Genomic DNA, 114,572 nt, shown 5'->3' on the forward strand with positions numbered 1-114,572 from the left:
GAGAGCTATGCCGCCGGGCTCCATCTGCGCGGATCCATCCTCTGGTTACGCAGCCTGCCAGCCCTCCCCTGATCTCAACTCAGAACAGGCCCTAGCAGGGATCAGGGCGAGTGACAGCCAGGCGCACTGAGGCACACCGGCCCCCGGGGCGTGCGCCCACCTGCCCGAATCGGACGAAGCCGCACCACAGGGATCGGCGTACAGCACTGAAGTACAGCAGACCTCCCTGATGCACGACCGCGGCTACCCGACCGAGGGCTTCGATCAGCAGATGAAGGACCTCTCGGTGGAGCACGGGCGCACCCTCGAGCACTACCGTGCCGCGCACGCGCCGCTCCGGTCACCCCGCAAAGCGCGAGAAGTCCACCGGTCCCCCGAAACGGATCGCGACCGGCGGGAGCCTCGACAGGACACGTCCCGAAGGCCAGAACTCGAACATCCCCACCATCGCGCATGAAATCACCGGAACGTGAGCGGCCGGCGCGATCACCGCCACCCGGACCTTGCCCTTGCACAGCCGGCCGTCGGGGGAACGCGTGCCCTCCGGATAGATGGCGAGCAGCACTCCCTTTCGCCAGCCCCCTGCCCCTCCCGGATCGCCGCCTCCCCCGCGGCCCTGCCCGACCTGTCCACCGAAATCTGCGCGGCACCGCGGACCTTGCAGCAGCTCCGAGCAGTCTCCAGCCTACGGCGCCCCCACCCGTCAGCCGTCAGCCGTCAGCCGTCAGCCGTCAGCCGTCGAGAAATTTACCTAAAACCCATTGACTCGGAACATAAAGCGTGGATGGTGGTTCTTAGGCCATAACACCGAAAAGGTCGCAAAGTCGATGAGGACGCCTAGTCGGCGAAGCGACTTCGACAGGATGTGGTTCAGGCCCCCGGCAAGCCGGCGCGATACCGAGGCGACAGTGACGACTGAAGCTTCAGGACACGTGCAGCACTACCGGGGACTGTTTTTTGCCCTCGGTGCCTGCACAGGCCTTGGCCACAAACCACGAACGTCCCCGCTTCCCTGCCATCAGGCAGGGAAGCGGGGACGTCGGTACGGGTTCAGGTGTCGTCCTCGCTGCCGTCGTCCGGCGGCCAGTCGTGTCGTGCATTCCTCATTGAGATCAGAATTGGCGTCACCGCGTCTGGTCGCCGGGAGCGCATCGGCTCCAGGTGCCGCCGGCTTCGATGACCAGCCGGGGGGGCGGTCTTGTCGTGGTGACTGAGGGCCTTCGCGATGACGGGGGCTGACGCAGGGAACCTCTCACCGCTCCCCGGCAGTTGTCCGTCTCGCGCCGGTTCTGCTCACGAGGCAGGCGCCGAGCGCCGCCAGGAGGGCTGCCACCAACGCGTACACCGGCAGCCAGAGCGTCGTCGTGGACGCCAGGCAGTCGTTGACGGCGTGCCGGCTCTGGTCGCTCGCGTACGCCAGCGCGTCGCTGCCGTGGCTGCCCAGGTCGCTCAGGGCGGCCTGCGCCTGAAGCGCCGCGTAGCCGCCCAGGTGGGTGCATTTGATGCGAGTGCCCGGCATCGGGAAGAACCACGCCCAGCGCTGCATGGCGGGAGCCGCCGCGAGGGCCACGCACAGGCCGACGACCAGCGAGTAGGCCGTCAGGCTCCGCACGTATTCGGACCTCGCGCCGTGCGTGGGGGCCGGCGGGCGGGTGAAGGCGAGGATCAACGCGAGCAGTGTGACGCCGAGGTAGGCGGAGAACCACTGCCACGAGCCGGAGGAGAGCGCGAATGCGAGCACGCCGGCGAGTGCGGTGCCCAGCACCCCGGCCCGATTGCCGGTTCCCCGGTCCGTGCCGGTGGTCACGGAGCCCTGGGCGCCTGAGCGGCTGCGGTCGTCCATGCTCTCTCTCCTGCTTGGCTCCGGGCTACCAGTCTCCGGCCGCAGACCCCTTCGGGCACTCGCACCATGCCGTTCCGCCCGCCCTGCTCGCCCGGTTGGCGGGCGCGCCAACCGCGGTCTCGGGTCTGCTGGGCTCGCACGTTGGGGTGTCAAGAATTCAATGTCTGCCAAGGGGTAAGTCCTGCCGCACTGCGGAGGGACGCCGATCTCGCATAGGTGGGCCTGAAGGCTGACCGGGTTCATCGGCTGCCCGGGCTGACGGCAGGGGAAGAACCATCGGGCACTTCGGCTGCCGGCACGAATGGATGTAGGACCGCATCAGTTCGGCGACGGGCTCTGGGAGGGGAGTCGGTCGTGGTGTCCTCAGTGAAGCACCGGTCGCCGGTCGCATCGGACACGTATTTCACAGTGACAACGATCCTCAAGCTCACCTTCGGGTGCTCTACTCGCGACTATGTGTCGGTCGAACGTTGCGTCTTCGTGCGGGTCTCTCAGCGGGCGTAGTCGTGAAAGCCGCGGCCGCTCTGCTTGCCGAGCAGTCTGGCGTCGACCATCCGCAGCAGCAGGGGCGGCGGGGAGTGCAACTGTTTCTTGAACTCCTCGTACATGGAGTCGGCGATGGCCTTCACAGTGTCGAGGCCGATCAGGTCGGCCTGCCGCAGGGGGCCCATGGAGTGGGCGCAGCCGAGGATCATGCCGTTGTCGATGTCCTCGGCCGTGGCCATGCCGGATTCGAGCATGCGGATGGCGGACAGCAGGTACGGGACGAGGGACGGTCTTGTCCAGGCTCGCGAATGCCTCGCTTGTGATGTGCTCGTCCTCGGCCACGGCCTCGATCGCCATGTCCCGGTCGGCACAGTCCACCAAGTCCGTGGTGAAGCAGATTCGGCCCAGCGCGGCATCGCGTCCGGCTTTGAGGGTTCCGGGCCGGTCTCGCAGACCAGCACGGCGAGCCCCGGTCGGGTGCAGACTTCCGCGATTCCGCTGCCCATATCGGTTCGGCCCGCAACGCCTGTCCACTCGAATCGAGTGTCAACTATCAGTTGTTAAGGTGGGGGCATGTCTGCTGGTACCCCCCGGGCGCTGCGTGCCGATGCAGCACGTAATTTCGACAAGATCGTCCGGTCGGCGCGTGAGGTATTCGCCGAACACGGGCCCGACGCCTCGCTGGACGAGGTCGCCCGGCATGCAGGGGTGGGGATCGCGACGCTGTTCCGTCGCTTCCCCGACAAGGGTGTGCTGCTGCGCGCGGTGCTGGACCAGCAGTTCTCCGAACAGGTGCTGCCCGCGATGGAGCGGGCGGACCGGGACAATGACGTGCGGCGCGGCCTGACGCAGGTGTGGGAGGCGGCGCTGTCGTCGGCCGCCGACGCCTACAACGTGCTGACCGCGGCCCGCAGCGCCGGAGTGCTGACGCCGGGGGTAGGTGACCGGTTCTTCGACGCGTTGACCCCGCTCATCGAGCGGGGTCAACGGGAAGGCGTGGTGCGCGACGACCTGGTGCCGGAAGACCTGCGCCGCCTCATGACCATGCTGGTGAGCGTCCTGTGGACGATGGATCCGGGTGAGGACGGGTGGCGGCGCTATGTGGCGCTGGTCCTGGACGGCCTCTCGCCCGTCGCGGCGCATCCTTTGCCGTGCGGGGCTCCGGCGCTGCGGCGCCCGGAGGCGTGAAGGCTGTCCGGGCGCCGGCATGCTGATGGCGGGCGGGTCGGTCGCCGTGCACGCGGGTGGCGCCGGCCGGGCACAGGGCGGCGGCCTGCCGCGTGCGGGAGTGTTCTGCCGGTGTCGGCGCGGCGTCGAGGACGATGACCTTGCCGTCGTCGCTCCGGTCGAACACGGCGGGCGCGCTCAGGGCGCACTGGCCGGAGGCGACGCATCGGGCGGTGCCGGTTTCCAGGTGCAGGCTCTGCTACTCCTCGTCCGTCACGGCGTGTTCGTCACGCAACCGTGTCACCACAGGACGGGGACGGTGCTGACACCACCGGCCAGCCGTTCGGTGTGGTCAGGCAGGGTGTGGGGGTCGACGGCGAGGTGCAGGCGGGGCATGCGGCGGAAGAGGGCGGTGAAGGCGATGCGCATCTCGGTGCGGGCCAGGGCGTTGCCGATGCAGTAGTGGCCGCCGTGGCCGAAGGCCAGGTGTGCGTTGGGGGTGCGTGAGGGGTTGAAGGTGTCCGGGGCTTCGAACCTCTTCGCGTCACGGTTGGCGGAATTGATCGCGACGAGGACGGCGTCGCCCCGGGCGATGACGTCCTTGCCGATGGTGACGTCTTCGCGGGCGTAACGCATCAGGCCGAGCCCGCCGGGTGCGGCCATGCGCAGGATCTCCTCTACGGTGGCCTGCACCTGCGCTGCGGGGTCGGCGGCGAAGCGGTCGCGGCGAGCGGGGTCACTGAGCAGGAACATTACGCCGAAGTCGATGCGGGTCGAGGTGGTCTCGTGGCCTGCGAACAGCAGGCCGGCTGCCAGGCGGGTCATGTCGTCCTCGGTGAAGGTCGCGTCCTCGGCCTGGACCTTCAGGATGTCGGTGATGACGTCCTCGCCGGGCGAGAGGCGCTTCTTCTCGGCGAGCGTTGCGACGTACGCCTGGAACTCCGCCATGGCCGCCTGCCCGTCAGCCCCGCCGTGAAGGGCCCCGATCCGCTCGGACCAGCCGCGCAGCAGGTCCCGGTCGCCGCTCGGCACGCCGAGCAGTTCGCAGATCACCTGGACCGGCAGCGGGAACGAGAGGTGTTCGTGCAGGTTGACCGGCGCATCAGGACGGCTGCGTCGGGCCTCGTCCATGCCGTCGAGGCAGCGCCCGGCCAGGTGCTCGATCCTTGCGCTCAGGCGCCGCATACGCGGTGCGGTGAAGGCGGGTACGAGCATCCTGCGCATCCGCGCGTGCTCGCGGGCCTCGTCCTCGAACGTGCTGATGGGCCCGGACTGGATCGCGGCCGACGAGATCCTGGACGCGGTCTCGGGCGCCGGGTGCGACTTGCCGAACCGGGGGTCGCCCAGGATCGCGCGGGCCTCGTCATAGGTGGTCACCAGCCAGGCGGGGTCACCGGCCGGAGTGGTCACCCGGGCCAGTGGCCCCTGCTGGCGCAGGCGCGCAAACAGCGGTGCGAGGTCCAGGGCGTTGGGGCGGGCAAACGGCAGCTGCGGTGCGGGGGCGGTCGCGGCCATTAACATCTCCTGGGTGAGGGGTTCGAGCAAGCTGACGGTGTCCGTGCGGGGCGGCCGGACCCGGCCGCCCGACCGGCGATGGGGGCGCAGGCGGCGACGCGCATCCAGGAGAGAGCCGGGCCGCCTCCGACGCGGCCCGCCGGCACCCGTCGCCCTGACACGGCCCACCCCTTTTAACTGATACTCGACTATCTGTTATGGGGGTGCAACACGGCCGTCACCCATGTGGCGCAGACAGGGGGATTTTCAGCCGCACATGCCGTGCGCCTGCCGACCGTTGAGGTCGGCGGGCGCTGGGGCGGGCTGTGCGGGATCGACGGCCTCTACGACCGCGTGGTGGCCTTCATCGAGAGCTCCCAGGGGCGAGCGGTGTCGGCGCCGTCGAGCGCGTGGTCGGCGACTCCTCCGTGAAGGTTGTCCGGATGTAGCAGTTCCGCTTCTTGGCAGCCTTCGAAGATTCGGCCCGTGACGCATTCGGTGTGCGGGGAGGACGGCGAGCAGGACGAAGGTGGCCGCGCCTTGTTCCGCTGTCCTCCAGGGCAGAGCGGGAGCGCCGCTGTCGGCATTGCGGGTGAGGAGCGCTGGATCGACGTGGCGCATCAGGTGGGTGCGGACCACGCCGGGCATGACGGCATTGACGGTAATGCCGTCACCGGCCCAGCGGCGGGCGGCTTCGACGGCGAACAGGGCATTGGCCGTCATGGACTGCCCGTAAGCGGACTGCGGGGCGTGGGGGCGCTGCTCGTAGTGGATGTCGTCGATGACGACGGGTGAGAGGCGGTGCTGGGAGGAGCCGACGGAGACCACTCGGGCTCCCTGGGCTGCGGGCGAGGGCGAGCGGGTCTTCGGGCCCCGCTGCCCCACCTGTTCTCCAGTGCGGCGCGGGTGTGGTGACTCTCCTCTACCTGCTGCTGGGCCCGGGCGAGGGTGGAGGGCCGCCGTCCCGCTGACAGGCTCGGTCCGCCTCTGGCCTTCGGGAACATCGGTACAGCGGTTATCGGTGAGAACGATCAAGGTCGTTCGCTGGGCACCGCAACGTCCGGCCGTGGACGGGGAATGCCGCTGTCCTGGAGGGCGGCGAAGTCGGCGTGGGCCTGGTCGCCGGGGCTCCTGCGGCGGGTTCGCAGGGCCGGACACCATGGCGGTGGTGCGCTGAGCGGAGCGCGTCTTGGTCCGTACAAGATGGCCGGCACCCGGCGGCATGGTCCGTTACTCCGTCCTGTCATCATGACCACGGCGCGGGAGCGGCGGCGTCGTGATCCGCCTGGGGGCATCTACGCCATGTGTCCTCCGCCGGTGCTGCGCCCCCCTCGCTCCGATGTGCGCGAGCATGCCGGGCGCACGATGCGCTCGCCTGAGACAGGAGCCTTCATGGCACTGAAGATACGCAGACCGAAGACTGTCGCCGTGGCGCTCGCCGCCACCGTGGCCGCGGTCTCGTCGGGCATCGCCCTTCCCTCTGCCGCCGCGGGGTACACCGCGTCGGCGGGGCCGTGGAGCACCGCCGTCGCCCTGACCGGAACGGACGGCCAGCAGACTCTCATCGATGTCCAGATGGCCGGTGACGGCGCCGCGTTCGCGCTGTGGCGGGACAAGGCAGCCGGGGCCGGCGGTTGGGACTTCCGGACCGCCGTCCGGCCTGCCGGCAGAGCGACGTGGAGTGCGCCGCACACCCTGGCGACCGGGCGTGACAAGAATTCCGCGGCCGCCCTTGCCGTGAGCGCCGACGGGCGGGCCATGGTGACCTGGCTGGACGGCAGTGGTGCAGACGGTTCGCTGGTCGCCCTGGCCGCCGGCTGGAACCCGGCGACGGCAGCCTGGTCCGCCCCGGCCACGCTCGCCGCCTGGGACGGCCTGGACATGTCCGCGCCCCGCCTGGCCGCGGCGGCCGACGGCACCTTCACCGCCGTATGGGACCAGGGCGACGGGTACCGGAACTACGATGTGAGGACCGCCGTCCTTGCCCCCGGCGACCGGGCGTGGTCCGCACCCCGGACGCTGGGCTCCACCACCACCGGATCCATCTGGAGCCTCGACCTCGCGGTGGCGCCCGGCGGCGCCGCCACCGCGGTCTGGGATGAACTCAACCGCTCCACCTACGAGCACACGGTCTCCACTGCCACCCGCTCCTCGGCCCAGACCAGTTGGAGCAGCGCCTCCGTGCTGCCCGGCACCGACGCCACGTCCAGCAACGTACAGGTGGCGATGGACGCCAAGAGCGCCACCACCGTGCTGTGGCGCAACGGCGCCGACGACCTCAAATCCGCCACCCGTACCGCTCCTTCGGGCAACTGGGGTGCCGCTCAGACCGCCGTTTCCGCCATCGACTACACCGCTGGGAGCGAACCGTTGGCCGCGCCCAACGGTGACGTCACCTACGTGTGGACGGGCTGGAGCCGCACCGCCGGTACCCCCGTTGTGCAGACCGTGACCCGCACCGCGAGCACCGGGACCTGGTCCGCGCCGAAGACACTGTCCACCGGCTACGTCAAGTGGCAGGTGGACGCCTCCATCGGCGCTGACGGAACCGTGCAGGTCGTGTGGCCGCAGGTGCCGAGCATCGACAACGGCAACGACAACTACCTTGAGTGGGCGGTGCGCGCCGACGGCTCCTGGAGCAAGGCCACCGCTCTGAACAGCACGCCCGTCGCCGCCGTCCCCAACACCGACGCCCTCACCGGCGAGGTGGCTGCCGGACCGGACGGCCGGGCCACGGTGCTGTGGCGCAAGGCCGAGTACACCGGCAGCGGCGGCTACACCTCCCAGGTGTGGTCCCAGTCGCAGACCCTGCTGCCCAAGCCACAGATCACCACCACCGCGACGATGAGCGGAACGGCCCGAACCGGCTCCACTCTCAACTGCTCCGCCGCCTGGAACGGCACCAGCACCAAGGCCACTTGGTCCTGGCTGCGCGACGGCGCGGTCATCTCCGGCGCCACCGCCAAGACCCGCGCCCTCACCTCTGCCGACTACGCCCACAAGGTGTCCTGCCGGGTCACGGTCAGCAACGGCGCGGGCTCCGTCGCTTCCACCTCCGCTGCGCTGAAGGTCGCGGTCGGCCCCGCCCTGAAGGCCACCACCGCGCCGTCGATCTCCGGCTCCGGCAAGGTCGGCTACAAGCTGACGGCTGCCCGCGGCACTTGGTCGCCGTCCGCCACTTCCTACACGTACCAGTGGAAGCGCAACGGCAAGTCCATCAGCGGCGCGACCAAGTCCACCTACGTCCTGGTGAAGGCCGACCGTGGCCAGAAGGTCACGGTCAAGATCACTGCCCACCGCAACGGCTGGACCAACGGCACGGCCACCACCAAGCCCGTCACCGTGCGCTGACCCGACGCGGGCCGGTACCACCGGCCCGCGTCCGCCGATCCGGAACCCGGGCGACTCAGAGGTGGCGGTGGCCGACCTTCAACTCACCTATGAGAGCTGCCCTTAGCGAGCGCAAGACCGAGCGGTTCGAGGCTGGGCACCTGCCGTGCCGCTGCGGCTGCGGCTGCGGCTGCGGCTGCGGCTGCGGCTGCGGCTGCGGCTGCGGCTGCGAGAGCGTCGGCTCCCGAAGCCGTCGAGCAGGCCCACACCGGTTTCGCTGCCCTCTGAGACAGCGGCCGCCACTGACCTGAGGAACACGCGGAGACGACGATGACGTCCGCGTCGGCTGCTTTCGCGCGGTCCTGCGTGAAGCGCGCGGGCTCGCAGATTCTCGGGCGGCGTTGCCGGGGAAGCCGCGCGCCAGCAGGCTGCTTCTTCCGCTCCGCAGCGGGTTCATGTCGACCGCTTCAGTTTTGGCGAGCCTTCCGGGCCCGCAGCAGGCGTGCGCAGTTGGCGAGGATGTCCAGATCGGGTACGGACTGGGCGGCGGCTGCCAGCATCATCGGCAGGATGCCGAGGGCGGCGGCGGACAGGCCGACGGCGTTGTAGCCGGCGATGAAGCCGATGTTGAGGCGGATGGCGCGGGCGGTGCGCCGGGCGATCCGTACGGCCTGCGGAACAAGGGCCCAGTCGTCGCGCATCAGGGCGATGTGGGCGGCCTCGATGGCGATGCCGCTGCCGACGGCGCCCGTGGCGATGCCGATGTCAGCCTGCGCGAGGGCAGGGGCGTCGTTGACGTCGTCGCCGACCATGACCACCCAGTGGCCCGCGGCCTGGTACTCCCGCACGGCTTGCGTGAAAGCGGCACCGTCCAGTACCTCAGCACCCGCATGCCCGCCGGCGTCATGGTGATCCTGGTCGTCTACTGCCTGCACGACCTACCGGTCACCGAGGCCCGCGCCGCGGCCCCGCTCATGGCCGTGGCCGTCACCATCGGCCTCCACTTGTGGCGCCGCAACGCGCTGCTGAGCATCCTCGGCGGCACAACTGTCCACGTGATCCTGGCCAGCACGGTCTTTGCCCGCTGAAGCCGGACCTCTCCTGCCTGGCTATTGCGCCCACAACCAGGCCGACGAGCAGCACTGGGAAGCCTCAAGAAGTTTCGGATGTGACTCGGTCATTGAGACTCCCGGCCAAAGTCGTTCCGCCGCCCGCGTACTAGCCTGCAGGCCGTGATCACACCCGCGCAGCATGACGGTCCCCTGTCTGACCTGGAATTCGACCAGTTCCGTGACCTTACGCGTCGCTACTGCGCGCATGAGCTCGATCAATGGGAGAACTTGCAGACCGAGACGCCGGACGGGCCTGTGTACGTGTCCTTCTCTCGCGTGCTGCCGCCCGACACGGTGTCCGAGGCATACAGGCCGTTCTGACTCGGGCCCACTTCCTGAGGGAGGAGGTACCGCCCCAAGTGCTGGCGGAGAAAGCTCTCCAACCGTGGAAGCTCGATCGCTTCGGCCGGACGGTCACCGGGACGGGGACGGTAGAGCTCGACCAGTCGGGCCATCAGCTCTTCGTCGAGCAACGGCACCTGGTAGCGATCAATCGTCCCGATGTAGAAAAGCCAGCTGAACAGCCGGTTAGTGGAGCAGTGCCCTTGCCCCGCGTGCAGGTTCTCCGGCTCGTGCTCGTCACCCCAGGAACCGACGTACAGGTAGGAGGCGCAACGCAAGCCCTCGTCCAGAGCCGGCGTCGGATCGTCCTTGCAGTTCCAATTGATCCGAGCCTCATCCTCGGGTACGGGGCTCGGCACGGCTGCCAACCACAGTTGGTAGGTCTCCTCCACCGCCGCAGTCTGGCATGCCGAGTCAAACACCGGACTGACAGCACACGCTGGGCCGCGCCACACGCGTGTCAGAACGAGCAGGGTCGAACCTGGGAAGGCTGAGCCGGAAGATTTCCCGATCGCTACACATACTCAGCGATGAACTCCGAGCGGTAGGTAGCTTGGTAGTTGTCGAGCGCCCGTTGAAGCATGGCGGCCCCGTGGGGAACGCCGTCGGCGAGTTGGTCCCAGCCAAGGAAGCGCACATGTTCTGGGATCCTGACCAGTCCACTGATCGCGTCCCAGAAGGCAGCCCAGTTCATGCCGTAGAAGTCCGGAAAGGCTAGCTCCCGCTTCAGAATCAGGTGCAGGGCGCACTCGTCGGTAACCCCGCTGACATCAATGGTGATCACGGCGACATGCTCCCACTCTGTGATGGTTGGCCGGTGCTGTACAGCAGCGGATTACAGCAAGAGTAATGCTCAAGACCTGTGGATCGGCCTCGGGGAGCACGCGGAGGGCGTACCTTCCCGAGTGATCGATTGATGGTCACCGAGTAGGCCGACGCTGCGAACGTCGGTCGGGAAGGGTATGCCCGTGCTCAGCGTAGTCAACGCCGATGGCTCCACCCCGAATGGCTCCCTGATCGACGAAATCGTCCGCGAGGGCGCCCGGCGGATGCTGGCCGCCGCCTTGGAAGTGGAAGTCAACACCTAATACTCCAGCCGTAGATCGTGATCTTCATGCTTGAGCGGCTTGTCGCCGGTAGTGGCTGCTCTGGGATTGGGCCTGGTGGCGGCGTCGCCAGACGGACCAGCCAAGCCGGCGAACAGGGTCAATGGCGCGTTGGATGACAAGCGTGATGAACAGTCGTTGGATCTCGTTGCAGGTGAGCGGTATCAGCTCGTCGGGTGAGGGATGACGGTTGTGTTCGTTCGCGCGGACGACGGCGAGGAAGGCGTGCGCCAGCATGGCCAGGGTGACCCAGCGGGACCAGGACGGGTAGCGGCGGACCTGGTGCTCGTCCAAGGCCGCCAAGCCTTTGCCGGACTGGAAAAACTCCTCGACCCGCCACCTTGATCCAGCGACACGCACCAGGGTGGTCAGCGGTACTGCGGCCGGCGAGTAGCAGCGGTAGTACGCGAGTTCGCCGGTGCTGCGGTTGCGGCGGATCAGCAACTGCCGGCTCCCGGGCCGGGGGTCGGTGAGGTCGATGACGGCCCAGTCGTAGAAGCGGTGGCCCTTGGCTCCGGCCCCTGCGGACAGCTTCTGCCAGGCCCTCTTGGGCACCTTCCTGGCCAGCATGTCGGCGCGGAACTTCCCGGCGCCTGTGGTGACTTCGTGCGAGCAGGCCACCGCGAGGACGTAGCCGGTGCCACGTTCCTCCAGCGCGGCGCGCAGCCTCGGGTTGCCGCCGTAGACTTCGTCTCCCGCGGCCCAGGCGGCCCGGTGGCCGGCGTCGAGGAATCGGGTGACCATGCGAGCGGCCAGTTCCGGCTTGGTCGCGAACTCCGTCTTGTCACCAAGGCCGGCTGCCCGGCAGCGGTCGGGGTCGGGGTCGGAGGTCCAGGAACGCGGAACGTACAGTTCCCGGTCCACCGCGGCGTGCCCGCGCCGCCCGGCGTAGACGAGATAGACGGCGACCTGGGCGTTCTCGATCCTGCCCGCGGTGCCGGTGTACTGCCGCTGGGCACCGACAGTGTCGGTGCCCTTCTTCACGTCGCCGGTCTCGTCGACAACCAGGACTGCCTCGTCGCCGTGCAAATGGTCGACCACGTAGGCGCGCACGTCGTCGCGGACCTGGTCGGCGTCCCACTTGGCCCGCCCGAGCAGGTGCTGCATGCCGTCCGGGGTCCTGTCCCCGGCCCACTCGGCGATGGTCCAGCAGTTCTTGCGCGGCAGGTCCGACAGCAGGCCGAGTACCAACTTCCGGGCCCGGCGCCGGGATTCCACCCGCGTGAACCGTCCCGCTATCCGGCTCATCAGGCCCTCGAACGCTTCCTGCCAGCGGGCAGGGCCTACGCTGTGACCTGCGGCCACCGCATGATCGTTTGTCTTCACGCGCCGGTGATCAACGGTGGCCGCACCCGTCTCCACAGCGCATCAGGGTCGCGCAGCGTCTGCCTGCCGTCCTGTATCTGGAGGACTTGTGCAACGTGGCGAAGTCTGGTGGGTTCAGTTCGACGAGCGGAGGCTGGTCGTACTTCTGTCGGGAGAGGACACGTCCGGGATCCGGGTGATGCAGGTCGTCGCTCCCGCGAGCGTCGACATCAGCGGTCTGGGCATTGAAGTGATCGTGGGCGCCGCTGAAGGACTGCCGTTCGAAGGCGTGCTGCGGCTCGCGTTCCCGCGTCCAGGCTTCACCCCGTGCACGTGGCTGACCACTGTGTCCCGGGACGACCTGATAAAGCGGGAGACCGTCCTGTCTTCCATGAAGCTCAGCGAGATTGACGAAGCCCTCCGACTCGCTGAACAACCGCTGGAGCGGACTCCGGCAACGACCGCGAAGCTCAGCGAGATAAGGGACGCCCTCCGTCTCGGTGAACTCGGGTAGACGAAGGAGAAGCCGACGCCCGCGACAGCGTGGGCGATCTCGGGCGAGATGATCCACGCTGGCCACCTGCCGCCTCGGCGCCCCTCACCATCAAGATCACGATCTACGGCTGGAGTACTAAATAGCCGAGTTGTCTGGTGAACGCGACGAGAGTGGTCGTCGGCTGGTGGTGCGCAACGGCTACCACCAGCCGCGGAAGGTCACCATCACAGCCGGGGCCGTCGAGGTCAGGGCCCCGCGGGTCAACGACAAGCGCATCGATGAGGCCACCGGCGAGCGCACGCGGTTCTCCTCGGCGATCCTGCCGCCCTGGTGCCGCAAGTCCCCGAAGATCGGCGAGGTGCTGCCGCTGCTCCATCTGCACGGTCTGTCCACCGGCGACTTCGTGCCCGCGCTTGAGCAGTTCCTCGGCTCCTCGGCGGGCCTGTCGCCGGCGACGATCTCGCGGCTGACGGCGCAGTGGCAGGCCGACCACACGGCCTTCCAGGACCGCGACTTGTCCGCCACCGACTATGTCTATGTCTGGGCCGACGGCGTCCACCTACGCATCCGCCTGGAGGAGGCCAAGGCCGCCGTACTGGTGCTGGTCGGCGTGCGCGCCGACGGCACGAAGGAGCTCATCGCCCTGACCGACGGCTACCGCGAGTCGAGCGAAGCGTGGGCGGGGCTCCTGCGTGACTGCGCCCGCCGCGGCATGCGCGCCCCCGTTCTGGCCGTCGGCGACGGCGCGCTGGGCTTTTGGAACGCGCTGAACGAGGTCTTCCCCACCACCCGCCACCAGCGGTGTTGGGTGCACAAAACGACTAACGTCCTCGACGCACTGCCGAAGTCCGCGCAGCCCGCCGCCAAACGCGCGATCCAGGACATCTACAACGCCGAGGACAAGGAACACGCGGCCAAAGCCGTTGCCGCTTTCGCCAAGCACTACGGTGCGAAGTACCCCAAGGTCATCAAGCGGATCACGGACGACGAGGACGAGTTGCTGGCGTTCTTCGACTACCCGGCCGAGCACTGGATCCATCTACGAACGACAAATCCCATCGAATCGACCTTCGCCACCGTGCGGCTCCGAACGAAGGTCACCAAAGGCGCCGGCAGCCGGGCCGCCGCACTGGGCATGGTGTTCAAGCTGATCGAGTCCGCTCAGGCCCGCTGGCGCGCGGTCAACGCACCCCACCTCGTCGCCCTGGTCCGTGCCGGCGCCCGCTTCGAACGCGGCCGGCTCGTCGAACGCAGTGAAATGATCGCAGCATGAGATCGAACAGCACCCCAGCCAGCGTGCCCACGCATGAAGTCCGCCTCCCCGCTCCCGGCGGCGGTCGGCTGTGGGCCCAGCGCAGCGGCACCGGCACTCCGGTGGTGCTGCTGCACGGCGCCGGCATGGACTCGCGGCTGTGGGATGCCATCGTTCCCGAACTGGCCCGCCACCACGACGTGATCCGCTACGACGCCCGCGGCCTGGGACGCTCCACGCTCCCGGACCAGATGTTCTGCGACGTCGAAGATCTAGGGGCCGTGCTCGACTACTTCGGCCTTCACACAGCTGCGCTGGTCGGCCTGAGCATGGGCGGGGAGACCGCGCTGGACTTCGCACTCGCTCATCCCGAGCGGGTCAGCGCACTGGGCCTGGTCGGCACCTCGGTCAGCGGTCACGTCTGGCCGCAAGACGCGCAGTCGTCGGCCTATGCCACTGCCCGCAGCGAGCAGGACGCGGCGGCCCTGGCCGAGCTGGAGCTGTCGATCTGGGCCTCCATGGGCCGCATGGCTCCCGGAGGAGAACTGATCGAGACGATGGTGACGCAGAACGCGCACCTGCGCATCGTCAGCGAGCGGCACTTCCAACAAGCCCCGGACCGTGATGCCGAAGCCCGGCTCGGCGACATCGCCGCGCCGACGCTGGTCATCCACGGTGATTGCGATCATCCCGAGATCGGCGTGATCGCCGAACGGCTCGTCGCCCGCATCCCCGGCGCACGTGGCCAACTGATCGCGGACGCCGACCACTACCTACCGCTTCGCACTCCCGAGCCCCTGACTGAGCTGCTGCTGACGCACCTGCCCTGAAGCACGGAGCAACAACGGCTGAGCCACAACTATTGACAATTGCTCTTACAGCAACCAGCACGAACCAATCGACCGGCAACCGCTCTACGGCCGGATTTCCGAGCGAAGAGACCTCAACGACTGTGGTGCCGATGGTTCGCACTGAGGAGCGCACCGCGGCACCCCCGCTCGGGCCGTCTATGGGCCGTGGGGGGCTCAACGATGACAGATGACGACAGTCGGCGAGGGCTCTTCCCCCACCTGCGCCGGTACCAGAAGCAAACGGGTCTCAGACGCAGATCCAGAAGGACTGATCGAGTGCCTGATGCGCCCTTGACTCGGTCATTGAGACTCCTCGGTGCGCCCGTCCAAGGGCACGGTGTCGGTGATCTGCGGGCGGCCCAGAGTGAGGGTGCCGGTCTTGTCGATCAGCGGGGCGTCGGCCTTGGCGGGGGCTTCCAGGTAGCGGCCATCTTGATAAGCAGTCCCTGGCCGGCGGCGGCGCCGACCGACGCGAGCACGGCGACGGGGGTGGCCACGGCGAAGGAACAGAAGCAGGCCACCACCAGCACCGCTGCGGTGGCCAGTCTGACGCGGCTACGAGCCGAGGCCCGGTCCGACCCAGTCACGGATCACACCGACCTCCACGCCGGCGTCATGGGCAATGTCCTCGGGCGCCACGCCGGCGCTCCAGGCAACGAGTATCGCGCGTCGGAGTTCCCCCGCGCGCGTCTCCAACCCGATCTCGGCGACCTCCCCGGACGCGGCCATCAAGGCAGCCGCGTCCTCGGTCAGCCGTTGGCCCGCCCGGCGGACCGCCAGGCGGGCTTCTTCCTGCGGACCGTTCACCGTCTGCCTCCAAGGGGCCACTGTCGGTCAGTTCTGCACAGCGGACCGGGCGAGCTTGATGCTGAGCCACAGCAGGCTCACCGGCATCCCGATGCCGCAGGCGTCGGCCAGGGCGAGGATCGCCGGTTCGGCGGCCGGCAGCAGCTGCCGCAGACCGCGCTCGGTGACCGCGGGGACAGGGAAACGGGGCAGCGTGATGGTGATCGTCATGACGCACCTCCGCCTGATCGGCACCCGAGGCGCGCCGGCGGCAAACACGATCGCTACCTGGCGCTTCGCACTTCGAGTCGAGGCGGGCCGTCAGACGGCGGCACGGTGACCGCCGGGCGCCTCGGGTGCAACGGAATGGGAGCTGGGACTACTGCTGCAGGGACTCATCCCGTTCACCTCCTCGCGCTAGCAGCGGTCACATCGTTCAAGGGCGCAACACACCCCGTCTCATGCTACGACTTCCTACAGCGCGATCTCCTCCCGAAACCTTCCCCAAGAGCCGGTACTTCCGGCCAGGATGTCCGCTTCTGAGCCTGCTTCCAGAGAAGTGGTGGACAGGTCCGGCCTGATCTGGGGGTTTGCGCCGGGATCTGGAGCGAGGCCGCCCGTTTCACGCCTCCTGCTGGTCGGCGTGGGTGTGCTCCGTCCACGGGGAGCCGTGCCAGTAACGCAGCGTCTTCGCCACTCCGTGCGGATCGAGGTACCCATCTGCAGGTGTGCTCGAATGCGTGGTCACCGGGGCCGACCACCGCGGACCGCCGCGAACGCCCCGCAGTCCGGGAAGCCGGGCTCAGCCGCCGCGCCTCACCCGGGCTGCCTTGCGGGCCTCCGCGAGCTTGCGGGCCTCGCTGCTCTTGCGGGACGACCTGCCGCCGGAACCGCCCTTCGCGTCCTTGGTGCTGCCCAGGCCGCGGAACGGGGCGTTGTGGTTCTTGGGGCGCGGTGCGGCGGACCCGCTGTCGAGAGGCTCTCCGGAGGGGGCCTTGGCGCCGGTGATCCGGGTCAGCTCCGCCTCGCCGGACCACACTTTGGTGACCTTGGGGGCGACGTCGGCGTCCGCCATGACCTGGCTCGTCTCGCGGCGCTGTCCCGACAGGACGAGTGTCACGACGGTGCCGGAGCGGCCGGCCCGGGCCGTGCGGCCCGCGCGGTGCAGATAGTCCTTGGGGTCGGTGGCCGGGTCAACGTTGACCACCAGGTCCAGGTCGTCGACGTGCAGGCCGCGTGCGGCGACGTTCGTCGCTACCAGTGCGGTGACCTGCCCGTTCTTGAACTGGGCCAGAGTCCGGGTGCGCTGCGGCTGGGACTTCCCACTGTGCAAGGCGGCGGCGGCCACGCCGCTGGCCCGTAGATGTCGGGTGAGCTGGTCGACGCCGTGCTTGGTGTCCAGGAACAGCAGGACGCGGCCGTCCCGGGCGGCGATCTCCGTGGTCACGGCGTACCGGTCCGGGCCGTGCACGACGAAGACGTGGTGCTCGATCGCGGAGACCGCGCTGGACGAGGGGTCCACGGAGTGGACGGCGGGGTCGCGCAGGTAGCGCTGCACCAACTGGTCGACGTCGCGGTCGAGGGTGGCGGAGAACAGCATGCGCTGCCCGTCGGGACGCACCTGGTCCAGGATCTCGGTGACCTGCGGCAGGAACCCCATGCCACACATCTGGTCGGCCTCGTCCAGGACCGTGATGCGCACCTGTCCCAGTCGGCAGCCCTTGCGCTCGATGAGGTCGTGCAGCCGACCGGGCGTGGCGACGACGATCTCGGCGCCCTCCCGCAGCACGGCGGCCTGTCGTCCGATGGACACTCCGCCCACCACGGTCGCGAGCCGCAGCCGCAGTGCCTCGGCGTACGGAGTGAGCGCCTCACCAACCTGCTGCGCCAGCTCCCTGGTGGGCACCAGAACGAGCGCCAACGGCTCTTTGGACTGCGCGCGCCGCCCAGCCGTCCGGGCGAGCATCCCCAGGCCGAAGGCGAGCGTCTTGCCGGATCCTGTGCGGCCCCGGCCCAGAACGTCCCGTCCCGCGAGCGCGTTCGGCAGCGTCGCCGCCTGGACGGGGAAGGGCACGGTCACATCGTGCTCGTCGAGCGTCCGCAGAACCTCGGCCGGCAGCCCCAGCTGCGCGAAGGACGCCGCCGTGGGCACCGCCGAAGTGGCGCCCGACGCCGTGGACACATCGTCCTGCTGCCGGGCATCGGCGCGTGCTGATTCGCTCACAGAGAGCCTTCCTCCGAAGGGACCGTACCGAGGAAGGCGCGGCGGGGACGCGGCCACCAGCCAGGGACACCGAACGGAGCACCGACACAGCGACGCCGCAAACGTTACACGGTAGCGCGGGACAACCGCCCGGGCCTCCCATGGCCGCACCTCTCAGCCACGGAACGACAGCCGGACCTGCCTGTGGCGGCTGGCCTCCGGCGAGGCCCACGACACGGACTTGAGCGCCATCACCGAGCAGGCCGTCGCCGAGGTACCCGTCCCCTGGAGGACGCTCTACGCCTGTCGCTTTCGCGAAGTGGGCTGGCCAAGAGGTCGCAGCGGTCCGACGTGCGTCATGTGTTCCACAACTGCAGCATCAGCACTCGGCTCGCGTGGGGTGAGCTGTGGCGTTCCGTCCCAAGGGGGACAGTGCCGCGCAGAAGAGAAGCGCGCCGAGCGGCATCAGATCCAGACTGGCCGCCATCGCCGCCGTACCGAGCACCACCAGCACAGGGCGCCAGACCCCGATGCGGCGCTGCACGGCGAGCTGGATCACCAGCCACAGCAGGCCGACGAAGAAGAGATTCGGGCCCACCGTGTACACCGTGGGCATCACGCCCGGGTGGCTCTGAATGCTCTCGAAGAGCCGGTCCATCCCGGCTCGGTCGTCGGCGCGGAATCCGACAACGAGGTCGATGACGCCCTGGGCGGTGATGGCCACCACCCCCACGAGTCCCAGCAGCGTCGCCGCCCGGATGCTCAGCCGTGCTGCGCTGGTCGTCGGCTTCGACAGCCGCAGGAGCCCCAGGAAGATCGCGGCGAAGAGCAACACCCCGGCGATCAGCGCGATGTGGCCGCTGGTCCAGGTAAGGCCCGGGCCGTGGTCCGGGTCGGACAGGCGGATGACTCCGTAGGCGAGCATGCACAGCGGTGCGGCGATGAAAGCGGTCCGCGTCAGTGCGGTCCGGCGAGTTCCCCAAGGTCGGTTCGTCATGTGTCGATTTTTTCGGTCCGCACCGTACTCAGAGATCAGGGATAGCCCCGCATGCACCCTGGCCCGTCCCTGACAGACCCTCATGGTCGTCTGCTTTCGGGTCCGATGTCGATGACAGAGGCTCCAGGTTCGCCGGCACAGGTGACCTGGAGAAGCTTGTCCCGGACGCGAGCGTTGTCACGACGGTGTGACCCGGGGCTCCGGTCTTGTTGGTCGCTTCAGTCCGCGGGCAGCCCTTCGCCAGGCTCGCCGAGGTGTGCGGCGAGTTGGAAGAAGGCGGGCAGGGCGAGGGCGAGGGCAACGCGGCCGACTCGACGTTGCGGCCCACCCTCGGGTGCCTGCGGGAAAGGCATACGCGCGCCTGGTCGGTCGACGCATCCGCCATCGTCGCTGATTGTCGTCGATTGATGCTCAGACATCGAGCACTCCGAAAGCTCCGCTCTCGCTCCCGCTGCGGACCACCCTCCGAGGCCGCTCAGGCTCCGTCTCACACACCGCGGTGCATAGCCGTCCACGGCATGCGACGACCCTCACCGGCAAGTGGTAGCCCTGACTTGTACGCAGGTGGCCGACTCGGGCCCCTCAGCAGGGTTGTAGGGCGCTCTGCTCAGCCGGCTCACCAGACGCCTTCGCTTGCAGTGAGTGGAGGTCGTCAGCCAGTCGCCTTGGCGATGATGCGTTCCATCTCCCCTCGATCGAAGGCCCGCAGAGTCGTGGAACGGATGTTGCCCACCCCGCCGAGATGCAGGAGTGCTGCAGTGGCAGTTTCGTCGTCGGGTGCCTCGACGACGGCCACGAGGTCGTATGGACCGACGGTCCAGTAGATGTTCAGGAGCTTCGCCCCGATCTTCTGTGCCGCCGCACCGAAGGTCTCGGCGCGCTTCGCGGTGTCCTTGTAGTCCCGGACCCCCTGATCGGTCCAGTTCAGCAGTGTGATGTACGTCGGCATGTTCTCTCACCTTCACGAGGAGACACATCGCGAGGTCAATCCTGGACATCGGGGCTGACACCTGCACGGGATGCGCACCCGAACGAGCGACACGGGCACCCCACAGGTGGTTGATCACGACTTCGGAAGTCACCTGCCTTCGTCAGCCGGCCAGGCCGTGGAACGAGACGATGCCTGGTCGACGGTGAAGGCCGGAATGTCGATCACATCGGGCCCCTGGTGTAGGCCGACTCGGGGTCAGTACGAGCGGTCTGCCACATCCAACCGCCACCCCGGCGAACCTGTGCGGTCACGGCACTAGCCAAGCGCGTCCGCCGTCCGCGGGGGTGGGACGTGCCGCACGGGCGCCTGGCGCGACCGTCTTCCGGACGCCGCACGTCCGTGGAGCGCCCGGTGTTCAACTCATCGCGGATCGAGGCGATTGCATCTCAGGTGTTGCTTCACCTCTTGACGATGCTGGTCCGGACCTTTAGTTTCACGCCTTAAACAAAGCCCATGGAATGCACTCAACACCCGTACGTCACGGCGGTGTTGGGACCGCGTTCCGCCACCCCCGCGTGAAAGGCCAATTTCCCCCCATGGCCAGACCCCTGCTCGCGGTCGCGTCCCTCGCCGCACTCGCCCTGTCCGCCGGCCTCCTCACTGCCGGCCCCGCCCAGGCTGCCACCGGCACCATCACCGGACTGGCGGGGAAGTGTCTCGACGTCGCCGGTGCCGGCTCGGCCGACGGCACGGCCGTGCAGCTCTACGACTGCAACGGCACCGCCGCCCAGCAGTGGACGGTCGGCTCCGACGGCAGCGTCCGCGCCCTCGGCAAGTGCCTCGACGTCACCGGCGGTTCGACCGCCGACGGTGCCAAGGTCCAGCTGTGGTCCTGCACCGGCGCCGCCAACCAGAAGTGGACCGTCACCGCCGCGCGCGACATCGTCAACCAGCAGGCCAACAAGTGCCTGGACGTCACCGACAGGTCGTCGGCCAACGGCGCCCGCGCCCAGATCTGGTCCTGCACCGGCGCGAGCAACCAGAAGTGGACCGCGCCCGCCGCGGACGGCGGCCCCCCGCCGGCCACGTCCATGGCCGTGGCGCCGTACCTCTACAACGGCTGGGGCAGCCCGCCGAGCCCGACCACGATCACCAACGCCACCGGCGTCAAGTGGTTCACGCTCGCCTTCGTCCTCAGCAACGGCTACTGCAACCCGCAGTGGGACGGCAGCCGTCCGCTCACCGGCGGCGTCGACCAGCAGACCGTCAGCACCGTGCGCGCGAACGGTGGCGACATCATCCCCTCCTTCGGCGGCTACAGCGGCAACAAACTGGAGAGTTCCTGCTCCAGCGCGGGCGAACTCTCCGCCGCGTACCAGAAGGTGATCAACGCCTACGGGCTGAAGGCCATCGACATCGACCTCGAGGCCGATGCCTACAGCAACCCGACCGTCCAGCAGCGCACGGTCGACGCGTTGAAGACCGTGAAGGCCAACAACCCCGGTCTGAAGGTGTACATCACCATCGGCACCGGGCAGAGCGGCCCCGACACCGGTCTGATCAACCGGGCCGCCTCCTCCGGCCTGGCCGTCGACGCCTGGGCCATCATGCCGTTCGACTTCGGCGGTGCCGGCCGGAACATGGGCAACCTGACCGTGCAGGCCGCCGAGGGCCTCAAGAACGCGCTGAAGAACGCGTACCGCTACAGCGACGACCAGGCCTACCGCACCATGGGCATCTCGTCGATGAACGGCATCACCGACCAGAACGAGACGGTGACGGTCGCGGACTTCCGTACCATCCTCGGCTACGCCCAGCAGCACCACCTGGCCCGTCTGACCTTCTGGTCAGCCAACCGCGACCGCCCGTGCACCGGCGGCCCGGCCGACAGCTGCTCCGGCGTCGGCCAGTCCGCCTGGGACTACACGCGCGTCTTCGCCGCCTACACCGGCTGATCGCATCCCCCACCCCCATCGGCCGACCCGTTCGGCAAGGAGGACCCGTGTTCCGACTCCCACGTCCCGCCACCAGATACCTGGCCGCAAGCCTGGTCACCATGGCGGCGTCGTCCTTCCTCACGGCCGCCCCCGCGGACGCCGCGATCCCCGCGGACCACGGCGCGTCCGCCCCGCGCGCGGCCGCCGCCGCGGCCGCCGCCCTGCCCACCGACTGGGCCACCGTCGTCAACGCGGCCAGCGGCAAGTGCCTCGACGCCCGCGCCGCCGGCACCGCCAACGGCACGGCGGTTCAGCAGTACACCTGCAACAACTCCACCGCGCAGCAGTGGAGTTTCACCGCGACCAGCGGCGGCTACGTACGCATCAACAACCGCAACGATGCCGGCCAGGTCGTGGACGTGACGAACGTGTCCACGGCCGACAACGCCCCGGTCCAGCTGTGGGCCTACGGCGGCGGCGCCAACCAGCAGTGGCTGCCCGTCGACGAGGGTGGTGGCGCCTACCACTTCGTCAACCGCAACAGCGGCAAGTGCCTGGACGACCCCGCCGCCTCGACCGCCGACAGCGTCCAGCTCGTGCAGTACACCTGCAACGGCACCGCCGCCCAACGCTTCCAGGTGGCCCCCGTGACCCCGCCCGCAGGATCGACGGACCTCGGCCCGAACGTGGTCGTCTTCGACCCGTCCATGTCGTCGTCGACGATCCAGAGCAGACTGAACTCGATCTTCAAGCAGCAGGAGACCAACCAGTTCGGCTCCCAGCGCTACGCCGTCATGTTCAAGCCGGGCACCTACAGCGCCGACGTCAACGTCGGCTTCTACACCCAGGTCCTCGGCCTCGGCCTGACCCCCGACGCGGTGACCGTCAACGGCGCGGTGCACGCGGAGGCCGACTGGTTCCAGGGCAACGCCACGCAGAACTTCTGGCGCGGCGCCGAGAACCTGTCAGTCAACCCGACCGGCGGCAACGACCGCTGGGCGGTCTCGCAGGCGGCCTCGTACCGCCGGATGCACCTGCGCGGCAACCTCGCGCTGGACGACGGCGGCTGGTCCAGCGGCGGCTACCTCGCCGACAGCAAGATCGACGGCCGGGTCAACTCGGGCAGCCAGCAGCAATGGCTGACCCGTAACGCGCAGCTCGGCGGCTGGACCGGGTCCAACTGGAACATGGTCTTCGTCGGCAGCCAGGGCGTGCCCGCCACCAGCTTCCCGAACCCGCCGTACACGACGGTCGCGCAGAGCCCGGTGACCCGCGAGAAGCCCTTCCTGTACGTGGACGGGGCCGGCGCCTACCAGGTGTTCGTCCCGGCGGTGCGCACCAACTCCACCGCGACCAGCTGGGCGAGCGGCAGCGCCGCCGGCACCTCCCTGTCCCTGGACACCTTCTACGTCGTGAAGCCGGGCGCGACCGCCGCGCAGATCAACGCCGCCCTGGCCGCGGGCCAGAACCTCCTGGTCACACCCGGTGTCTACCACCTCGACCAGACCTTGCGGGTGACCCGGCCCGACACCGTCGTCCTGGGCCTCGGCCTCGCCACGCTCATACCGGACAACGGCGTCACGGCGATGACGGTCGCGGACGTCGACGGTGTGAAGATCGCGGGCGTCCTCTTCGACGCGGGCACCACCAACTCGCCCACGCTGCTGGAGGTCGGCCCGCGCGGCTCCGCGGCCTCCCACGCGGCGAACCCGGCCTCCCTGCACGACGTCTACTTCCGCGTCGGCGGCGCGGGCGTCGGCAAGGCGACCACCAGCCTCGTCGTCAACAGCGCCAACGTCATCGGCGACCACATGTGGATCTGGCGCGCCGACCACGGCAGCGGCGTCGGCTGGACCAGCAACACCGGCGACACCGGACTCGTGGTGAACGGCGACAACGTCACGATGTACGGCCTGTTCGTCGAGCACTACCAGAAGTACCAGACCGTCTGGAACGGCAACGGCGGCCGGACGTACTTCTACCAGAACGAGATGCCCTACGACCCGCCCAACCAGGCGGCCTGGATGAACGGCTCCACCCAGGGCTACGCCGCCTACAAGGTGGCCGACTCCGTCACCAGCCACCAGGCGTACGGCCTCGGCAGCTACTGCTACTTCAACGTCAACCCGGGCGTGACCGCCGCGCGCGCCATCGAGGCACCGAACAACCCGAACGTGCGGTTCACCAGCATGGTCACGGTCTCCCTCGGTGGCACGGGCACCATCAGCCGCGTGATCAACAACACCGGAGGCCCGTCCAACTCCGCCAACAACGTCGCGAACCTCACCAGCTACCCGTAACCGTCCCAGGTCATGACGGGGAAGGCCCCGCAGCCCGGGCTGCGGGGCCTTCGGCACGGTGCAGGCAGTGGAGGCAGGTCAGGCGCTGGTGAGACCGGAGGTGTCTGCCAAGGCGAGTTGGCCAATGACGCCCAGGCAGCGGCTGCGCAGGGCTGAGGGGCTTTGTCTGTAGAGCCTCAAGACAATGGACACCAGGTAGTGTCCGTGGATCGCACGGTTGCTGGTGCGGGAGACAGCCAGGGTTCTCAAGCAGCTGACCACAACGGGCAAACAGGTCCAAGGCACGGTGCGTCCTCTCAAGGCGCAGGGCGTACAGATGGTCAACGAACGGAGCCGCAGCGTCCGCATCGACAGCCCGGCCATCGACTGCATGCCACAGCAGCTCACACGCCATGCACAGCGCCGTGGCGGCGGCCTCGGGCGCGCCGGCCGGCGCTGCCGGGATGCGGACGGGGACATCGCTGCGGGCGACGAGGTGCGCTGCACCGGGGCCGGCAGCCCGTTGTGACTGAGAACGGCATTTTTCGTTCGCGGGCCATCCGAATCCGGCCCGGAGACGTAACTACTGTGGAAAGAGTTCCTCAGCGAGATTCAGGAGGAGCAATGGCCATCTTCAGCAAACTCGTGCCTGCAAGGAATGACGACCACCGCTCGTCGAGGCACCACGGTGGACACGGTTCGCATCACCGCGGCGGACACCGTTCGCACCACCGCAGCGGACACCGTTCGGGTCACCGCAGCGGACGCCGCCGTAGCCGCCACTGACCGAATGAGTGCTGGGCGGGCCGGAGACTGGATGCCCCGGTCCGCTTCGCAGACCCCCGAGGTGCGCATCCCATGGTGCATGTCCTGCGGCGCCTGCTGTCGGTGGACGCTTCCGACGCCGTCGTGGCGGCCGCGCCCGCGATGCCGCCGCGTGAGGTGTTCCGGCGGTTCTGGCCCTACACCCGCGGCGGTCGGCGATGGCTTGTCCCCGTCCTTTCCCCGTTCTCCTCTTCAGCCTGGTCGGCCCGGCCGTGAACGCCTCGGAGATCTGGCTGTTCAAAACCGTCGTGGACGCTGTGCTCGCCCCCCGCGATCTGCGGCCGCTGCTCTGGGTCGCGCCGGTCTTCCTGGGCTCATCGTCTGCTCCGGGGTGCTGCGGTTCGGCCGACGACGTGACGTCCACCTGGGTCGGCGAGCGCTTCCTGCTCTCCCTTCGCGCCGGCACCTGGCGATCGCCCGGGCAATGATCAGGGACGCGCCCGTGCTGCTGCTGGACGAGCCGACCACCGGACTCGACGTCCGGTCGGGCCGACGGATCATGGATCCGCTGCGCCGGCTCATGGCCGGGCGGACCACCATCGTCATCTCCCACAACCTGCTGACCGTCCGGGACGCCACCCGCATCGTGGTGCTCGACCACGGCCGGATCGTCGAACACGGCGCTCACGACGACCTGCTGGGCCGCGACGGCATGTACGCCCGGCCGCACCGGCTCAGCGCGGGCGCGGTGCTGACATGAGCGCCCCCGCCCCCTGGAGGCCGGGCACGAAACCGGCGCCGGGCTACGTGATCCTGGAGCATCTGGTGCGCACCGGCTGGCTCGACGTCTACGACGCCTGGAGCGCGGAACGCGACTGCCGGTGCGTGATCAAGGTGGTGCGGCCGGACCACCGCGGCGAGCAACGGCTGGGCGAGCGACTGCTGCGCGAGGGACGGTGGCTGCGGGACTTCGCCCATCCGCACCTGGTCCGTGGCTACGAAACGCTCACGTCGCCCGAGCCGCTCGTCGTCCTGGAGACACTGACCGGTGAGACCCTGTCCCACCTCGTGCACCGGATGCGGCGGCGGCCGGCCGCCACCGATGTGGCGCTGCTCGGGGTGCAGATGTGTTCAGCGGTCCACTACCTCCACGGTCGGGGCCTGCTCCATCTGGATCTCAAGCCCGCCAACGTCGTGGTCGACCGCGGCCACGCCAAGGTACTGGACCTGAGTCTCGCCCGGCCTCCGGGGCCCGCCCCCGCGGGGCTGGGCACGTGCTGCTATCTCGCGCCGGAACAGGCCCGGGGCGGGCCGCTCACGGCCGCCACCGACGTGTGGGGCATCGGCATCACGCTGTTCGAAACAGCCTGCGGAGAGGAACCCGTCGTCTGCGGGGACAGCCGGGCTGCGACAGACGGCCACGACCGTGAAACCGATGACCGGTATTGGCAGCTCGAAGAGGCCGCCCCACCGATCGGGACCCGGCGACGTCTGCCGCTCGCCCTCGCCGCCGCCATCGACACCTGCCTACGAGCCGATCCCTCATCCCGGCCTACGGTCGCCGCACTGGCCTGCGCCCTCAAGGCAGAGCTGCCCCTGTGACACCCCGGCCAGCAGCCCCCACCCCCCGAGCCCGCACAGGGCGGTCTTCGGGCGAGTCACGGCACGAGCGATACCGCCGGCACACACCCGCAGGCGTCGGAAAACATGTTCGAGCCGACGCCCCTGCACGACTTCGTGCAGGCCCTGGCCGACCACCACCCCAGCGACGCGCACGACGACAGAGCCATCCTCGCCGTGCGCACCCCGCGCTGAAGCCGCACAGACCCACAGCGATGCGGCTGAGGCGGAACCGCCGGATCACGACATCGCCCCCTGAGCGGTCACCCGAAGCGATCCCGGCAGAGCACATTACGCAAGGTCGCAAGGTCACGCAGAGGAGCGGCGGTGTGGTGGATACGGCGGGGGCAGCGGACGATGGACGAGGGAGCAGAGCCGAGGAGAAGACTTCCCGATGACTGTTGCGAGCCGCGACAGGCTCCGGCGCGTTGGCATGACGGCCCTGCGGATCGTCGCCGTTGCCGCGCTGTACTACGCCTTCGGCAGGCTGGGACTGCTCCAACAACTCGTGCGCGGCCAGGTCACGCCGTTGTGGCCTCCGACCGGCATCGCGCTGGCCGGCCTGCTCCTGTTCGGACTGCAGGTCTGGCCCGGGATCGCGCTCGGCGCCTTCCTGATCAACATCCCACTGGGACCATCGACCCCCGCCGTGCTCGCCATCACGGCAGGCAACACACTCGCGCCCCTCTGCTCCTACGCACTCCTTCGCCGCAGCGGGTTCCGCACCCAGATGAACCGCTTCCAGGACGCGCTCGCACTGGTCTTCCTCGGCGCGCTCACCGGCATGCTCATCAGCGCGACCGTGGGCAGCAGCACCCTGAGTCTCGCCCACGCGCTGCCCCCCGGCGGATTCTGGCTCACGTGGTGGGTCTGGTGGACCGGCGACGCCATGGGCGTCCTGCTGGTCGCGCCGCTGCTGCTCGTCCTCCGCTCGGCGCACTGGCCGAAGAACATCCCCCGCTCCGGATGGGCGGAGGGATCGCTGCTTGTCGCGGCCACCATCGCCGTCGGTCTCCTGCAAACCTCCCCCGCACCGCTGCTCTTCCTCGGCTTCCCGCTGCTGACCTGGGCAGCCTTCCGCTTCCAGCGCACCGGAGCGACACCCTGCGCGCTGGCCGTATCCACCTTCGCCATCCTCGCCGCCACGCGCAGGACAGGCCCGTTCGCCGGGCACACGCTGCTCACCGACATGATTTCACTGCAGGCCTTCAACGGCGCCGCCGCACTGACCGCGCTGCTGCTCGCCGCGGCCATCACCGAGCGGAACCAGACCCAGGCGAAGATCGAAGAGGCCTGCAGGCGGCTCGCCGAGATGGTGGTAAGAGCCGCGCCGGACACCGGCGGCCTGTCAGCGCTTCCCAACCGCCAGGAAGACGGCGAGGAGAACGGCGGGCAGACCCGGCCGTCGTGAGCAATCAACAACTCCGACGCGGTGCGCGCGGGCAGCGGCCACCGCGATTCCACGCAACCCGAAACACCACCCTGTGCCGTCCCCGACAACCGGTGCGCCGGCTCGCATCTCATCCGCGGGCCGGCGCACACGGATCTGTCACAGCGGCCCTGTCAAGCCCTCGGCCAGGTCGGGCTGGCCACCACAGAATGGACCGATTGGCACAACCACACCCGGCTTCGCGGTGAGATAGGGCACAGCCCGCCCGCCGAATACGAAGCCCTGAGCACCACGAAAGCCCAGGCCACAACCAACATCCGAGGCCTCGGCCATACCCGAAGCGGTTCACGGGGATATTTTGTTAGGCGTTCTAACATTGCTGGGTAGGCCCCACGACTGGGTGCCCACTGTGCACGGCCTCCCCCATCCCTTCGGATCGAGGCCGCGGACGTCCGCCCACGCTGACGCCCACCCGAACCCGTCCCCGACAGGAGGAGGACTGCATGCTCGAAGCCGCAGACACGCACCGCCCCGGGGGCGAGCCGCCGAAGGCCCCGATCGAACGCCGCCACCTCGGCGGCACCGAACGGCGGCGCCACGGCCACGAGACCGAGAACCGTCCTCCCGTCTCCAGGCAGGAACTCAGCAAGGCCCCCGCGGATCTCATCGAGGAACCCGGTCCCCAGGTCAACTGGCGCGTCTTCATCATCGCCTCGGCCGTCATCGTCGCCTTCTCCCTCTGGGCCATGATCGTGCCCGGGCACGCCGCCGACACCATGCGGACCATGGTGGCCTGGATCTCGGAGAACCTCGGCTGGTTCTACGTCCTGACCGTCACCGTGGTGATCGTGTTCGTCCTCTGGGTCGCGCTGTCCAAGGAGGGCTCCGTCCGGCTGGGCCCCGACCACTCCCGGCCGCAGTACAAGCTCTTCACCTGGGTGGCCATGCTGTTCGCCGCCGGCGTGGGCATCGACATGCTCTTCTACTCCGTCACCGGGCCCATCACCCAGTACATGGCTCCGCCGGCGGGCCAGGGCCAGACGGGCGCGGCCGCCCAGGACGCCGTGGTCTGGACCATGTTCCACTACGGCGTGGCCGGCTGGTCCATGTACTCGCTGCTCGGCATGGCCATGGGCTACTTCGCCTACCGCTGGGGCATGCCACTGTCCATCCGGGCCGCCCTGTACCCCCTGCTCGGCAAGCGCGTCCGCGGCGGGCTCGGCGACACCATCGACATCGTCACCCTGGTCGGCACCGTCTTCGGCGTCGCCACCTCCATGGGCATCGGCGTCGTGCTGCTGGACGTCGGCTTCGCCCTGTTGTTCGGCCTCCATGGGGGCCTGTCCCTGCAGATCGCGCTGGTGGTCGTGGCCGTGATCATGACCATCGCCGCCTGCACCTCGGGCGTGGAAAAGGGAATCCGGCTGATCTCCCAGCTGAACATCTGGAGCGCGGCGGCGATGCTGCTCTACATCCTGGTGACCGGACAGACGGCGTTCCTGCTCAACGCGCTGGTGGAGAACATCGGCCGGTTCGTCTTCTCGCTGCCGGACCGAACCCTGGAGACTTTCGCCTACCAGGAGGGGGGCGCCAAGTGGATGGCCGGCTGGACCCTGTTCTTCTGGGCGTTCTGGCTGGCCTGGGGCCCGTTCGTGGGCCTGTTCCTCGCCCGCATCTCCCGTGGCCGGACGCTGCGCGAGTTCGTCATCGCCGCCATCGCCGCCCCCGTGCTCTGCGACTTCCTGATCGTGAGCATCTTCGGCAACAGCGCCATGTACCAGGTCCTGCACGGGAACACGAAGTTCGCCCAGCTGGCCATGCACAGCCCGGAGGAGGGCTGGTTCGCGCTGCTGAAGATGTTCCCCGGCGCCGGCTTCCTGATCGGCCTCGGCACGCTGTCCGGATTGCTCTTCTACCTCACCAGCGCCAACTCCGGCGCCATGGTGATGTCCAACTTCTCCTCCTCGATCCCCAACCCGTCGCAGGACGGGGCGAAGTGGCTGCGCATCTTCTGGGCCGTGCTCACCGCGGTGCTGACCATCGCGATGCTGGTGGCCGGCGGGGTCACCACCATGGAGTACGCGACGCTCATTTTCGCCCTGCCGGTGACGGTCATCGCCTGGCTGGTGATGGCCTCCTTCTCCAAGGTCCTGCGCATGGAGCGGGCCGAGCGCGAGGGCCGGGTCCTGCGCCGGCATTCGACGGCGGCGCACGGCGGCCACGTGCCCGAGCGCACCTGGCGCCAGCGGCTGGAGCGGATGCGCTCCTACCCCTCGAAGAAGCAGGTGGCCCAGTTCATGGAGCGCACCGTGCAGCCGGCACTGGCCGACGTGGTCCGCGAATTCAGGAAGCAGGGCTACCAGGCCACGCTGGACCTGGTCCCGAACGAGCACACCGGCATCGCCAGCCACGCGCTGGTGGTCGCGATGCCCGAGCACCGCAACTTCCACTACCAGGTGCAGGCCGTCGAGGCCCCGGTGCCGATGTTCGGCGGACGCATGTCCCGCCAGACGGACGTCTACTACCGGGTCGAGGTGTTCACCCAGACCGGCTCCGAGGGCTACGACCTCATGGGCCTGTCCCATCAGCAGGTGATCGACGACGTCCTGGACCGCTACGAGGCGCACCTGGGCTTCCTCACCTACTCCACCGAGCACGACTACGCCTCGGTGCTCACGCCGCCGATCGTGACCGCCACGGGCGCCGTCTCGGTGGTGGATCCCGCGGAGCCGCAAGACGACGCCGGTGTGAACACAGCGGGCAGCGGGCCGAAGGCGTAGGCGCCGTTCCACCGGACGCCGGTGCCCGCGCCACCCGCTTCGCAGCCGCACTTCTTCACCACGCCACCAAGTCAGGCGACCTGATCAGCCGTATCAAGCAGGACCTCGGCGTCCGTTGGCAGCACGGTGTCCGTCGCCAGTGGCGGAGTCGAAGGTAGATCTGTACGCCGCGATTCGCCGTGACCACGACCGCAAAGGGCTGTCCTGAACCCTGCAAAATACAACGTCACCTGGCGGACCGTGCGCCGGGCCTTGGACGGGCAATGGCTCGGCAACCGCGGACGTGCCTTCTCCGCCCCTTGCATCCACGGGCACGCCTGCTTCTCCGAACGTGCCAGTTACGACCCCTCGATCGCCTCCAGGGTCTCGATAAAGTCGGGGTGATGACTGGGAGCCGAGGCCGTTCCTCTGAACTCCGCTTTGAAGCAGGTCAGTCGAGGTCAAGGCAGGTGCTGTCGGGTCGCGGTCCAGGCGGCGATTCGCTCACGGACCGGGCCAGGTTCCAGGTGACCGACGAGGTTCTCCAGATGGGCCGTCAGGGTCTTGTGCCACCGCAGCGCGCGGATCTGCTCGATGGGAAGGTCGCGCCAGCCCTCGGCGAGCCCAGCGGCCTGTGTGAGCGTGAAGGTCAGTGCGTCGAGCGTGTCGGACGCCAGCGCCTCTGGACTCCAGTCAGGGTCGGTGTCGTCAGGGCCTAGCCGGTCGATCACCCACATCCGGAGCATGAAGTCCTGGTGAGCCACCCGCGCAGAGGACCCCTCGATGTTGTCGAGCATGCGCCGGTTCGCGAGCAGCGACAGCTTCGCCCACTGGCGACGGGCTTCCTGGGGGTGGCTGGAGTTGTAGGCCTGTCCCTGCGCGGCAACGCGTGCTGTCTCAAGTTGCCGGCCGTGGGCGTCATGGATGAACGTCTGCAGCTGGTCGAGTGTCCACGTGCTCACATCGTGGCCTGGTTCTTCTCGAGATGCATCGCTACTCAAGGTCCCCCCTCCTGGTCGTAGGCATGGGACAACAAGCCGAGCTCGCGGGCGTAGTGGCCGAGCGCGAGGCCTCCCACACGTGCTGATCGACGGGCGGTTCGTCATCGAGGACGGTCGCCGTACGGACATGCTCGCGGGCCGGTCCGTACGGCGTACGCCCTGTGCGGACTAGGCCTGGGGCTCGGGGAGTTCACATCCCTTGCGGCCCAGGTCGAGCTTGCTGCCGTCGACAACGCAGGGCACGATCCCGTAGGTCTCCTGCGCGTAGTGCGTGCCCTGGCGGACGGTGATGCGCCCCTTGCGGTCGACCTCGCAGGGATTGTTGAGCGTGCACTGCTCGCCGTCCTCGTTACCGGTGTTGTTGACGGCGATCACGCGTCCGGTGTGGTCGTCGATCACCGGGGAGCCGGAGGTGCCGCCGATGGTCTGGCACGCGGGCGTGTAGCGCACCGAGTCCTTCCAGGTCCACCAGTACTCCTTGAGCTGGTCCACGAACCCGTCGACAGAGCACTTGTACTGCTTCTTCCAGTACCCCGACGTCACGGTGATCTCGGTGTTCTTGCGCGGGTGGCGCGGGTCGAGCAGCAGCGGCCGTACGTGGTATCTGCTCTCGATCTCGGCGTAGGTGGTGGTCGTCCGGTACAGCGAGATGTCGGTGTCGGTCATCGTCGCGTACGAGATCCGGTCGGCCTGGAGCGTGCCGAGCACCCCGGCGTCCTCGTCGAGGAGCTTGAACGTGCGGGTGGACGGCTGGTCCACGATGACCTGGCCGGCCTTCGGGAAGCCGCTCTCGATGCAGTGCCCGTTGGAGAGCACGAGGGCGGGGTCGTCGGGCTCTGACTGCGGGGTGCGCACGACGGAGCCGGAACAGTTGCTGAGCGCGACGGTGCCGGCGAACGTGACGGGCGCGTCGTTCGGTCTCGCGCGGGTGCCGGCGTCCCCGCCCGCGGTCCCGGCGACGGCGGGTGCCGCGCCCGCGCCGACCAGGGCGAGCGCGAACGCAGCGCCGGTGAGCGCCTTGCCGATCCTCGGTGAGCGACGTGTCGTGCGGGTCATCGGTGCTGCGGGTGACATTGGGTGAGCCCCCTTGCCGACGCCGGGTCTGACGTCTGTAGCCGATGGTTGCCGTGCGCATTCTTCGGTGCCGACGGGCGCTGGGACAAGGGGTGGGATCAAGTCCGTGTCCCGCCGCGGTCCGCGGGCGCGGCGGAGGCGGGCTCAGGCCGGCCCCGGTGCACCTGCGGACCCGAACTCGCGCTCGGAGCGAGCGACTTGGTGTTCCTCCAGGTCACGTCGGCTCCGGCGGGGTCGCCGGAGCCCCCGCGATTGAGGTCGGGGCGTGCCGGCCTGGCAGGTCGGCTGATGGTTGATCAGTAGGCCGTATGTCGGGCGAGAACCGGTTCGGGGCTCGGCTTGCGGCGGATTCGCCGACGGGCGGAGCGGTCCGAGATCAGTGAAGCGATCGCGCGCCCAGCGGCAAGACCCTCGGGGTCGGGCTCCTCGACACCACGACCGGCACGTGGTCACGCCGACGGGAGGGGGACGGCTCTTGTCAGGCGTTTTCGTCGTGGATCCGCGCCCCCAGGTCCTCCGCCCACTCCAGCGCCCACGTCGCGGGCTCCTCGAACTGCCGGGAGGTGGGCCCGTACACGGCATAGTCCTCGTCCTCGTAGCAGTCCGCACCGGTGAGCCGGTCGCGAAGGTCGAGGAACCGGCCGCTGAGCGGGTCGGTCTGTGCATGCGTGGTCCGTCGTCCGCGCGCGGCGAGGCCTGTTGTGAGGGATGCGATGATCTCGTCCATCGGGGCGGGGTTCTCGGTGGCGACGTCGAGGTCGCGGCTGAAGCGTTCGACCAGGCCATGGGCCTGTACGGCGTATCCCCCGGTGAGGACCAGAGGGCAGGGCGAGCCGAGGTCGAGGATGTCGGAGGGGAGACGCTCGTGGAGCGGAGTGAGCTTCACGCGGTGGTCACGTCGGCCTCGGCGGTGCGGGGCAGCTCGGGGAAGGCTTCCTCCCAGACCTGCCAGACCTCCCAGACCTCGCGGACGCAGGGGCTGACCGAGCGACGCGGAACAGGCCACTGCTCGGCCAGCAGCCGATGGTGGAGGAAGGCCGCCAAGTCCTCGCGCAGGCCCTCGGCGAGGACAGTCCGGTAGAGCGTCGAAAACGGAGTGACGCACGTGGCACCCTGCCTTTGAGCTGCGCCCATGCCTGACATGCGCGCATACGTCGCCCAGGCATTTCAGACAGAGCCGGGCGGTCAATGCCGGAGATCGGGCACGCCTTCTACGAGGCCGGCCCGTCGTCCGCAACAGACCGACAAGGAGCAGAGATGCCTTTGGTACGGAGGGCATCCCGGAGTTTTCGCTGTCCGGGACGCTGTCGTGGAAGCACCTGGGTTCGAGGGCGGGTGTCCATGGGGCCGGTGGGGCCGTCAGCACAGCGGGGTTGATCTACCGGGCCGCTTGGCCGGGGCGGTGGTCACGGCATCTGCTGTTCGGTCCAGATGCATTTTCCGGCGGAGGTGTAGCGGGCTCCCCAGCGATCGGAGAGGGCGGCCACCAATTGCAGCCCGCGCCCGCCCTCGTCGGTTTCCGAGGCGTGACGGATCCGGGGCGTGGTCAAACTGCTGTCGGAGACCTCGCATATCAGCCTCTCGCCCCGCAGCAGACGCAGCCCGATGGGACCTTTCGCATGCCGGACGGCGTTTCCGACCAGCTCGCTGACCAGCAGCTCGGCAGCCATGGTCAGCGCGTCGACATCCCAACGGGCCAGCTGGTCCCGGACGTGTTCCCGCGCCTCGCCCGCAGCGATCGGCCCATCGGACAGCGGCCAGGCCGCGACGTCCTCGGGTTTCACCGCATGCATGCGGGCAATGAGCAGCGCGGCGTCGTCATCCGTGAGCTGCCTGTCCGGCAGCACACCGGCGAGCACGTCATCGCACAGACGTGTCAGCGATTCGTTCGCGCATCCGGTTCGGCCGCCGTCACGCCAGGCTGTCCCCGCGCTGGGCTGGAGGCCGGAACTGAGGACCGCGCTCGACAGTACCCTCGCCAAGTCGTTCATCCCGTCGTCGATGTCTCCGGTGGCGGCATCCACCAGACCGTCGGTGTAGAGCACCAACAGGCTTCCCTCCGGGAGATCGATCTCGCTCGTCTCGAACGGTGGCCGCGCGGCACCCAGCGGTGGGTCGGGCGAGCAGCCAGAGAACTGCACGGGCTGTCCTGGGCGGACGATGGCCGGCGGAGGGTGCCCGGCACATGCGAAGGTGCAGGTGGCGGAGACAGGGTCGTACACGGCGTACAGGCAGGTGGCGTAGAAGTTCTCTCCGAGGTCGTTGACCAGGTCGTTGAGGCGGTTGAGCAGTTCCGCCGGCGGGAACTCCAGGTCGGCCAACGTGTGCACAGCGGTGCGCAGCCGCCCCATGGTGGCCGCCTCGGGCAGGCCGTGTCCCATCACGTCGCCGACGACCAGGGCCACCCGGGCGCCGGACAGGGGAATGACGTCGTACCAGTCACCGCCGACATCGATGCCCTCGCTGGCGGGAAGATAACGCGCAGCCGTGTCCACGAACCGCAGCGACGGGAGGGCACGCGGCAGTAGTCCCCGCTGGAGTTCCTTGGCGCGGGTGTGCTCGGTGTCGTACAGCCGGGCACGCTCGATGGCCTGCGCCATCAGTCCGCTCAGCGCGGTGAGCAGGGTCTGCTCCTCTCCGTTGAGGAGGCGCGATTCGGCGAAGGAGATGACGCAGCACCCGATGCAGCGGCCGGAGACGATCAGCGGCAGAAAGGCCCAGGCTGCCTTGCCGGCTGCGCTGAGAAGTCCGGACATCAGCGGATAGCGAGCGACGTACTCCTCGGCCGAGGCGATGAAGGCGGGCTTCCCGCTGTGGTACACCTCCGAGACGGGAGAGACGGCGGTGACAGCAGTTCCGTCGATCTTGTCGAGAAAGGCCCGCGAGTATCCGACGGACCCGGCGACGCGTATCACCCTGCCCTCAATGATCTGGACGACAAGACCAGAGGCGCTGAACGGAGGCAGCACCCACGCCGCGATGGCCGCCACCACATCGCGCATCGTCAGGGCCTGCGCGAGGGCGGTGGTCAACTCGGTCACCCGGGCCGTGCGCTCGGCTGCGGCCCGTTCGGCGGCTGCGTGTTCCGCCGCACGGGCCTGGCTTTCGGTGACGTCGGCGGCATACACCGTCAGTCCGTCGGGCACCGGCACCAGCCGCATGCGGTACCAGCGCTGGTTGGTGGGCCAGCGCATCTCGAAGGTGGCCGGGGCGCCGCTGGCGACGGCCTGCCTGCAGCGTGTCTCAAGGCCCGGCGCGGCGAGGTCGACGCGCAGGCTTGCGAAGATGTCCCACAGAGTTCGGCCGAGCAGCGCGTGCGAGACGCCGAGCAGCCGCTCCGCCTCCGCATTGACGAAGGTGACGCGCCATGCGCCGTCCACCACAAAGAACGCGTCACTCATCTGCCACAGCGCTCGGCTCATCGAGTCCGGTGCGGTGAGGGCCGTGCCGCTGCTTCCTTCCGGACCGGCCGACCGTACGGGTTCACCGTAGCGGCCGATTGCGGGCCCGCTGAGGGGTCGGCGTGCCCCTTCCTCCCGGGGTGGCCGTGGCCCCTCCCGGCTGTGCTGGCTTTGTACCCGCTGTCCGTCGGCCGGGAGCCGGCCGAGACGTAGCGCGGCCCACGCGGTCAGCACTTCGACGGCGGCGCGCTGCTGCGGCGTGGGCTCCTCGGCGGGGGCCATCAGCACGGACAGCACGCCCAGTATCCCCTCGGGGGTGATCAGGGGAACGGCCAGCAGCCCGCCACCGGCCGGCAGCGTCGTGCCAGTGCGGTCCTCGATGGTCTCCACAGGCTTCCATACGGGTGTCCCGCGGGCCGCTGCGCGGGCCGGGGCCGTGTCGCTCGCCTCCCCGATCTCCGCCCAGTTCCGAACGGCCGTGCGGAGCAGCCCGTGCACTGCCGTCAGCAGCAGCCCACAGTTGCCGGGACCGCGTAGATGCACCATGCCGCCCAGACCACCGGACTCCGTCACCGCATGGTCGAGGGCGAAGCTCAGCAGGTCGGCACCTGACAGGCTCTCCCCCGCAGTGGTGATCACTCGCAGTCTGGTGGCGGCCGCGTCCACGGGGGCCTGCTCGGACATTCGGTCACCTCCGCGGCGAGCAGGCGGGGGATTTACTACCCTCAATAATTATTAGTTGAGCCACCCTGCCCAGTCGAGACGTAACGGACACAGGGTTCTTCCGGGGACCATCCGTGGCAGAGAACCATGCGGATGCCGGCAGCATCGCGCGGAAAAACGAGGCCAGTGGCCGGTCGGCGGTGATGACCAGAGCGGCGCGAGGAGTTTCGGGCACCTCGGCGCATAGGCGCATCACAGGAATCTGGTCGGCCGACCAAGAAAGCGGGTGCGGATGACCGCAGCCAGGATGCGGGGTGAGGGCGAACAACACCGCCCGATCGTGTCCAGGCGCTGCGTGCCCGTGCGGAGCCGTCGCCTCCCCGGCGTGTGCGGGGCTGCCCGAGCGGGGTAACCGGAAACCATGCGCCTCCTTGGGCAGGTGTTTACTCACCGGCAGCGCTCGGGGCACCCCAGCGTCGCCCTGCTAGCGGTGCCGCTCGGGATGATCCTGGCCATCACGCTGGCCGACGCATTCAGTCCCCGTGGCGTACCGCTGGGGCCGCTGCTGATCGTGGCGCCCGCGATCACGGCATCGTTCGCCGGCCCCGTCCTCACCGCGGCGATGGGCGTGGTCGCTGTGGCGGCTCTGTTCAGCATCGGTCTGACACCCCCGATCCTTCTGGGGACTTTGTACTTCGATTCGCAGGTCATCTCCCTGCTGGTGGTGTCGGCGATCGTGACCGTGTTCCGTTACCTGCAGGGCAGGCACTCTCGTGAGCTGACGCAGGTGCGCACCGTGTCGGAGACGACGCAGCGCGTGCTGCTCAGGCCACTGCCGCACCGTATCGGCCCGCTGTGGGTGGCGTCGGTATACCTGGCCGCTCAGGAGCAGTCCCTGATCGGTGGCGACCTCTACGCGGCTGTACGTACGCCTGACGGCACCAGATTGATCATCGGGGACGTGATGGGCAAGGGACTGCCCGCAATCGGCGACGCCGCTCTGTTGCTCAGCGCATTCAGAGAGGCCGCACACCGCGAGGCCACCCTGCCCGACCTCGTGGCCTACCTGGACCACAGCATGTGCTGGCACCTGGCCGAACCCACCGAACGGGATCAGGTCGGAGAGTGCTTCATCACCGCCGCTGTCCTCGACATCCCCGACGAGCACCCCATGGTGCAGATGGTCATCTGCGGGCACCCGCCACCCCTACTGCTGCGCGACTGGCAGGTCACCACACTGCGCGCCACCCGCCCCGCGCCGCCGCTGGGCCTGGGCGAGCTGACCCGCCCCGACTACCACGTCGACACCTTCACCTTCGAGCCCAGGGACGTGCTGCTCCTGCACACCGACGGCGTGACCGAAGCCCGCGACGCCCAGGGCGCCTTCTACCCGCTGGCCGAACGGGCCGCATCCTGGGCACACCACAAACCCTCCGCACTGATCCGTCACCTGCGCGCCGACCTGCTCGCCCACGTCGGCGGGCACCTGGCCGACGACGCCGCCGCGATCGCCGTCCAACGCACCTTCCCGCCGGCACCCACCGGCACTACCGAGCGCGCGCCCCCATCCCGACCCACCGACGAAGGCGACCAGGACCGTCTGTGAGGAACAGCGGTGGACCGAGCTGACGGCCGTCGGTTACTCGGGGGACAACTGGCCCGTCTGGCACACGCTCCGCAGGCGTCATCCGTTGCGCGGCGGCAGGCTCGAGGAGTGGCGGACATCCCGCCGCCATCCGAAGGGACCGTGAGAGGGATGCGGGTCTTCATCACAGGCGGCTCTGGTTACATCGGCCGCTCCACCATCGAGGCGCTGATCCGGCGCGGTGGGAAGGTGACGGCGCTGGCGCGCAGCGAGCACTCCGCGCGCATCGTGTCGGGCCTGGGCGCCGTCCCTGTCGCGGGGGCGCTGACCGACGTCGACGTTCTTCGGGAGGTGGCCCGCCAGGCCGACGGGGTCATCCATCTCGGGGTGGACTACACCGAGGGCACAGCGGAGATCGATCGCGCCGCGGCGCAGGCGCTGCAGGAGGGCGCGGGAAGTCGTCCCTACGTGCACACGGGCGGGGTGTGGGTGTACGGCGATACCGACGGGGTCGTCGACGAGGACGCCCCGCTGAACCCGCCGCGGATCACCGCTTGGCGTCTGGAGAACGAACAGCGTGTGCTCGCCCGGGCGGCCACCGGAGAGCATCCGGTGGTGGTGATGCCGGGGCTGGTCTACGGGCGTTCCGGCGGGCTGGTGCAGCTGTACTTCGTCGAGCCGGAGCGTACCGCCGGTGCCGTGCCCTGCGTCGGAGACGGCTCCAACCACTGGGCGCTGGTTCACGTCGACGACATCGCCGAGTTGTTCGTCCTGGCCCTGAACGCCCCGGCTGGTTCCGTGTACGCCGGGGTGAGCGGACAGAACCTCCCGCTGGCGGACATCACCCGGGCCCTCAGCCACGCCGCCGGGTGCCCGGGCAGGGTTGATTCGCTTCCGCTTGGGGAGGCCGTGCGGCGGATGGGCCCGATCGCCGAGGCGTTCGCCCTCGATCAGCAGCTCACCGGCGCCCGGGCCCGCCGCGAGCTCGGCTGGACGCCTACCCACCTCGACGCGCTGGCCGAACTCGCCCAGAGCTGAACCGCTCGCCCTGGCCGGCCCGGCACGACCAGGTACGTAGACCGTGCCCGTACAACACTCCCCCGGACCTGTGCTCCCGCACCGGGCTCGACGTGAAGTCCCGCGAGTTGGCCGCCATCGCCGCCCGCACGGCGTTCGGCACGGCCGGCCCGCAGATGCGGGTCCACATCCACGGCTTCCGGCCGACGGACCGCCGGTCTCCCACACGGTCACGCCGAACCACCACCTGTCCGGGCAGTACCAGTGCCGCCGTCGGTCCTGCTGCTCTCCCCTCCTCCGGCGTCTCAGGTCCGGAACAGACGGCGAAGCCACCGCGGCCGGTTGCCGGCCTGGTCGAGCTTTGCGAGCGCGTCTGTTCGGCGCCGAGGCCGCCGATACCGGACTCACCTCCGAGCAGGTAAAGCAACGGCAGGCCATGCCGTTGGGCCTGGAGGAACTGCGTGCCACCTTGCGACGTGTCGCCGCCACCGACTTCGGGCTGCGTGCCGCGTCCTGGATCTCCCGAGCCAGCGACAGCACCCGCCGCGCCGCGCGGTACCGCTCCGGACGCGTCCTGCTCGCGGGAGACGCCGCCCACGTCCACCTGCCCGCCGGGGGGCAGGGGCTCAACGCAGGACTCCAGGACGCGGCGAACCTCGCGTGGAAACTGGCCGCTGAGATCCACAGCTGGGCTCCCGCCCACTTGATCGACGGCGCGTTCTGCTACGAACACGAACGCCGATACGTGGCAGAACAGCTCATGGCCAACACCCTGGCCCAGGGGGCGCTGATGCACACCTTCACAGCCGGCGGAAAGGCACTGCGCGACCTGGTCAGCGATCTGATCAGCCGTGGCGGCGACACCGCCGGGGAACTGGCCGGATGGCTCTCCGGCCTCAGCCTGAGCTACCCGCAGACCGAAGGCACCCATCCGCTGGTGGGCACGCGAGCCCCAGATCTCCCCCTCACTGACGGCGGAACACTCCACCAGGCGCTGCGTCATGACCGCTACCTGCTCGTGGACCTCACCCCGGACACCGGCCTCGCCGAACTCGGCTCCGCCCACATCGACGTGCGCGCGGCGCCATCCCCCAGTGGCACCTGGTCCGCCCTGCGCGCCGTCCTCATCCGACCGGACGGCTACATCGCCCACGCCACCCGGTCCACCGACCCCCTCAACCTGGCCACGACACTCGCCCAATGGACCACGGCCACCGGCTCCATACCGACCGCGGCCCAAGAACTCCAGTTGTAGATCGTGATGTTCGTCGTGGCTTGGGTGACGTCGGCCTGATCAGGCAGCCTGTCGGCTACGGTGCAGGCCATGGATAGCCGTGTGTACGCACGAGGGCGACGAGGCGTGCGTGTGCGACATCTCCGACGTCGGCGTCTCCCAGCCGACCGTCTCCCACCACCTGAAGAAGCTCAAGAAGGCCGGATTGCTCACCTCCGAGCGGCGCGGCACTGGGTCTACTACCGCGTGGAGCCGCCCGTGCTGGCCGCCATGGGCAAGCTGCTGACCAGCGCCGCCACAGCGGCCTGACCGCTGCACGGCGACGGGAGGACTCCACCATGTCCGTGGACGCCGGTTCGTCCAGCGCGGCGATCGTGCCGCTGACCGCTGAGCACGCCGAGCAGGTCTTGGCGATCTACCAGGCCGGTATCGACGAGGGCAACGCCACCTTCGAGACGACCGCCCCCAGCTGGGAGACGTTCGACGCGGGGAAACTGCGCGAACACCGCTTCGTCGCGCGGGGCGACGACGGAGGCGTGCTCGGCTGGGTCGCCGCGACCAAGGTCTCCGACCGCTGCGCCTACGCCGGCGTCGTCGAGCACTCCGTCTACGTCCACCCCTCCGCCCGGGGCCGCGGCGTCGCCTCGGCCCTGCTCACGGCGCTGATCGACTCCACCGAGCAGGCTGGGATCTGGACCATCCAGTCCGGGATCTTCCCGGAGAACACCGCGAGCCTCGCCGTTCACCGGCGGGCCGGGTTCCGCGTCATCGGCACGCGGGAGCGGATCGGACGCCACCACGGCCTGTGGCGCGACGTCGTCCTCGTCGAGCGCCGCAGCCCCGCCATCGACTGACCTGTCACTGCTCGGGCCGGCCAGCAGATCCAGGTCCGGGCCCCGGCTCCCACTCAGCCCTTCTCGTCGAGGGTCAGCTGGTGGTGGAAGTCAAAGTGTTGGGTGGGGTAGCGGTAGACGTCCTCGGGATGGACGATTCCCGCCGCGGCCGGGGGCTGAGCCGGACCCTGGCTGCGAGTTCGGGTCAGCCCTGGGCGAGGAGCGGGCCGAGGTCTGCTCGGCGACGCTCAGGGTTTCCCTCTGGGGGTGATCCGGCCGTGGACCTCGGGGATGGTGCCGGGCCCACACCTTGGCTGTGGAGAGGTCTACGAAGGTCGACGACAAACGACGGCAGCCTCGTGTCCCGCGACCCGGCGACCGTCGTGGGATCGCCCAGAGGGCGGCCGGACGACGCTGACCATGCACCGCGGCACCCCACGGCGTCCTGCCGCTCCCGTACAACCACGGTGGAGCAGGCGTTTTCTCTTCCCCTCCGTCCCGTACGGACTTTTCGAGAAGCGTGAACGACTGCGGCGTACCGCCTGGCTGCGGCTTGCCCCGCTTGCGTCCGACAACCTGACAGCCGGCGTTGAGGTAGTACGCATGCAGGCGTGCATGGCCGGCCAGGCGATGCTCGGCATCGCCCAGGCTGCACAGCCTCGCCCTTACGGGATGATTCCCGCCCCCTACGAGGCCAGAGAGGCCCAAGGGAGGCGGCTCCCCACTTCGCCGGCTCGGAGGATGCTCAGTCGAGACAGAACTCGTTGCCCTCGATGTCCTGCATCACGATGCACGCATCGTTGCCGTCATACAGGAGTCGCACGCGCACCGCGCCGAGCGGGACCAGTCGTGTGCATTCGGCCTCGAGCGCGGCCAGGCGCTCTTCCCCCACGAGTCCGGTGCCGACTCTCACGTCGAGATGCAGCCGATTCTTGGCGACCTTGCCTTCGGGTACGCGCTGAAAGTACAGGCGCGGGCCTACACCTGAGGGATCACTGCAGGCGAACCATGAACCCTGATCCTCGCGAGCCTGGGAGCGGTTGAAATCGTCCCACGTGGCGAACCCCGCCGGTGGCGGCGGTACGACGTACCCCAGCACCTCGCACCAAAAGCGAGCGAGACGCTCAGGTTCCGCGCAGTCGAAGGTGACTTGGAACTGCTTGATCGATGACACAGGCGCACCGTAACAGGGAGACCCTGTTGCTCACCTCCCGTTAAAAAGCTGCACGTTGACGGGAGGACGGTCCTTGCGAGCTGCTGCTGCGTCATGCAGTGGCACGGTTGACCCGATGTCGATGCCTCCAAGGGGTCGCCCGTCGTTCCGGACCAGACCGTCGGCCACGGCCCTCGCCGCGTTTCGAGGCCAGCGTGCTCATGGAGTCGTAAGGGACAGGCGTTGTGTGCCTGGGCGGGCAGTGCATGTAAGAACGGGAGTCGTTGACCGGCAACTGTCCGTTGTCAGCCATCGTGGTGCTGTGTCAGCCCCACGTGCCACACTGCCGCCCATGTCACTCGCTGATCTCACTCTCGACCAATGGCGGTCCTTCGACCAGCTCAGAGCCCGCCGCACCGCTCAGGAAGCCGCCGACCATGTGGGCGGCCGGGTGACACTCGTCGAGACCACGGAGCACCTCGGCGCCCCGCTGCACCGCGTCCGAATCGAGCGGAACGGGCAGGAATTCGCTCTGATACCGGGAGGCCCGGTGTCCCTGGGCTTTGATCTCGACAACTGGCAGCCGACCCCGGAGCAGACCGCCGACTATGCCGAGAGCGTGGAGCAGGGCTACGGCTACGGGCCCGATCTGCGGACCCACCTCGCGCAGGTACTCAGCGCTCGCCGGGGCGTTCACCTGGCCACCGTCCTCATGGCCGTGGAGGACGAGAATCTGACTGAGCCTCCTGCTGACATGCAGGCTGTTCTCTCAGCCCGTGGCCTGCGGATGCCGAGCTCCGACGAGTGGGAACACGCGTGTGGCGCCGGGGCAGACACCCTGTTCCGGTGGGGAAACGACTGCCCCCTCGACCGCATCCCCTATGGGGATCGCACCGGCCCGCAGAACCAACTGAACGCCTTCGGCCTGCATATCGCCTACGACACCTACCGCACGGAGCTGACGAGCGATGTCACTGCGGTCCACGGCGGCGACGGGGGCGAGTCGGTGTGCGGCGGCTACGGCCACACGCTGGCCTGGCTACCCCTGGCCACCGCCAACCGCAACCCTTCCATGGTCGAGTTCGTGTACGGACCGGACGGAGAAGACATGTACGGAAACTTCTCCACCCGACCGGTGCTCACGCTCTGAGCCTTCACGTGCATAGCCTGCAGGGTGAGCCTGGTCAGGGGCCCGCCCGGCTACTGATCAGTGAGTGAAGCGATCGTCGTCCGGTCAGCCACGCTGGGTCTCAGCCCGAATCATCTGCCGCAGGCTGCTGCGAGCCGCAGCGAGATCGCCCTGAGCCTCGGCGAGTTCCGCCTCAAGCTGCTGCTTCGAGGTCTGGGCTGCCGTGAGTGCCTCGCTGAGGCGAGCGTTTTGTGAGGCGAGCTCGTTGACCCGTGTGATGAGGTCGGTTGTGGGGATCTGGTCGACTTGTTGGCCGAGTTGGCGCCGCAGGGCGGCCTTGAGCGGATCGCGTTCGCCTCGCAGTGCTTTGATCTCTTCCCTCGCGAGAGCGAGATCTGTCTGCATCGCGTCGGCGCTGACTTGGCGTCCCGTCTCCAGTTCATGTCGAGGCAGGACCTTCTGCCGTTGATCTGCTGGGAACCCACCGTGACGTCCTCGTATCCATCCCTGACTCATCCCTTGGCTGAGGCTTTGGTCGATGTCCTGTGGTTCATCGACGGCAGTGAAGACGAGCACATGGATCTAGGCCGTGTATCGAAAGTGCTGGTCGTAGGCGCGACACTGCCTAAAATGGCATGCGATCTTCGCCTAGTCGTGCTGGGATCAATCGCTATGAATGATCATTTTCTTGATGAAGCCGACTTGACGGACAGGATGGAACGGAACCTGGCGGAACACGCCTGTCATCTGCACCGGAGTATGTCTGGTGCGACCGTCACAGAGGCTGGTGACCTCCTGGTCGCGGACAGTGGCCTGGACGACGACACGTTCAACATCGTTGCCGCGGCCCGGTTCACCGCCGCCGGCACCGCGGCCCGCATCACCGAGACCGCCGGGACGCTGGCAGGCACCGGCCGCCGTTTTTCCTGGTGGGTGGGCCCCGCCTCGACACCGGCGGACCTCGCCGCCCGCCTGGCGGCGGCCGGTCTGCCGGTGTCCGAACGCGAGACGGCGATGTGGGCCGAACTGGACGACACCCTGCCGCCTCCCGCCGTCCCGGGACTGGACATCCGGAGGGTGACTACGCCCGAGCAGCTCGCCGACTACGCCACGGTCCTCGCCGCGAACTGGAACCCGCCCGCCGAAACCGTCCGACGCTTCTTCGCCCGGGCGGCTTCGCAGGCACTGGCCGTGACCTGCCCGGCCCGGTACCTGGTGGGCTATGTGGAGAACCGTCCGGTCTGCTCCGCCGAGGTGTTCCACCACGCGGGAGTCGCCGGCATCTACAACATCTCCACCCTGGCTGCCCACCGCCGGCGCGGCTACGGCGGCGCCATCACGCTCGCGGCCCTCCGCACGGCCCGCGAGCGAGACCACCGCATCGCGGTCCTGCAGGCGTCGGCCGACGGCGAGCCCGTCTACCGCCGCCTGGGGTTCCGCTCCTGCGGCCAGTTCGTCGAACATGCCATCAACCTCTGAACCGCCAAGACTCCACGGGCTGTCCGTCCGCCATCCCTGAATGGGCTGGTCACCGTCACTCATTGATGGCCGCTGCGAGGACAGTGGCATCGTAGCGGCCCGCGAGCTTGTCGTATCTCGTGGCCACAGCTCGGTTCCTTTTGAGGCGGTTGATGCCGCACTCGACGGCATGCCGAGCCTTGTAGTCCTTGGCGTTGAACTCGGGCGGCCGGCCACCGCGGGAGCCGCGCTTCTTGCGGTTGTGAGCCTGGTCGGCCTCGTCCGGTATGGTGCAGCGGATGCCACGGCGGCGCAGGTAGGCGCGGTTCTTGCGGAAGGCGTACGCCTTGTCAGCGCGCACGCGATCGGGGCGGACGCGCGGCCGGCCCGGCCCGAGGCGGGGCACGCGGACCTTCTTCAGCACCGTTTCGAACTCCGGCGAGTCGCCACGCTGCCCTGCCGTCACCACGATCGACATGGGCTTCTGGCCCTGCTCGACCGCCAGGTGCAGCTTGATGGTGAACCCGCCGCGCGACCTTCCCAGCCCGTGATCGCGGGGCTCGGTGAAGATGCCGCCTGGTGGTTCCTTCTGCAGGTCACTCTGCTTGCGGGCCCGGCCGCATGCTGGTGAGCGCGGCAGACCGTGGAGTCGACGCTCAAGTCCCAGGCGATTGCGCCTCTCGCGTCGGCCAGGGATTGAAGCTGAGTGAGGATCGGCTGCCAGGTGCCGTTCCGCTGCCACCGGCGGAACAAGTCGTAGACCCGGCTCCATGGTCCGTACTCGACGGGTACGCCCCGCCACGTCACACCGGTCCGAACACGGAACCGTATGCCGTCGATCAACTGTCGCCGAGGCCAGACGGGTGGCCGTCCCACCCTCGTGCCCTTCGGCAACAACGGCTCCAGCACTGCCCACTGCTCGTCCGTGAGATCTCCCCGACCCATGAAATGCGGTGCGTCTCTGACGATGGGCGAAGAGCGGTACTACCCAGCCGAAATCGTTCTGAAGAGCGACTTCGTCAACGGGCGGGTCGGCCTGCAGGTATCGCATGAGGATCTGGATGAGTGGGAGCGTTGCCTCGATGCCCTTCAGGCTGAGGAGGGGGCCGAGTGGCCGGCCGGTGGCCGCAGCGCCTGGGTGGACGTGGTTCCCGATGACCCGGTGGAGGTGACTGTGCACGACTCGCCGTCGACGCAGATTGCGGTGCGTGTGCCGATCGACATCGCTTCGGAGTGGCTGGAGGAGAACCGGCTGCGGTTGGATCGTGTTCGGGCGGCTGTCTCCGCGTCCTCATAGGGCTCGCAAGATGTGATGATCTTCGTGGGGCTGGAGTGATCACGGCGTCTGAGTCGTCTTGGACAGCACCGTTCACCGGGCTGAGCCCGCGCTGTTTCCACAAACTGGTGAATGCACTTCGTCGAGACGGAGCGGACGCGGTCCGGCGGGGTCGGCCGTGGAGCCTGCCATTCGACGACCGGGTGCTGCTGGTCGCGGACTACTGGCGAACGAACTTGACGTTGAGCCAGATCGGTCCCCTCTTCGGGATCTCGAAGTCCGCGGCCGACCGCGTCATCAACCATCTTGGGCCCCTCCTCGCGCTTCGGCCGCATCGGCGGTTCCGCAAGGACACCGTCCTCATCGTGGACAGCCCCCTGGTGCCCACCCGTGACCACACGGTGGCCGAGCAGTCCAAGAACTACCGGTATTCCGCGACCGGGTTGGTCAGGCGGTGCGTCCACTGCTTGCGCTGCTCGTTGGTGAAGTACCTTGACATGCTCCCCGGGCTGAAGCCCGTGGGTTCCGGCCGTCCCACGGGTTGCTGTACCGCTACGCGGCACGGTGTCCGTGTGGGATTCCTTGCATGCCCTCCGAGGCTTCTGTGAGGCTTCTGGCGGAGGCGAGTCGGTCCGGCACGCGGCTCCGGACGAATCGGCGAATGCCCAGCTCAGGGGGCGCAGGGGTGGGGACAACCCCCTGGGATGGAGGGGGCTCGGCCCCCCACGAGGTCTACGGCTGACAGGCTGGTGGTGGTGGGACGGCCATAGCCAGACTCGCCTGCATGACGATTTCCTCCGACGCCACGGTCACGACCGCCCCGGCCGCCGTGCGGCCCCCAAGACCCCGCCCCGACGCCGGCAGCGACTTCGCCCGGCTGTCGCAGCGCATCACCGAGGCGGGTCTCCTGCGGCGGCGCCCCGGTTACTACACGGTGCGGCTCGGTCTGGTGATCGGGCTACTGGCGGCGGGCTGGGCGGCCTTCGTCACGCTGGGCGACACGTGGTGGCAGCTGGCGGTCGCCGCCTTCATGGCTCTGATCTTCGGTCAGGTCGCCTTGGTGGCACATGACTTGGCGCACCGGCAGGTGTTCCGGAAGCGCCGCGCGAGCGCGATCTGGGGCCGGTTCTTCGGCAACCTCGGCATCGGCATGAGTTACGGCTGGTGGATGAACAAGCACACCCGCCACCACGCCAACCCCAACCACGAGGAACTCGACCCCGATGTCGCCCCGGACATCCTGGTGTGGTCCACCGAGCAGGCCCGCAACAGCAATGGTCTGGCACGGTTCATCGGCGGCCACCAGGCGTTCTTGTTCTTCCCGCTGCTGACGCTGGAGGGCTTCAACCTGCACGTGGCGAGTGTGCGGGCGCTGCGCTCGCCGTCGATGAAGAGCCGCCTGCTGGAGGGCACACTGCTTTTCCTGCACATGGCGGCCTACTTGTCCGCGCTGTTCCTGGTGCTCTCCCCCGGCAAGGCCGTGGCGTTCCTCGCTGTGCACCAGTGCCTGTTCGGTGTGTATCTCGGCTGCACGTTCGCCCCGAACCACAAGGGCATGCCCACCTTCACCGGCGACGACCGCCCCGACTTCCTGCGCCGCCAGGTACTCACCTCCCGCAACGTGCGGGGCGGCCGGCTCACCGACGTGATGCTCGGCGGGCTCAACTACCAGATCGAGCACCACCTGTTCCCGAGCATGCCCACTCCTCATCTGCGGCGGGCCCAGGTCGTCGTACGCGCGTACTGCGTGGAACTCGACGTGCCGTACCACGAAGCCGGCCTGATCCAGTCCTACCGCGAGGCACTCACCCACCTGCACCGAGTGGGCGAGCCCATCAGACGTCAGCGCTAGGCGTCATAACGGCAGGACAACACGAGGCGCCGCGGGCAGGGTCACCCCTGTGCCGACCAGGACTGAACCCGCCTACCCGTCGTCAGCACCGCTCCGCCTGCGCCGCCGCAGCGGTGCTGTCACCCACATCGTCAGCCCGACAAGGGACACGATCACCGCCCCTCCGACCACGGTGGGAACGGCCGCCATGAGAAGAAGGGTGAGCAGCACCTCGGCCCACGTCGGATCCTCACCCATCGTGCTCCCACCTTGCGCCATGATCCTCATGACGCCGACGGGCAGCGATCAGTTCCCGAGGCCTCCGGCCGTCCGCCGTACGCGGGAGGCCGGAGGCCTTTCATGGGCTCGATGCTCTCGGTCGGACGGTTGCCCCCTGGATGACCCACTCGACGCGAGAGTCCCAGACGACCTGTGGAAGCAACTCAGCCACGGCTCGGGAGTAATCGACGTCGGGGTCGCCTGCGAGCCGACGGACAAGGAGGCTGTGCTCGGGGAGGAAGTGGTGGCTGCGGGGTCGTCGCCGAGCACGAGTGCGTGTGCGTGTGGGGGGGCCGACTTCGATGATGCCGTTGAGCTCCTCGACCGAGCAGGCGCGGCCGTAGTCCCCCTCGTCCTCGGGGTAGTTGGGTGGGGGGCCGGTCCAGTGCCGGCGCGCCGATTCCGGGACCACGATCAGGGGCCCACCCAATGAGGTGGCCCAGGCGCGTGACGCTGAGATCCCGGTTCAAGTGCTGCGGCTGACAGCAGGCAGTGCCCGCTCGACGTTCAGGCGGTGAATCCTCCGTCGACGGCGATCGTGGCTCCGGTGATGTACCGACCGTCGGAGCTTGCCAGGTGGGCAACGGTGGCGGCAATCTCAGCGGCTTCCGCATAGCGGCCCAGGGCGGTGAAGTCGGCGATTACCGCGGCGTTCGGGCCGTGGGCGGGGTTGGAGTCGGTGTCAGTGGGCCCGGGATGCACCAGATTCACGGTGATGCCACGCGGGCCGAGCTCCCGGGCCAGACCCTTGGTCATGCCGATGAGGGCTGTCTTGCTCATCGAGTACAGCGCCATTCCCGGGAAGACCGCGCGCTCGGCCACATTGCTGCCGATGCTGATAATGCGGCCACCTTGGCCCATGTGACGCGCTGCCGCCTGGGACGCGACGAACGAGGCACGGACGTTCACCGTCAAGGTACGGTCGATCTCCGCCGGCCCGATCTCCTCAAGCGGGCCGACCACGAAGACGCCGGCGTTGTTGACCAAGATGTCCAGAGCGCCGAACGTCTCGGCAGTCTCATCCACCGCAGCGATCAAGGCTTCGGGGACCTCGTTGTCTGCCTGGACGGCCAGCGCCCGACGGCCGATGGCCTTGATCTGCTCGACGACCTCGGTGGCACGCTCAGCGCTGCTATGGAAGGTCAGGGCGATGTCGGCCCCTTCTTCGGCCAGTCGTAGCGCGACGGCAGCACCGATGCCTCGCGATCCACCGGTCACCAAGGCCACGTTTCCTTCAAGTCGGTTCATGGCATCGAGCATCACGGGCTCCGCCATCGGACACTGGCGGTTATCTGACCTCACGCTCCACCTCCGAAGAGCGGCCCCATGCCCACCACGAAGTCACCCTGGAGTATGAGGAGGCTCTCGTTGTCCCACCGTAAGGCCCCGCCGACTCCGACCGGCAGGCCGCCTCCGGCCCGGGGTGTCGTCGGTGACGACAGGCCGCGAAGCGTGCCCCACGCGATGAGCCGCCCCAGGGCTCGCGCCCGCGGGGGGGGGGAGCAAGGTCGCGTTGCGCTCGCCCGCCAGGGCCGCCCGCTCACTCGCGATTTCCGCATTGATGCCCCCTGCGTAGCTGGACGCCCGGACCGACGACGGCGCCGCCATTCTTTGTTCACGCAGAACGATGGAAGTGCCCGTGGAATCGCTGTACGCTCGCCTCCCTGCCGAGCGCCGATGACCGCGCGGCAGTCCGGGGGGCCACACCGCAGGGGGGAAGATGGCGAAGCGCCAGGCCGGCGAGCCGGCCGACACACGCATGATGGGGATCATTCACGACGCACTCCGCAGGGACCTGGGACGAACCCGCACCGCACTCACCGAGCAGCCGTATCCGGACGGCAACCGGCGGGTCGCGCTCGCCGACCACCTCCGGTGGATGATGGGCTACCTGCACGACCACCACAGCGGCGAGGACCGCGGCCTGTGGCCGCTGCTGCGGGAGAAGGCCCCAGATGTCGGGGAGTTGCTCGACACCATGGAACAGGACCACGCAGGCATCTCGGACTCGATGACCGCTGTCGTCTCCGCGGCCCAGAGGTATGCCGGGGGCGGATCCGACGAGACCAGAGTCGACCTGCTGGCGTCACTGACCGCGCTGGAAGATGCACTCCTCCCCCATCTGCAGCGGGAGGAACAGGAGACGATGCCAGTCGCCGCGTCCGCGCTGACGGTGGGCGAGTGGCGGGCGTGGGAGCAGGAATTCCACATCAAACAGAGGTCGTTCACCGAGCTGGGCGACGAGGGGCACTGGCTGCTCGACGGCCTCGACAGCACCCGCCACCAGGTCGTCGTCCGCCAGGTGCCGGCGGTGCCGCGGTTCATCCTGCTGCACGGCTTCGCCCGACGCTACCGGCGCCGGGCCGCGCTGCGCTGGGAGTCGGGCTCCCAGCGCTGACGTCTCGTCGGCCAGCCGGTTCATGACAGCGGCGCACGCAGAGGACGAAGATCGGACCCGCTTCCGTGACTGAGCGCTCTGGCTGCCCGACTGGTCAACTGGAGCGGCCAAAGGAAGTGCTGGCCGGCGCGGTCGCCGGAGGCGGGGCCCACCCCGGCGTCCGGTCAGCGGGTGGCGAGGAACTCGAGGGTGTCGATCACGCGGTTCGAGAAGCCCCACTCGTTGTCGTACCAGGCGACCACCTTGACGTGGCGGCCGTCGACGCGGGTGAGGGCCGAGTCGAAGATGGAAGAGGCGGGGTTTCCCGTGATGTCGGACGACACGAGCGGGTCGTCCGAGTACTCGAGGACGCCGGCGAGCGGCCCCTCCGCTGCGGTGCGGTACGCCGCCAGCACGTCGTCGCGCGTCACGTCGCGGGTGACGGTCGTGTTGAGTTCGACGATCGAGCCCACCGGCACCGGTACGCGGATCGAGTCGCCCGACAGCTTGCCGTCTAGGCTCGGCAGCACCAGGCCGATCGCCTTGGCGGCACCGGTCGTGGTCGGCACGATGTTGACGCCGGCGGCCCGGGCGCGACGGGCGTCGCGGTGCGGACCGTCCTGCAGGTTCTGCTCCTGCGTGTAGGCGTGCACCGTCGTCATGAACCCGTGTTCGATGCCGGCGAGTTCGTCGAGGACCGCGGCCAGCGGCGCGAGCGCGTTGGTGGTGCAGGAGGCGTTCGAGACGATCGTGTGCACGGCCGGGTCGTAGGCGTCGTTGTTGACCCCGAACGCGAGCGTGACGTCGGCGCCGTCCGACGGCGCGCTGACGAGCACCTTCTTCGCGCCCGCGTCGAGGTGGGCGCGGGCGGCCTTGGCCGAGGTGAAGCGGCCGGTGGCTTCCAGGACGATGTCGACGCCGAGTTCGGCCCACGGCAGCTGCTCGGGCTCGCGCTCGGCCAGCACCGTGATCCGACGGCCGTCGACGACGAGGGTGTCTCCGTCGACGGTCACCGGACGCCCGAGACGGCCGGCCGTGCTGTCGTAGGCGAGCAGCCGGGCGAGAGTGGCGGGCTCGGTGAGGTCGTTGACGGCGACGATCTCGAGGGCGCTGTCGCGTTCGAGCAGTGCGCGCAGCACATTGCGTCCGATGCGGCCGAATCCGTTGATGGCGATGCGAGTCATGAGTGATGTCCCTTTCCTTCGCCACCAGGTTCGCCCGCGGCTCGCGCCGCTGACAGTGGCGGGATCGCCACGGTTCAAAAGGATCCCGCCACGCGGTGCCGGGCGGGTTACTCGCCCCGGGTGAAGGTGCGCCGGTACTCGCTCGGGGTGGTGCCGAGGATGCGCTGGAAGTGCAGGCGCAGGTTCGCGCCGGTGCCGAGCCCGACGTCGGCGGCGATCTGCTCGACGCTGCGCTGCGAGCGCTCGAGCAGTTCGCGGGCCAGGTCGATGCGGGCGCGCATCACCCACTGCATCGGCGTGTAGCCGGTCTCCTCGACGAAGCGCCGGGAGAACGTGCGCGGCGAGACCCCGGCCTGCCGCGCCAGTATGTCGAGGGTGAGGGGCTCGCCGAGCCGGTGCAGCGCCCACTCGCGGGTGGCGCCGAAGCGCTCGCCGAGCGGCTCGGGGACGCTGCGCGGCACGTACTGGGCCTGGCCGCCGCTGCGGTAGGGGGCCGCGACCAGGCGGCGGGCCGCGTGGTTGGACGCGGCCACCCCGAGGTCGCCGCGCAGGATGTGCAGGCACAGGTCGATGCCGGAGGCGGCGCCGGCCGAGGTGAGCACGCTGCCCTCGTCGACGAACAGCACGTCCTCGTCGACCTGGATGAGCGGATGCCTGGCCACGAGTGCCCGTGTGTAGTGCCAGTGCGTCGTGGCGCGCCTGCCGTCGAGCAGGCCCGTGGCGGCGAGCGCGAAGGCGCCCGTCGAGATGGCGGCGAGCCGCGCGCCCCGAGCATGGGCGGTGATCAGTGCGTCGACGACGGCCTGCGGCGGGTCGTCGCGGTCCGGAAACCGGTAGCCGGGGACGAAGACGATGTCGGCCCACGCAAGGGCGTCGAGGCCGTGGGCGACGTAGTACGCGAGGCCATCGCCGCCGGTCACGAGACCGGGTGTCGCCCCGCACACCCGCACCTCGTACGGCATGCTCGCGCGGGTCGTGAAAACCTGCGCGGGAATTCCGACATCGAGCGGCTTCGCGCCCTCGAGCACAAGGACGGCGACGCGACGCAGGCGGGAGGATGGCACAGGAAGAGGTTACGTGGGGAGTGACTTCGATGCGCTCACTGCGCGGACCGGACAGACGACACACCGGGCCGGGCACGGTACGCAGCCAACGCTCTCACATGCGGTCCCGGCGCCGCACTCGCGGCACTGGTCCAGCCGCTCGCCGGGGTGCGAGGCAGCTTCCTCGCCAGTTCCTCGCCAGCGGGCTGCTGACCGTCGGGGGCTGCCAACTGCCGCCCCACATGGCCGGCTCCAAGCACCTTTGTCCGCAACGAGGCCCGCGCCGTCGCCGAGGGACGCTCAAAAATTGGCGAGTACACGCCCATTGTCCTGGGCGCGGCAAAAGGGTTACATGGTCCCAGCACGCGGACGAAAGCGCTTTCTGCCGGTCGGGAGAACCCGGCCGAAAATGCCCCTTCAGTGCCGCTGGGAGGCTGTATGACACCGCCCCGCACCAGACGCTACTCACTCGCCGTCGCCGCGCTCGCCGCGACCGCCTCGCTTGCCGCCACCACGTTTCCGGCCCAGGCGGCCCGCCCCTCAACCGCCCACACTCCGCTGCGAGCCCAGGCTGTGGCGGCATACGACTTCGGACACCCGGACCCCGCCGACCCCGGTCGCGAGCTGGACATCGGACGCTCCGGCACCACGCTCAGCCTGATCAACGGCGGCTCCGCGATGCGCGTGGCCGACGAAGCGTACCCGGGTGCTTCGCCCGCCCTGCAGGTGCGCCAGCAGAACCCGGCCACCGCGGGCAACGACGACTGGAAGGCCGGGGCCTGGGACGCCGAGGGCATGTCGTCCCTCGGGGCCTTCCGCAGTGCCCGCGGTGCCACCGTCATGGGCTGGTTCAAGATGACGGGCGACAACCCCGCCCTCAACTCCAACACGCCCAACCCGAGCGACCGTTACAACGCGGTCGGACTGGCCGGCGTACTGTCCGGAACCTCCGACGGTCACGCGGTGCGTGCGCTGCTCGAACTCATCCAGGTGAACGGCGAGTTGAAGCTGGTCGCGCTGGGGAGACGCCTGGACGGCGGCGCCTCCCAGACTTTCGCCGCCGAAGCCCCCTGGGAGGAACTGCTGCCCCGCGGTGAATGGGTCCACCTGGCCGCGACATTCGACTTCCGCGACGGCACCCTCGCGCTCTACCGCGACGGCAGGCCCCTGGACGGCTTCTACGTCACGCCGGGCGACCCCTGGGAACTCGCCACCACGCCGGCGCCGCACCGCGCCTCGCCCACAGATCCCCGCGGCATCAAGATCGGCGGCAGCTTCCCCCAGAACACCCAGGAGAGCAACGCCTGCGACTGCCGCATGGACGACCTCCTGTTCCTGGACCGCCCGGTGCCGGCCGGAGCGGTGGCGGCGGAGTACCAGCGCATGACACGGAGCCGCTGACCGTTCCCGTCCTGGATCGTTCTTCCCTGCTTCTCGCGCCAGCCCGAAGGGACCCGCATGGCGTCACGACGTACATATCGAAGGACCTGGGCGGCCGTGGCCGTCAGCGCAGCCCTCGCCCTGGGCGGTCTCGCCGCCCCTGCCCACGCCGACGAGCCCGCCGCGGCGACAGCCGCCCTGACCGACCCCATTCCGCAGAAGCCCGTGCAGTCCACGACGGGCCTCGTCCTGGAGGAGTTCGCGCAGTTCCCCAAGTCGGAACCCGTTCCGGCACCAACGGATCCGCGCCTGATGCGCCACGCCCGGATCAACACCATCAATGAACTCCCCGACGGCTCCGGCCGGATGGCGACTCCCGACCTCAACGGCACCCTGTACCTCACCGACCCCGGCGCCGCGACCAGCACCTCCGGTGGCACCCCGCACCCCTACCTGGACGTCAAGGCCGCATTCCCGCACTTCTTCTCGGGCCGCGGCCTCGGTCAGGGCTTCGGGTACGCCGCGTTCCACCCGGAGTTCGGCACGAACGGGCGCTTCTACACCATCCACACCGAGCTCGCGTCGCAGACCACCGAGACCCCCGACTACCGGCAGGCCGGCACGCTCACCTATCACGGCGTCATCACCGAGTGGACCGCCGACGATCCCGCCGCGGCCGTCTTCCACGGCACCCATCGCGAGGTGCTGCGTATCGCTTTCACCGGCCAGGTCCACGGCATTCAGCAGATCGACTTCAACCCGACGGCCAAGCCCCACGACGAGGACTACGGCCTCCTCTACCTCGCGGTGGGCGACGGAGGGCAGGGCGTCGGCAACAGCGAGCCGCAGAACCTGACGCTCCCGCACGGCAAACTTCTGCGGATCGATCCCGCGGGCCGCGACAGCGCCAACGGCCGGTACGGCATCCCCGCGTCCAACCCGTTCGTCGGTGAGCCCGGTGCCCTTGAGGAGATCTACGCCCTAGGCATGCGGGACCCGCACCGCTTCAGCTGGGACGCGGGCGGCAGCCACCGTATGTATCTCGGCCACATAGGCGAGCACGCCATCGAGTCGGTGTACGAGGTCAAGGCCGGGGACAACTTCGGCTGGAGCGAGCGCGAGGGCCCCTTCGCATTCGACAAGAAGACCACCGACCCGTGCGCCCGCATCCTCCCTCTTCCCGCCGACGACGCCCAGTACGGCTACACCTACCCGGTCGCCGCCTACGACCACGACCCGGAACCCGGCTGGGACTGCCGGTCCGACGTGGGCCGCGCCATCGCCGGAGGCTTCGTCTACCGCGGCAAGGACGCGCCGGCGCTGCGCGGGAAGTACATCTTCGGCGACCTCGTGGACGGCCGGATCCTGGCCGCGGACACCCGCGACATGCGCCGCGGCTCCGGCCTCGCGCCGCTCGAGCAGCTGATGCTCTTCGACAAGTCGTCCGGGAAGACGGTCACCATGCGCGACCTCGCCGGTGACCAACGTGTCGACCTGCGCTTCGGCTCCGACCACGGCGGCGGCCTGTACATCGTCTCGAAGGCCAACGGCAAGGTCTGGAAGGTGACCGGGACCCGCACCTTCGCCGACTGCAAGATCGGCAACACCCCCACCACGCACACCACCGGCCCCGGCAACTGGGCGCCGGTCACCCCGGCCAAGTGGGCGTACACCGAACGCGAGACGATCATGACCGAGCCGGGCGTCGCCCGCCCGGGACCGCGGCGCCCCTTCGAGTACGCCGTCCTGACCGCGGGCCCGCGCTACTCCTCCGTCACCGTCGAGGCGGAGGTCCGGATCGACACCCCCGTCGAGATCACCAACCGTGACGTCATTCTCATCTGGGACTATCAGTCGGACACGCGATTCCAGTACGCGCACCTGTCGAGCGACAACACCATCTACCCGCACAACGGTTTGTTCACGGTGAACGACGCCGACCGGCTGCGCATCGACGACCAGTGGAACGGATCCTTCGGCGCGCCTCCGGCGATCAAGGACGAGGGGTGGCACAAAGTCCGCCTCACTCATTGCGCCGGCACCGGTGAGACCGCCGTCTACCTGGACGGCAGTCCCAATCCGCTGATCACGGCCACCGACCCGGTCTTCGCCTCGGGCCGGGTGGGCTTCGGATCCTTCGACAACGTGGGCCGCGTCCGCCACCTGAAGGTGACGGGCACTCCGGCCGGCGCCTGACCTCGCGGGGGCGGGCCGAGACCTCGGCCCGCCCCTCGATTGGATGCCCAGCCGGTCCCCGGCCGCGGTTCTTCCGGGCAGTGAAGCCCTGAAAGTCACATCCGGGGCTGTCGCAGGACTCGCGCCACCGATCCGCGCCCACTGTGGCTGCCGGCCCGCGCCTTCGCCGCAGGAGGCGCTGTCGCCGCGATGGTCGCGGCCGTTGCGGCGGACGCCGCCGGCGTGTCGCTTGAGATCGACGCCGCCACCGCCCCGCCCATCAGTTTTGGACCCGGCTAGGAGTCATCCCCTACCAAGGAAGCGAGGTGAGTGAGGAGTCGGTCGAGCTCTGCGGTACTGGTGAACTCGTGATCCTTCTCGGCGTCAGCGAGTTTGTGCCGGACGTCGCGGACCCGTTTGCGTACGTCCTTGGTCTTGTCCTTCCCTTTCTCCCTGCCCTCGGCCAGCTTGTCCCCGGCCTCGGAGAGCTTGCGCTCCAGATCGTGGGCGAGGTGCGGATCGAGGCGGCCTTGGTCCGCGGCGTCGCTCAGCGTCTGGGACAGCTGGCTGAGCAGCACCCCGGGATCGTCCGACAATGCGGCGAGTGCGGCCACGGCAGGGGCGGTGGCTGACCCGTGCTCCGGCGGAGGCGACACCGAAGCATCGGTGGCGGACGGCGCGACGGGCGAACCGGAGGCGACGTCCGTGGGGTCGGGCTGGAACAGGAAGAAACCCAGGGCCACCAGGGCCGCCGCTGCGATCCCCGAGATCGCGACCGTGCGTGGCCGGCGGTTGCGGCCGCGAGATCGTCGTGTCGTGGGGGCCGGTAGCGCGGCTGTGCGGTCCATCTCGACGACCCGCCCCGGGGCTGGCGGTGGTGTGAGCCCCGCCGACGGGGTCGCACTCCACCTCTCGGGGGCGGACAACCAGTCGGCGACCCGCTCGGCGTCCGGCCGGCTTTCCGGGTCCTTGGCGAGCAGTGACAAGACGAGTTGTTCGAGCTCCACCGGAAGCTCCACCCCCACGCTGTGCGGAGGCAACGGCGACTCCTGGACGTGCTGGTAGAGCAGCGCCGTCGGAGTATCGGCACGGAACGGGGGGTGCCCGACGAGAAGCTCGTACAGTACGCAGCCGAGCGCGTACATGTCGGAGGCAGGACCGGCGTCCTTTCCGAGGACGCGTTCGGGGGCGAGGCAGGAAACCGTTCCCACGATCATGCCCGCGCTGGTGAGCGCGGCCGCCGTGTCATCGGCGAGACGGGCGATACCGAAGTCCACCACCTTGACCGTGCCGTCCGGAACCAGAAGGAGGTTGGCAGGCTTGATGTCGCGGTGGATGATGCCCTGCCGGTGCGCGGCGGCCAGGCCTGAGGCGGTCTGGCTGCCAATGGCAGCCACCTCGCGGGACGTGAGAGGTCCCCCCGAGGCCAGTCGCTCGGCGAGACTGTGCCCCTGGACCATCTCCATGACCAGGTAGAGGCGGCCGTCGGCCTGGCCGAAGTCGTATACGGCGACGACGTTGGGGTGGCTCAGGCGAGCGGTCGTCTGCGCCTCCTGGTGGAAGCGGGCCGCGGCTGTCGGGTCCACGCCACCGGCCAGGAGCAGCTTGACCGCGACCGGGCGGCCGAGGACCTCGTCGCGTGCGCGCCAGACCTCTCCCATTCCGCCTCGGCCGAGAAGCTCCTCGAGCTGGTACCGACCCGCCAACAACACGCCGAACGCCCTCTCCATGACTGTCGGGACCGAACTGACAGGTACGCACCATGCCGGATCGCAGCTGCCGGCTCACCACGGTATCGGGAGGACATTTCCTTCGCGAGATGAGACACCGCCTGGGACACGGTGCCTGATCGTGCGGTAGCCGGGTTGCGCACCGATGCTGATGAGGCCCGATCGCCAAGACCTCGGCAGGCTATCAGGCCTTGATCCACTCGGGTGAAGAGCTGTCACCACGCCTGGGTGCCTGCCGTGTGGTGCGTGCGCCGGCGGCAACGCGCCTTCGGCTGGCGGCTATGCGGGCAGGCGACGCGTATCGGGACCAACCCGGTGAGGTTGGCCAGGTAGGAGGTTCCGGTGGTGGCCTTCACCTCCAGCGACACGTCGCTCTGCGGAAGGAGGCGCCCCGGACGGTCCCGTCCCGAGGGATCAGTCGATCACGGCGGCCCGCCAGGTCTCCTCGTCGGCGTCCAGGAGCGCCGCGACGAGGGCGGGGTCCGGCAACGGGCCGTGGTCGGCGGCGATCCGCAGGGCCGAGGCCGCGGTCAGATGGCCCAGCCGCAGGGCGCGGTCCACGGGCAGCTGCCGCAAGAGCCCGCTGAGGAATCCGGCGGCGAAGGCATCGCCGGCGCCGACCGGTTCGGCGACGCGCACGGTCAGGGCGGGCACGCTGTGGGCGGTGGTGCCGACGAAGGCCGTGGCGGCGCGGTCCCCGTCCTTCACGACGAGGACGCGCGGGCCGGGCAGGAGGTCGCGGACCCGTACGGCGTCAGTGATCCCGTCCCCCCACAGGGCTTGGGCCTCGTCAAGGCCTACGAGGACGATGTCGGCCCGGTCCGCGAGCGGCCGCAGTACGTTGGCGGCCGAGCGGCCGGCCCATAGGGCGGGCCGGTGGTTGACGTCGAAGCTGACGGGCCACGGACGGTCGGGGCGCAGCGCGCGTTCGACGAGGGCGCGGCAATCGGGTGACAGGGCGGGGGTGATGCCGCTGAGGTGGACGAGCGCGGCGCCCTCCAGCGCCGGATCGTCGAGTACGTCGGGGGTGAGGGCCGAGGCGGCGGATCCGGCGCGGTGGTAGTGGACGCGGGTGCCGTGCGCGCCCGGGTCCTTGAGCAGGAGTCCGGTGGGCCGCTCCGGGTCGGTGCGGACGCCGCTGACGTCGACGCCGCCCGCGGCGATCCGGGCGCGGACGCGGCGGCCGAAGGGGTCGTCGCCGACGGCGGAGACCCAGCGGGCGGGGATGCCGTGGTCGGCGAGGTAGAGGGCGACGTTCGATTCGGCGCCCGCGATGTCGACGCGCAGCAGGTCGGCGCCGTCCAACGGTCCGAGGGGGTCGGGGGCGAGGGCGGCCATGGTCTCGCCGACGCAGACCACGGGGCCGGGGCGCAGTGGCCGGTGGGTGCTCATGGTGGGCTTCCTAGAGTGTGTCGGCGCGGTCCGCCGGGTCCGGGGCGGAGGGGATCGCCGGGCGGTACGGGGCGGCCGGGGCGCCGGGCACGTCGACCCGGACGGCGAAGGCCGCGCCGTCGAACGGTCCCGGGGCGGGCAGGCCGATGTGCGCGCTGGTGACGAGAAGCGTGCGGCCGTCCGGGCCGCCGAGGCAGAGTCCGGCGGGCTGTTCGGCGGGCAGGTCGACGATCCGGTCGAGACTGCCGTCGGGGTGGTAGCGGTGGACCTGCCCGATGCCCCAGACGGCGGTCCACAGCCCGCCCTCGATGTCGGTGGTCATCCCGTCGGGGCTGCCGGAGGCGAGCGCGACGAAGGGTTCGGGCGTGCCCGGGTCGCCGCTCGCGGGGTCGACCGGACAGCGCAGGATGACGCCCCGGGCGCTGTCGGCGAGGTACATGACGGTGCCGTCGGCGCTGAAGGCCGGACCGTTGGGGATCGTGATGTCCCGCAGGACGCGGGTGACGCGGCCGTCGCGGTCCAGGCGGTAGAGGGAGCCGGCGTCCTCGGTCGTGTCGTAGGCCATGCTGCCGGCCCAGAAGCGGCCGTGGGGGTCGGCGACGCCGTCGTTCATCCGCATCGGCGCCGTGGCGTCGTCCTCGGGTCGCGCGATCCATTCGACCCGGCCCGCGGGGTCGATGCGGCAGATGCCGGTGCCCGCGGCCGCGATCCAGTGGCCGGGGTGGCCCTCGACCGGTGCCACCGCGCCCAGTGGGCAGGGCAGTTGAGCGATCAGGGCGAGTGGCGCGGCAGGGTCGTCGGGGGCGGCGAGGAGCCGGCCGCTGAGGATGTCGGTGAGCACGGCGCGGTCGCCCGTCCAGCGGATGCCTTCGCCGAGTTCGAGGCGGTCGGTCCCGAGCACCGCCGGGGGCACGGTGGCGGTCACGGGCGGGCCTCCGCGCGGACGACGTCCAGGAAGGTGCGGGCCCGTTCGCGCAGGGCGGTGATGTTGCCGCCCTCGGCGGCGTCGCCGATCAGGGGTGATCCGACGCCGACGGCGGTGGCGCCGCCCCGCAGGTACGCGGCGGCGGCCTCCGCGTCCACGCCCCCGACAGGCACGAAGGGCAGGTCGGGGAAGGGGCCGCGCAGGTCGCGCAGGTAGCCGGGCCCGCCGGCGCTGCCGGCCGGGAAGAGCTTGAGGGCGTCGGCGCCGAGCCGCAGCGCCTGGAGGATGTCGGTGGGGGTCATCACGCCGGCGAGCACCGGGAGTCCGAGTTCCCGCCCGGTGGCGATGCCGTCGCTGACCGCCGGGGTGACGAGGAAGGCGGCCCCGGCCTGGTGGGCGGCCCGTGCGTCTTCGGTGCTGAGGACGGTTCCGGCTCCGAGGGTCGCGTCCGGGCCGAGCGCGGCGCGGGCCCGCGCGATGACGTCCAGCGCGTCGCGTCCGCTGAGGGAGACCTCGATGAGGGTGACACCCTCCTCGGCGAGGGTGAGCACGGTGGTCAGCGCGGCATCCGGGTCGCTGCCGCGGACGATGGCGAGCAGCCGGTGGGCGCGCAGCGCGGCGAGCAGGTCCATGCGACATCCCTTCTGGTGATGGGGGTTCAGGGGCGGCGGGTCGCGGTGACCGTGAGCCGCCAGGCGACCTCGCCGGAGGGCGGGACGACGCCCGTGTCGCCGTCGGTCGCCCCCGTGCGGTCGAAGACGCGGCCGAGCATCGGCTCGACGCCGGTCGAGCGGTACGGCGCGTCCCGGGGGAAGCCGCCCAGGTTGCGCCACAGGGCGACCGCGACCGGCTGTCCGGCGGCCTCGACGGACAGGTGCAGCGTGTGGGGGCCGTCGTGCACAGCAACTCGTGGGGTGAGGACAACCGCTCCGACGGCCGTCCCGTCGTCCGGGCCGAGCCGGTCGAGCGGGATGCCGTCGACGCGCGGCCAGTGCCCGGTGATCCAGCCCGCGCCCTCGTCCGGGTAGAGCCGGGTCTCCGCGGATGCCTCGATGCCGATCCACGCATCCGGGGAGAGGTCCAGCAGGGCGTGGGCGGCCCACACGAAGCGGTAGCCGGGCTCTGCGGTGAGCGTGTAGTCGGCGACGGCGGCTCCCGCCTCCGTACCGAGGCGTCGGGTCAGGCGGAAGTCGGGGCACTCCACGACGTCCGCCTGCCCGTGCCTGCGCCAGCGCCGTGACCAGGCATCCCCGTGGTCGGGCAGCCCGCGCACGGTGGGTACGCACTCCTCCAGTCCGCCGGCGTCGGCAAAGGGGTCGCCGGGCCGGACCAGGGGGCGGCGGGGCTCGTCGCGGTGCCACAGCCATTCGCGGCCGCCAGCGGTCAGTGAGGTCCAGCGTCCGCCGTGGTCCGGATCGGTGATCACGGAGACCGGGAGCCGGGTGCCGGTCACCATTCGGCGAAGGAGCCGTCGGCGTGCCGCCACACGGGGTTGCGCCAGGCGTGTCCGGACCGGTCGGCGGCGCGAACCGCGTCCTCGTCGACGGCGATGCCGAGTCCGGGCAGCGCCAGTGCGGTGCGGTGCGCCTGGCCGTCGACGAAGCGGAAGGGCTCGGTGTCGACCAGGTAGGACAGCAGGTCGGCGTCCTTGTTGTAGTGGATGCCGCGGCTCTGCTCCTGGATCAGGAAGTTGGATGTGGCGAAGGCGACCTGGAGGCTGGCGGCCAGCGCGATGGGACCGAGCGGGCAGTGCGGCGCCAGGTGGGCCCCGAAGGTCTCGGCGAGCGAGGCGATCCGGGTGACCTCCGATATCCCGCCGGCGTGCGACAGGTCCGGCTGGGCCACGGCGACGCCCGCGGTGAGCACCGGGAGGAAGTCCCCCCGTCCGTACAGCCGTTCTCCGGTGGCCAGCGGTACGGACGAGGCGGCGACCAGCCCGGGCAGCAGGTGTGCCTGGTCGGGCAGAACGGGTTCCTCGACGAACAGCGGGTGCAGCGGGGCTATCTCGTGGAGCACGCGCCGCGTATTGGCGGCGCTGAAGCGGCCGTGGAAGTCGACGGCGACGTCGCGGTGCGGTCCCAGGGCCTCACGGGCGGCCGCCACACGCTCGACGACGGCAGCCGTCTCGGCGGGGCTGCCGATCGGCGGGGTGCGCCCGGCGGCGTTCATCTTGACGGCGGTGAAGCCGGCCTCCACCTGGGCGGTGACCTCCTCCTTGAGCCGCTCGGGTTCGTCGCCGCCGACCCAGGCGTACACCCGGACGGTGTCGCGGACCGGGCCACCGAGCAAGGTGTGCACGGGCACCCCGAGCGCGCGGCCCGCGATGTCCCACAGGGCCTGGTCGATGCCGGCGACGGCGCTGGAGAGGACCGGGCCGCCCCGGTAGAAGCCGCCCTTGCTCAGCACCTGCCAGTGATCCTGGATGCGCAGCGGGTCCTGGCCCACCAGGTACTCCGCCAGCACCTCGACGGCTGACCGGACCACCTCGGCCCGGCCCTCCACCACCGGCTCGCCCCAGCCGACGACGCCGTCGTCGGTCTCGATGCGGCAGAACAGCCAACGGGGCGGGACGAGGAAGGTCTCGACGCGCTCGATCTTCACGGTGCCTGGCCGTCCTTCTGCTCGGCGGAGTGGTCCGCGCCCGCGGGCGCGGACGGGCCGCTGAGCTTGTCGAGGTCGCGCGTCGCCTGGTCGAGCAGGGCGCGCATGGCGTGTTCCGCGGCGTCCGGGTCCCGGTCGCGCACGGCGTCGAGGACGGCTCGGTGGCTGGGGACCGGGTCCTCGCTGTGGGGGGCGCTGTGCACGAGCTGGTCGCGATGGGCCAGGCCCGACTCGATGACCATCTCCATGCGTTCCAGCAGTTCGTTGTGGGTGGCCGCGAGCAGCGCCCGGTGGAAGGTGAGGTCGGCCTTGACGGCGTCGCTCGCGCCGCCCTCCTTGCCCATGGCGGTCAGTGCCGCCTCCATTGCCTCGAGGTCGGCGTCGGTGCGGCGGGCCGCGGCCAGTCGCACGGCGGCGGGTTCGATGATGCCGCGGACCTCGCCGAGGTTACGGAGCAGTGCGGCGTCGGCGCCGGTGCCGCTCGGCTCGGAGAACTGCCAACGCAGCACGTCGGCGTCGAGCAGGTTCCAGTCGGAGCGGGGCCGGACGAACGTGCCGCGCTTCTGCCGGGCGTCGACCATCCCCTTGGCCGCGAGCACCTTGAGCGATTCACGCAGGGCCGTCAGACTGACGTCCAGTTCGCTCTGCAGGGCCGCCATGTCGAGCGTCGCTCCCTCGGGGATCTCGCCGCTGAGCACCCGGCGGGCGAGGGTCTCCACGGTCTGGCCGTGCACTCCGCGGCGCGCGTATGGCGTCATGTGTTTGCCTTTCTTGCTGGTCGGTCGGTGGCGGGAGCGGTCGGTTCCGTCAGGCGGAGTCCTTGGCGACGCTCCAGCCGCCGTCCACGAGCAGGCTCGATCCGGTGATGTAGGAGGCTTCGTCGGCGGCGAGGAAGGCGACGGCGGCGGCGACCTCCTCGGGAGTGCCGAAGCGGCGCGCCGCGGTCCCGGCGACGCTGAGCTCGCGGTCGGCCGGCGGGACCCGGTCCCAGGCGGCGGTCAGGATCGGTCCCGGCAGCACCGCGTTGACGCGGACGGACGGTCCGTACTCGACGGCGAGCTGGCCGCACAGCGACAGCAGGGCGCCCTTGCTCGCCGCGTACGCCGGGTGGCCGGGGATGCCCCGGTGGGCGTGGACGGAGGAGACGAGTACCACGGCCCCCTGGTGCTCGCGCAGGTCGGGCAGTGTCGCCTTGACGCCCAGGAAGGCGCCGGTGAGGTTGACCGAGAGCTGCCGTTCCCAGGAGGCGAGGCTGGTCTCGTGGGCCGGGGCGACTGCCACCGTGTACGCGTTGCTGACCAGAACGCCCACGGGCCCGAAGCTGTGGGCGGCGGTGATCACGCGCTGCCAGTCGTCCTCGCGAGCGACGTCGGCGGCGACGTACAGGGCGCGGGCGCCGTTCTGGCGCAGCCGCTCCGCGGTCTCCTCGCCGCGTTCGGCGTCGTTGTCGGCCAGGACGACGGCCGCGCCCTCCGCGGCGAGGCGTGCTGCGGTGGCCGCGCCGATGCCCGATGCGGCGCCGGTGACGACGGCGACGCGGTTGGTGAAGCGGGCGGCTGGGTTCATGGGCTGGATCGTCTCCTGTCCGAGGGGAAGGTGGTGTGCGGATGTTCGAGAGTCGGATGGGGTGCCGATTCTTCCGCTGTCGTCACTGCCGGGCCAGGACGGTCAACTCCGCGTCGTGTCCGGCGGTCCAGACGAGCGGTAGCCCTGAGTGGGTCAGGTACGCGCCGCTGTAGCGGGTGCCGGTGGCGGTGTCGGTGTAGACGGCGTCCGGCCGCAGGCCGCGCAGCCGCAGCCGGGCGGCCCGGCCGGGCACCAGGGGCGCGCCGTCGAGCGGGCCGGTGTTCCAGGCGGTCACCACCAGGCGAGCGCCGCTGCGTCTCCCACGTTCCTCGTACTGGATGCCGCACGTCGGGTCGGCGGGGCTGCCCAGCAGGTGGACTTCGCCGTGGTGGACGACGTCGCGGATCTCCTTGTAGCGGGCGATCCACTCCGCCGCCTCGGCGCGCTGCTCCGGCGTCCAGTGGCGGATGTCGGCGCCGATGCCGAGGACGCCCGCGAGGGAGTTGACGAAGCGAAAGGCCAGCGAGCGGGGCCGGGGGTCGAAGACGCCGGGGGCGTCGGTGACCCAGGAGCTCATGGTGTGCGGTGCGTGGGCGTGGAGGTAGCCGTACTGGATGCGCAGCCGGTCCATGGGCCCGGTGTTGTCGCTCGGCCACAGCACGTCGGTCCGGGCGAGGGTCGCGTGCTCGACGCGGGCGCCGCCGCCCGCGCAACCCTCGACGGTGACGTGCGGGTGGGCGGTGCGCAGGTGGTCCAGGACCCGGAGATAGCCGGCGACGTGGGCGGCGTCGAGGTCATGGAGCTCGGGGTCGGGCCCGGCCGGGTGGCCGGGACGGCCGCGCTCGGTGGGCGGCCGGTTCATGTCCCACTTGAGGTAGCTGATGGCGTGGGAGCCCAGCAGCCGGTCGAGGGTGCCGATCACGAAGTCCTGGACGTCCTCGCGGCCGAGGTCGAGCAGAAGCTGGTTGCGCACCAGCGTGGCGGGGCGGCCGTCGATCCGGTACACCCACTCGGGGTGCTCGGCGTAGAGCCTGGAGTGGGGGCTGATGCCCTCGGGCTCCACCCACAGGCCGAAGTCCAGGCCGAGGGCGCGGACGTCCTCGACGAACCGGTCGAAGCCGCCGGGGAACTCGGCCGGGTCCGGATCCCAGTCGCCGAGGCCTCCGGTGTCGTCGGGACGTCCGGTGAACCAGCCGTCGTCGACGACGAAGAGTTCGGCGCCCAGCTCGGCGGCGACTTTGGCGAGCTCCAGCTGACCGGCGGCGTCGACGTCGAAGCCGGTGGCCTCCCACGAGTTGTAGAGGACCTTGCGGGGCCGGTCGATGCGGTCGCCGGTGAGGTGCCGCTCGTAGCGGTGCCACACGCGGGCCAGCCCGTCGAGCCCGTCGGGGCTGAAGGCGCAGGCCAGCCGGGGCGTGACGAGGGTGGCGCCGGGCGCGAGGCGGACCGCGCCCTCATGGGGCACGCGGCCGGCACGCACCCGCACGGCGCCGCCGGGCTCGGCGTCGGCCGTGATCCGCCAGTTGCCGGACCACTCCAGCGCGATGCCGTAGGTGGGGGTGGCGCCCTCGGTGGGGGCGGCGGCGTCCTGGATCGCGAGCCAGGGGTGATACGCGTGCCCGGCCGAGCCCTGGGTGCTCTCCATCTCGAAGCGGCCGCGCTCCAGGCGCACGTCCTTGAGCTGGAACTCCTGCGACCACTGCCCGGCCAGGTACGTCAGCCGCGCGCCGCCCTGGACGGGCACGTTGACTGCCGCGGAGTCGAAGCGCTCCAGGCGCACCTCGGTCTCGCCGGTGCAGGTGAACTCCGTCCAGCGCAGGACGACGTCGGTGCCGGGCACCGTCTCGTAGCGGAGCGTCGTACGCAGGCCGAGGAGGTCGTCGGCGAACTCCAGGCGCAGTGCCCGGTCCGCGTCCTGCGTGGCGCCGGTGAAGCGCCACCAGTTGCCGCGGTCGCCGCCGGGGCGGGAGGCGATCAGGTCGGCGCCGGTGAACGGCCGCAGCCCGTAGGGGATGTACTCGGCCGGGGCGGCGTCGGCGGGGGTGATGAAGTGGGTGCGGCGGGACCAGTCCAGGGGGGACGGCCCGTCCTCGGCGCCGTGCGGCCCCCAGGCGGCGAGCTCGGCCCAGCGGCCGTCGCCGCCGAGGGTGACGGCGTAGGTGGTGGTGTCGGTGCGCAGCAGCCACCGGTCGTCGTGCGCGGTCACTTGACGGCTCCGAGGTTCAGTCCGGCCACGAAGTGGCGCTGGAAGCGGAGGAAGACGGCCACCGTCGGGGCGGCGGCGATCACCGAACCGGCCGCGATGACGTTCCACATGGACACGTACTGGCCCTGCAGTCCGATCAGCGAGGCGGTGATGGGCATCCGGGTGTCGGTGCGCAGCACGGTGATGGCCCACAGCAGGTCGTTGAAGATCCAGGTGAAGGACAGCGCGCTCAGCGCGGCCAACGCCGGGCGGGCCAGCGGCAGGATGACCCGCCAGTAGATCTGCCACGGGTTCGCGCCGTCGATGACGGCGGCCTGCTGGATCTCTCCGGGGATCGCCCTCATGAAGCCGTGCAGGACGAAGACGTAGAAGCCGACGCCGAAGCCGACCTGCACGCCGATCAGGGCGTACAGCTGGTCGTGGATGCCGAGCAGTTCGCTGAGTTTGGAGACCGGGATCAGCAGGATCTGCGGGGGCAGCAGGTTGCCGCCGAGCATGAGCAGCAGCAGGACGCGCCGGAAGGGCAGGTTGTACCGGCTGAGCGCGAAAGCGGCCATGGAGGCGAGGCCGAGCGAGAGGAGCACGGTGGGGACGGTGACCAGCATGCTGTTGATGAGGGCACGCTGCTGGCCGCCGTCCACCCACGCCTGCCGGAAGCCGTCGAAGGTGAACGAGTGCGGCCGGCTGCCGACGCCGTGCGCGGCGATGTCGTCGAACGTCCGGGTACTGGTGACGAGCACGAGGACGATCGGCAGCAGCCACAGCGCGGACAGCAGGCCTGCGGTCAGGTGGAAACTGGTCGTGCGCAGGGCGCGGCCGCGCGGCGCGGGCCGGCGGGGCGCCGCGGCCTTGTCGGGTCCGGCCTGGCCTGCCACGCCCCCCGCGTTCTTGACGTGCGCTGTGGTGTGGGTGGCGGTCATCAGTCGGCCTCCCGGAAGGCGCGCACGAGGTAGCTCACGATGACGCCGAAGGCCAGCACGAAGATGACGACGGCGAGCGCGGAGCCGTATCCCAGGCGCAGGGACTGGAACGCGGTGGAGTACATGTAGGTGCTCAGCAGTTCGGAGGAGTGGTACGGGCCGCCGCGGGTGAGGGCCCACACCACGTCGAACGAGCGCAGCGAGTCGATGACGATCACCGACAGGACGACCGCGTTGACGCTGCGCAACTGCGGCAGCGTGATGTGCCGGAACTGCTGCAGGCGGGTGGCGCCGTCGACCTTGGCCGCCTCGTACAGCGCGGGGTCGATGCCCTTGAGGCCGGCCAGGTACAGCACCATCACATAGCCGACCTGGCGCCACAGCGCGGGCACGATCACCGCGTAGAAGGCGGTGTCCTGGTCGGCGAGCCAGGCGTGCTTCCAGCCGCCGAGACCGACGGACTCCAGCACGTTGTTGATCAGACCGTCCGGCTGGTACATGGCCTGCCACACCAGCGCCGTGGCGACCAGTGAGAAGACCACCGGCAGGAAGAGCGCCGCCCGGTAGAACCCGATGCCGCGCCGTTCCTGCTGGAGCAGCAGCGCGGCACCGAGCCCGAGAGCGGCGGAGAGCCCGCCGAAGAGGAGCAGCCACAGCACCGTGTTGATCGCGGCGGTGCGGAAGACCGCGTCGTGCAGCATCTCGCTGAAGTTGCCGAGGCCGACGAACTTCGGGGCCGCCAGGCCGTCCCAGGAGGTCAGGGAGAGGTAGAAGCCCTGGAGGGCCGGCCAGAAGACCCAGAACGCCTCGGCGAGCAGCGGGACGAGGACGAAGGCCAGGACCACCGGGGGCACCCGCGTGGCCCTGGACCGTCGTGCGGAGCCGATCAGCGCCATCGTCACTGGCTCCAGATCTTTTGTGCGCTGCGCTGCCACGTGGTGAGGATCGAGCCGATCTCCTTGGGCTTGGCCAGGTAGTGCACGAGCGCCGTGTCGGCGGTCGGCTGCAGGGCGTCGCTGGAGTCGCGGTTGAAGAACTGCGTCAGGTCGGCGGCGCCCTCGATGAGCTTGCGGCCCTTGAGGACCAGCGGGGTGCCGGCGTCCTTGGCGTCGGGGTGCGTGGGCAGCGTCGTGCCGGACGAACTCTTGAGGTAGAGCTCCTGTGCCTCGGCGGTGGCCAGGTAACGCAGCAGTTCCTTGACGCCGTCGGCGCGCTTGGTGCGGGCGCTGGCGAAGTAGCCGTCGGTGGGCGCCTCCTCGGCGACCGGCACCTTCGGGTCGATGATGGGGAACTGGAAGAAGTCCAGGTCGCCCAGGGCGTCCTTGGGGGCGGCGTCGGCGAAGAAGGTGCCGATGAGCATCATGCCGGTGCGGCCCTGGAGGAGGGCGGTGGTGGCGTCCTGGAAGGGGATCGCCGTGCCGTTGGGGTCGAAGTACGGACGGGCCTCGTCCCACTTGTCGAAGACCTTGCGGACCTCGGGGTCGTCGAAGCGGTGCTTGCCCGCGAGGAGTTCGCGGTGGTATGTGGCGCCGTTGACGCGGATGTCGAGGTAGTCGAACCAGGCGGAGGCGACCCACGGGGTGTCGCCGCCGGCGCCGAGGCCGATCGGGGCGACGCCCTTGCTCTTGAGCTTGTCGCACAGGTCGAGGAACTCGTCCCAGGTCTTGGGCTCCTGCACGCCCCACTTCGCGAAGTTGGACTTCCGGTAGAACATGCCCCACCAGTAGTAGCTGGTGGGCACGAAGACCTTCTTGCCGCTGGAGGCCGAGGAGCACAGCTTCTTCAGCGCGTCGGAGTAGCCGGAGAGCTCGGACTTCTCCCAGATGTCGTCGAGGCCGAGGAGCAGGTCCTTCTTGGCATACGACTCGGCGACGGAGCCGGGGTACCAGGTGTACACGTCCGGCGGGTTGGCCGAGGTGAGGTAGGTCGGCAGCTGGGTGCGGAACGTCTCCGAGGCGACGGTGTTGAGCTCCGCCTTGGCGTCGCCGCGCTTGTCGAAGGCGGCGACGATCGCCTGCATCGCGGTCTTCGCCTGCGGGGAGGAGAGGTTGGACTGCAGGGTCACCGGGCCGCCGGACTTTCCTCCGGAGGCGGACGGACTCTGGGTGACGCAGCCGCTGAGCAGCGCGCCGGCGCCGACTGCGCCCGCTCCTACGAGGAATCTGCGGCGGGTGGCGTTGAAGGCGGTCATCTGTGCACTCCCTAAGTGCCCATGGAACGGAGCTGAGGCCCTGACGGCCCGGCCCCGGGCGCGGCAGGCACAGCCTGTCGCAGAGATCCGCACACCGTCAAGATTAATTACTAATTTATTTCTCGGAGGGTGTGCCTCCGGCCGAACAAGGCCTGGAGGCACACCTGTTGGTACCGGGAAGTGGTACGGGTTGACGCAGGTGAAGCAGGGTGGAATGGGGTGATCGCAGCGCTCAGAGCGCGGCCTGGTGGACGCGGCCGTCCACCCCGCGGAAGGCGACGAGCACGCCGCCGTCGGATCCCGCGACGCCGCCGAGAGCACCGTCGAAGACACCGCTGGCGAAGGCGCTGTTCTTGCTCCAGCCCGCCCAGCCGCCGGACGCGGTCCAACTGCGCGTCCAGAGCGTGTAGTCACCGGCACGGGCGTACAGGTGCACCGTGCCGCCGGAGGCCACCAGCGTCGGGCTGCCGCTGATCGTGCCTCCCAGGGCCGTCCAGTCCGACCACCTGCCGGAGGTGTCACGGGACCGCCACCACACCGCGTCGTCGGCGGTGCGCACGGCCACGTGCAAACGCCCGGCGTCGTCCACGACGGCCGAGGGGCGCCCGTAGAACGGGCGGTCCTGCGGTGCGCCCAGCGCGGTCCAGCCGGAGGCCGGACCGCGGGACCACAGCTTGCCGTCCGCGCCACGCGCGAACAGCGTCCAGTCGTCCGGCCCGGAGAAGGCCGCGGTCGGCGCGTCCGTCAGTGTGCCGCCCAGGCTCTGCCAGCGGCCCCAGCGCCCGTTCGCGTACACGCGCCGGTAGGCGGTGTCGTCGGTGCCGCGGACGAAGACGTCGATCCGGCCGCCGGCGGAGGCGTACGCGGCGGGCTGGCCGAGGATGCGGCCCCGCGTCGGGCCGCCCAGCTCGGTGGTCCGGACCTTGGACCAGTCCCCGCCGCGCGCGGTCTGCGTGCGCAGGGTTCCGTCCGTGCCGCGGGTGAAGACGGTCAGGGTGTCACCGTCCCGCACCAGCGCCGGACTTGCCGAGGAGCGGCCGGGCAGCTGCGCGCCCGGGGCGTCGTCCGTGCCGGTCAGCATGAGGAAGGCAGTGCCGTGCGCGGGGACGCGTACCGTGTACGAGCCGCTGAAGGTGCCGCGCGGCGCGCGGGCCCGCAGGTCGCGCACCGCGACCTTGCCGGTCAGCCCGGCGTCGGCGAAGGTCACCGTGCGATCCTGCGCCTGGTCGGAGCGGTTGAGCAGGACGACCGCCCGCTTGCCCGCGCCCTTGAGCACCTTGCTGTAGACGTCGCCGACGGAGTCCGTCGCCACGCGGACGCCCTGGATGCCCAGCGGGTCCTGGTCGACGGCGATGATCTCGGGGTTGCGCAGGGTGTCGATCATCGATTTCGGCAGGGTGCGCGGGTCACTGCCGAGCACCAGCGGCGAGGCCATCTCGGCCCACATCACGAACTGTGTGGTGGACTCCTCCTCCGTCAGCTCATAGCCGCCCTCGGCGAGCTTGCGCATCGGGATGAGGTAGTCCGGGTCGTTCCAGTGCCCGGGGCCCTGGGCCTCAGGGTGCCAGGCGTTGGCGTCCATGTTGCGCAGAACGTTCGGCCACTCCCCCGCCGTCGGGGTGCCCCAGGCGATGTCGGTGCCAGTGCGCCAGGAGTCGGCGGTCGTCGGGCCATGGACGAAGGTGTTGTGCGCGTCCTGCTCAGGGGTGTGCGGCATGCCCCAGTCGTCGGTGAGCGGGTTGCACAGGTTGAGCAGCATCGTGCGCCCGGACTTGGCGACGGCGTCGCTGAACTCCTTGAAAGCCGGGCCCGGGTCGAGCCCGGCGCCGATGCCGCAGAGGAAGTCCACCTTGATGGCGTCGACCTTCCACCCGGCGAACTGGCGGGCGTCCTGCTCGTAGTGGCCGCGGCTGCCGAGCCCGCACCACGTGCCGCCGTCGTACTCGCCCGCGTCGGTGTAGATGCCGGCCTTGAGGCCGCGCTGGTGAAGGTACGTCACCAGCGCGGGAATGCCCGAGGGGAAGCGCGTGGGGCTGGCAACGAGCCGGCCCGTCTTCGGATCACGCGGCTGGTCCGCCTGCCAGCCACCGTCCAGCCAGACGATGTCGTAGCCGCTGTCGCGCAGCCCGCTGCTGACGAGGTGGTCGGCGACCTTCTTGACCTGGTCCTCCGTCGGGGCGCCGAGCCCGTAGTAGGTGTTCCATCCCATGTACGGCGTAGGGGCGAGGCCGCTGTCGTAGTACTGCGGCGCGCCCTGGTCCTCCGCGGCGTGTGCCGCCGGGACCATCGACCCGACCAGCACCACGGCGCCGAGCGCCACCGCGGTCCGCCGCAGTCGCGCCGTCCCTGCACGATGCGAAGCCACTGAATTCTCCCGAGAGTTGGGGGTATGGGGCACCCCGCTCCGGTCCGCCGGGCGCCGGTGCCACGGCGGAAACTGTGCCCAGGCCCCCCAAGCCTGTCAATATTAATTGCTAATTAACTTAAAAACGGGATCGCGCGGTGATGCGCGACGGCGCGTTGCTGTACGACATCAACGGCCGCACCGGTACCGGCGGAGACGGACACCTGGCCTCCTGGATCAGCGAGGACCTCGCCCCTGCGGCCGTGTCCTCCCCCAGGACGTGGGCCCAGCGGATCGAGCTGGAGTGGCTGATCGTCTTACAGGTGCATCTCGTGGGTTGAGCAGTTCGGGCGGTCACTCTGCGAGCCCGACTACAAGGAGGACACCGCCTCCCCATCCCGCCAAGCGATCCGCGTCGGCATCGGCTCCCCCACCACCGAGTCCCGCAGGAACAGCGGTGTCGAGCCGGCCATGCTCGCAGGCGTCCGGCGTGGTTCCCAGCACCCAGTACCGGATGTCGAAGGTCGCCCAGCCGTCATCGGGATGGTTCAGGTCCTCGGACAGGACAATCCCGCGGTGCAGGCCCGCGTGGGGCAGGTCCGGATGCCGTGGCGCCAGCGACAGTTCCGGGGGCAGCGCACGGAGCGTCTCCGTGAAGTGCCGTAGCAGCCGGGTACGGGCCTCTGCCTGTGTTCTGTCAGACGGGGTGTTCCTGCTCCCACATGGCTCTGGTGACGGCAGAGGGGCGTGGCAACGGGTGGCCGTCGAGGTAGAGGTCCACGCGCTCGTTGTAGAAGGCCACCAGTCCGGCGATGGGCGCCACCTGCCGGGTCGGGAAGTCGTACGCCCAGGCGAGGTCGGGGTGGGTGGCCCTGTCCGTTGTGACGGACCAGTAGCCGCTGGTGTTGCCCTTGTAGGGGCAACTGGTGACGGTGTCAGTCGGCTGCATGTGGGTCCAGTCGATGTACACGCGGTCGAGGTAGTAGCGCGTCGGGAGGCCTGTCTCCAGCACCATCACCGAGGAAGGCGCGTCCGCGAGCACGGCTCCGTCGAGCATGACGCGCACACCGCGGCCCGACCGAAGCGCATCGACGCGGGTGTAAGGACTCCTGGGGTGGACGAACACCTGCTCGTCCTCTTCGAACCACGCGTCGATGGCCTCCCAGCGGAAGCTGACAAAACCGGCGACACCAGCTACGTCATCGGCCCACTCCCAGGCCGCGCCCGGGCGGGTCAGCGAGCCCAGCCGGAGGGTGTGGCGGCGCGCCCTGCCGACCCGTAGCGCCATGGTCCGGCCCTCGTCGAGGAGAGCACCGTCCCGGATGTCTTCGCGCGGAACGCAGTATTGCGGGTAGCCCGGCCAGAGCCACACGTATCGCGCCCGCACGGTGTCGAAGACAGGAAGGTTCGCCGCATAGCCCCGGATGCGACGCGGTACGGGTTCGACATGGCCGACCGGGACGATCATTTCCGGGTAGTCCGGTGTGAAGCGCTCCATGATCTTTTGTCCCTCGTGGCGTGGGTGCCAAGTGCGGCGGGGGTCGCGCACGCAACCCCACCGGCACCAGGCAACCACGCGGGCGACTGTCCGGCATCTCCTCCCTCAGGCGGGTCCAGGACGGGCATCCAAGAGGACACGTCGATCGGCGGATCCGGGACGGGCATCCAAGGGGACACGCCGATCGGCCGGAAGAGCCTCTTGCGTACTGGCCCGCCTGGTGCGATCCCGTCGCTCCGGCCGCACCGTAGCGGTCGGCCGCCGCCACATGGAGTCACAGCTGGGGAGGTGCGTCGCCGCCGAGAAGGGTGATCAACTGGGCGAGGAGGGCGTCGAGTTCGCGGCCGACGTCGGCGATCCGCGGATTGCCGTAGCTGGCGAACAGCAGGCTGGGCTGGTCGACGGCGAGTTTGGTGTCGCCGTCGGGGTCCGCGTAGAGCAGGGTCCTCAGTGGTGCGTGCACCATAATCGATGGGTCGTGGCGGAACATGCGTTCGGCGATGGTGTGGTTGCCCATCAGGTACTGCGTGGCCTTCCAGGAGGACGGCGAGCCGGCCATGACGGCGGTGATGTCGCTGCGGTAGTAGCGCATGAAACCATGCGGCGCGTTGATCTCGGCGAGCTCGAGCGTGGCCTGCCAGGAGGCCATCTGGAAGAAGCGGGGCAGGTCGACCTCGGGGACGAGGGCTTCGTAGTGCTCGCGCGCTGCGTCGTAGGGGTCGGGGAGCGCCACAACGAGCCGCCGGGCGGGGTGGTCGATGAAGGCGGTTTCCGTGGTCATGGCCGTACCTGTTCGTCGTCGGAGTGGACGAGCTCGACGTCGTGGATGTCGAGCGTGATGGAAGGGAGGTTGAGGTTGACGCTGTTGTCGGGGTTCCGGCGAAAGACTCGTCGGCGCGTCGCCACGAGCAGGCCGCCGAAGCTCTGGTAGCGGCTGGTGTAGTGGCCGACGAGAGTGCTGCCGTTGACCTCAGCGATGTAGTCCATGCGGCGTTGCATTCCGAGGGCATCGAAGTAGAACACTTGGTCGGGATTGTGCGTGGCGATCTCGGGCGGGAAGCGCACCTGCAGGCGCCGCCAGGTCTGCCCGGCCTCGCGCCACGGTTCGATCTCACGGACCCGTACTTCCGGATGGGTGAACAGGAACGGGGTGGTGAAGTAGTTCCAGCACGCGTAGCCCAGGAAGTAGCCGAGGTGTAGAGCGTCCCAGGTGCTGTCGCGCAGCATTCCCTTGAAGCCGGCGCGTGCGGGGGCGAGGGTCTCGACCGGTTCGCCGTCGAGGGTCTGCATGGTGACGCTTTCAGCGGCGGCGTCGAACACCATCCGCCGGTCGGGGCGGGTGAACGGGTCGAATACGATGTGCTCTCCGACCGTGTCGAGCGTCAGGACCTGGTCGAACGTCTTGTCCGGCGGCCAGCCTTTATTCGCCCAGATCGGGCCGCCGATGGAGATGTCGACTTTCAAGCCGCGCAGGGTGTCCCAGAGCGCTTGGCCGCCGGCGGTGGCGATTGCCAGATCGAGGAGTTCGTCGCTCATGGGCCCGGTACTTTCCGTCGCGATGCGTATGGCGGTCAGCGTGCGGGGAGAGGGAAGGGCACGCAACCGCTGGTGGCGTGGTCCAGCAGCCGGTCATCGGAGTCACGGAGCTCTGCCCGGGCGGCCGCGGTGCGGCCACTGCGGGGTGGCGACGCCGGATGCCCGCCCCTCGGCGGAGAACTCATGACGTCCAGGGGCCGGTGCCATCCCCCGCCACGTCGTCCACCCTGATCAGGTGCAGGGAGGTACTGGACCAGTCTCCGACCGGCAGCTCGGGTGTGATCCCGTACCCGGTCAGTACGGACGCGTGATGCTCGGCGCCGGTAGCGGCATCCCGGTAGCGCGCGGCGGCATCCAGGCCGGCGAGCCTGAGGACGGGGCGCGGCGTGCCGTGGCGGAGTGCCCGCTGCCACACCAGCACGAAGACCTCCCGGCGGTCCTGGGTGGTGTACTGCACCGCGGTCGGGCCGTCGTCGACGGGACCGCGCAGCCGGTGCTGGATGCCGTGCTGCACGATGTGACGGACCCTCTTGTACTGCGCCACCAGTTCCGCGCCTTGAGCCAATTCCTCGGGTGTCCAGTGTGCGAGGTCGCCGCCTACCGCCAGGACCCCCGCCATCGCGACATGGAAGCGGTAACGCAGCGGCACCGAGCGGCTGGTGAGCTGGTTGGGCACATCCGTCACCCACGCCGCCATCACCCGTGCCGGGTAGATCTGGCTGAAGCCGTGCTGGATGGAGACGCGGTCCACCGCGTCGGTGTTGTCGGACGGCCACGCCTGGTCCGTACGGGAGAGGATGCCGAGGTCGACGCGACCGCCGCCACCGCTGCACGTTTCGATCCGCAGCCCGGGGTGGTCCGCACGCAGGCGGTCGACGACGTCGTAGAGGTTGTGCACGTACCGCGTCCACAGGAGGTCTTGGCCGTCTTCACGGGCGGGCCAGCCGGCCTCGCTGAAGGCTCGGTTCATGTCCCACTTGAGGAAGTCGATTCCGTTGTCCACGACCAACCGGGTCAGCCATCCGTACGCCCACTCGGCGATGTCGTCACGCGCGAAGTTGAGCACCAGCTGGTTGCGCAGTTCCGTGCGGGTGCGGTGCGGGAAGTGCAACACCCAGTCGGGGTGCGCGCGGTAGAGGTCGCTGTCCGGGTTGACCATCTCGGGCTCCACCCACAGGCCGAATTGCATCCCGAGCCGGTGGACCTCCTCGACCAGCGGCCCCAGCCCCTGGGGGAGCCGCTTGGGGTCCGGTGCCCAGTCGCCGAGACCGGCGGTGTCGTCGCGGCGGCCTCGGAACCAGCCGTCGTCGACGACGTAGAGCTCCACGCCCAGCGTCGCCGCCTGGGCCGCAAGCGCCTTCTGACTGGCTTCGTCGACATCGAAGCCGGTGGCCTCCCAGGAGTTGAACAGCACGGGGCGCGTCTCGTCCGGGTGCGGGAGCACATGGGCCCGGACGTACGCGTGCCAGGCGCGGCTCGCCGCGCCGAAGCCGCGGTCGGTGTACATGGCCGCGAAGCGCGGGGTCGCGTACTCCTCGCCCGGGCCGAGTGGCAGTTCCGCTCCGTCATGCCCGGCTCCGCCCGTGAAGGACGCACGTCCGTCGGGCGTGCGCTGCACGATGAGGTGCCAGCTTCCGCTCCAGGCCAGGGCGGCGCTCCACACCTCGCCCCGGTCCTCGGTGGCATCGCCGGCGTCCAGCATCAGCCACGGGTTCGCGTGGTGGCTGGTGATGCCGCGCCGACTGGTGAGCACGGTCTCGCCGTGCGGCACCGGCTCCCGGTGCAGCAGGCCCTCCGCCGACCACTGGCCCGTGACGTGACTGATCCGGTAGTCGTCGCGCGGCGACAGCGTCCAAGCGGCCGAATCCGCGCGCAGCACAGCGATCGGTTGCTGTCCGGTGTTGCGCAGCACGGTCCAACGCTCGATGACATCTGTGTCGTCGTGGACACGGTAGTGGAGGGTGACCGCCAGCGGGTGGTGGCGGTCGCGGAACTCCAGGGCGAGTTCCGTCGTACCGGGGGCCGATTCGCTGATCCGGTGGCCCAGGTGCGCCCACTCGAAGGCACGGGTGCCGTCGGCGAACCGCACCCGGAGGGACGGCGCTCCGTACCGGGCCCCACCGTCGACCGGCAACTCCTCGCCGGCCGGTGAGCGGCCCTCGAAGCTGCTGATCTCCCCGACCTGAGGAGGCACGAGTTGGCCCGCCGCCGCAAGGGGCAGCCGAGGTCCCCAAGCGAGGTGACAGGGGGCCCCGGTGCGATCGATCCGCATCGCGTACGACGTGCGCGCGGTGGAGAGCAGCCAGACGCCGGAGGCCGGTTCGAAGGAGATCTCAGACATGGATCCTCACGTTCGGAGAGTGCCGCACAGGAGCAGTGCGCAGCCAACTCCGCCTTGGATCACGTGTCAACACCCGGTCGGCATCTATGTTTTCCAGGCTGACAGTGGGTAACTCGCATGCTTCAAAAGAGGCATGCTTTTTTCATTGACAGCGAAAAAGAACCCACCTAGGTTTCCGGCCATGCGCTCGACCCCCTCCCCCGAGGCGACCCCGCCGATGACGCCGGCCGCTTCCCTCGTCTTCACCACCCTGCTGTCCCACGGTCCGCTCACCCGGGCCGAGACGGGGCGGCGGACCGGGCTCTCCCCGGCCGCCGTCACCAAGGCGGTCCGTCCGCTGATGGAGCTCGGCTATCTGACCGAGGGCGTGGACGAAGGAGCGCGGCCCGCTGTGGGACGTCCGGCCGGCCTGGTGCGGGTGGAGGCGGGGAGGGCGATGTTCATCGGGATCAAGGTGACAGGCGACGAGATCATCGCTGTCCTGGCCGACCTGTGCTGCCGTATCCGGATCGCCCGGTACGTACCGCTCACGGGCCGCGAACCTGAGACGGTCCTCCCCGCCCTCACCTCCCTGGTGCAGGAGTTGCTCACCGAGGCCGCCGGATTCGGCGTGCGGGTGCGGGGGTTGGGCCTCGCGATCTCGGGAGACGTGGACCGCGCCAACGGAGTCGTCCGCTACTCGCCCTTCCTGGAGTGGCGGGACGTACCACTCGCCGAGATCGTCGGGACCGCGACCGGGCTGCCGGTCACGGTCGACAACGACGTGCGGGCGCTCACGGTCGCCGAGCACTGGTTCGGGGCCGGAGTCGGACTCTTGAACTTCGCCTTGGTGACCGTGGGCGCCGGCATCGGCTGTGGCCTGGTGGTGCACGGACGGGTGGTGTCGGGCGCGCACGGCGTGGCCGGCGAGATCGGGCATCTGTCCCTCGACCCGCTCGGCCCGCTCTGCCACTGCGGCAACCGGGGGTGCGTGGAGGCGATCGCGGCGGACCCCGCGATTCTCCGCGCGGTGCGCGAGGCCACGGGCAAGGACGTGAGCGCTGCGACCGAGGCGCTGGACCTGGCCCACGGCGGAGACCTCGATGTCCGAGCGGTCTACGCACGGGCCGGCGAGGCCATCGGCAAGGCCATCGGCTCCTTGGTGAACATCCTCGGTTCCGAGCGGGTGATCATCTCCGGGGAGGGCCTGGCCGCCTACGACCTTTTCGCCGAGGGCATCCGCGACGCGTTCGCCGCGTCCGCCTTCGGTACTGCTTCGCAGTGCGACGTGATGACACGTCCCCTGCCCTTCGAGGAGTGGGCGCGTGGGGCCGCGGCAACCGCGATCCAGTCCTTCATCGGATCAGACACGTACGAGGAGTAGCCATGACGTTGCAGATCCGCAGCTCTCGGACGGCCGCAGGACCCAGCCGCAGAACGGTGCTCCAGGGGCTGTTCGGTGCCGGGGCCGCGACCCTGGCCGTGCCCGCTCTTGCCGCCTGCGGCTCGGGGACCGGGTCCGACCCGAAGACGGTGACCTTCGGATCGAACGGCGGGGACGCCACCCCGAAGAAGGCCTACGCCGCGGTGACGAACGCCTTCCAGAAGGACAGCGGCCTCACGGTCAAGACGAACGTCGTCGACCACGACACCTTCCAGAAGAGCATCTCCACCTACCTCCAGGGCACCCCGGACGACGTCTTCACCTGGTTCGCCGGCTACCGCATGCAGTACTTCGCCAAAAAGGGCCTGGCCAGCCCCATTGACGACGTATGGGCCAGGATAGGCGCCGGCTACAGCGACGCCACCAAGCAGTTGTCCAAGGGCGAGGACGGAAAGTACTACTTCGTGCCGCTCTACAACTACCCATGGGCCGTCTTCTACCGTAAGAGCGTCTTCCAGCAGCACGGCTACCAGGTCCCCACCGACTGGAGCCAGTTCATCGCGTTGGCCAAGCAGATGAAGAAGGACGGTCTCTCACCGATCGCCTCGGGCTACGGCGGCGGCGACAGCTGGAGCATTCTCGGCGCCTTCGACTACCTCAACCTCCGCGCCAACGGCTACGACTTCCACATGTCCCTGATGAGGGGCCAGGTCGCCTGGACGGACACTCGCGCGGCAAAAACCATCGACCTGTGGCGCGAGCTCACCCCCTACTACCAGACCAACGGCGGCGGCCGCTCCTGGCAGGACGCCGCGCAGTCACTGCTCGACAAGAAGTCCGGAATGGCGATCATCGGCCTCTTCGTCGGCCAGCAGATCACCGACGACTCCCTCCGGTCCGACATCGACTTCTTCCCCTTCCCGGAGATCGACCCGGCCTACGGTCAGGACACGGTCGAGGCGCCGACCGACGGTTTCATGCTCAGCCGCAGGCCGAAGAATCTCGACGGCGCGACCAACTTCCTCGAGTTCCTCGGCGGTGCGAAGGCCGAAGGCGTCTACATGGGCATCGACCCGAGCAACGTGGCCGTCAACTCCGGTGCCGGAACAGGTTCGTACAACGCCCTGCAGAAGAAGGCCGCCGAACTCATCGCGAGCGCCCAGCACATCACCCAGTTCGGTGACCGCGACAGCGATCCGGGCTTCATCTCCACCGTGGTCGAGCCCGGCTTCACCGAATGGCTGAACCACCCCGACAACGGCTCAGCCCTGCTCAAGAAGATCGAGTCGCAGCGCTCTCGCTTCTTCACGGCCTGACCCTACCGGAGGGGGTTCACCATGTCCTCCGTGCGCACCGTGCGTCGGTCTCCGTCGCTCGCACACCCTCGTCCTCGCCGGCTCGGTCCTGGTGACCGCCTCTTTCTGACCTTTGCCGTCGGCATCCCGCTGCTCGCCCTGCTGGCCTTCGTGTGGCTGCCGGCGCTCGCCTCCGTCGGCCTGTCCCTCACCAGCTGGGACGGCCTCACCCTGTCCGACATCCAGTGGGTCGGGCTGGGCAACTACCACGAGATCTTCACCAACTACCCGCCGTTCTGGCCGGCCGTCCAGCACAACCTGATCTGGCTGCTGTTCACGGCACTGCTCCCCACCCCGTTCGGGGTCTTCCTGGCCTACCAGCTCGACCACAAGATCCGTTTCACCCGCCTCTACCAGACCGCAATCTTCATGCCGATGGTGCTGTCCCTGGCGGTCGTCGGCTTCATCTGGGAGATCATCTACAACCCCGACACCGGCCTGCTCGACGGTGTGATCGGCCACCACATCAACTGGCTGGGCGATCCCCACCTCAATCTGTGGGCCGTCCTGGTCACCTCCGGCTGGCGGCACACCGGCTACATCATGATCCTCTACCTGGCCGGACTGAAGGGCTTCGACCCCGCCCTGAAGGAGGCGGCCGCCCTCGACGGCGCCAACGGACGCCAGACCTTCATGAGAGTGGTGCTGCCGGCCCTGAAGCCGGTCAACATCATCGTCCTGGTCGTCACCCTCATGGAGTCACTGCGCGCCTTCGACGTCGTCTACGTCCTCGGCGGCGGTACCGGAAGCAAGCCCGGCATGGAACTTCTGTCGCTTCTCATCACCGACAACATCATCGGCGAGTCCAGCCACATCGGATACGGGTCCGCGCTCGCGGTCATCCTGCTCATCGTCTCCCTGGCCGCAATCGGGACGTTCCTCGTCCAGACGTTCCGCAAGGAGGACCAGTGACCACGACCGCCGCACCACCGGCCCGCCGGTCACGCCCCTCGCGGACGTATCACGCCGCGGGCTCCGCAAGGCCGAAGCGGCAGACCGGACGCCACATCATGCTCGGCGGCACAGCGCTGCTGTGGCTCGTCCCGCTGCTCTGGGCCGTGTACACCTCCCTGCGTCCCTACTCCGACACCGCCCGGCACGGGTATCTGTCCTGGCCGCACAGCATCGGCCTGCGGAACTTCTCAGACGCCTGGAACCAGTCCGGGATGCCGCACTTCTTCTGGAACTCCGTGCTCATCACGGTTCCGGCGGTGCTCGGCACCCTGCTGTTCGCCGCAGCCGTGGCCTTCTTCGTCTCACGGTTCGACTTCCGCTGGAACGTCGCACTGCTGATGCTCTTCACCGCGGGAAATCTGCTCCCCGCACAGGTCCTGATCACTCCGCTGTACCGGCTGTACCTTCTCGTGCCGCTGCCCGCGTGGATGAGCGATTCCCTGCTCGTCTACAACTCCCTGTGGGGCATCATCTTCATCCACATCGCCTACCAGTGCGGCTTCTGCACCTTCGTGCTGAGCAACTACATGAAGACGGTCCCGAAAGAGATCTTCGAAGCCGCTCTCGTGGACGGTGCCCCGGTGTGGCGGCAGTTCTTCCAGATCGTGCTGCCGTTGTGCCGTCCGGCGTTCGCGGCGCTCGCGACCCTTGAATCCATCTGGATCTACAACGACTTCTTCTGGTCACTCGCGCTGATCGAGGCGGGTGACAAGCGCCCCATCACCTCCGCACTGGCCAATCTCCAGGGCGCCTACTTCACCAATCCCAACCTCATCGCGGCAGGTGCTCTCATGACCGCGATCCCCACGCTGCTGGTGTACTTCGCGCTCCAGCGACAGTTCATCAGCGGCCTCACCATCGGCTCGGGCAAGGGCTGAGCCGCCGACCCGACGCCCCGGCCGTCGGTTGCCCGGCCGCTTCCCCCGGCGTCCTGTCCGGTGCACGCCGCCCCTGACCGGCACAACGCCCGTTCCTGACGGGTGCAACCGCGCGATTCCGCTCATCCCATCCCCAGGAGGCAGACCCATGCGGTCACCCTCGTACAGAGCTCTGCGCGGAGCCCTCGCCGGCTCCCCACGCCACACCATGAGAGTCACGCTGGTCCTGGCCGTCACGGCCGGGCTCACTGCGGCGGTCCCCACCGCCACCCCGGCCACGGCCGCCTCCAGGTCCACGACCGCGGCCGTCACCTCGGCCGCGACCACGGCGGACGTCACTTCCGGCATTGCGGCCAAGCCGTTCATGGGCTGGTCCAGTTGGAGCATGCAGTCCTCCCAGTACCCGGGCCTGAACCCGAACGGCGACTACAGCTACCTCACGGAGGCGAATGTCCTGAAGCAGACGGACGCCCTCGCCACCACGCTGAAGAAGTACGGCTACGACCACGTCAACATCGACGCCGGCTGGTGGATGGACAACAACTGGACGACCGAGTTCGACCAGTACGGCCGGCAGACGCCCGACCCGGTCCGGTTCCCCCACGGCATGAAGTCGGTCGCCGACCACATCCACTCCAAGGGCCTCAAGGCGGGTATCTACCTCCCCGTCGGCCTGGAGAAGGGGGCGTACGGCGACGGCAGGGTGCCGGTCTGGAACGCCCCCGGCTGCACCACCGCGGACATCGTCCACCCGGACCTGCGCACCACCAACGGCTGGGACAGCGCCTACAAGCTGGACTTCGGCAACCCCTGCGCGCAGAGGTACATCGACTCGCAGGCGCAGATGCTCGCGGACTGGGGCTACGACTTCCTGAAGTTGGACGGGGTGGGTCCGGGCTCGTTCAAGTCCGGTGACAACTACAACAACGTCGCGGACGTCGCCGCCTGGCACAAGGCCATCGCCGACACCGGGCGTCCGATCCACCTCGAGCTCTCCTGGTCACTCGACATCGGTCACGCCGCCGACTGGAAGAAGTACTCCAACGGCTGGCGCATCGACACCGACGTCGAGTGCTACTGCAACACCCTGGTCACCTGGGAGAACTCGGTCAAGGGCCGGTGGGACGACGCCCCCGCCTGGAGCGGCAAGGCCGGCCCGGGCGGCTGGAACGACCTCGACGCGATCGATGTCGGCAACGGGGCGATGGACGGCCTCACCAACGCCGAACGGCAGAGCTACATGACCCTGTGGGCCATCAACAAGTCGCCCCTGTTCACCGGTGACGACCTCACCCAGCTGGACAGTTACGGTCTCTCCCTGCTGACCAACCAGGAAGTCATCGCCGTCGACCAGAACAACTCCCCCGTCGCACGTCCCGTCACCCCGATGGGCGACGAGCAGGTCTGGGGAACCAAGAACTCCGACGGCGGCTACACCGTCGCCCTGTTCAACCTCGGCCACTCGCCGGCCTCCGTCACCGCCAACTGGGCGTCCTTCGGGTTCACCGGCGCGGCCTCCGTGCGGGACCTGTGGAACCACAAGGACCTCGGGACGTACAAGAGCAAGATCACCGCGACGCTGCCCGCACACGGCTCCCGGCTGTTCACCGTCAAGCCCGGCGGCGCGCCACTGGCGACCACCAGCTACGAGGCGGAGTCCGCGAACAACACCCGAACCGGCAACGCCTCCGTCGCCGCATGCGACTCCTGCTCCGGCGGCAAGAAGGTCGGCAACCTCTACCTCGCCAGCAAGCTGCAGTTCAACGACATCACGGTGAAGAAGGACGGCATCTACCCCGTCAACGTCTCCTATGTCAGCGGCGACTCCCGCTCGGTGACCGTCTACTCCAACAGCGGCAACGGCACCAGCCTCAAGTTCCCTTCCACGGGCGACTGGGGCACGGTCGAGACCATCAGCGTCGAGTTGGCGCTGAAAGCGGGTTCCAACACCATCACGTTCGACAGCGGCTGGGACTACTCGCCCGACATCGACAGGATCACCGTACCCAAGTCCGCCTGACCTCCGCGGGCCCGGAAGTGACACGACCGGGCCCCGCACCCGGCGACCGCCCCCGGGCCGCCGCACGGTCCCGCGACATCCGGGCTTCACGCCCGGCGTATTCCCCTCACACAACGCCCGCCGACATGTATGTGCCGTTCCCGCACGCGCCGTTCCCCGGACATGGAGTGCACAACGTGGACACCCAGCACACCGAAACGCGCGACAACCACCCGAGCCGAAGGGGCTTCCTCGCCCTCGCCGCCGCAGCCGGCACGGCCGCCGCCCTTGGCGGCCTGCCCGCCTTCACCGCCTCGGCGGCCCCCCAGCGCCCGGCCACCTCACCCCTGCTGTCCGCGGCCGCCGCCGCGAAGAACCAGTTGTGGTGGCAGGCTCCCGGCTCCTCCAACTCGATGATCCAGCAGGGTCTGCCGGTCGGGAACGGGCGCCTCGGAGCGCTCGCGAGCAACGACCCCTCCAGCGAACTGCTGACGATCACCGACGCCACCCTGTGGACCGGTGGCCTCAACGACACTCTGCAGAGCGACGGCCAGTTCCCCTACGGCCGCGACGACTTCGGCTCGCTGACCCTGCTGGCGGAGCTGACCGTCGACATTCCCGGCCACGACCTGGGCTCCGTCGACAACTACCGTCGCACTCTCGACCTGGCCCAGGGCCTCGTCAGCGCCTCGTACGACCTGTCCGGCGTCACCTACCAGCGACAGATCTTCGCCAGCCGTCCCGACGACGTCATCGTCCTGTACTTCTCCCGGCAGGGCAGCGGCACCTACACCGGTACCGTCTCCCTCACCGGCACGCACGGCGAGTCCACCACCTCCAACAACGCCCGGCGCTCCACCTCGTTCGGCGCCTCCTTCGCCAACGGGCTGAAGTACGGTGCCGCCGTCACCGCGTACGGCAGCGGGGGCACGGTGGCCGTCAACGGTACGTCGATCTCCTTCCGCGGCTGCAAGGACCTCACCGTCGTGGTCAGCGGCGGCACCAACTACGCGCCCGAAGCGGCCGCCGGGTTCCGTGACCCGTCCGTGGACCCGGAGCGCCTGGCGCGGACCAAGGTCCTCGACGCATCCGGCCACTCCGCGAGCACCCTGCTGCACACCCATGTCGCCGACTTCCGCCCGATGTTCGAGCAGCTGGACATCGATCTCGGCACGTCGTCCGCCGCACAGCGCAAGCTGGACACCTGGCAACGGGTGCGGGCACGCCACCGGGACGACGTCCCCGACCCGGAGCTCGAGGCCGCCTACCTGCAGTTCGGCCGCTACCTGATGATCTCCGGGTCGCGGGGCAGCCTGCCGATGGGCCTGCAGGGGCCGTGGCTGGACGGCAACGACCCGGACTGGATGGGCGACTACCACACCGACATCAACATCCAGATGAATTACTGGATGGCCGACCGCGCGGGCCTGTCCGGCTGCTTCGACGCCTTCACGGACTACTGCCTCGCGCAGCTGCCTTCCTGGACGGACGTCACCCAGCGGCTGTTCAACAGCCCGACCAACCGGTACCGCAATTCCAGCGGCAGGATCGCCGGCTGGACCGTGGCCGTCTCCACCAACCCCTACGGCGGAGGCGGCTGGTGGTGGCACCCGGCCGGTAACGCCTGGCTCTGCCAGAACCTGTTCGAGCACTACGCGTACACGCAGGACGGCGCCTACCTCGAAAAGATCTACCCCCTCATCAAGGGCGCGGTGGAGTTCTGGGAGGCACGCCTCATCACCACGACCGTCACCGACGCCTCCGGGGCCTCGCGCAAGGTCCTCATCGCCGACAGCGACTGGTCGCCCGAGCAGGGTCCGCTCGACGCCAAGGGCATCACCTACGCCCAGGAACTGGTCTGGAACCTCTTCGCCAACTACCGCACCGCGACCCAGGTACTCGGCAAGGACACCTCCTACAGCGCGACGATCGACGGTCTGCGCCGGCACCTGTACCTGCCCGTGGTCAGCCCCAAGACCGGCTGGCTGGAGGAGTGGATGTCGCCCGACGACCTCGGCGAGACCACACACCGGCACCTCTCCCCGCTCGTCGGCCTCTTCCCCGGCGACCGTATCCGCCCGGACGACTCGACGCCGAAGGACATCCTCGCCGGCGCGACGGCCCTGCTGACCGCCCGTGGCATGAACAGTTTCGGCTGGTCCAACGCCTGGCGCAGCCTGTGCTGGTCACGGCTGAAGAACGCGGAGAAGGCCTACCAGCTCGTCGTCAACAACCTGAAGCCGTCGGCGGGCGGCAGCAACGGCACCGCGCCGAACCTCTTCGACATCATGGACATGGGGCAAGGCCGCGGCATCTTCCAGATCGACGCGAACTTCGGCACCCCCTCCGCGATGATCGAGATGCTGGTCTACTCCCGGCCGGGCCACGTCGAGCTGCTGCCCGCACTGCCCGCCGCGTGGGCGGCATCGGGCTCGATATCCGGCGTCGGCGTCCGCGGCGGCTTCGTCGCCGGCCTCAGCTGGAAGAACGGCAAGGTCACCCGGGTGACGCTGAAGAGCGTCGGCGGCCGTGACACGACCGTCGTCGCGGGCAGCGCCTCGCGGAAGATCAGCCTCAGGCCCGGTGAATCCGTCACCCTGGGCAGCCTCGGCTGAGGCCGGCTCGTCACACGTGCCCGGACGGCCGTCCGGCCCGCGCAACGACGCCCTGCGGCAAGGGCGTCGCGGCGCTGATCGTGGCGGTCAGGTCCAAGCCCCTGACCGTCACATCGGCGGCGTATGACCAGCCGCCGACGCAGCCCCACCCGTACGACATGTCATTCGGTGACTGTGTCCGTGGCGTACAGCGTGTCTTCACCGGGTGAACTTGGTGATGCCGCCTCCTGCGCCCCCACAGCACCTCAGCCGGAGCCGGTGAGCCCAGCCCGCCGCGGACGACGAGAAGAGTGGAGACCGACGATGTCCCCCCACAACAAGGGAAGCGTGGCGGCGGGTCGCCGACCACGTCGCAGATCCTGGCCGACCGTGGCCGGCGCGCTGACCGGCTGTGCCCTCACGGTCGTTCCGCTGAGCACCACGAACGTGGCGAGCGCCGCCACGTCGTCGTGGCAAGGCAAGGGCACACGGGTCAGCGCCTGGTCGCCCAGCATGACGACCGGCGGCCCGTCCTTCAGCAACCAGAGCATCCGGATGGTGGTCCACAGCAGCGTCGCGGGCTCGGGCGCTCGCATCACCTTGTCCAACCGGTACAGCACCGACCCGCTCGAGATCAGCGCCGTGGACGTGGCCGTCCAGGCGAGCGGCGGAGAGGCTGCACGCGGCACCACCCGGAACGTCTCCTTCGGAAACTCCGGCCACGTCACGATCCCCGCCGGCCAAGAGGCGGTCAGCGACGTCATCCCGATCTCGGTCAGCGCCGGGGAGAACCTGCTCGTCAGCCTCTACGTGCCCGGCACGACGGGCACGTCGACCTGGCACTCCGACGCATTCGACACGACCTACATCGCCTCCGGCAATCACATCGGTGACGACAGCGCTGCCGCGTTCGGCACCACCACGACCTCCTGGTACTACCTGGCGGGGCTGGACGTCGTGTCGCCGACAGCGAAGGGCACCGTCGTCGCCTTCGGCGACTCCATCACCGACGGCTACCACTCCTCCACGGGCACCTACACCCGGTGGCCGGACTTCCTCGGGCGCCGGCTGGGCGCCGACCGGGGCCCGCAGAAGCTGAGTGTCGTCGACGCCGGCATCGGTGGCAACCGGGTCCTCACCGACGTGCCCAACCTGTGGCAGGGGGTCAGCGCCCTCAAGCGCTTCGGGCACGACGCCCTCGGCCAGCCAGGCGTCAAGGACGTGATCCTCTTCGAAGGCATCAACGACATCGGCAACAACGCCGGCCCCAACGGCCGGCCGCTGACCGCCCAGGACCTCATCAACGGCTACCGCACCCTGATCGACGAGGCTCATGCCGCCCGCGTCAACGTCATCGGTGCAACGCTGATGCCCGACGAGGGCAACGGGTACTACACGCCCGCCGCCGAGGCGATCCGCCAGAACGTCAACCAGTGGATCCGCACCAGCGGAGCCTTCGACGGCATCATCGACTTCGACCGGACCATGCGCGACCCCGCGAACCCGTCCGCTCTCAAACCCGCGTACGACTCAGGTGACCACATCCACCCCAACGACGCGGGCATGAAGGCGATGGCCGACGCCATCGACCTGCGGCTACTGCGCACCTGACACACGCGGGCACCGGCCCCCTCCGAGGCGGGGCCCCCGAGGATCGTGCGACCCGTCGAGCCGTGCGGAGCGCCGGTTCAACCGTTCGGCTGGCGACAGACACCCGCATGCACGACAGACACGGAAAGCCGACCCGATCTGTGGAAGTTTGTAGCGGACGCCTGACAGACGATGACGGCGCGGGGGCGATCCCCGTTCCGAGAGTCGGCCCGGGGACGGAGGAGGTATCCGATGGACAGCGGCGGACGGCCGCCGGCCCCGGGCTCCGGCGGGCCGCAGCGCCCGAGTTCGGACGAGGGTCATACGCAGGGGCGCCTCGAGCGCGTTCGCGCTGCTGTGGCGGCGCGGGCCGCCACGTGGGCCGCTCGTACCCGGGCCCTCGTGCGGCGGGTCGAGCGGATTCCGCCGCCCCCGGGGCCGTTCCGTCCCGGCTTCTGGCGCAGTCCCCTCCGCGGGCCCTGGATGACGTCCGTGTTCGGACTGGTGCTGCTGATCGGCATCCCGCTGCTCTTCGTCACGGGGATGCTCTCCTACGCCGCCTACAACCCGGGACTCGGCCGCATCAACGACCAGACGCCGGAGAAGGGCCTGCTGGGTTTCTACCTCTTCGCCTGGCCCACCCATCCGTACTGGCTGTACCGGCTGACCCAGGGCGTGCACGTGACGCTCGGCGTGGTCCTCGTGCCGGTGCTGCTGGCCAAGTTGTGGTCAGTGATCCCGAAGCTGTTCGAGTGGCTGCCGGTCCGCTCCGTCGCCCACGGACTGGAGCGGTTGTCCCTGCTCATGCTGGTCGGCGGGGTGATCTTCGAATTCGTCACCGGCATCGTCAATATCCAGCTCTTCTACGTCTTCCCCGGCTCCTTCTACACCCTGCACTTCTACGGCGCCTGGGTGTTCATCGCCGCGTTCGTCGTCCACGTGTGCCTCAGACTCGGCCGGATGACCCGCGCCCTGCGCTCCCGCAGCCTGGCCGCCGAACTGCGCACCGACCTCGCCAACACACGGCCCGAGCCCCCCGACCCCGACGGCCTGGTCCCGATCGCTCCCGCGCCGCCGACGATGACCCGGCGCGGCGCGCTCGCCATGGTGGGGGGCGGATCGCTCCTCCTCCTGGTGGTCACCGCGGGACAGAGCATCGGCGGCTTGCTGCGCAACACCGCCCTTCTCGCGCCCCACAACCGTACTCCGGGCAGCGACCCGAACAGCTTCCAGATCAACAAGACGGCCGCTTCCGTCGGCGTCACGCCCGCGCACGTCGGCCCCGCCTGGCGTCTGGAGATCCACGGCCCCGGTCCGACGCTCGTCTTCACCCGCGCACAACTCATGGCGATGCCCCAGCACGCCGCCGCACTGCCGATCGCCTGCGTGGAAGGATGGTCCACCCCCAACCAGCAGTGGAGCGGCCTTCGGCTGGCCGACCTCGCCGCCATGGCAGGCCTCCCCGACGCCGGAAGCGTCCTGGTGCAATCCGTCCAACCACCAGGGCCTTACAGCTCGGTGGTCCTGCGGGGCAACCAGATCCACGACCCTCGATCGCTGCTCGCCCTGCACGTCAACGGCGCGGACCTCTCACTCGACCACGGCTACCCAGCCCGCGTCATCGTCCCGGCCAACCCCGGCGTGAACAACACCAAGTGGGTGCACCGGCTCACCTTCAGGACGTGACCATGGCACGCTTCGTCCGCTGGTACGGCTCCGGCCCCCTCCATCTGCTCGTCCTGATCGCCTCGTTCGCCATCACCGGCTACGCCCTGGTGCGCCTGTTCGCCGTCCGCCCGCTCGAGGTCGCGATCTGGTTCGTCGGCGCGGCGGTCCTCCACGACCTGATCCTGCTGCCCCTGTACTCGCTCGCCGACCTGTCGGCACAGGCTGTCCTGCGGCATCGCGCCACCCGCATGCCACAACCACCGTGGATCAACTACCTGCGCGTGCCCGCCTTTCTCTCCGGTGTGCTCCTGCTTGTCTGGTTCCCCCTCATCTTCGCCCTCTCGACCCCCTACCCGGGTGCCACCGGATTGTCCATGGACGTCTACCTCGGCCGGTGGCTGGCCATCACCGCCGTGCTCTTCGCCGCCTCCGCCGTGGCCTTCGCTCTCACGCTCCGCCGCGTCCGGCGGGCCGCCCACGCCGATGAGGAACGACCCGCACCAGGTCACGGCGCTGCATCGTGACGACCGACGAGGACGGCTCGCCCTGCGCCGGGGGAGACCCTTATGCGCTCGCCCTGCGGGCCGGCCACGGACCGGTGTACCTGCGGCTGGCGGACGGGTGCCGGATCCGGATGCCGGTGCATCGCTGGTACGCGCAGCCCACCCTGGCCGACGAATCCGTGCTCAATCGCTGCGTCGGCCCCGTTCTCGACGTCGGCTGCGGACCGGGCCGGCTGTGTCGGGCACTCCTGAGTCGCGGAGTCTTCGCGCTCGGCATCGACGTAACCCCCCGCGCGGCGGCCCATACCGCCGCTCTCAGCAGGATCGCACTGTGCCGATCGGTGCTCGACCGGCTACCGGCCGAGGAAGGCCGGCAGACCGTCCTGCTCATCGACGCCGGCATCGGAGAGGTCGCAGCTGCCGAGGCTTCGGCGTCTACGTGCGCAGACGCCACGTCACCCACGCCACCGGCGAGCGGCGGCCGCCACAGCAGGTCGCCCCAAGACTTGGACGTCCCTGTTCCGTAAGGGGTCCGGGCGTTCCGCGCCGGCCTTGCGACGGCTGTGATGGGGATATGCGATCGCGATTGTTTCCGCCTGTGTTCAAGGGCAGGTTGCACGATGCCCGCACGGCGACCTCGATCGGACGGTGGCTCGGCCTGGCCTTCGTGGTCTGCTTCGTCACCGGTCTGATCAGTCATGTGCTGCAGCATCCGCCCGGGTGGCTGGCCGATGACCTGCCGAGCCGCCCGGTGTGGGGCTACCGGATCACGCAGGGGCTGCACGTCGCCTCGGGTATCGCGGCGATTCCGCTGCTGCTGGCGAAATTGTGGACGGTGTACCCGCGGCTGTTCGCCTGGCCGCCGGTGCAGTCGGTGCGGCACGCGCTGGAGCGGTTGTCGGCGGCCGTGCTGGTGGCGGCGGCCGTCTTCGAAGTGGCCACGGGATTGCTGAACACCGCACAGTGGTATCCGTGGCCGTTCTCCTTCGTGCCGGTGCACTACGCCGTGGCCTGGCTGGTGGCCGGAGTGCTGGTGCTGCACGTGGCGGTCAAGGCCCCCGAGATCCGGGCCCACTGGAGCCGGCGATCGCCGGGAACCCTGGCTCTGCCGGAGGAGGACGGGCCCGACCGGCGTTCGCTGCTGGTTGCGGTGGCCGCGGCGGTCGGTGCGGTCACCGTGACCACGGTGGGCCAGTCCTTCACGCCCCTGAAGGACCTCGTCCTGCTCGCACCCCGCCATCCGGATCACGGCCCCCAGGGCCTGCCGGTCAACCGCACCGCCGCCGCGGCCGGAGTCGGCCTGATACCCGCCGAGCGCTACCGTTTGACGGTCGCCGGACCGCGGTCCTGCACGCTGACGCTGGATGAGCTGCGGGACCTGCCGCAGCACGAGGTGGTACTGCCGATCGCCTGCGTGGAGGGATGGAGCAAGTCCGCCCGGTGGACGGGCGTTCGGGTCATCGACCTCCTCGAGCTTGCCGGCGCCCATCCGCACGCCCGCGTTCGCGTGGTGTCCCTGCAGAGTCGGGGCGGATACCGGGTCTCCGAGATGGGGCACGAGCACGCCCGCGACCCGCTGACCCTGCTCGCTCTGCGTCTCAACGGCGAGGAACTCTCCCCCGACCACGGCTACCCGGTGCGTTTGATCGCCCCGAACCGGCCCGGTGTGCTGCAGACCAAGTGGGTCGGCCGACTGGAGGTGCTGTCATGAGGATGAGCGTGGCGCGGCTCCTCACGGGTGTGATCGGCCTGTCGCTGATGGGCGTCGGCGCCTCCCTGCTGCTGGACGTGCGTGACCTGCCGGGTGTCCTGGTCTGGCTGGGCGGGGCGGTGGTGCTGCACGACGTGCTGATCGCACCTCTGGTGCTGCTCATCGGGTGGGTACTGGTCCGCGGCGGTGTGCGCGGGCCGGTCCGCGGGGCACTGCTGGTGGCGGGCGCTCTGACGGCGGTGGCCCTGCCGGTGCTCCTTCGCCCGGGGAAGCCCGCCAACTCCTCGGTCCTGCCACTGGACTACCCGCGCAACTGGCTGTTCACGATGGTGGCGGTGGCGACGGTCACGGCCTTCCTGCTGGCCGCGCGGGGAATCCGCCGCAGCCGACGGCGGCCACCTTCGTAGGTCTGCCTCCACGCTCCGGCGGCGGGCCGTCTCACGGGTGGCTTACATACCTGCGGAAGTGAGCGGCGTCGGGCTTGGCGGGCTCGTGGCCCTCGGACTGCTGGTGCCGCTGTGGGGCAGGCCGCGCCGCGACGCCGAAGGTGCCCTGACCGTACTCGCCCGGGCGGGCCGCATCTGCTACGCCGCCTCTTACACCGGGCTGGACACGGTGGCGGGCATCTCCACCGGGACGGTGGCGGGCGGCGAGGTGCACGAGGTGGTGGGGCGGCTGTTCGCGGCCGGCGACGAGCTGGGCCGGGCCTCGGGGCCGTCGGCCATGCTCGGCTTCGCCGTGGGCTACGGCCTGCCGGCGCCGGCTGCCTCACAACCCGACGACGCTCGGTCTGTGGCGGGAAGGCTTACGAACCCCTGACGATCCGGCGTCGTACCGTCGCCGGGAGGGCCCGTGGCCGTACGGTCGGTGGCATGTTGATCCTGGTCACCGGAGGCGCGGGCTTCATCGGCTCGCACGTCGTCACCGCCCTTACCGGCGCCGGGCACGGCGTGCGCGTGCTCGACGCGCTGTTGCCCGCCGCGCACCGCACGTCCCCGCCCATCCCCGACGGGGTGGACTGGAGACACGCGGACGTGCGCGACGCGGCGGCTGTGGCCGAGGCCCTTCAGGGTGTGGACGTCGTCTGCCATCAGGCGGCGATGGTCGGGCTCGGCAAGGACTTCGGCGACGCTCCCGCATACGTGGGCTGCAACGACCTGGGCACCGCGGTGGTGCTGGCCGGCATGGCCGAGGCCGGGGTGCGTCGTCTGGTGCTGGCGAGTTCGATGGTGGTCTACGGAGAGGGCCGCTACGAGTGCCCGTCGCATGGCGTCGTACGGCCGGGGCCGCGCAAGGTGGCGGACCTCGACGCGGGCCGCTTCGATCCGCCCTGCCCGAGGTGCGGTGAGCCGCTCGCCCCCGGCCTGGTGACCGAGGACGCCCCGCTTGATCCGCGCAACGTCTACGCCGCCACCAAGCTCGCGCAGGAGCACCTGGCCTGCGCGTGGGCGCGCGCCGTCGGCGGGCGGGTGGCCGCACTGCGCTACCACAACGTGTACGGGCCCGGGATGCCGCGTGACACCCCGTACGCGGGCGTCGCGTCACTGTTCCGGTCCGCTCTGGAGCGCGGCGAGGCGCCGCGCGTGTTCGAGGACGGCGGCCAGCGGCGGGACTTCGTCCATGTACGGGACGTGTCCGGTGCCAACCTCGCGGCCCTGGACGGTCTGTCCGGTCTGCCGGAGGGGACCGCGCGGGCGTACAACGTCGGCAGCGGCGAGCCGCACACGGTGGGGGAGACGGCCGCCGTCCTGGCCGAGGCGCATGGCGGGCGGGCGCCGGTGGTCACGGGCGAGTACCGGCTCGGCGACGTCCGCCACATCACCGCCTCGTCACGCAGGCTGCGCGACGAACTGGGCTGGAAGCCGCAGGTCGCCTTCGTGGACGGAATGACGGAGTTCGCGACGGCCCCGCTGCGAGCGGGCTGACGTTTCCCCCCGGCCGGCGTCGGCCCCGACGAAGGAGGAAGGGCCGGCCCCGCTTCTCCCGCAGAGTGGGTCCGGCTCCCGGTGTGCTCCGCAGACAGCGGCGGGCAGGCGGACCTCGAAACGGCAGCCGCCGGGGACGTTGCACCACACGGTGCTGATCAGCCGTAGCCGTGCCAGGGCGTCCTCGATCTTCTCGCGCAGGCGTCGTCCGTGGACGGTGATGGTGGACTGGTCACCGAACTCCCCTTCCCCACACCCCGCGCATCAACTCCTCTCGGCTCGTCGCCTGCCCGGGCTTGCGCAGGAAGTGCTCCAGCGGTTCGGACTCTCCGATGATCAGGGGGACCTCGGAGACGGTGGGGGCGTCGTCCACGACGAGTGCGCGTTTCACGCCACCGAGTCTCGCACCGGCTTTCGGCCGTCGGCGGGAGCGGCGGTGGACGTCAGCGATCCGTAAGATCGTCAAATCCCTTTTGCCCCTTCCGTCCTCGTAGGGTGAGTGGGGTGATCGAGACATCTCCCTCTTCGCCTGCTCCTGTGGACGTGGTGCTTCCCTGCCTCGACGAGGCGGAGGCCCTGCCGTGGGTCCTGGACCGCGTCCCGTCTGACTGGCGCGCGATCGTCGTCGACAACGGCTCCACCGATGGCTCGGCGGACATTGCCCGCGCCCTCGGGGCGCATGTGGTCCACGAACCGCGTCGCGGCTTCGGCGCCGCCTGCCACGCCGGCCTCGCCGCCGCCACGGCCGACGTCGTCTGCTTCTGCGACTGCGACGCCTCCCTCGACCCGGCGCTTCTATCCGCCGTCGCGGGGCCCGTTCTCGACGGTTGCGCCGACCTCGTACTGGGTCGCCGCAGGCCTGTCACGCGCCGCGCCTGGCCCCTGCATGCCCGTCTGGCCAACGTGGAGCTGGCCCGCCTGATCCGCCGGCGCACCGGACTACGACTGCACGACCTCGGCCCGATGCGCGCCGCCCGCCGCGAGTCCCTGCTCGCCCTGGGCCTGACCGACCGGCGCTCCGGCTACCCGCTGCAGATGGTGGTTCGCGCCGCCGACGCAGGCTGGCGGGTGGAGGAGACGGATGTGCCGTACCGGCCCCGTACGGGCCGCTCGAAGGTCACCGGCACCTGGCGCGGTACCTGGCAGGCCGTACGGGACATGCGAGCCGTCCTCGCCGAGCGTCCCGCCGCCGACCCGGTGTCCGCGGTGACCACCCGGGGAACCGGACGATGAGCGCCCGGCTCCCGGTCACGGGGCCGGCCACGCTGCTGGTCATCGCCAAGGAACCCGTCCCGGGGCGGGTCAAGACGCGACTCACCCCGCCCTACACGCCCCAGGAGGCGGCCGCTCTGGCCGAGGCCGCCCTCGCCGACACCCTGCACACGGTGCTGGAGGCCCCCGCACGGCGCCGTGTCCTCGTTCTCGACGGTGCACCCGGTCCCTGGTTGCCGCCCGGCTTCGACATCGTGCCCCAAGAGGCCGGCGGCCTGGACGAGCGGATCGCGGCCGCCTTCGGCCACTGCGACCGCGGACCGGCCCTCCTTGTCGGCATGGACACCCCCCAACTGACCACGGACCTTCTCGCGGGCATCGGACGCGAGGGCCACGACGCCTGGTTCGGTCCGGCTGCGGACGGTGGGTTCTGGGCGCTGGGTTTCGCGGCCCCGGCGCGCGCCGCGGCTCTCGTACGGGGCGTGCCGATGTCCACCGACCGCACCGGGGCGATGCAGCGGTGCCGACTCGTCCAGGCGGGGCTGAGCGTGAGCGACCTGCCGAAACTGCGCGATGTGGACACCGCCGCCGACGCCGCCGCGGTCGCCGCCTGCTGCCCACCCGGCTCGCGCTTCGCCGCCACCGTGAACTCGCTCGCGGAGGCCGGTCGGTGAGCGGCACTACGAGCGGTACGGACCCTGCCCTCACCGGGTGGACGACGCGGACCGCGGCCCGACGGCATCCGCAGACCGTGGTGGCGTGGCCTGCCCCGCTTCCTGCGCGGCCGTATCCCGCGGATCGGCTTGGTTCAGCGGAACTGGGCGAGCCGTGGACGGACGACCCCTACGCCGACGCCCTGCGCACCGGGCGCGGCCCGCTCTTCCTACGCCGCCTGTCGCCACCGGTCCTTGCGCACGGCGCCGGAGGAGAAGGGGAACTGCTGCCGCTGGACGTCGAGCGCTGGTGCGCTGCCCCCGACGCCGCCGACACCGGCGTTCTGCACCGTTGCACCGACTCCGTTCTCGACGTCGGCTGCGGGCCGGGACGTCTGGTGGCGGCGCTGGCTGCCAGGGGCATCCGGGCGCTCGGCGTGGACGTCAGCCCGTCCGCCGTGGCCCGTACCCTCCAGCGCGGGGGTGTCGCCGTGCGCCGGTCCGTGTTCGACCGCCTGCCGGGGGAAGGCCGCTGGGGCACCGTCTTGTTGATGGACGGCAACGCCGGCATCGGCGGCGACCCAGTCGCCCTCCTGGTCCGCCTCCGTGCCGTGGTCCCGCCCGGCGGGCGCCTGCTCGCGGAGGCCGCACCGCACGACGTGGACGAGCGCCTCACCGTCCGGGTCGAGGACGCCCACGGCCGGCACGGCCGCCCCTTCCCCTGGGCCCGCGTCGGCACCACCGCCCTGCTGCGTGCAGCCGAGGCCGCGGGTTGGATCCTGACCGGCCGGTGGACGGCCGAGGGCCGCCCGTTCGTGGAACTGCACCGCCCGCAGCCGGGGCGTCACGGCGGCGCGACACGGCCACCGGAAGGCCCGAACGCCCATGAGTGATACCGCCGCCTCGCGGCATCAACCTCCCGAACCGATGCCCAGTCAGCCCGCCGCACCCATGAACCGCACCTCGGCCCGTGTCAGCATCATCGTCAGCGCGGTCCTCCTGGCCGCACTCACCGCCGTCGTCCTCGACACCGTTCGCGCGGGCGACAACCAGAGTGACCCCGGCCGCCTTCTGGCCGGATACGCCCTCGCCTGGGCGCTGTTCGCCGCCGCGGTGTGGGCCGTGCGCAAGGCCCCGGAGCGAGCCGCGACGGGACTGGTCCTGGCCGGTGCGGCCGCCATGGCGCTGGCCGCGCTCGCCGCACCGCCCCGCACCAGCAACGACATGTACCGCTACGCCTGGGACGGCCGCGTCCAGGCCGCCGGGATCTCCCCGTACGCCCACCCGCCCGCCGCACCTGAACTCGCCAAGCTGCGCGACCAGTGGCTGTTCCCCACCGAAGGCTCCTGTCAGGGCTGGGGACTGACCCGTACGGACAGCGGCCTGTGCGTCCGCATCAACCGCCCCACCGTCCCCACCATCTACCCGCCTGTCGCCGAGGGCTGGTTCTTCGCCGTCCATGTCCTCTCACCACCTGACAGCCGCCACAAGCCACTCCAAGCAGGCGGCGCCGTCCTGGCGTTCGGCACCACCGCCGCCCTGCTCGTCGTGGGCCGCCGACGCGGCGACCCGCGCCGGGCCCCGGCCCGCACCGCTCTGTGGGGGTGGTGTCCGGCCGTCCCCTTCGAAGCGGTCAACAACGCGCACATCGACACCCTCGGCGTCCTGCTCACCGTGCTCGCCCTCGGCACCGCCACCGCGGGGGCCCGCCGCGGCGCACTTCTCGGCGCCGCGATCGCCGTGAAACTGCTGCCTGTTCTGGCGTTGCCCGGCGCTCTGTCCGGGCAGCGCAGCCCGGGGCGAGTGCTGCGCCTGGTGTTGGCGGTGCTCGCTGCAGTCGTGCTCGCCTACCTGCCCTACGTCATGGCCTCCGGCGCGGGCGTCCTGGGCTACCTGCCGGGCTACCTCCAGGAGGAGGGGTACGAACCCGGGGACGTGCACCGTTTCGCCCTGCTGCGGCTGCTGCTGCCGGACGCCGCCGCAGAAGTGACCGTCATCGTGCTGCTCGCGCTGACGGCCCTCCATGTGTGGTGGCGCGGCGACCCGGCTCGCCCCTGGCGCGGTGCCCTGTTGCTGACCGGCACGGCCTTGCTGCTGGTCTCACCCAACTACCCCTGGTACTCACTGATCGTCGTCGGTCTCGTCGCCCTCGACGGCCGCTGGGAGTGGCTGACCGTCACCGTCGCCGGCACCGTCCTCTACCTCGGCGGCCGGCTGCTGCCCGACTTCCCCCTCCAGGCGTGGGCTTATGGCACGGCCGCCGTGTGCGTCGCGCTCGGGGCCTGCCTGCGCGCCGCTCCGGCACGGCACCTTCTGGACCGACGCCGCGGCCGGTGCCAGCCCCGCATCTGACACGGTTCAAGGACGTCGGCCGGGCGCCCCGGGGCACTCGCCGCCGCCGCGAGCCCGGGCGCCGCACGCCGCGGACACAAAGCGCCGGCTCGGCATCGACGACCCAGCCCAGGGGGTGAGCACGTCCACCGATTCGACACCTTCGTAAGAGAGCGGGTGGGTACGGGGCTGTCCGCGCATGCCTTCACCACTTCAGCAACGCGGTGCCGGGTGGTCGGCCGCCGTCTCCCCGGACTGTTGCCGGTTGGATCCTCAGTCACCCAGAGACGCTTCCGGAGAACGAGCGGCTGAAGCTCAAGTCTGTTCTGACCCACTGCCCCTAGCTGGACGCCCTTCCCGGGCACGTCCGCCCTTGCGGGCAGATGCTCACCCAGCTCCGGGGAGAACGGCTCCCTGAGTGGATCGAGGCGGTCCGAGCCGACGACCTGCCCAGCCTGCACACCTTCATCAACGGCCTTGAACGGGACCTCGTTGCCATCACTGCCGGCCTGACCCTGCCGTGGAGCTCAGGCGTCGTGGAAGACCACGTGACCTTGGGCAACTGGATCCCCGCATACTCACGACCATGACCTCAACGATCCCGCCCGAGCCGAAACGCGCGGCCATGATGGCGGCTGGGCGTCGCCTGTCCTTTCTCGACTTCGGTGGATCGGGTCGCCCTCTGTTGGCCCTGCACGGCCACTTCGGAGAAGGCCGCACCTTCACGCGCCTGGCCCGGGCGCTGGGCGACTCCTGGCGGGTCATCGCGCTCGACCAGCGTGGACACGGCCGCTCCGACAGCTCTCCCGACTTCTCCCGCACCTGCTACGTCGAGGACGCTGCGGCCGTACTGGAACATCTGGGGATCGACGCCGCGGTCGTACTCGGCCACTCCCTGGGAGGCGTCAACGCCTACCAGCTCGCGGCACGGCTACCCGGGCTTGTGGACGCATTGATCGTCGAGGACATCGGCGCCGAGGTCGATGGCGACCTGTCCTTCAGCCTGTCCTGGCCACACCGGGCACCGACCCGGGCCGAGCTGCTGGAAGAAACCGGCCTGTCGGCGAGCCACCTCTTGGACGCCGTCCGTGAGTACCCCGACGGATGGGGCCTTGCCTTTGACCCGAGGGACATGAACGCCTCACAGCAGCACCTCAACGGGGATCACTGGAACGACTGGCTCGCCGGCGACTGCCCGGCCTTGCTCATCCGCGGCAGCCGCAGCACGGTGCTCAGCGCCAAACACGCGAAGGACATGGCGGCACGGCGTCCCCATACCTGGCTTGTTGAACTCCCGGCCTACGTGATGGTTGCAGTGTGTGACGGGGTGCGGGTGCCCGCTCGCGGCCTAGTGTGATGCGCCGGAAATCGCGGGCTTAAGTCTCTCGCTGGTTCTCGGTGGCTGGCGGAGTGACCTTGGTGAGGTAATCGGTGAGGGATTTGAGGATCTCGTCAGCGGTCTTGGTCCAGGTGAAGGGCCTGGGGTTCTCGTTCCACGAGTCGATCCAGGCCCTGATGTCGTCCTCCAGCGCCTTCACGGAGGTGTGGACTCCGCGGCGGATGAGTTTGTCGGTCAGCAGGCCGAACCACCGCTCGACCTGGTTGATCCAGGAGGAGCCGGTCGGGGTGAAATGGACGTGGAAGCGTGGGTGCTTGCCCAGCCACGCTTTGATGTCGGGGGTGTTGTGGGTTGCGTAGTTGTCACACACCAGGTGCACGTCGAGTCCGGCGGGAACCGCCTTGTCTATCGTGACCAGGAACTTCTTGAACTCGATGGCTCTGTGGCGGCGGTGCAGTTCACCGATGACGGTCCCATCGGCGATGTTGAAGGCAGCGAACAGGCTGGTGATGCCGTGCCGCAGATAGTCGTGGGTGCGCCGTTCGGGCATGCCCGGCATCATCGGCAGGACAGGCTGCGAGCGGTCCAGCGCCTGGATTTGGGCTTTCTCGTCCACGCATAACACCACTGCCTTATCGGGCGGGTTGTGGTACAGGCCAACGACGTCGACGACCTTCGCGACGAACTGCGGGTCGGTAGAGAGCTTGAAGGCATCCTGCAGGTGCGGCTTGAGGTCGAACCGTTTCCAGATCCGGCCGATGGTGGACTTCGACAGCCCGGTGCCGGCGGCCATGGACGCCCGCGACCAGTGTGTGTCCCGGCCAGGAGTGGATTCCAGCGTCGCGATGACCACGTCCTCGACCTGGTCGAGCAGGATGGACGGCGGCCGCCCCGGCCGCGGTTCGTCGACCAGTCCGTCCAGCCGCCGCTTGACGAACCGGGCCCGCCAGCGGTTCACCGACTGCTCACTCACACCGAGTTCGGCTGCCACCTGCTTGTTCGTTCCACCCTCCACGCACCGCAGCACGATCCTGGCCCGCAAAGCCAGGAACTGGGCGGTCTTCGCGCGCCTCGCCCAACGCATCAACTGATGTCGCTCGGCCTCGCTGAGCACCAGTGCTGCCTTGCGCCGGCCTGACCGCGGCCTGTCCGTCAGTCCTTCGAGCCGATGGGCAACGAACCGCGAACGCCACTTCCTCACGGTGTCCGTGGTCACCTTGAGCTCCGCAGCCACACGCGTATTCGGCACCCCGTCGGCACACATCAGAATGATCCGGGCCCGCTCGACAAGGCGAGGCCCCACCGCCCCGTCCACCCAGCGCGACAACTCGGCGAACTCCGCATCGGACAGCCTGACTTCAACAGCACGAGGTCCTGGCGACATGACAACACACTACAGACTTAAGCCCGCGATTTCCGGCGCATCACACTAGTGTCCTGAGTCGGGAATTCGATTCAGATATCCGGCGAGGCGTTCAAGGATCTCGTCCGCGGTCTTCGTCCAGACGAAGGGCTTCGGGTCTTCGTTCCAGATCTTGATCCAGTTGCGTATGTCCTTCTCCAGGGCCTGGACGTTCTTGTGGGCGCCTCGCCGTATCTGCTTGTCCGTCAGCAGCCCGAACCACCGCTCGACCTGGTTGAGCCAGGAACTGCTGGTGGGCGTGAAGTGCACGTGGAAGCGGGGGTGCGCGGCCAGCCATCGCTGGATGGCAGGTGTTTTGTGGGTGGAGGCATTGTCACAGATCAGGTGCATGTCCAGGCCGGCGGCCACCTCCTTGTCGATCCGGACGAGGAACTTCTTGAACTCCACGGCCCGGTGACGCCGGTGGATCTGCCCGATGACCTCGCCGGTGGCGGCGTTGAGTGCGGCGAACAGGGTGGTGACGCCACCGCGCACGTAGTCGTGGGTGCGCCGCTCGGGCATGCCCGGCATCATCGGCAGCACCGGCGCCGACCGGTCCAGAGCCTGGATCTGCGTCTTCTCGTCCACGCAGAGCACCAGCGCGTGCTCGGGCGGTGCCAGATACAGCCCGACCACGTCGCGGACCTTCTCGATGAACTGCTGGTCCTTCGAGAGCTTGAAGGTGTCCACCAGATGGGGCTTGAGGCCGAAGGTCCGCCAGATCCGCGAGATCGCCGACCGGGACAGGCCCACCTCCTTGGCCATCGCCCGCGTCGACCAGTGCGTGGCGTCCCTCGGCGTGCTCTCCAGCGTCCTGACGATCACCTCTTCCACCTGATCGTCGGTGATTTTCCTCGGCCCGCCCGGACGAGGCTCGTCGGTCAGACCCTCCAGCCGGTCGCGCACGAACCGGGCCCGCCAACGGCTGACCGTATGCGCCTCGACACCCAGACGGGCCGCAACGTCCTTGTTCCTCTGGCCAGTTGCGCTCTCCAGCACGATCCGACACCGCAGAGCCAGAGCCTGCGAAGAAGTCCGGCGCCTGGCCCAGCGGGTCAACGTCTCGCGTTCATCATCGGTCAGCACCAGCTCGGCCTTCGGCCGTCCCATCCTCGCAATCCGACCCGAATGCCGCACCCGGACAGATTACGAAGCGAATTCCCGACTCAGGACACTAGTTCTGCGGTGCCAGGGTGCGCAGGACGCAGAACTCGTTGCCCTCGGGGTCTGCCATGACCACCCAGTTTCGGTCTGAGCCCTGGCCCACATCCGTCCTGGTGGCGCCGAGGCCGAGCAATCTGGTCACCTCGTCCTCGGTACTGCCGTCGATCGGGCTGACGTCGAGGTGAAGCCGGTTCTTCACGTTCTTGCCCTCGGGCACCGGGATGAACAGCAGAGTGGGCGACATCTGGCGGGCCCGAACATCTTCGACGGTCGGCACCCAGGAGCCGATCTCGACCTTGCCCCTGCTCCGGTCGATCACCTCGAAGTCCAGGACCTCGCACCAAAAGGCCGCGAGCCTCTCCGGATCGTGGCAGTCAACGGCCAACTCGGTGAACCTGCTTGTCATGACTCCCCCAGATAGTGCGGACGGGGCTCAGAGTATGCCGCCCGTCCGACAAATCCGAGATCTTCCCGACCAGGACCACGGCTTGACTCAGCATCAGATTCGCGAGAAGCCCTGGTATTGAGATCTCCTCGGCAACGCGACCGTTGCGGTGCGTGATCATGCGTCGGACGGCGGGGTGGCCTGAATAGCCCCGTTGCGAAGTGCCCCAATTTGGGGTTGCGGAGATCTTGACGGCGCTTTACCTCTCCCAACAGACTTCCCACAACTTGGGTGCCTCGCCCGACTCACACCCCCGTCTCGGGAGGGCGCGCCAGATGGAGGAAACTCGATGAGGAGTCCCCGAAGAGCGCGGCATTACGCGCTCTTGCTCGCAATTCCCTTGGCGGTCACCATGAGTGCCCTTCCGGCGCTCGGCGCCCCCACGAGCCAACCGGTCACACCCGACCGCGATTCCAGCACCGCCCAGAACGGTGTCGCACTGATGCGCATCGTCGTCCCCGATAAGTCGGGGGTGGACAAGCTTGACGCCATGGGTGTCGATTTGGCCGAATACAGTAAGCCGGTCGACAACGGCATCGAAGTGCACGCCGTCCTCAGCCCTGATGAGACCGAGAACCTGCGTGACCAGGGCTTCGACGTCCAGAACCCCATTTCGGACCAGGGCGATTACAACGCGAACATGCGCGCCCGTTCGCAGGCGGTCGCGATCGAGGCCGCCGACGCGGCCGAGGCTGACACGCTCACGCTTCTGCGCGCCGAGTGGTTCACCAGCCTCAACAACCAGCGGTTCCTGTCGGTCGAGGTGAAGTCCAGCGCGACGGACGCCCAGACCGTCCTCACCGCCTCTTGGAACAGTGGCAAGGGCACCGAGCCCGGCTCCGGCGGGACGGCGACGATGTCCCGCTTCACCGACGCCGGCCAGTACATGTACCACCGGTTCAGCGCTCCGCTGGCCATCACCGAGGCCCCCGCCACGGTCACCGTCACCAGCAGCCGCGGCGGCACGATCACCGTGCCGGTGACCAAGTGGCTGGGCGACCCGGTCAAGGCACCGAGCCCGAACTACGTATCGGACTTCGTCGACCACTACATGGACCCGACCGAGGTCACCGACCGGATCGTCGGTCTCGCCAAGGAATTCCCGAACATCTCGGAGATCATCAATCTCCCGCACAAGACGAACGGCTACCGCCGCCAGGCGCAGGCGCAGTTCGGCACGGGTTCGGGGACCGCACTGGCGAGCACGTTCTACGTGACCTCCAAGGCGTACGGCAGTGAGGGCGGCAACGACCTCAGCATCACGCTGAAGAACCCGGGAACGACCAACGCTCCGCTGTCGGTCGCGGTCAACGGCAAGGAATTCGTGGTCAACCTGGCCACGGACGCCTCCGGCGCGATCACCAGCACCGCGGGCCAGGTCGTGAACGCCATCAACGCCAACGCGGCGGTGTCGACCCTGGTGACCGCCAGCCTCTACCGGACCAGCAATGGCACCGGTGTGGTGGCCGCGGCCCCGGCGACCCCGCTGACCGACAGCCTCAAGGCGCCGGCGAGCGTCTCGCGTGAGCCGTTCCAGATGAAGGCGATCCGGATCGGCAAGCACCGGGACGGCTCGAAGACCGGTGTGTTCCTCTACTGCCAGGAGCACGCGCGCGAGTGGGTGACCCCGATCACCTGCGTGGAGACCGCCGAACGGTTGCTGCGCAACTACGCGCGGGACGCGAACACCAAGAAGCTGGTGAACGACCTTGACATCTTCATCATCCCGACGATGAACCCCGACGGCGCCCACTACTCAATGTACGACTACAACATGCAGCGTAAGAACATGGTCAACTACTGCGCTGCGGACAACTCGGACCCGGCACGCCGCAACTCCTGGGGCGTCGACCTCAACCGCAACTTCTCCGTCGGCAGTGGCTTCGACGGCTACACCGGCGGCAGCACCAGCTGCACCGGCGAGACCTACTCAGGTCCGTCGGAGCTGTCGGAGCCGGAAGCGCGCAACGAGGTGTGGCTCGCGAACAACTTCAAGAACATCAAGTTCGCGATGAACACCCACTCCTACGGCGGCTACTTCATGTGGCCCCCGGGAGCGTACAAGTCCGCCGGCCGTGAGGTGCTGCCGCGGACGGACATGGGCACGGAGAACTACTTCTGGAACGCCTCCACCCACATCCTGTCCGCCGTCCAGGACTGGCGCGGCACCGGCATCCAGCCGGGACGCACCGGCCCCGTGGTCGACGTGCTGTACTCGGCGGCCGGCAACAGCGCCGACGAGTTCTGGTACAACAACGGCATCATCGGCTGGGACTTCGAAGTCGGCACGGACCTCTACGACCCGGCCACCAAGAAGTACAACGCGGTCGGCTTCCAGCCCCCGTTCAGCGAGGGCCACGAGGAGGCCATGGAGTTCTCCAACGGCCAGATCGGCATCCTCGATGTCGCCCGCGCCTACGACAAGGACCACCAGCAGCCCACGTCGAAGCTCGCGGTGACCGACGCGTCCGCCACCTCGACGACGTTCACCTTCACCGTGGACGAGCCGGCGAACGTCTACTACACGCTCGACGGCAGCCGCCCGACGATGAACTCGCCGAAGCTCGCCGCCGCGGGCATGCGCGAGGGCGCCGAGAAGATCACGGTCGACAAGAACACCGTGGTCCAGTGGTTCTCCATGGACCTCGCGGGCAACTACGAGCGGAACTACAAGCCCGACGGCAACGGCAAGAACTACAACAAGCAGAACGTAACGGTCGGCGGCACGAACTAACCCTCCGCTGACCCTCGGCCAACCAGCCCCGGCCCGTGCCACCCAGGCACGTGCCGGGGCTGTCTGCTGAGGTGCAACCGCGATGCCGGTCGGGAACGTGCCGGATGCGGCCCGTCGGCCCAATTCACCGGGGGACGCCAGAACACCTCGGGGTCAACGACTACCTCGGCGACGCGCGATCCGATGACCTGGTCGAGGTTGCCCGCGCCCTACGCACCTGCGCGGGGCGCGCACTCCGAAGGCCGACGAAGTCCGAGCCGCTATGCGAAGGGGCGTCGCTAGCCTCCGGTGCGCGGGGCGCCCGGACATGCCGCGACCGGAGCGTCCGCAGCCTTCACGGCGGTACGGTCTCGCCATGCCTACGCCGACCCGAGCCGAGGAAGCCCTTGCGGCCGTGCTGGCCGGCGTTCCACGCCCGAGCGAAGAGAACGGCGATCTACGAATCCTGGACTCATGGACTGTGGGCGAAGACACGATCTGCGTGGCCTATCAAGGCTGGTGGGAAGACGGCACGATCGGTCTGCGCCGCCGGATCGATGACGACTTGCCAGTGAGCTGGGTCGTCGGCCAGATCCTCGACGCCGAGTTGGGCGAGCCTCCTGGCGGCCTGATCGAAGGCGCAGAGCCAGACAGCAGGGGCATTGTCTGGTGGCATGGCGAGCCGCCTGAGTGGTGGAAGAACGCGCTCCTCAATCCCGCCCGCTGACCGTTGCGAAGTAACCGGATGTCTGCCGCGATGTGCTCGGGCGGCATAGCGTCCGCTTCTGCCGCGACCTGAGCGGATCTGCGGCAGTTCAGAGGTTCAGCCGAGATCGCACTCCAAGGCTCGATACCCTTCGCCATGCGCCGTGACATGACCGACGCCGAGGCCGAGCAATCTGGTCACCTCGTCCTCGGTACTGCCGTCGATCGGGCTGACGTCGAGGTGAAGCCGGTTCTTCACGTTCTTGCCCTCGGGCACCGGGATGAACAGCAGAGTGGGCGACATCTGGCGGGCCCGAACATCTTCGACGGTCGGCACCCAGGAGCCGATCTCGACCTTGCCCCTGCTCCGGTCGATCACCTCGAAGTCCAGGACCTCGCACCAAAAGGCCGCGAGCCTCTCCGGATCGTGGCAGTCAACGGCCAACTCGGTGAACCTGCTTGTCATGACTCCCCCAGATAGTGCGGACGGGGCTCAGAGTATGCCGCCCGTCCGACAGATCCGAGATCTTCCCGACCAGGACCACGGCTTGACTCAGCATCAGATTCGCGAGAAGCCCTGGTATTGAGATCTCCTCGGCAACGCGACCGTTGCGGTGCGTGATCATGCGTCGAACGGCGGGGTGGTGACCTGGTGTCGGACAGAGGTGAAGCCCCTGGTAGGAACAGGTCTGCGAAGATCGCGTTCCGTACGACCAGAGGCTCCACGTGACGTCCAGTATCACCTATACCGCTGTGCTCGATGTCCGCAGGGCAACCGCCGAGCATCTCGCGAAGCTGCTGCGCGGGCACCGCAAGCGGCTCGGAACCCGCAGGGGCACCCGCACGCTGGGCGTCTTCAAGCAGGCGGTGCTGGTGCTGCGCTGGTTCGTCGACGGCACCCGGCTGGTCCAGCTCGCCCGGGACAACGACATCTCGGTGCCGACCGCGTACCGCTACCTGCATGAGGGGCTGACCGTGCTCGCCGACCACGCGCCCGATCTGTCCACCGCGCTGGAGCGGGCCGCGGCGGCCGGGTACACCCATCTGAACCTGGACGGCACCGTGATCCGCACGGACCGTGTCGGGGCCGCCGGCCCGAACGGCGCCGATCTTTGGTGGTCTGGGAAACACAAGCATCATGGCGGGAACGTGCAGGTCATCTCGGCCCCGGACGGCTGGCCGCTGTGGGTCTCCCCGGTCCGGCCGGGCCGCGAGCACGACACCACCTGCGCCCGCGCCCACGGCCTGGTCAACGCCCTGAACCGGCTGGCCGCCACCCTGGGCGTCCCCACCCTGACCGACCTCGGCTACGAGAACGCCGCAGACGGCCTCCGCCACCCGGTCAAGAAGCCCAAAAGCGGCGAACTCGCCGAGTCTGACAGGGCGTTCAATGCGGTGATCCGGGGCGTCCATGCCGTCGCCGAGCGCGCCAACGCCCTGCTGAAGGTCACCTTCAAGGCCCTGCGTAGAGTCAGCCTCGACCCTGCGGCCATCACCCGGATCGCCCGAGCCTCCCTCGTCCTGCTCCAGATTGAGCACGGACGCACCACCTGATCCAAGATCACAAACCGTCATGAGCCGTTACCGAGAAGGGTTCATGGTGTGACGACAGCTACTGACAACAGAGGTGGCACACGGCAGCGGCCGGCAGGGGCCTTCCCCCGACAACATGCGGATCCTCACCGGAAAATGAGCAACAGCGTCCCCCGTCCCGCTGCTATGGTGCGCCGATGCCGTCGATCAAGCAGTTCCAAGTCACCTTCGACTGCGCGGAACCTGAGCGCGTCGCTCGCTTCTGGTGCGAGGTGTTGGGGTACGTCGTACCGCCGCCACCGGACGGGTTTGCCACGTGGGACGAATTCAATCGCTCGCTGCCGCCTGAGCGACAGGGCTCAGCGTTCGCCTGCAGTGACCCCTCAGGCGTGGGCCCGCGAATGTACTTCCAGCGCGTACCCGAAGGCAAGGTCGTCAAGAACCGGCTACATCTTTGCGTGCGGGTCGGCACCGGGCTCGTGAGTGAAGAGCGCCTCGCCACACTCGAGACCGAGTGCGCACGGCTGGTCGCGCTCGGCGCGGTACGCGTGCGGCTGCTGCGTGCCGACGGCGTCAATGAGTCGTGCATCGTGATGCAGGACATCGAGGGCAATGAGTTCTGTCTCGACTGAGCGTCCTCCGAGACGGCGAGGTGGGGAGCCGTCTCCCTCGGGCCTCTCTTGAAGGCCGTCCCGTGACCGGTGTCCCCTGGCGCGATGTGCCGGAAAGCTGCGGACCCTGGGGCCAGGTCTGCGCTTTGCGCTCCAGCACCGCAAGCGGCCGGAGCTTCCTCACGAGCGCCATGCTTTCCCCCACCCGGCGGCGCTGATCGCCCCTCTGTGAAAGGACCGCCCAGCTGACGCCGCAGTTGGGAAGCATTCTCCCCACACTGGCGTTGCGGGCTCCGGCCTGGCACGGAGCGCGGAGTCCCCGCCGACGCGCAACAGTGCCCTGAGGACAGCCGATCCCCCGCCGCGCCGACCGCCAGCCACAGCCCGCCCCACTCTCCTTTTTAGGTTCTGGGATCAGCTGCGAGAGGCGTATAGGGGGATGTCGGGGTCAAGTCGGCGCCTCGGCACTGGAGTCCGCAGCATTCCCGACCGGCTCCGGGTCGAGCAACCCCGCAGGCCGAGGGCAGCCGCTGGGCACGGCCACCACCCACATCGCGGCCCGCCCCCCAACGCCGCCCACCATGCTCCGCCCCAATCCCTCAGAGCACCTAACAGAAAGCCTGGTCGTAGCCATATCCCCTTCCTGGCTGAGTCGGCAGTGCTGCGGGAGGCGCTCGGGCCCGAGCTGTACGAGGCCGTACGGGCCGTCCGCCGCGCGGAGGCGGAGCTGTTCGCGATGTTCACCGGCGCGGACGTCATCGAGGCCGTCCGCCGGCGGTATTGACTGGCTACTCCTCGGGCTCCCAGGCGATCAGCTGCTCGAACACCTGCTGGTCGCCCTCGATCTTCAGGTCGCTCAGCGTGAGGCGGCCCCAGACGAAGAGGAGCAGCTGCTCGGCCGTGCCCGTGGCCGAAGCGGAGGCGGGCGCGGCGTCGTCCGTGAGGGGTGCGGGCCAGGCGCCGGTGCCGTCCAGCGCGAGGAGCCAGGAGCGGCCCTCGGTGGCGTGGTAGTGGATGGTGGCGGCCTCGTGCGGCCAGGCCGCCGGGGTGGAGTTGCAGGTGTCGAGAAACTCGGCCACGCCGTCGATCGCGACGTCCGCCGGCATCGGCTGCACGGCGCCTGCGGCGAGCTGGGCGTCGTAGGCGTGCACCAGCACCTCGTGCACCCGGCGCCGGGCAACGCCCCAGGCATTCGCCGGCGACACGCCGGCGCCCCACCACGCCCAGCACTCGCGCTCCGGGCCGGCCTCGCGCAGCGCACTCAGCAGCAGCTCGTTCGACTCGGCGTACCAGGCCAGCAGCGCCTCGAGCTCGCGCGGCACCTCCGCGGCATCCTTGGCCGGCGGAGCCTCGGCCGGGCCCGCGGCGACGATCGCGGCCCACCAGCGCTGGCCCGTACCCAGGTGCTGCACCAGATCGAACAACGTCCACTCGGGGCAGGACGGCACCGGCGCGTCAAGGCTGGGCGCGGCGGCAACCGCACTCCGGAACGCGGCCGACCGCTCGTCGATCAGTTGCAGCAGGGCGGAATACTCAAGACTCTCTGGCACATCGCTTACCTATCACCCCAGCTCAGCCGACCGCACCATATTTTCCAGGCCGTCAGCTGCGGGAGTCAGAGCACCTGATAGAAAGCCTGGTCGTAGCCATATCCCCTTTCTGGCTGGCTCGTTGAACGAGTCATGGGGAAGGGGAACGGTCCTCCGTGGATGGTGCCGGATGACCTGTGGGGGCGGATCGAGCCGTTGCTGCCGGTCAGGCAGCGGCGTCCGCGCCATCCCGGCCGGCTGCCACTGGACGACCGTGGTTGCCTGCAGGGCATCCTGTTCGTGCTGCACACCGGGATCCAGTGGGAGTGGCTGCCGCAGGAGCTCGGCTTCGGGTCCGGGATGACGTGCTGGCGCTGGCTGCGGGACTGGCACGAGGCCGGGGTGTGGGACCGGCTGCACCAGGTGCCCCTGACCGAGCTGCACCGTGCCGGGAAGCTGGACCGGTCCCGGGCGGTGATCGACGGCTCCCACCACCAGGCGCGTCGGGGCGGCCCAAAACCGGGCCGAGCCTGGTCGACCGTGCCCGGCCCGGCGCGAAGCACCACGTCATCACCGACGCAGGCGGCACCCCGCTCGCCATCACTCTGACCGGTGGCAACCGCCACGACATCACCCAGTTGCTGCCCCTGCTCGACGCGATCCCGCGGATCCGCGGAGTGACCGGTCGCCCCCGTCACCGGCCGCGGCAGTTGTTCGCCGACCGGGGCTACGACTTCGACAAGTACCGTCGGCTCCTGTGGAAGCGCGGCATCAAGCCGGTCATCGCCCGACGCGGAGTTCCGCACGGCTCCGGCCTGGGCTCGGTCCGCTGGGTAGTCGAGCGGACGAACGCGTGGATCCACGGCTTCCGACGGCTACGGATCCGCTGGGAGATCCGCGACGACATCCACGAGGCGTTCCTGAAGCTCGCCTGCTGTGTGATCACCTACAGGCGAGTCCAGGCATTGTGTTAGCTCCTCTTACTCGTTCTCCAACCGACACGGGAGAAGTGGCAGCGGAGCGGATGTGCAGGAGATCCAGTGATTGGCGCCTGGGGCGAGGGCTCAGTGGCCGCGGCGGATCCATTCATCCAGGTGGGGTGCTTCGTTCTGGATGGTCGTGGTGTCTCCGTGTCCGGTGTGGACGAGGGTGTTCCCGGCCAGGGGGAACAGCAGGTCACGGATGGACGTGATGATCGTCGGGAAGTCCGAGAACGATCGGCCTGTTGCACCCGGTCCACCGGCGAACAGGGTGTCGCCGGAGAACAGAGCGTGGGCCTCGGGCAGGTGGAGGCAGACCGAGCCGGGCGAGTGTCCGGGGGTGTGGATCACTTCCAGGGTCGTCCCCGCCACGGCGATTCGTTCGCCGTCGACCGTCTCCTGGAACGTTCGGCTCGGGTGGGTCATCTCCCACAGTGGGCGGTCTGCCGGGTGCAGCAGGACCGGGGCGTCGAGGCGGTCACCAAGTTGGGGCGCGACCGAGATGTGGTCGTTGTGTCCGTGGGTACACACGATCGCTGCTACGCGCCGGTTGCCCACCGCTTCCACGATCGGGGCATCGTCATGGGCCGCGTCCACGACGACGACGTCGTGGTCGTCGCCGACGAGCCAGACGTTGTTGTCGACGTTCCACGTGCCCCCGTCGAGTTCGAAGACCCCGCTGGTGACAACGCGTTCAATACGCAGGGCGCCGCTCACCGGACCACCACCGAGCGCAGCACGCTGCCGGTGTGCATGGTGTGGAAGGCTTCCTCGACCGCGTCGAGGCTGATGCGTTCGGTGACAAATTTGTCCAGCGGCAGCCGGCCTTGCTGGTAGAGGTCGACGAGCATGGGGAAGTCCCGTTCGGGCAGACAGTCGCCGTACCACGACGACTTGAGGCTGCCGCCGCGGGAGAAGAAGTCGAGAAGCGGCATGTCCAGGCGCATGTCCGGGGTTGGGACGCCGACGAGGACGACGGTCCCTGCGAGGTCGCGTGCGTAGAACGCCTGCTGCCACGTTTCGGGACGGCCCACGGCGTCGATGACGACATCGGCGCCGAAGCCGCCGGTCAGTTCCGTGACCGCGGTGACGATGTCCTGGTTGGTGGCGTTGACCGTGTGGGTGGCGCCGAGCTCTCGGGCCCATGTGAGCTTCTGGTCCTCTCGATCGACAGCGATGATCTTCGAGGCGCCGGCCAGGCGGGCCCCGACGATCGCGGCGTCGCCCACGCCGCCGCAGCCGATCACCGCCACCGAGTCGCCTCGGCCCACGGCTCCGGTGTTGACCGCCGCCCCGAGCCCGGCCATGACACCGCACCCCAGGAGGCCGACGACCGCGGGGTCCGCAGAGGGGTCCACCTTGGTGCACTGCCCCGCGTGGACGAGGGTCTTGTCGGCGAACGCGCCGATGCCCAGGGCGGGGTTGAGTTCCGTGCCGTCGAGCAGAGTCATCTTCTGGGCGGCGTTGAACGTGTCGAAGCAGTACTGCGGGCGGCCGCGCTTGCAGGCGCGGCACTGCCCGCACACCGCCCTCCAGTTCAGGACGACGAAGTCGCCGGGTTTGACGGAGTCGACGCCTGCCCCGACGCTCTCGACGGTGCCGGCCGCCTCGTGGCCGAGCAGGAAGGGATAGTCGTCGCTGATCCCGCCGTCCCGGTAGGTGAGGTCGGTGTGGCAGACCCCGCAGGCCGCCACGGCAACGACGACCTCGCCGGGACCCGGGTCCGGGATCACGATGTCGGTGAGCTCGGCCGGAGCTCCCTTCGAGCGGGCGATCACGCCGCGGACCTGCTGAGGCATCGCAACTATTCCTTCGTCGTTCGTGGATACAAGCGCATGCAGTCCGGTGCATGCCTCAGCGAACCTAACCCTGTGGAGATCACCGGGATCCTGGTCTTGTGGACAGGAAATCCTCGACCTTCGAACAGTGGGGTGGAGAGTGTAGGGTCGGCGGAATGCCAGATCCGCAGGCCTCAACCGATGGTCTTCTCCTGCTCCGGGAAGTCATCGACGGCCCGTTGCACGACATCGCTCCCCGTTTCTCCCGGCTCCTGTCCCACCGGTGGCCGCACGCAGCGCTCGTGATCTTCACTCGCGAGTGCACGGGACGTCCACGCAAGGTCGCCGGAGCCGCCGACCTGATCCACAAGGTCACCATCGATGAGCTCGAAGACCTCAAGCGGGTCGTCGAGCCCGGCCGGGCCCTGAGCACCACTGCCAGGATCGGTGGCGCTCAGCGCCCGGTGTGGACGGTGCGGGACCGGGGCGACACGCTGCTCCTGCTCGTTCCGCAGAGTTCTCAGAGGCCGGTCCCGTACCCCGCGGAGTTGTCGACGGTCTTCGGCATCGTGGCAACATCGATCCGGCAGCAGGTCGCCCAGGCCAGTCCCGACTACCTGGCAGAGTCCCGTGCCGCGTCCAGCGAACGGGCACGCACCATCACCGAGATGGTGGCTGCACACGAAACCTCGCTCGTGGCCATTCTGTCCACGCTGCGCTCGTCCGGGCTCGATGACGCCAGGGCGCGGCTGGCTGCCACCGATACGGCGTCCGCCGCGTTGATCGCGTTGCGTTCCATGCAGAAGTCCGACCAGGAGTTGTCGCAGGAGACTGCCCATGCGGCCTTCGCGACGCTGCGCAAGGACCTCCGGCAGATGCTGCGCCATCACGAGGCGCACATCGAGTTTGCGGCCCCGCCGAAGGACGGACGCCCGCTGCCGGGCGAGATCGCCTACGCGGCACGCGCGATGACGCGCGCCACCGTGCTGGCCTTCATCGCCCAGCCCGACCTGACTCGCCTGCGCATCGCCTGGAGCTGCCCGGGCGCCTCGCTGGTGGTCGACGTACGTGACCAGGAATCCGGGAAACTAGACGTGCCGGCCCTGCAGCGGCAACTCGAGGGCCGCGCACAGACGTTGGGTGCCGCGGTCACTCTGGACGCGGTCCCGGGATGGGGCAGCCACGCGACAATCGGCCTCCCTCTCGAGCCTCCCGCCAATCGGAGCGATGAGACACGTCTGGCAGCCCTCAACCGCCGCGAGCGCGAGGTGCTCCACCTGGTCGCCCAGGGCAGACGCAACAAGGCGATCGCGGCCGAGCTCGGTATCACGGAGAGCACCGTCAAGTTCCACGTCGCAGGCCTGCTACGAAAACTGGACGTGACCTCACGCGGAGAAGCAGCCGCGCTCGCCGCCGGCACCAACCTGGGTGCACCGCAGTAGACCGGGCCGGACGCCGCACGGCCCCGGCCGACACGCACCCACGGCGAGTGCGCCCCGATCCCCGGCTGCTTCCGCGCCGCCCGTCCCGCCCGTCCCTCTCCCCCAGCTCCAGCCAGTGCATGGGAGAAAGCGGCCACAACAGGGATGTCTGGGGCCAGGCACAACCCAGGCGCAACCCATACCCGCAACAGACGGCGCAACCGTAGGCGCAACCCGTGTCGCGACACTGCTCCTGGTCGGGCGAGGGCACCCGCCGGTTCGTCATGCGGCTCGGACGGCTCCCCGGGTGCGGGCCAGCTGCCGCAGCCCGATGCGCGCCGCCGGCACCGAGGGGACGGTCTTCCAGTAGGGGTGCCACCACAGACGTACGGACAGGCGCAGCAGGCGGCGGCGCAGGGCCG

General features: G+C 69.4%; 102 protein-coding genes and 8 pseudogenes (1 of these 110 running past the window's edge). 55 read left to right on the forward strand and 55 right to left on the reverse strand.

Going from position 1 to position 114,572, the window contains the following annotated elements:
- Positions 1–343: 343 nt before the first annotated feature.
- From ACIQMV_RS32335 to ACIQMV_RS32350, 4 genes and pseudogenes are all read right to left on the reverse strand, one after another.
- Positions 344–654 (reverse strand): annotated as a pseudogene (locus ACIQMV_RS32335) (lysophospholipid acyltransferase family protein); the annotation flags it as partial.
- 598 nt (positions 655–1,252) lie between these two features.
- Positions 1,253–1,843: a hypothetical protein gene (locus ACIQMV_RS32340; RefSeq protein ID WP_402596779.1), complete on the reverse strand. Its 591-nt coding sequence runs from the start codon at positions 1,841–1,843 to the stop codon at positions 1,253–1,255.
- A 347-nt stretch (positions 1,844–2,190) separates the two neighbouring features.
- Positions 2,191–2,274, reverse strand: a pseudogene (locus ACIQMV_RS32345) (electron transfer flavoprotein subunit beta); the annotation flags it as partial.
- Positions 2,275–2,334: 60 nt separating this feature from the next.
- A pseudogene (locus ACIQMV_RS32350) lies at positions 2,335–2,835 on the reverse strand (3-hydroxyacyl-CoA dehydrogenase family protein).
- A gap of 67 nt (positions 2,836–2,902) precedes the next feature.
- Between ACIQMV_RS32350 and ACIQMV_RS32355 the strand changes: the two are divergent.
- Positions 2,903–3,517 (forward strand): TetR/AcrR family transcriptional regulator, encoded by a 615-nt coding sequence (locus tag ACIQMV_RS32355; protein WP_402596781.1) that lies wholly within the window; start codon positions 2,903–2,905, stop codon positions 3,515–3,517.
- Between the two features lie 64 nt (positions 3,518–3,581).
- On the opposite strand, the pseudogene ACIQMV_RS32360 reads toward ACIQMV_RS32355, so the two are convergent.
- A pseudogene (locus ACIQMV_RS32360) lies at positions 3,582–3,749 on the reverse strand (ferredoxin); the annotation flags it as partial.
- A 47-nt stretch (positions 3,750–3,796) separates the two neighbouring features.
- A complete protein-coding gene (locus ACIQMV_RS32365; RefSeq protein WP_402596782.1) occupies positions 3,797–5,041 on the reverse strand; it encodes a cytochrome P450 in 1,245 nt (414 codons plus the stop codon).
- A gap of 435 nt (positions 5,042–5,476) precedes the next feature.
- Here ACIQMV_RS32365 and ACIQMV_RS32370 point away from each other — a divergent pair, with 435 nt between their 5' ends.
- Both ACIQMV_RS32370 and ACIQMV_RS32375 read left to right on the forward strand, forming a co-directional pair.
- Positions 5,477–5,785: a hypothetical protein gene (locus ACIQMV_RS32370; RefSeq protein WP_402596783.1), complete on the forward strand. Its 309-nt coding sequence runs from the start codon at positions 5,477–5,479 to the stop codon at positions 5,783–5,785.
- Positions 5,786–6,382: 597 nt separating this feature from the next.
- On the forward strand, positions 6,383–8,341 hold the full coding sequence (locus ACIQMV_RS32375; protein ID WP_402596784.1) for a hypothetical protein: 1,959 nt from the start codon (positions 6,383–6,385) through the stop codon (positions 8,339–8,341).
- A 446-nt stretch (positions 8,342–8,787) separates the two neighbouring features.
- On the opposite strand, the gene ACIQMV_RS32380 is transcribed toward ACIQMV_RS32375, so the two are convergent.
- Positions 8,788–9,168 carry a hypothetical protein gene (locus ACIQMV_RS32380; protein WP_402596785.1) on the reverse strand — a complete coding sequence of 127 codons (381 nt, stop codon included), beginning with the start codon at positions 9,166–9,168 and terminating at the stop codon, positions 8,788–8,790.
- Positions 9,169–9,171: 3 nt separating this feature from the next.
- On the opposite strand from ACIQMV_RS32380, the pseudogene ACIQMV_RS32385 reads away from it, so the two are divergent.
- Positions 9,172–9,408 (forward strand): annotated as a pseudogene (locus ACIQMV_RS32385) (branched-chain amino acid transporter permease); the annotation flags it as partial.
- Positions 9,409–9,647: 239 nt separating this feature from the next.
- Here ACIQMV_RS32385 and ACIQMV_RS32390 read toward each other — a convergent pair.
- From ACIQMV_RS32390 to ACIQMV_RS32400, 3 genes are all read right to left on the reverse strand, one after another.
- Positions 9,648–10,166, reverse strand: a complete 519-nt coding sequence (locus tag ACIQMV_RS32390; RefSeq protein ID WP_402596786.1) for a hypothetical protein — start codon at positions 10,164–10,166, stop codon at positions 9,648–9,650.
- A gap of 122 nt (positions 10,167–10,288) precedes the next feature.
- Positions 10,289–10,558 (reverse strand): barstar family protein, encoded by a 270-nt coding sequence (locus ACIQMV_RS32395; protein ID WP_402596787.1) that lies wholly within the window; start codon positions 10,556–10,558, stop codon positions 10,289–10,291.
- A 328-nt stretch (positions 10,559–10,886) separates the two neighbouring features.
- Entirely contained in the window at positions 10,887–12,128 is a 1,242-nt protein-coding gene (locus ACIQMV_RS32400; protein ID WP_402596789.1) for an IS701 family transposase, read from the reverse strand.
- Positions 12,129–12,294: 166 nt separating this feature from the next.
- Between ACIQMV_RS32400 and ACIQMV_RS32405 the strand changes: the two genes are divergently transcribed.
- From ACIQMV_RS32405 to ACIQMV_RS32415, 3 genes and pseudogenes are all read left to right on the forward strand, one after another.
- Positions 12,295–12,699 carry a type II toxin-antitoxin system PemK/MazF family toxin gene (locus ACIQMV_RS32405; protein WP_402596790.1) on the forward strand — a complete coding sequence of 135 codons (405 nt, stop codon included), beginning with the start codon at positions 12,295–12,297 and terminating at the stop codon, positions 12,697–12,699.
- Between the two features lie 145 nt (positions 12,700–12,844).
- Positions 12,845–13,954: pseudogene (locus tag ACIQMV_RS32410) on the forward strand (IS256 family transposase); the annotation flags it as partial.
- A gap of 101 nt (positions 13,955–14,055) precedes the next feature.
- Positions 14,056–14,763, forward strand: coding sequence for an alpha/beta fold hydrolase (locus ACIQMV_RS32415; protein ID WP_402596791.1), 708 nt, complete (start codon positions 14,056–14,058; stop codon positions 14,761–14,763).
- A 576-nt stretch (positions 14,764–15,339) separates the two neighbouring features.
- Here ACIQMV_RS32415 and ACIQMV_RS32420 read toward each other — a convergent pair.
- From ACIQMV_RS32420 to ACIQMV_RS32445, 6 genes are all read right to left on the reverse strand, one after another.
- The gene (locus ACIQMV_RS32420) at positions 15,340–15,591 is read right to left on the reverse strand and encodes a hypothetical protein (protein ID WP_402596792.1); all 252 of its coding nucleotides are present in this window, start codon (positions 15,589–15,591) and stop codon (positions 15,340–15,342) included.
- A 27-nt stretch (positions 15,592–15,618) separates the two neighbouring features.
- Positions 15,619–15,801, reverse strand: a complete 183-nt coding sequence (locus ACIQMV_RS32425; protein WP_141365537.1) for a hypothetical protein — start codon at positions 15,799–15,801, stop codon at positions 15,619–15,621.
- Positions 15,802–16,192: 391 nt separating this feature from the next.
- Entirely contained in the window at positions 16,193–16,318 is a 126-nt protein-coding gene (locus ACIQMV_RS32430; protein WP_402596794.1) for a DUF2510 domain-containing protein, read from the reverse strand.
- A 54-nt stretch (positions 16,319–16,372) separates the two neighbouring features.
- The gene (locus ACIQMV_RS32435) at positions 16,373–17,794 is read right to left on the reverse strand and encodes a DEAD/DEAH box helicase (RefSeq protein WP_402596795.1); all 1,422 of its coding nucleotides are present in this window, start codon (positions 17,792–17,794) and stop codon (positions 16,373–16,375) included.
- A 358-nt stretch (positions 17,795–18,152) separates the two neighbouring features.
- Positions 18,153–18,770 (reverse strand): hypothetical protein, encoded by a 618-nt coding sequence (locus ACIQMV_RS32440; RefSeq protein WP_402596797.1) that lies wholly within the window; start codon positions 18,768–18,770, stop codon positions 18,153–18,155.
- A 652-nt stretch (positions 18,771–19,422) separates the two neighbouring features.
- Entirely contained in the window at positions 19,423–19,719 is a 297-nt protein-coding gene (locus ACIQMV_RS32445; RefSeq protein ID WP_402596798.1) for a GYD domain-containing protein, read from the reverse strand.
- A 578-nt stretch (positions 19,720–20,297) separates the two neighbouring features.
- On the opposite strand from ACIQMV_RS32445, the gene ACIQMV_RS32450 reads away from it, so the two are divergent.
- The 8 genes from ACIQMV_RS32450 to betT all read left to right on the forward strand — a co-directional run bounded on the left by ACIQMV_RS32450 (position 20,298) and on the right by betT (position 30,472).
- On the forward strand, positions 20,298–21,656 hold the full coding sequence (locus tag ACIQMV_RS32450; RefSeq protein WP_402596800.1) for a lectin: 1,359 nt from the start codon (positions 20,298–20,300) through the stop codon (positions 21,654–21,656).
- A 101-nt stretch (positions 21,657–21,757) separates the two neighbouring features.
- Complete coding sequence (locus tag ACIQMV_RS32455; RefSeq protein ID WP_402596888.1) at positions 21,758–23,938, forward strand: RICIN domain-containing protein; 2,181 nt, start codon at positions 21,758–21,760, stop codon at positions 23,936–23,938.
- Between the two features lie 217 nt (positions 23,939–24,155).
- Complete coding sequence (locus ACIQMV_RS32460) at positions 24,156–24,446, forward strand: hypothetical protein (RefSeq protein WP_402596801.1); 291 nt, start codon at positions 24,156–24,158, stop codon at positions 24,444–24,446.
- A gap of 508 nt (positions 24,447–24,954) precedes the next feature.
- Entirely contained in the window at positions 24,955–25,170 is a 216-nt protein-coding gene (locus tag ACIQMV_RS32465) for a hypothetical protein (RefSeq protein WP_402596802.1), read from the forward strand.
- On the forward strand, positions 25,167–25,442 hold the full coding sequence (locus ACIQMV_RS32470) for a hypothetical protein (RefSeq protein WP_402596804.1): 276 nt from the start codon (positions 25,167–25,169) through the stop codon (positions 25,440–25,442). The genes ACIQMV_RS32465 and ACIQMV_RS32470 overlap by 4 nt, the downstream gene beginning before the upstream one ends.
- Positions 25,439–26,284, forward strand: coding sequence for a serine/threonine-protein kinase (locus ACIQMV_RS32475; RefSeq protein ID WP_402596806.1), 846 nt, complete (start codon positions 25,439–25,441; stop codon positions 26,282–26,284). The genes ACIQMV_RS32470 and ACIQMV_RS32475 overlap by 4 nt, the downstream gene beginning before the upstream one ends.
- Before the next feature lie 412 nt (positions 26,285–26,696).
- Complete coding sequence (locus ACIQMV_RS32480) at positions 26,697–27,713, forward strand: MASE1 domain-containing protein (protein WP_402596808.1); 1,017 nt, start codon at positions 26,697–26,699, stop codon at positions 27,711–27,713.
- A 482-nt stretch (positions 27,714–28,195) separates the two neighbouring features.
- Complete coding sequence (gene betT / locus ACIQMV_RS32485; protein ID WP_402596809.1) at positions 28,196–30,472, forward strand: choline BCCT transporter BetT; 2,277 nt, start codon at positions 28,196–28,198, stop codon at positions 30,470–30,472.
- A gap of 440 nt (positions 30,473–30,912) precedes the next feature.
- Here betT and ACIQMV_RS32490 read toward each other — a convergent pair whose 3' ends face one another.
- The 5 genes from ACIQMV_RS32490 to ACIQMV_RS32510 form a co-directional block, all read right to left on the reverse strand.
- Entirely contained in the window at positions 30,913–31,452 is a 540-nt protein-coding gene (locus tag ACIQMV_RS32490) for a hypothetical protein (protein WP_402596810.1), read from the reverse strand.
- A gap of 168 nt (positions 31,453–31,620) precedes the next feature.
- Positions 31,621–32,478, reverse strand: a complete 858-nt coding sequence (locus ACIQMV_RS32495) for a serine protease (protein WP_402596889.1) — start codon at positions 32,476–32,478, stop codon at positions 31,621–31,623.
- 526 nt (positions 32,479–33,004) lie between these two features.
- On the reverse strand, positions 33,005–33,412 hold the full coding sequence (locus ACIQMV_RS32500) for a nucleotidyl transferase AbiEii/AbiGii toxin family protein (RefSeq protein WP_402596811.1): 408 nt from the start codon (positions 33,410–33,412) through the stop codon (positions 33,005–33,007).
- Positions 33,409–33,660: a hypothetical protein gene (locus tag ACIQMV_RS32505; RefSeq protein WP_402596813.1), complete on the reverse strand. Its 252-nt coding sequence runs from the start codon at positions 33,658–33,660 to the stop codon at positions 33,409–33,411. Before ACIQMV_RS32505 ends, ACIQMV_RS32500 begins: the two co-directional genes overlap by 4 nt.
- Positions 33,661–33,932: 272 nt before the next feature.
- Positions 33,933–36,224 (reverse strand): SpoIIE family protein phosphatase, encoded by a 2,292-nt coding sequence (locus ACIQMV_RS32510; RefSeq protein ID WP_402596816.1) that lies wholly within the window; start codon positions 36,222–36,224, stop codon positions 33,933–33,935.
- Positions 36,225–37,011: 787 nt separating this feature from the next.
- On the opposite strand from ACIQMV_RS32510, the gene ACIQMV_RS32515 reads away from it, so the two are divergent.
- From ACIQMV_RS32515 to ACIQMV_RS32535, 5 genes and pseudogenes are all read left to right on the forward strand, one after another.
- On the forward strand, positions 37,012–38,196 hold the full coding sequence (locus ACIQMV_RS32515; protein WP_402596818.1) for a PP2C family protein-serine/threonine phosphatase: 1,185 nt from the start codon (positions 37,012–37,014) through the stop codon (positions 38,194–38,196).
- A 150-nt stretch (positions 38,197–38,346) separates the two neighbouring features.
- Positions 38,347–39,213, forward strand: a complete 867-nt coding sequence (locus ACIQMV_RS32520; protein WP_402596820.1) for an NAD-dependent epimerase/dehydratase family protein — start codon at positions 38,347–38,349, stop codon at positions 39,211–39,213.
- A 340-nt stretch (positions 39,214–39,553) separates the two neighbouring features.
- Positions 39,554–40,447 carry an FAD-dependent monooxygenase gene (locus ACIQMV_RS32525; protein WP_402596821.1) on the forward strand — a complete coding sequence of 298 codons (894 nt, stop codon included), beginning with the start codon at positions 39,554–39,556 and terminating at the stop codon, positions 40,445–40,447.
- A 76-nt stretch (positions 40,448–40,523) separates the two neighbouring features.
- A pseudogene (locus tag ACIQMV_RS32530) lies at positions 40,524–40,735 on the forward strand (metalloregulator ArsR/SmtB family transcription factor); the annotation flags it as partial.
- A gap of 29 nt (positions 40,736–40,764) precedes the next feature.
- Positions 40,765–41,280, forward strand: coding sequence for a GNAT family N-acetyltransferase (locus ACIQMV_RS32535; protein WP_402596822.1), 516 nt, complete (start codon positions 40,765–40,767; stop codon positions 41,278–41,280).
- A 724-nt stretch (positions 41,281–42,004) separates the two neighbouring features.
- On the opposite strand, the gene ACIQMV_RS32540 is transcribed toward ACIQMV_RS32535, so the two are convergent.
- Positions 42,005–42,433, reverse strand: a complete 429-nt coding sequence (locus ACIQMV_RS32540; protein WP_402596823.1) for a VOC family protein — start codon at positions 42,431–42,433, stop codon at positions 42,005–42,007.
- Positions 42,434–42,764: 331 nt separating this feature from the next.
- Between ACIQMV_RS32540 and ACIQMV_RS32545 the strand changes: the two genes are divergently transcribed.
- Entirely contained in the window at positions 42,765–43,562 is a 798-nt protein-coding gene (locus ACIQMV_RS32545) for a hypothetical protein (RefSeq protein WP_402596825.1), read from the forward strand.
- Positions 43,563–43,646: 84 nt separating this feature from the next.
- On the opposite strand, the gene ACIQMV_RS32550 is transcribed toward ACIQMV_RS32545, so the two are convergent.
- Positions 43,647–43,946: a hypothetical protein gene (locus ACIQMV_RS32550; RefSeq protein WP_402596826.1), complete on the reverse strand. Its 300-nt coding sequence runs from the start codon at positions 43,944–43,946 to the stop codon at positions 43,647–43,649.
- Between the two features lie 309 nt (positions 43,947–44,255).
- Here ACIQMV_RS32550 and ACIQMV_RS32555 point away from each other — a divergent pair, with 309 nt between their 5' ends.
- Positions 44,256–45,020 carry a GNAT family N-acetyltransferase gene (locus ACIQMV_RS32555; RefSeq protein ID WP_402596890.1) on the forward strand — a complete coding sequence of 255 codons (765 nt, stop codon included), beginning with the start codon at positions 44,256–44,258 and terminating at the stop codon, positions 45,018–45,020.
- 55 nt (positions 45,021–45,075) lie between these two features.
- Here ACIQMV_RS32555 and ACIQMV_RS32560 read toward each other — a convergent pair.
- Positions 45,076–45,944, reverse strand: a protein-coding gene (locus tag ACIQMV_RS32560; RefSeq protein ID WP_402596828.1) for an IS5 family transposase whose coding sequence is annotated in 2 segments (ribosomal slippage) — positions 45,076–45,611 and positions 45,611–45,944 — 870 coding nt in all. Because the reading frame shifts where the segments join, the coding sequence is not laid out codon by codon here.
- 22 nt (positions 45,945–45,966) lie between these two features.
- Between ACIQMV_RS32560 and ACIQMV_RS32565 the strand changes: the two genes are divergently transcribed.
- From ACIQMV_RS32565 to ACIQMV_RS32575, 3 genes and pseudogenes are all read left to right on the forward strand, one after another.
- Positions 45,967–46,296: a DUF5959 family protein gene (locus ACIQMV_RS32565; RefSeq protein WP_402596830.1), complete on the forward strand. Its 330-nt coding sequence runs from the start codon at positions 45,967–45,969 to the stop codon at positions 46,294–46,296.
- Positions 46,293–46,709 (forward strand): annotated as a pseudogene (locus ACIQMV_RS32570) (transposase family protein); the annotation flags it as partial. The gene ACIQMV_RS32565 and the pseudogene ACIQMV_RS32570, both read left to right, overlap by 4 nt.
- Positions 46,710–47,059: 350 nt before the next feature.
- Complete coding sequence (locus tag ACIQMV_RS32575; protein ID WP_402596832.1) at positions 47,060–48,127, forward strand: fatty acid desaturase family protein; 1,068 nt, start codon at positions 47,060–47,062, stop codon at positions 48,125–48,127.
- 72 nt (positions 48,128–48,199) lie between these two features.
- Here the strand turns inward: ACIQMV_RS32575 and ACIQMV_RS32580 are convergent, their stop codons facing one another.
- The 3 genes from ACIQMV_RS32580 to ACIQMV_RS32590 all read right to left on the reverse strand — a co-directional run bounded on the left by ACIQMV_RS32580 (position 48,200) and on the right by ACIQMV_RS32590 (position 49,645).
- Positions 48,200–48,364: a hypothetical protein gene (locus tag ACIQMV_RS32580; protein WP_401781190.1), complete on the reverse strand. Its 165-nt coding sequence runs from the start codon at positions 48,362–48,364 to the stop codon at positions 48,200–48,202.
- 100 nt (positions 48,365–48,464) lie between these two features.
- On the reverse strand, positions 48,465–48,815 hold the full coding sequence (locus ACIQMV_RS32585) for an Imm21 family immunity protein (RefSeq protein ID WP_402596833.1): 351 nt from the start codon (positions 48,813–48,815) through the stop codon (positions 48,465–48,467).
- Between the two features lie 77 nt (positions 48,816–48,892).
- Positions 48,893–49,645, reverse strand: coding sequence for an SDR family NAD(P)-dependent oxidoreductase (locus ACIQMV_RS32590; protein WP_402596834.1), 753 nt, complete (start codon positions 49,643–49,645; stop codon positions 48,893–48,895).
- A gap of 460 nt (positions 49,646–50,105) precedes the next feature.
- Here ACIQMV_RS32590 and ACIQMV_RS32595 point away from each other — a divergent pair, with 460 nt between their 5' ends.
- The gene (locus tag ACIQMV_RS32595; RefSeq protein ID WP_402596835.1) at positions 50,106–50,783 is read left to right on the forward strand and encodes a hemerythrin domain-containing protein; all 678 of its coding nucleotides are present in this window, start codon (positions 50,106–50,108) and stop codon (positions 50,781–50,783) included.
- A gap of 164 nt (positions 50,784–50,947) precedes the next feature.
- Here ACIQMV_RS32595 and gap read toward each other — a convergent pair whose 3' ends face one another.
- Together gap and ACIQMV_RS32605 are read right to left on the reverse strand one after the other, a co-directional pair.
- Entirely contained in the window at positions 50,948–51,946 is a 999-nt protein-coding gene (gene gap / locus ACIQMV_RS32600) for a type I glyceraldehyde-3-phosphate dehydrogenase (RefSeq protein ID WP_402596836.1), read from the reverse strand.
- A 107-nt stretch (positions 51,947–52,053) separates the two neighbouring features.
- A complete protein-coding gene (locus ACIQMV_RS32605) occupies positions 52,054–53,010 on the reverse strand; it encodes a GlxA family transcriptional regulator (RefSeq protein WP_401781183.1) in 957 nt (318 codons plus the stop codon).
- Between the two features lie 417 nt (positions 53,011–53,427).
- On the opposite strand from ACIQMV_RS32605, the gene ACIQMV_RS32610 reads away from it, so the two are divergent.
- Together ACIQMV_RS32610 and ACIQMV_RS32615 are read left to right on the forward strand one after the other, a co-directional pair.
- A complete protein-coding gene (locus ACIQMV_RS32610) occupies positions 53,428–54,390 on the forward strand; it encodes a hypothetical protein (RefSeq protein WP_402596837.1) in 963 nt (320 codons plus the stop codon).
- A gap of 96 nt (positions 54,391–54,486) precedes the next feature.
- Complete coding sequence (locus tag ACIQMV_RS32615) at positions 54,487–56,565, forward strand: PQQ-dependent sugar dehydrogenase (RefSeq protein ID WP_402596838.1); 2,079 nt, start codon at positions 54,487–54,489, stop codon at positions 56,563–56,565.
- 275 nt (positions 56,566–56,840) lie between these two features.
- Here the strand turns inward: ACIQMV_RS32615 and ACIQMV_RS32620 are convergent, their stop codons facing one another.
- From ACIQMV_RS32620 to ACIQMV_RS32680, 13 genes are all read right to left on the reverse strand, one after another.
- Entirely contained in the window at positions 56,841–58,274 is a 1,434-nt protein-coding gene (locus tag ACIQMV_RS32620; RefSeq protein WP_402596839.1) for a serine/threonine-protein kinase, read from the reverse strand.
- Between the two features lie 414 nt (positions 58,275–58,688).
- Positions 58,689–59,666 carry a sugar kinase gene (locus ACIQMV_RS32625; RefSeq protein WP_402596840.1) on the reverse strand — a complete coding sequence of 326 codons (978 nt, stop codon included), beginning with the start codon at positions 59,664–59,666 and terminating at the stop codon, positions 58,689–58,691.
- A gap of 10 nt (positions 59,667–59,676) precedes the next feature.
- Positions 59,677–60,591 (reverse strand): SMP-30/gluconolactonase/LRE family protein, encoded by a 915-nt coding sequence (locus ACIQMV_RS32630; RefSeq protein WP_402596841.1) that lies wholly within the window; start codon positions 60,589–60,591, stop codon positions 59,677–59,679.
- Entirely contained in the window at positions 60,588–61,223 is a 636-nt protein-coding gene (locus tag ACIQMV_RS32635; protein WP_402596842.1) for a bifunctional 4-hydroxy-2-oxoglutarate aldolase/2-dehydro-3-deoxy-phosphogluconate aldolase, read from the reverse strand. Before ACIQMV_RS32635 ends, ACIQMV_RS32630 begins: the two co-directional genes overlap by 4 nt.
- A gap of 26 nt (positions 61,224–61,249) precedes the next feature.
- Positions 61,250–62,047: a hypothetical protein gene (locus ACIQMV_RS32640; protein WP_402596843.1), complete on the reverse strand. Its 798-nt coding sequence runs from the start codon at positions 62,045–62,047 to the stop codon at positions 61,250–61,252.
- The gene (gene dgoD, locus ACIQMV_RS32645; protein ID WP_401781169.1) at positions 62,041–63,192 is read right to left on the reverse strand and encodes a galactonate dehydratase; all 1,152 of its coding nucleotides are present in this window, start codon (positions 63,190–63,192) and stop codon (positions 62,041–62,043) included. Before dgoD ends, ACIQMV_RS32640 begins: the two co-directional genes overlap by 7 nt.
- A complete protein-coding gene (locus tag ACIQMV_RS32650; RefSeq protein WP_402596844.1) occupies positions 63,189–63,950 on the reverse strand; it encodes a FadR/GntR family transcriptional regulator in 762 nt (253 codons plus the stop codon). Before ACIQMV_RS32650 ends, dgoD begins: the two co-directional genes overlap by 4 nt.
- Before the next feature lie 49 nt (positions 63,951–63,999).
- On the reverse strand, positions 64,000–64,758 hold the full coding sequence (locus ACIQMV_RS32655) for an SDR family NAD(P)-dependent oxidoreductase (RefSeq protein ID WP_402596845.1): 759 nt from the start codon (positions 64,756–64,758) through the stop codon (positions 64,000–64,002).
- A gap of 82 nt (positions 64,759–64,840) precedes the next feature.
- Complete coding sequence (locus ACIQMV_RS32660; RefSeq protein WP_402596846.1) at positions 64,841–66,964, reverse strand: alpha-galactosidase; 2,124 nt, start codon at positions 66,962–66,964, stop codon at positions 64,841–64,843.
- Positions 66,961–67,884 carry a carbohydrate ABC transporter permease gene (locus ACIQMV_RS32665; RefSeq protein ID WP_402596847.1) on the reverse strand — a complete coding sequence of 308 codons (924 nt, stop codon included), beginning with the start codon at positions 67,882–67,884 and terminating at the stop codon, positions 66,961–66,963. Before ACIQMV_RS32665 ends, ACIQMV_RS32660 begins: the two co-directional genes overlap by 4 nt.
- The gene (locus ACIQMV_RS32670; RefSeq protein WP_401781268.1) at positions 67,884–68,780 is read right to left on the reverse strand and encodes a carbohydrate ABC transporter permease; all 897 of its coding nucleotides are present in this window, start codon (positions 68,778–68,780) and stop codon (positions 67,884–67,886) included. The genes ACIQMV_RS32665 and ACIQMV_RS32670 overlap by 1 nt, the downstream gene beginning before the upstream one ends.
- A 2-nt stretch (positions 68,781–68,782) precedes the next feature.
- A complete protein-coding gene (locus ACIQMV_RS32675) occupies positions 68,783–70,075 on the reverse strand; it encodes an ABC transporter substrate-binding protein (RefSeq protein WP_402596848.1) in 1,293 nt (430 codons plus the stop codon).
- 232 nt (positions 70,076–70,307) lie between these two features.
- Positions 70,308–72,362: a glycoside hydrolase family 27 protein gene (locus tag ACIQMV_RS32680; RefSeq protein ID WP_402596891.1), complete on the reverse strand. Its 2,055-nt coding sequence runs from the start codon at positions 72,360–72,362 to the stop codon at positions 70,308–70,310.
- Between the two features lie 218 nt (positions 72,363–72,580).
- Between ACIQMV_RS32680 and ACIQMV_RS32685 the strand changes: the two genes are divergently transcribed.
- Complete coding sequence (locus ACIQMV_RS32685; RefSeq protein WP_402596849.1) at positions 72,581–72,760, forward strand: hypothetical protein; 180 nt, start codon at positions 72,581–72,583, stop codon at positions 72,758–72,760.
- Positions 72,761–73,116: 356 nt separating this feature from the next.
- Here ACIQMV_RS32685 and ACIQMV_RS32690 read toward each other — a convergent pair whose 3' ends face one another.
- The 4 genes from ACIQMV_RS32690 to ACIQMV_RS32705 form a co-directional block, all read right to left on the reverse strand.
- Entirely contained in the window at positions 73,117–73,917 is an 801-nt protein-coding gene (locus tag ACIQMV_RS32690; protein WP_402596850.1) for a DUF427 domain-containing protein, read from the reverse strand.
- A 274-nt stretch (positions 73,918–74,191) separates the two neighbouring features.
- Positions 74,192–74,698, reverse strand: coding sequence for a DUF302 domain-containing protein (locus ACIQMV_RS32695; protein ID WP_402596851.1), 507 nt, complete (start codon positions 74,696–74,698; stop codon positions 74,192–74,194).
- On the reverse strand, positions 74,695–75,453 hold the full coding sequence (locus tag ACIQMV_RS32700; RefSeq protein WP_402596852.1) for a hypothetical protein: 759 nt from the start codon (positions 75,451–75,453) through the stop codon (positions 74,695–74,697). The genes ACIQMV_RS32695 and ACIQMV_RS32700 overlap by 4 nt, the downstream gene beginning before the upstream one ends.
- A gap of 181 nt (positions 75,454–75,634) precedes the next feature.
- Positions 75,635–77,794, reverse strand: a complete 2,160-nt coding sequence (locus tag ACIQMV_RS32705) for an alpha-galactosidase (RefSeq protein ID WP_402596853.1) — start codon at positions 77,792–77,794, stop codon at positions 75,635–75,637.
- A gap of 181 nt (positions 77,795–77,975) precedes the next feature.
- Here ACIQMV_RS32705 and ACIQMV_RS32710 point away from each other — a divergent pair, with 181 nt between their 5' ends.
- The 14 genes from ACIQMV_RS32710 (at position 77,976) to ACIQMV_RS32775 (ending at position 94,334) form a co-directional block, all read left to right on the forward strand.
- Complete coding sequence (locus tag ACIQMV_RS32710; RefSeq protein ID WP_402596854.1) at positions 77,976–79,157, forward strand: ROK family protein; 1,182 nt, start codon at positions 77,976–77,978, stop codon at positions 79,155–79,157.
- Positions 79,158–79,159: 2 nt separating this feature from the next.
- A complete protein-coding gene (locus ACIQMV_RS32715; RefSeq protein ID WP_402596855.1) occupies positions 79,160–80,473 on the forward strand; it encodes an ABC transporter substrate-binding protein in 1,314 nt (437 codons plus the stop codon).
- A 21-nt stretch (positions 80,474–80,494) separates the two neighbouring features.
- Positions 80,495–81,424, forward strand: coding sequence for a carbohydrate ABC transporter permease (locus ACIQMV_RS32720; RefSeq protein ID WP_402596856.1), 930 nt, complete (start codon positions 80,495–80,497; stop codon positions 81,422–81,424).
- Positions 81,421–82,344, forward strand: coding sequence for a carbohydrate ABC transporter permease (locus ACIQMV_RS32725; protein ID WP_402596857.1), 924 nt, complete (start codon positions 81,421–81,423; stop codon positions 82,342–82,344). Before ACIQMV_RS32720 ends, ACIQMV_RS32725 begins: the two co-directional genes overlap by 4 nt.
- Positions 82,345–82,492: 148 nt before the next feature.
- The gene (locus tag ACIQMV_RS32730; RefSeq protein WP_402596858.1) at positions 82,493–84,364 is read left to right on the forward strand and encodes an alpha-galactosidase D; all 1,872 of its coding nucleotides are present in this window, start codon (positions 82,493–82,495) and stop codon (positions 84,362–84,364) included.
- A gap of 176 nt (positions 84,365–84,540) precedes the next feature.
- A complete protein-coding gene (locus ACIQMV_RS32735; protein WP_402596859.1) occupies positions 84,541–86,958 on the forward strand; it encodes a glycosyl hydrolase family 95 catalytic domain-containing protein in 2,418 nt (805 codons plus the stop codon).
- A 369-nt stretch (positions 86,959–87,327) separates the two neighbouring features.
- The gene (locus ACIQMV_RS32740; RefSeq protein ID WP_402596860.1) at positions 87,328–88,548 is read left to right on the forward strand and encodes an SGNH/GDSL hydrolase family protein; all 1,221 of its coding nucleotides are present in this window, start codon (positions 87,328–87,330) and stop codon (positions 88,546–88,548) included.
- 462 nt (positions 88,549–89,010) lie between these two features.
- Complete coding sequence (locus ACIQMV_RS32745; protein ID WP_402596861.1) at positions 89,011–90,213, forward strand: molybdopterin-dependent oxidoreductase; 1,203 nt, start codon at positions 89,011–89,013, stop codon at positions 90,211–90,213.
- 2 nt (positions 90,214–90,215) lie between these two features.
- Positions 90,216–90,719, forward strand: a complete 504-nt coding sequence (locus tag ACIQMV_RS32750; RefSeq protein ID WP_402596862.1) for a hypothetical protein — start codon at positions 90,216–90,218, stop codon at positions 90,717–90,719.
- Entirely contained in the window at positions 90,716–91,225 is a 510-nt protein-coding gene (locus tag ACIQMV_RS32755) for a class I SAM-dependent methyltransferase (RefSeq protein ID WP_402596863.1), read from the forward strand. Before ACIQMV_RS32750 ends, ACIQMV_RS32755 begins: the two co-directional genes overlap by 4 nt.
- Before the next feature lie 47 nt (positions 91,226–91,272).
- Positions 91,273–92,409 carry a molybdopterin-dependent oxidoreductase gene (locus ACIQMV_RS32760; RefSeq protein ID WP_402596864.1) on the forward strand — a complete coding sequence of 379 codons (1,137 nt, stop codon included), beginning with the start codon at positions 91,273–91,275 and terminating at the stop codon, positions 92,407–92,409.
- 2 nt (positions 92,410–92,411) lie between these two features.
- Positions 92,412–92,816, forward strand: coding sequence for a hypothetical protein (locus ACIQMV_RS32765; RefSeq protein ID WP_402596892.1), 405 nt, complete (start codon positions 92,412–92,414; stop codon positions 92,814–92,816).
- Positions 92,817–92,874: 58 nt separating this feature from the next.
- Entirely contained in the window at positions 92,875–93,228 is a 354-nt protein-coding gene (locus ACIQMV_RS32770; protein WP_402596865.1) for a hypothetical protein, read from the forward strand.
- A 53-nt stretch (positions 93,229–93,281) separates the two neighbouring features.
- Positions 93,282–94,334 carry an NAD-dependent epimerase/dehydratase family protein gene (locus tag ACIQMV_RS32775; RefSeq protein ID WP_401782509.1) on the forward strand — a complete coding sequence of 351 codons (1,053 nt, stop codon included), beginning with the start codon at positions 93,282–93,284 and terminating at the stop codon, positions 94,332–94,334.
- Between the two features lie 232 nt (positions 94,335–94,566).
- Here ACIQMV_RS32775 and ACIQMV_RS32780 read toward each other — a convergent pair whose 3' ends face one another.
- Positions 94,567–94,725 carry a hypothetical protein gene (locus ACIQMV_RS32780; protein WP_402596866.1) on the reverse strand — a complete coding sequence of 53 codons (159 nt, stop codon included), beginning with the start codon at positions 94,723–94,725 and terminating at the stop codon, positions 94,567–94,569.
- A 146-nt stretch (positions 94,726–94,871) separates the two neighbouring features.
- Between ACIQMV_RS32780 and ACIQMV_RS32785 the strand changes: the two genes are divergently transcribed.
- From ACIQMV_RS32785 to ACIQMV_RS32805, 5 genes are all read left to right on the forward strand, one after another.
- A complete protein-coding gene (locus tag ACIQMV_RS32785) occupies positions 94,872–95,567 on the forward strand; it encodes a glycosyltransferase family 2 protein (RefSeq protein ID WP_402596867.1) in 696 nt (231 codons plus the stop codon).
- Positions 95,564–96,220, forward strand: coding sequence for a DUF2064 domain-containing protein (locus tag ACIQMV_RS32790; RefSeq protein ID WP_402596868.1), 657 nt, complete (start codon positions 95,564–95,566; stop codon positions 96,218–96,220). Before ACIQMV_RS32785 ends, ACIQMV_RS32790 begins: the two co-directional genes overlap by 4 nt.
- Positions 96,217–97,092, forward strand: coding sequence for a methyltransferase domain-containing protein (locus ACIQMV_RS32795; protein ID WP_402596869.1), 876 nt, complete (start codon positions 96,217–96,219; stop codon positions 97,090–97,092). The genes ACIQMV_RS32790 and ACIQMV_RS32795 overlap by 4 nt, the downstream gene beginning before the upstream one ends.
- A 34-nt stretch (positions 97,093–97,126) precedes the next feature.
- A complete protein-coding gene (locus ACIQMV_RS32800; protein WP_402596870.1) occupies positions 97,127–98,551 on the forward strand; it encodes a glycosyltransferase 87 family protein in 1,425 nt (474 codons plus the stop codon).
- Positions 98,552–99,116: 565 nt separating this feature from the next.
- Positions 99,117–99,887 (forward strand): alpha/beta fold hydrolase, encoded by a 771-nt coding sequence (locus ACIQMV_RS32805; RefSeq protein WP_402596871.1) that lies wholly within the window; start codon positions 99,117–99,119, stop codon positions 99,885–99,887.
- A gap of 19 nt (positions 99,888–99,906) precedes the next feature.
- Here the strand turns inward: ACIQMV_RS32805 and ACIQMV_RS32810 are convergent, their stop codons facing one another.
- From ACIQMV_RS32810 to ACIQMV_RS32820, 3 genes are all read right to left on the reverse strand, one after another.
- Complete coding sequence (locus ACIQMV_RS32810; RefSeq protein ID WP_402596872.1) at positions 99,907–101,253, reverse strand: IS630 family transposase; 1,347 nt, start codon at positions 101,251–101,253, stop codon at positions 99,907–99,909.
- Between the two features lie 45 nt (positions 101,254–101,298).
- The gene (locus ACIQMV_RS32815) at positions 101,299–102,381 is read right to left on the reverse strand and encodes an IS630 family transposase (protein ID WP_402596873.1); all 1,083 of its coding nucleotides are present in this window, start codon (positions 102,379–102,381) and stop codon (positions 101,299–101,301) included.
- 64 nt (positions 102,382–102,445) lie between these two features.
- Positions 102,446–102,841, reverse strand: a complete 396-nt coding sequence (locus tag ACIQMV_RS32820; protein WP_358730624.1) for a VOC family protein — start codon at positions 102,839–102,841, stop codon at positions 102,446–102,448.
- A gap of 529 nt (positions 102,842–103,370) precedes the next feature.
- On the opposite strand from ACIQMV_RS32820, the gene ACIQMV_RS32825 reads away from it, so the two are divergent.
- The gene (locus ACIQMV_RS32825) at positions 103,371–105,614 is read left to right on the forward strand and encodes a M14 family metallopeptidase (RefSeq protein WP_402596874.1); all 2,244 of its coding nucleotides are present in this window, start codon (positions 103,371–103,373) and stop codon (positions 105,612–105,614) included.
- A gap of 355 nt (positions 105,615–105,969) precedes the next feature.
- Complete coding sequence (locus tag ACIQMV_RS32830; RefSeq protein WP_402596875.1) at positions 105,970–106,320, forward strand: hypothetical protein; 351 nt, start codon at positions 105,970–105,972, stop codon at positions 106,318–106,320.
- A 96-nt stretch (positions 106,321–106,416) separates the two neighbouring features.
- Here ACIQMV_RS32830 and ACIQMV_RS32835 read toward each other — a convergent pair whose 3' ends face one another.
- Positions 106,417–106,764, reverse strand: coding sequence for a VOC family protein (locus ACIQMV_RS32835; protein WP_402596876.1), 348 nt, complete (start codon positions 106,762–106,764; stop codon positions 106,417–106,419).
- Positions 106,765–107,024: 260 nt separating this feature from the next.
- Here ACIQMV_RS32835 and ACIQMV_RS32840 point away from each other — a divergent pair, with 260 nt between their 5' ends.
- From ACIQMV_RS32840 to ACIQMV_RS32850, 3 genes are all read left to right on the forward strand, one after another.
- Positions 107,025–107,852: a transposase family protein gene (locus tag ACIQMV_RS32840; RefSeq protein WP_402596877.1), complete on the forward strand. Its 828-nt coding sequence runs from the start codon at positions 107,025–107,027 to the stop codon at positions 107,850–107,852.
- Between the two features lie 176 nt (positions 107,853–108,028).
- Positions 108,029–108,463, forward strand: a complete 435-nt coding sequence (locus ACIQMV_RS32845) for a VOC family protein (RefSeq protein WP_402596878.1) — start codon at positions 108,029–108,031, stop codon at positions 108,461–108,463.
- A 637-nt stretch (positions 108,464–109,100) separates the two neighbouring features.
- Positions 109,101–109,226, forward strand: coding sequence for a hypothetical protein (locus ACIQMV_RS32850; RefSeq protein WP_402596879.1), 126 nt, complete (start codon positions 109,101–109,103; stop codon positions 109,224–109,226).
- Positions 109,227–109,230: 4 nt separating this feature from the next.
- Here ACIQMV_RS32850 and ACIQMV_RS32855 read toward each other — a convergent pair whose 3' ends face one another.
- Positions 109,231–109,992: a maleylpyruvate isomerase family mycothiol-dependent enzyme gene (locus ACIQMV_RS32855; RefSeq protein WP_402596880.1), complete on the reverse strand. Its 762-nt coding sequence runs from the start codon at positions 109,990–109,992 to the stop codon at positions 109,231–109,233.
- A 132-nt stretch (positions 109,993–110,124) separates the two neighbouring features.
- Between ACIQMV_RS32855 and ACIQMV_RS32860 the strand changes: the two genes are divergently transcribed.
- A protein-coding gene (locus ACIQMV_RS32860; protein WP_402596881.1) for an IS5 family transposase occupies positions 110,125–110,945 on the forward strand; the annotation gives its coding sequence in 2 pieces (ribosomal slippage) (positions 110,125–110,457 and positions 110,460–110,945; 819 coding nt in all).
- 90 nt (positions 110,946–111,035) lie between these two features.
- Here the strand turns inward: ACIQMV_RS32860 and ACIQMV_RS32865 are convergent.
- Positions 111,036–111,668: an MBL fold metallo-hydrolase gene (locus ACIQMV_RS32865; protein WP_402596882.1), complete on the reverse strand. Its 633-nt coding sequence runs from the start codon at positions 111,666–111,668 to the stop codon at positions 111,036–111,038.
- Positions 111,665–112,750, reverse strand: coding sequence for an S-(hydroxymethyl)mycothiol dehydrogenase (locus ACIQMV_RS32870; protein ID WP_402596883.1), 1,086 nt, complete (start codon positions 112,748–112,750; stop codon positions 111,665–111,667). The genes ACIQMV_RS32865 and ACIQMV_RS32870 overlap by 4 nt, the downstream gene beginning before the upstream one ends.
- A gap of 155 nt (positions 112,751–112,905) precedes the next feature.
- Here ACIQMV_RS32870 and ACIQMV_RS32875 point away from each other — a divergent pair, with 155 nt between their 5' ends.
- Positions 112,906–114,171, forward strand: coding sequence for a LuxR C-terminal-related transcriptional regulator (locus tag ACIQMV_RS32875; RefSeq protein WP_402596884.1), 1,266 nt, complete (start codon positions 112,906–112,908; stop codon positions 114,169–114,171).
- Positions 114,172–114,432: 261 nt separating this feature from the next.
- On the opposite strand, the gene ACIQMV_RS32880 is transcribed toward ACIQMV_RS32875, so the two are convergent.
- Positions 114,433–114,572: the 3' portion of a hypothetical protein gene (locus ACIQMV_RS32880; RefSeq protein ID WP_401781675.1), read on the reverse strand. Its footprint extends 97 nt past the window's final position; the window shows 140 of its 237 coding nt (coding positions 98–237); the start codon falls outside the window, past its right edge; its stop codon occupies positions 114,433–114,435.

The sequence above is a fragment of the Streptomyces sp. NPDC091412 genome (assembly GCF_044756885.1).
GTDB lineage: Bacteria > Actinomycetota > Actinomycetes > Streptomycetales > Streptomycetaceae > Streptomyces.

What these genes read in the sequence shown, in the direction of transcription:
- ACIQMV_RS32835 (WP_402596876.1), bottom strand. Translation starts at nt 106,764, where the DNA reads ATGACAAGCAGGTTCACCGAGTTGGCCGTTGACTGCCACGATCCGGAG.
- ACIQMV_RS32705 (WP_402596853.1), bottom strand. Translation starts at nt 77,794, where the DNA reads ATGTCTGAGATCTCCTTCGAACCGGCCTCCGGCGTCTGGCTGCTCTCC.
- ACIQMV_RS32825 (WP_402596874.1), top strand. Translation starts at nt 103,371, where the DNA reads ATGGGTGTCGATTTGGCCGAATACAGTAAGCCGGTCGACAACGGCATC.
- ACIQMV_RS32710 (WP_402596854.1), top strand. Translation starts at nt 77,976, where the DNA reads ATGCGCTCGACCCCCTCCCCCGAGGCGACCCCGCCGATGACGCCGGCC.
- ACIQMV_RS32870 (WP_402596883.1), bottom strand. Translation starts at nt 112,750, where the DNA reads ATGCCTCAGCAGGTCCGCGGCGTGATCGCCCGCTCGAAGGGAGCTCCG.
- ACIQMV_RS32845 (WP_402596878.1), top strand. Translation starts at nt 108,029, where the DNA reads ATGCCGTCGATCAAGCAGTTCCAAGTCACCTTCGACTGCGCGGAACCT.
- ACIQMV_RS32650 (WP_402596844.1), bottom strand. Translation starts at nt 63,950, where the DNA reads ATGACGCCATACGCGCGCCGCGGAGTGCACGGCCAGACCGTGGAGACC.
- ACIQMV_RS32695 (WP_402596851.1), bottom strand. Translation starts at nt 74,698, where the DNA reads ATGACCACGGAAACCGCCTTCATCGACCACCCCGCCCGGCGGCTCGTT.
- ACIQMV_RS32450 (WP_402596800.1), top strand. Translation starts at nt 20,298, where the DNA reads ATGGCCAGACCCCTGCTCGCGGTCGCGTCCCTCGCCGCACTCGCCCTG.
- ACIQMV_RS32355 (WP_402596781.1), top strand. Translation starts at nt 2,903, where the DNA reads ATGTCTGCTGGTACCCCCCGGGCGCTGCGTGCCGATGCAGCACGTAAT.
- gap (WP_402596836.1), bottom strand. Translation starts at nt 51,946, where the DNA reads ATGACTCGCATCGCCATCAACGGATTCGGCCGCATCGGACGCAATGTG.
- ACIQMV_RS32635 (WP_402596842.1), bottom strand. Translation starts at nt 61,223, where the DNA reads ATGGACCTGCTCGCCGCGCTGCGCGCCCACCGGCTGCTCGCCATCGTC.
- ACIQMV_RS32400 (WP_402596789.1), bottom strand. Translation starts at nt 12,128, where the DNA reads ATGAGCCGGATAGCGGGACGGTTCACGCGGGTGGAATCCCGGCGCCGG.
- ACIQMV_RS32715 (WP_402596855.1), top strand. Translation starts at nt 79,160, where the DNA reads ATGACGTTGCAGATCCGCAGCTCTCGGACGGCCGCAGGACCCAGCCGC.
- ACIQMV_RS32440 (WP_402596797.1), bottom strand. Translation starts at nt 18,770, where the DNA reads ATGACGAACCGACCTTGGGGAACTCGCCGGACCGCACTGACGCGGACC.
- ACIQMV_RS32760 (WP_402596864.1), top strand. Translation starts at nt 91,273, where the DNA reads ATGCGATCGCGATTGTTTCCGCCTGTGTTCAAGGGCAGGTTGCACGAT.
- ACIQMV_RS32445 (WP_402596798.1), bottom strand. Translation starts at nt 19,719, where the DNA reads ATGCCGACGTACATCACACTGCTGAACTGGACCGATCAGGGGGTCCGG.
- ACIQMV_RS32750 (WP_402596862.1), top strand. Translation starts at nt 90,216, where the DNA reads ATGGCACGCTTCGTCCGCTGGTACGGCTCCGGCCCCCTCCATCTGCTC.
- ACIQMV_RS32480 (WP_402596808.1), top strand. Translation starts at nt 26,697, where the DNA reads ATGACTGTTGCGAGCCGCGACAGGCTCCGGCGCGTTGGCATGACGGCC.
- ACIQMV_RS32875 (WP_402596884.1), top strand. Translation starts at nt 112,906, where the DNA reads ATGCCAGATCCGCAGGCCTCAACCGATGGTCTTCTCCTGCTCCGGGAA.
- ACIQMV_RS32455 (WP_402596888.1), top strand. Translation starts at nt 21,758, where the DNA reads ATGGCGGCGTCGTCCTTCCTCACGGCCGCCCCCGCGGACGCCGCGATC.
- betT (WP_402596809.1), top strand. Translation starts at nt 28,196, where the DNA reads ATGCTCGAAGCCGCAGACACGCACCGCCCCGGGGGCGAGCCGCCGAAG.
- ACIQMV_RS32730 (WP_402596858.1), top strand. Translation starts at nt 82,493, where the DNA reads ATGCGGTCACCCTCGTACAGAGCTCTGCGCGGAGCCCTCGCCGGCTCC.
- ACIQMV_RS32765 (WP_402596892.1), top strand. Translation starts at nt 92,412, where the DNA reads ATGAGCGTGGCGCGGCTCCTCACGGGTGTGATCGGCCTGTCGCTGATG.
- ACIQMV_RS32590 (WP_402596834.1), bottom strand. Translation starts at nt 49,645, where the DNA reads ATGCTCGATGCCATGAACCGACTTGAAGGAAACGTGGCCTTGGTGACC.
- ACIQMV_RS32700 (WP_402596852.1), bottom strand. Translation starts at nt 75,453, where the DNA reads ATGAGCGACGAACTCCTCGATCTGGCAATCGCCACCGCCGGCGGCCAA.
- ACIQMV_RS32790 (WP_402596868.1), top strand. Translation starts at nt 95,564, where the DNA reads ATGAGCGCCCGGCTCCCGGTCACGGGGCCGGCCACGCTGCTGGTCATC.
- ACIQMV_RS32830 (WP_402596875.1), top strand. Translation starts at nt 105,970, where the DNA reads ATGCCTACGCCGACCCGAGCCGAGGAAGCCCTTGCGGCCGTGCTGGCC.
- ACIQMV_RS32745 (WP_402596861.1), top strand. Translation starts at nt 89,011, where the DNA reads ATGACGTCCGTGTTCGGACTGGTGCTGCTGATCGGCATCCCGCTGCTC.
- ACIQMV_RS32425 (WP_141365537.1), bottom strand. Translation starts at nt 15,801, where the DNA reads ATGACGATCACCATCACGCTGCCCCGTTTCCCTGTCCCCGCGGTCACC.
- ACIQMV_RS32505 (WP_402596813.1), bottom strand. Translation starts at nt 33,660, where the DNA reads ATGGGCGCAGCTCAAAGGCAGGGTGCCACGTGCGTCACTCCGTTTTCG.
- ACIQMV_RS32665 (WP_402596847.1), bottom strand. Translation starts at nt 67,884, where the DNA reads ATGACCGCCACCCACACCACAGCGCACGTCAAGAACGCGGGGGGCGTG.
- ACIQMV_RS32595 (WP_402596835.1), top strand. Translation starts at nt 50,106, where the DNA reads ATGGCGAAGCGCCAGGCCGGCGAGCCGGCCGACACACGCATGATGGGG.
- ACIQMV_RS32575 (WP_402596832.1), top strand. Translation starts at nt 47,060, where the DNA reads ATGACGATTTCCTCCGACGCCACGGTCACGACCGCCCCGGCCGCCGTG.
- ACIQMV_RS32620 (WP_402596839.1), bottom strand. Translation starts at nt 58,274, where the DNA reads ATGGAGAGGGCGTTCGGCGTGTTGTTGGCGGGTCGGTACCAGCTCGAG.
- ACIQMV_RS32775 (WP_401782509.1), top strand. Translation starts at nt 93,282, where the DNA reads ATGTTGATCCTGGTCACCGGAGGCGCGGGCTTCATCGGCTCGCACGTC.
- ACIQMV_RS32565 (WP_402596830.1), top strand. Translation starts at nt 45,967, where the DNA reads ATGGGCGAAGAGCGGTACTACCCAGCCGAAATCGTTCTGAAGAGCGAC.
- ACIQMV_RS32655 (WP_402596845.1), bottom strand. Translation starts at nt 64,758, where the DNA reads ATGAACCCAGCCGCCCGCTTCACCAACCGCGTCGCCGTCGTCACCGGC.
- ACIQMV_RS32670 (WP_401781268.1), bottom strand. Translation starts at nt 68,780, where the DNA reads ATGGCGCTGATCGGCTCCGCACGACGGTCCAGGGCCACGCGGGTGCCC.
- ACIQMV_RS32640 (WP_402596843.1), bottom strand. Translation starts at nt 62,047, where the DNA reads ATGGTGACCGGCACCCGGCTCCCGGTCTCCGTGATCACCGATCCGGAC.
- ACIQMV_RS32820 (WP_358730624.1), bottom strand. Translation starts at nt 102,841, where the DNA reads ATGACAAGCAGGTTCACCGAGTTGGCCGTTGACTGCCACGATCCGGAG.
- ACIQMV_RS32680 (WP_402596891.1), bottom strand. Translation starts at nt 72,362, where the DNA reads ATGGTCCCGGCGGCACACGCCGCGGAGGACCAGGGCGCGCCGCAGTAC.
- ACIQMV_RS32810 (WP_402596872.1), bottom strand. Translation starts at nt 101,253, where the DNA reads ATGTCGCCAGGACCTCGTGCTGTTGAAGTCAGGCTGTCCGATGCGGAG.
- ACIQMV_RS32800 (WP_402596870.1), top strand. Translation starts at nt 97,127, where the DNA reads ATGCCCAGTCAGCCCGCCGCACCCATGAACCGCACCTCGGCCCGTGTC.
- ACIQMV_RS32625 (WP_402596840.1), bottom strand. Translation starts at nt 59,666, where the DNA reads ATGAGCACCCACCGGCCACTGCGCCCCGGCCCCGTGGTCTGCGTCGGC.
- ACIQMV_RS32375 (WP_402596784.1), top strand. Translation starts at nt 6,383, where the DNA reads ATGGCACTGAAGATACGCAGACCGAAGACTGTCGCCGTGGCGCTCGCC.
- ACIQMV_RS32470 (WP_402596804.1), top strand. Translation starts at nt 25,167, where the DNA reads ATGATCAGGGACGCGCCCGTGCTGCTGCTGGACGAGCCGACCACCGGA.
- ACIQMV_RS32815 (WP_402596873.1), bottom strand. Translation starts at nt 102,381, where the DNA reads ATGGGACGGCCGAAGGCCGAGCTGGTGCTGACCGATGATGAACGCGAG.
- ACIQMV_RS32515 (WP_402596818.1), top strand. Translation starts at nt 37,012, where the DNA reads ATGCGCCTCCTTGGGCAGGTGTTTACTCACCGGCAGCGCTCGGGGCAC.
- ACIQMV_RS32610 (WP_402596837.1), top strand. Translation starts at nt 53,428, where the DNA reads ATGACACCGCCCCGCACCAGACGCTACTCACTCGCCGTCGCCGCGCTC.
- ACIQMV_RS32535 (WP_402596822.1), top strand. Translation starts at nt 40,765, where the DNA reads ATGTCCGTGGACGCCGGTTCGTCCAGCGCGGCGATCGTGCCGCTGACC.
- ACIQMV_RS32340 (WP_402596779.1), bottom strand. Translation starts at nt 1,843, where the DNA reads ATGGACGACCGCAGCCGCTCAGGCGCCCAGGGCTCCGTGACCACCGGC.
- ACIQMV_RS32550 (WP_402596826.1), bottom strand. Translation starts at nt 43,946, where the DNA reads ATGCAGACAGATCTCGCTCTCGCGAGGGAAGAGATCAAAGCACTGCGA.
- ACIQMV_RS32520 (WP_402596820.1), top strand. Translation starts at nt 38,347, where the DNA reads ATGCGGGTCTTCATCACAGGCGGCTCTGGTTACATCGGCCGCTCCACC.
- ACIQMV_RS32690 (WP_402596850.1), bottom strand. Translation starts at nt 73,917, where the DNA reads ATGGAGCGCTTCACACCGGACTACCCGGAAATGATCGTCCCGGTCGGC.
- ACIQMV_RS32555 (WP_402596890.1), top strand. Translation starts at nt 44,256, where the DNA reads ATGGAACGGAACCTGGCGGAACACGCCTGTCATCTGCACCGGAGTATG.
- ACIQMV_RS32720 (WP_402596856.1), top strand. Translation starts at nt 80,495, where the DNA reads ATGTCCTCCGTGCGCACCGTGCGTCGGTCTCCGTCGCTCGCACACCCT.
- ACIQMV_RS32475 (WP_402596806.1), top strand. Translation starts at nt 25,439, where the DNA reads ATGAGCGCCCCCGCCCCCTGGAGGCCGGGCACGAAACCGGCGCCGGGC.
- ACIQMV_RS32805 (WP_402596871.1), top strand. Translation starts at nt 99,117, where the DNA reads ATGACCTCAACGATCCCGCCCGAGCCGAAACGCGCGGCCATGATGGCG.
- ACIQMV_RS32675 (WP_402596848.1), bottom strand. Translation starts at nt 70,075, where the DNA reads ATGACCGCCTTCAACGCCACCCGCCGCAGATTCCTCGTAGGAGCGGGC.
- ACIQMV_RS32580 (WP_401781190.1), bottom strand. Translation starts at nt 48,364, where the DNA reads ATGGGTGAGGATCCGACGTGGGCCGAGGTGCTGCTCACCCTTCTTCTC.
- ACIQMV_RS32685 (WP_402596849.1), top strand. Translation starts at nt 72,581, where the DNA reads ATGCGCGACGGCGCGTTGCTGTACGACATCAACGGCCGCACCGGTACC.
- ACIQMV_RS32545 (WP_402596825.1), top strand. Translation starts at nt 42,765, where the DNA reads ATGTCACTCGCTGATCTCACTCTCGACCAATGGCGGTCCTTCGACCAG.